Genomic DNA, 115,343 nt, shown 5'->3' with positions numbered 1-115,343 from the left:
ATATGTCTCTACTCAATCCGCGCGCCTTTATCTCTATCTTCCGAACCTTCCGTAGGATGTCAGCTGTTTCCATAGTGTGCTTTAAAGATTATGGCACTTCAACCTTATTTATTATATCGCTTATGATTTGCTCGCTCGTAATATCGCTGGCCTCGGCTTCATACGACAATCCTATGCGATGCCTGAGCACATCGTGAGCCATGGCTCTAATGTCTTCCGGAACAACATAGCCGCGTCTTTTAATGAAAGCATATGCTCTTCCGGCACGAGCCAGATTGATACTTGCACGCGGACTTCCTCCGAAGGTTATCATCTGCTGAAGCTCACTCAAACCATAGCGTTCTGGGTATCGAGTTGCAAAAACAATGTCGGCAATGTATTGTTCAATCTTCTCATCAATATAAACTTCGTTCACAACCTGCCGTGCTTTCAGAATTTCGTTCATCCCCATCACCGGTTGAACCGTGGGCAGATGCTCATTAAGATTTTCTCTTATAACCAACTTTTCCTCCTCGAGAGTCGGATAGGTTATAATCACTTTCAGCATAAAACGGTCAACCTGCGCCTCTGGCAATGCATAAGTTCCCTCCTGCTCTATGGGGTTCTGCGTGGCCATAACAAGGAATGGGTCGGGCAACGTGAATGTTTGCTCGCCGATTGTAACCTGATGCTCCTGCATCGCCTCGAGCAACGCACTCTGTACTTTCGCCGGGGCACGGTTAATCTCGTCGGCCAAAACAAAGTTTGCAAACACGGGTCCTTTCTTCACATGAAAACTTTCATCCTTTTGTGAATAAATTTGCGTTCCTATAACATCCGCCGGAAGGAGGTCGGGAGTGAATTGAATCCTGCTATACTTCGAATCGATAAGTTGCGACAGAGTTTTTATTGCAAGAGTTTTTGCCAGTCCCGGTACGCCTTCGAGAAGAATATGACCATCGCTGAGCAAACCAATCAACAACGAGTCTATGAGATGTTGCTGCCCTACGATTACTCGGCTCATTCCTGTCACCAAATTAGTAACGAATGAACTCTGTTGTTCTATCCGCATATTCAATTCGCGGATGTCTATAGCTTCTGTCATTTTGAATATTTTTTTATTGTAGTTCCTTTAAATATTGCGATGGCAAAAGTACAATATATGAAAGCATGGCTAGGAAGAATCGTTTCTAAATTATATTAAAAAGAAATTGCCGGCTTATAGTCTGTAAAATTATAATAAAAGGATGTATACAAGTTCGTATATATGTACATAATTGTATAATTTTACAACCGCCGATAAATAATACTTTGAATATGAAAATCAAGAATAGTAGACTAGAAGCATTGAAGATGTTGCTTTCGAATTTGGAATTAAGTTCTCAAGACGAGGTATTGAAAGCGCTAAATAAACAAGGTTTCAAACTGACGCAAGCCACTTTGAGCCGTGACATGAAACAACTGAAAGTGGCGAAAGCGGCCTCAACGAGTGGAAAATATATTTATGTTCTACCGAGTGAAACAACGTATAAACGTGTAACAACGTCGCGTAGAACAGTAGATGTGAGGAAGCGTAGCGGATATTTATCGATACGTTTCGCCGGGCATTTGGCTATAATAAAAACTCGACCAGGCTGCGCAACGTCGCTAGCCTACGAACTAGACAACAGTGACCTCCCAGAGATTCTTGGAACTATTGCTGGCTACGACACCGTGTTTCTGGCTACTAAAGAGGGATATAATCACCGGGAGATTCTTCGTTTGTTATCGTATGTGATTCCCGAAATTGAATCTGACAGGCAGAACGATGTGCAAAAGAGAGAAGACCACGTAAATATGTATTAGTAATGAATACCTACCGAATATTGTCAGCCTCACCCGGAGGAAAATTCGAAGAGCAGCTCGAAAGTTTGAATACTGCTCTATTGCAATTTCTCGAGGACGAGAATAAACAAAAGCTGCAATATATAAAGGTATTCTTAAGTGATATTCAAAATCAATACGAGCCTCTATTGACCAGCGAGCTATATAAAACATTTGCCAACAAAGCCCTAACTGTTGTTGGACAACCTCCACTAAATGGAAGCAAGATTAGTTTATTGATTATAACAGCCGACGAACAGCAAAAACAGCTATTACATGCCTTGCGCTTAACAGATGAAGAGGCTGGGACGGAAAATGTTTATGAACAAACTCTCCGTCTTTTTGAAATGTATATTGATGCTGCCAAAGTAGCCCGAACCAAGATGAAAACCCACCTCGTGCGCACATGGATTTATGTTGCTGACATTGACACGAATTATAGTAGTGTTGTGAAAGCCCGGAACGATATTTTCAGCAGACACGGTTTAACCCCAGAAACACATTTTATAGCATCCACAGGCATCGGCGGATATTCGGCCATACGACAGGCAAAGGTTGCAATCGACTTTCTGACATATCCAGATATTAAAGAGCACGACAAGAAATATCTTCAAGCGCTCAATCATCTTAATCCCACTCACGAATACGGCGTAGCGTTTGAACGTGGCACCCGCGTTAATCTCGGGGACGAACAGGAATATTTCATCTCCGGAACGGCAAGCATCGATAAGAATGGAAGCGTTCTGCATATCGGCGATGTGAAGGCTCAAGCTATCCGACTGCTCGACAACATCGAAGCTTTACTAAAAGACGGAGAGGCCACACTTGAAGATGTGAACTATTTCGTAATATATTTGCGCGACCCTTCCGATTATTCAATCGTAGACGAATATATGCAGAATCGTTTTCCACGAACGCCACGCGTCATTGTCTATGCAAAAATTTGCCGTCCCGAATGGCTAATCGAGATGGAATGCACGGCAACAAGAAAATACTCCTAGGGCCGCAAGCAACACAGAAATTATTCCATTTACAACCAAAATAAAACTCACGATTATGAAAAAGAAAATGTTTCTGCTAATAGCTATTCTAGCTGTGACCATTAGCTCCCACTCACAAAACAAAAAAGTGATTCTGCCCGGCAAGGGAAAACTCGACATCGAAAAGTTCGACAAGAAGATCGATTTTAAGATGAACATTTCAGACTTATCGCTAAGCGAGCTCCGCGTTTTGCGTAACGCACTCGCCGCACGACAAGGCTACATCTTCAAGAGCGCCGATCTGTATTCCATTTACCGACAAACATCATGGTATGACTCTCTGGTATACAAAAGACTCATAGCCGAAGAAAAATCGAATGGCAAATACGGATGGCAGAAAGACGGGCAATACAAGCGTTCCCAGCCAACTTATACGAAAGAGGAAATCGAGTTCATCCGTAAGATTGAAAGTCGCGAGGAACAACTCCGCAACGACAATCGGCTACCGAAAGGAGCCATCGTGAATGTGGACAATATCATTAATCCCTATCAGCTCGAAAACATTGACAAACAACTATTCAATGCCCTCGGTCGAAACGGATTTGCAATCGTCCCGAACGACAGGCTCCAACTTTTCCACTTTTACGAGAAGAACGACTACTACAACTTCCCGAGTTTCGTTACCACCGACCTCTATCTTCAGCTTTTCCATCTTTATTTCGACTCATCGTTGCGCGACATTGAAGAAAACAAGCTCAATCCAATCGTCATAAAGCTAAGTCAGCAAATGTTCGACAAGATGACCCAGATTGTGAATGACCCATCTGCCGGCAAGAGAACAAAAGCAACCGCAGCCTATTGTCAAGCATATTTTGCCATAGCTCTGGCTTTGGCGCAAGACAAAATACCCGCGGGCATAACTCAACAATACCAGCAGACGGTCAAAGAAGAAATTAAAAAAGTGAACAATTCGGAAAACGACTTCTCAAGCTATCTAGGTTACACCAATGTGGAATTTTTCTACTCGCTCTTCCGTCCACGCGGTCACTACACCCGATCCGAGAAAATCAAACGCTATTTCAAGGCGATGATGTGGTTGCAGACAGTGCCATTCATGCCCGACACCCACGACGGAGTACAACGGGCTGCACTCATTGCCAAAACCATCTGCACCGACCAAAAACTAAGAAGCGCATACAACTCGCTCTTCGAACCGATGACTTTTTTATTCGGCGAACCCGACAACATCACAATCACACAAGTTTATGAACTCATGAGGCCCATGGAGCAGAACACCGAGAAACTTTTCAAAAATGAAAAGGCCATGGACGAGCTCGCTGAAAAAATAACCCAACTCGCCAAGAAGCAAATACGCATCTTACCGAAAATCCAGAGAACCAACCCGTACAAAGTGAACTTCATGCCGCAACGTTACATGCCCGATGCAGAGGTGCTCAACGAAATGGTTGACTTTGAAAGCAAAATATCGAAAAGAAGGCTCCCAAGCGGATTAGACGTCTTCGCAGCCATCGGATGTACCGCAGCCGAGCGAATTCTAATCGACGAACTCAGCGAAAACACAAAATGGGAGAAATTCACACCAACGCTCGAAAAAATGAAAACGTGCATGGGCCAAATCAACTGGGAAAAAACCGTGGCCAACAAATGGATAAACTCCCTCGCCGAAATGAACCACGTAGCCCCGAATATGCCCTATTTCATGAAAACAAAACAATGGGAGAAGAAGAATCTCAACACATCGCTCGCATCCTGGGCCGAATTAAAGCACGACGCAATACTGTATGCCAAACAACCAATGGGAGCAGAATGCGGCTCGGGAGAAGATGTCCCAGACCCAGTGGTGAAAGGATACGTAGAACCGAATATTCGATTCTGGACAAAGGCCGTGGAACTCATCACGGCGCTCGACAAGGTCTACAAGAAATTCAACCTCACAACCGAGAAAACAACCGCAACTACCAAACGAGTTAAAGAGATGGCCGAATTTCTGCTACGGATAAGCAAGAAGGAACTCGACCCCAATGCACCGGAATTAACCGACGAAGAGTACGGGCAGATTGAAATCATCGGAGCAACATTCGAAAACATATCACTCGACCTGGTTCGCGAACCGAATGAAGAACTCAGCGGATGGGACGACGTTAGCGGAGCCGATAAATCAATCTCCGTCGTAGCCGACGTCTATACAGCCAACGCCCTGAACAATCCGCGCCATGCGATTCTATACGAAGGCGTAGGCCCGGCCTACGAAATCTACGTTGTCGTACAAATCGGCAAAGACCTCTACCTCACACGCGGAGCCGTGCTATCCTATCGCGAGTTCGAACGCCCATCCGACGAGCAACGCATGACCGACGAAGAGTGGCAGGAAAAACTCAAGAAAAACACCACTCTCGGCACACCGCAATGGATGAACGAAATAATTGTTCCGCTCAAAATCCTCCCCGAAGAAAACGAAGAGCTCTTCTACAGTTCGGGCTGCTGATTCCGAGCCGTTCACCCCTACCCCATCACAAAAAATCCTATAAGCGCTCATTCGCTTATAGGATTTTTCAAATCCGAACCGAAAAAAACACCTGCCGCCCAAGTCAGAGCCCGGCATTCTCGCCAAATCGGACGCCTAACGGATACAAGAAACTATCTGCAACGAAAATTTGTCCCCTGCGTATTTCAGAAGTGGATAAAAAACTTTTTTTTCGGCTCAAAAGTTCCCGGAGAACGGAAAAAACTCTTTTTTCGGGCCAAAAGTTCTTCGGGGGTCGAAAAAAACTTTTTTTTCAGACCAAAAGTTCCCGGAGAACGGAAAAAACTCTTTTTTCGGGCCAAAAGTTCTTCGGAGGTCGAAAAAAACTTTTTTTTCAGACCAAAAGTTCCCGGGGGACGGAAAAAACTTTTTTTTCAGGCCAAAAGTTCTTCGGAGGTCGGAAAAAACTTTTTTTCAGGCCACGCAATATGCAGGGAGCAAAAAAACTTTTTTTTCGGGCCACGCAATGTGCAGGGGTCGAAAAAAAACTTTTTCCACCGCCCAAATTATATGAAGACTCTAAAAAATCAGATTTCTCGAAGCTCTACGAACATTTGTCTGTAAAACTCGGCTTTTTTCAGAAGCGACAGAGGATAGGCCCGACTGCTGCTTGGTTGACGGTAAAGACGAACGCTTCGGCCATGAAAAATAAAAGTCGTGTAAGAGCCCATCTTTAGGTTTTTAATCGAAATATCGTAATGATTGGCAAGAGTTTGAGTTGCCAGTTGGCCCGCAGTGAGAATAGCCTTGCATTGGGGAATTTGCTCGAGTAAATGGTCAATATCAGCCTGCTCGACGATGCGCAAGTCCTTGTCGGATGCAGTTCCCTTAGTTCTTTCTATCCTCAAGGCGGTGTCGAAAATTGCAATGCGTTTTTCGAGCAGAAATTGTTTTAGTTCCTGAAGTTTATAGGTTCTCCGGGGCTGGTCGACAAAGTGATTTGGGTCGTTGAAGAATACGACTCCGAAAATTCTCCACATGTCGTTCGCGTAATTCGGATAATACCATGGCATGCACCATCTTTTCTCAGAAGGAGGAAAAGTACCCAGCATTAGCAAGGTTGAATCTCGGGGCAGCCATGGCTGAAAGGGGTGAGTTTCGATTTCCATTTTGAAATGGATTAATACATCTCTTTCGTAAGATAAACAATAACGGGCAAGTGGTCTGAATATCCGTTGAGCCACACTCCGTCCGAAGTCGTTCGCTTGAGCTCGCCGCGGTTCCTCCCATCTTCCTGGAATAAATAACTGCGATGGAATATCTGATTCTTCCAGAATTTAAGCGTTCCAAGATACTTGGCATCTGTCTTTCCAATGAGATTCGGCGAAAGAAGAATCTGGTCGAATAACGCCCATTTTCCACGATGACGTAAAGTTCCGAAACTTGCTCTAACCAGAATATTATACCATGGATTATACATGTCGCCCGACTCAACCTCGTTTTGTTCAGACTTTGCAGAAAGAACTTCTCTCACACTTTTGCTTGTCGGGTTATCATTCATATCGCCCATGATAATCACATTCATCGCCGGATTATTGTAAATAAGCGAGTCCTTAATATTTTTCACCTGCTGAGCAGCAAGCTCGCGATACTCCTGTCCCACACTTCTACTGGGCCAATGGCAAATTATAAATCCCATTTCTTCGCCCGCCATCGTTCCAGTCACGGTCAAGAAACCGCGTGTTGGGTGTGCGTTGTCTTCCGGACGCTGATAGATGTAAGGAATTAGTTTCTGACCCGTAACGGTAAATATGCGTGGGTTGTAAAGCATCGCGCAATCTATTCCGCGGAGGTCAGGCCCTTCGATATGTACATATTTATAGCCCCTTTGTGCTAACGCAGGCTGTGTAACTAAATCCGCCATGACACGTTGATTTTCAACCTCGCTAAGTCCAATTACCGCACATCCAATATTCGGCAACACATCGGTTCCCATTTCAGACAGCACCTGCGCCATGTTTTGAAGTTTACTCTTATACTTCATTTCATTCCACTGGTAAGAGCCCTCGGGTGTAAACTCATAATCGTCCTTCCCCTCATCGTGTATGTAGTCAAAAAGATTTTCCTGATTATAAAACCCAATTGCATACACCGAAAATTTCTTTTGCGCCGTTGCCGAAACTGCCAGCAGTATCATAATAACTAAAGAAAACAGTTGCCTTTTCATATCGATTGTTTTTTATGAATATTAAAGCTCGTGCTGCAAATTTCGGGAATAATTCCGATAATAGAGCATACAATTCTGTATTTTAATTCACAAACCCAGCCGTTTCTGAAAATTATTTCGTTACTTTGCGAGCAAAGTTTCAGAATCCATTAATAAATATTCATCTTATGCAGAAAAAGCTGATATTTGCCGCCATTGCACTTTGCAGTTGCTGCATTGTACGGGGTCAGATAAACACTGACGACCATTCAGAACAACCGAACACAATGGATGGGTCGGCATTTACTCTAACAGAGGCTCAATTAAATGAGAACGACCACATGAACGGCGGTGTGCTTATTTTAAACTCTCGCAGTAATGTCTATGCCTCAGAGGTAGGATTTCTTTATTCTCCTTTACGTTTTCGCTATCGTGCACTGAACCTAAAGTATAATGAAATTTACATCAACGGCACTCCGATGAACGATATGGAAAGCGGATTGTTCCACTATTCCATGGTGGGCGGTTTGAACAGGCAGACTCGCAACATTGATTTCGCCCTGCCTTTCGAAGACAGCAACTTTGCCGTACCCGGGCTTGCAGGAAGTAATAACTATGATTTCAGAGCAGGCTCGATGGCATCTGGACAACGAATAACTCTGTCGGGAGCTAACCGCAACTACACGTTGCGCGGAATGTACACTTATGCTAGCGGATTCAATAATAAAGGATGGGCCATTGCGGCTAATGTCACTTATCGTTGGGCCGACAAAGGCTATGTAGAAGGAACTTTCTATAATTCGCTTTCCTATTTCTTCGGTGTTCAAAAAAAATGGGGCGATAACCATTCTCTTAGCTTTTCAACATGGGGCAATCCAACGGAACGCGCCATGCAGGGAGCCAGCACAGATGAAGCTTATTGGTTAGCCAACAACTATCAATACAATCCCTATTGGGGATATCAAAACGGAAAGAAAAGAAATAGCAGAATAGTGAACGATTTTGCACCGTCGGCTATTCTGACATGGGATTGGAAAATAAATCCCAAAATGAAACTCACAACAAGTTTGTTTGCAAAGTATTCGATGTACAAGAGCACGAAACTGAACTATAACAACAGTGAGAATCCGCAGCCCGACTATTGGAAAAACATGCCCAGTAGTTACTATGATGTTTGGGGCACTGGCGATGCAAGATTCCGTACTCCACAAGCATATGCCGACTGGAAAGCAGCAGTTGATTGGTGGGGCAGCGAAACAAATCGGCAAATCCAATGGGACAAGCTTTATTATGCAAACCGACAGGCTGCTCTGAACGGACAAGATGCACTTTACTATGTTCAGGCAAAGCACAACGATAATTTCATGACGGCCCTATCGTCAACTCTTAGAGGAAATCTGGGAAACAATAAATTATTCAATGTTGGTTTGGTACTAGGACAAACCATCGGACGACACTATCAAACAATGGAAGATTTGCTCGGCGCAAAAAGTTTCCATAACGTGAACACTTATGCTATCGGAACCTACCCAATAAACGATCCACGTGTGCAATACGACTTGAATACAATGGGGACACAAGGCCTAGGCAAGCTGATATATGTGGGAGATAAGTTCGGTTATGACTATAACATAAACGTTCGCCGCGGAACTCTTTGGGGCAATTATATTCAAAACCTCGGCAGAATTTATTTCATGATTGCTGCTAAAGTTGGCTACGACGATATGTATAGACACGGACACATGCGCAATGGAATGTTTGCCGACAATTCTTTCGGTAAGAGTAAGCACGCTGGATTCCTCACGGGTGGAGGTAAACTCAGAGGAACTTGGAATATCGGACGAGGTAATGCTCTTTCGCTCGGCGCTGGATATGAATATCGGGCTCCAAGCGCAAATACAGCTTTTATTTCTCCTGAAATGAATAACGACTTTGTGCTCAATCTGCATAACGAGCGTATTTTCTCCAGCGAAGCCAGCTACCAATATTCCAATAGTTGGATAAGTGCCAATCTGAGTACCTACTATAACCATCTCACTCACATCACAGAATGGCAGAACTTCTATTTTGATGATGGCAACTCATTCACTTACGTGAGCATGACCGGCATTGAAAAAGACATTTATGGAGTTGAACTTGGACTCGATTTCAAACTCACGAATTATCTCAACTTCAAAATGCTCGGAGCATGGAATGAAGCCAAGAATCTCAACAATGCCGACGTGATATACATGAACTCCACAAAGAGTACTCTGCATCAGGATGTCGTATATAATAAAGGTATGCGCGAATCTGGCACTCCACTCTCCACATACAGTGCCATACTCAGCTATAATAGGCGCGGTTGGTTCATTGATTTGGCTGGAAACTATTACGACCGTATCTATCTCTCCTATGCTCCGAATCTTCGCTACGGACAAACATTGCGAACGATGGGAACCCAATATGGAGGAATGGATTCTCAGGGCAACTACACCCCGCATCCACAAACCAAAGGAAAGGGTGGATTCATGCTCGACTTTTCCATAGGTAAGAACATTTATTTGAGTCATGGTCGATTGTCGATAAACCTCACCATTGTAAATCTACTCAACAACAGAACTATCGTTAGCGGAGGCTACGAAATGAGCCGAAGCAGCTACACCGTGAATCAGTCTACCGGACAAACCACAGCTCGCGCAATGGATTTCTATCGTAACCCCAAGAAATATTACGTGAATGGAATCAACGGCATACTGAATATATCCTACAAATTCTAACTAAATCGAAAGAGTAATTATAATGAAAGCAAAGTATATATTAATGATGGTTGCCGGTGCAGTTCTGGCGTCGTGCATGGGTAATAGCTATACCGAAATCGACGAGAACGGCCCAATCCCCTACGGAAATAACAACATCACCGAGAGTAAAGTTATCACCATAGCCAAGCTCAAAGATATGTTTGCAACGGAGATTGAAACCGACTATCGTCTCGGAGTAAGCTATCGACAAGTAACCGATTCGCTCCAAATCAAAGGCATTGTCACTAGTTCCGACGCGCAAGGCAACATCTACAACGAAATTGCCATTGAAGATAACACCGGAGCAATCATAGTATCAGTGGCCCAAAACGGATTATATGGCGCGCTACCCGTTGGGACAGAAATCCTACTTGATTTAAAAGACCTCTACGTGGGCAACTACGGACTGCAAGCCGAGATAGGAGTTCCGACAATGAATCAGAAAGGACTCTCTTCCATCGGTCGAATCAAACGCGCCACCTGGGAGCAACACTATAAGATTCTCTCCACCGGCAATAAGGTTGTGCCGACAGTTTTTGCCACAGGTACGAACCCCACCACTTGGGACATCGAAAAAGACGGCGGTAAGCTCGGAGTCATTCGCAACGTCAGCTTCAGAAGTAACGACACAAAAGGAGTAGACTCAACATATGCCAATGCTAATGGAGGAGCAGGAAACGTGAGCTGGACCCTCAACGAGCAAGACGCCAAGAAAGTGATTGTCTACAACAGCAACTACGCCGATTTTGCAAATGCCAAGATTCCAACAGGGAAGGTCGACATAACCGGTATATTCAAACGATTCAACGACCAATGGGAAATTATTATCCGTACCCTAGACGACGTTCAACCCACCTCGGTTAACCCATTTGCCGGAGTGGCAGGAACAGGCGAAGGCACTGCAGCATCGCCCTTCGATGTGACGCGAGCTATCAGCATGATTACGACGGGTAAATTCTCGGCAGACAAGGAATATTATATCTCCGGAACAATTTCCCAAATCGAATCCGTGTCGACACAATACGGCAACGCAAACTATTTCATCTCCGACGACGGCACAACCGCCAACCAGCTGAAAGTATTCCGCGGAAAATATCTCAACGGCAACAAATTCACTGCAGCCAATCAAATCAGCGAAGGAAAGAAAGTGGTCATTCAAGGAAAGCTCACCCTCTACAACGGCACCCCTCAAGTGGCCAAAGACAGTAAGATTATCTCTATCAATTAATAAATACATAAACAGATGAAACAATTAATTTATTCAATGATAGCCCTAGCCATATCGGCTTCAGCTTTCACCTTAACAAGTTGCGAAGACGTTCCGGCACCCTACAATAAACCCGATAACAACCCCACTAAGCCAGTCGACTTGAACACTGAAGCAACAGCATTTACCGTTGCAGAAGCCGTTCAGAAAATCAATGAAAACGGTGGGAAAGCGCTCAGCGGCGAGGCCTATGTCAAAGGAATCATCTCCGAAGTGGTATCGTATAACGATACATACAAGAGCATCACGTATTACATCTCAGACAACGGAACCGATAAGACACTCAAAATCTACTCCGGAAAAGGACTTAATGGAGCCGACTTCGCCTCTAAAGCCGACCTCGAAGCAGGCAAAACCGTAGTAGTGAAAGGCATTCTCAAATCCTACACAAACAAAGATGGAAGCAAGACAAGCGAGATGGACAAAGGCAGCAAGATAATTTCCATAACCGGCGGAACCACTCCGCCTCCGGCAAATGAAATTCTCAAAGCCACTTTCGCTAGCTCTGAAGATGGCTTCACAATCAACAACATCAACTTACCGACAGAGCTCAAACAAATCTGGGCCCATGATAAGAAAGGATATATGAGAGCCTCCGCATTCAACAAGAATAAATATGCAGCTCAAAGCCGTCTCATATCGCCCGAGTTCAGTCTCGCCGGCCGAACAGCAGCAACCCTCACCTTCAAGCACGCCGGCCGATTTTTCGTAACCGCTGCCGACGAATGGAAGGTACAAGTATCGACTGACGGAACAACCTGGACCGACCTTCAAGTATCGGCCTATCCGACAGGGAACGACTGGAATTTCGTAGACGCTACGTGCGATCTCACCGCCTATGTCGGACAAGCTAAAGTTCAAATAGCATTCCTCTACATAAGCACCACCGCAAGTGCTTCTACATGGGAAGTCAAAGACGTACTCATCAAGTAAAAGAAAAGGAAACCTTTGCAACCTACGGATTTATCCGTACTTTTGCAACCGTCGGTTGGCCGGAATACTCACCGCCGCAGACAATTTCCCGATTTTATTAACAACAACATAAACATCAAAAATGAAAAAAGGTATTCATCCAGAAAACTATCGTCCCGTCGTATTCAAGGATATGTCCAACGGCGATATGTTCCTATCAAAGTCTACATGCAAAACAAACGACACTGTAGAATTTGAAGGCGAAACTTACCCAGTGGTAAAAATCGAAATCTCAAGCTCCTCTCACCCGTTCTACACCGGTAAGAGCAAGCTTGTCGACACAGCCGGTCGCGTAGACCGATTCATGAACCGTTACGGTAAGCTGAATAAATAATAAATAATCCCCCTCCCCCTCGAAGTGCGGGCAAGCGTAGTTGCATATACGTTTGTCCGCACTTCTTTTATTGCCGCTTTTATTGCCGCCGCACTCTATGACTATGCTAGTTCGGTTTAAATAGAGAATCCCACTCGGGCGGAACGACCGCATGTAGGGACAGACCCCGTGTCTGTCCGAGCCCCATGCCAATTCGGTCTACCGACCGCATAACATATTTCGTCCTTTCGCGTCAGGGCTCGGACAGACACGGGGTCTGTCCCTACATGCGGGCTAATGCCCGAATTGGCAGGGGTGCGGACAGACACAGAGGCCGTCCCTACATGCGGGCTAATGCCCGTTTCGGATTCATTTTTTCTTATGCCGACCTCACGCTGCACTCTAACAAAGACTTTTCAGGAGAGTGCGATTGTGCGACTGAGCATAATCCATTGATTTCATCTCGGTACGAGCTTGCGCGAGCCTTGCCGGCGATATGTTTGCGTCGGTCTCAATATCGAAACGCGCATAAAATACTCTGGCCGGCTGTTTCCGAGGGCGTTTTATCTGAAACAATATCGTCACCGGCACTTAAAACTTATTTTTTATTCTGGCGACAGCGTCGCTATGACTTAAAATTTATTTTCTACTCTGGCGACAGCGTCGCTGACACTTAAAACTTATTTTTTGCTCTGGCGACAGCGTCGCCGACACTTAAAAATTATTTTATGTTAAGGCGACGATGTCGCCTTAACATATATTTTATTTACACTATCAGCGACAGCGTCGCCTTAACTTATATTTCATTTTAACTGCTGGCGACATCATCGCCTTAACATAAAATAATTTTTAAGTGCTGGCGACGATATCGCCTTAACTAATATTTTATTTTCACCATCGGCGACGATGTCGCTAAGGATATAAATATGTTTTAAATCCTAGTGACGATATCGCTGGAGCAAAAAATAAATTTTAAGTGTTAGCGACGGTATCGCTAAAGGAAAAAATAAGTTTTAAGTGCCGGCGACGATATTGTTTCAGATAAAATGCCCTCGTACACAGCCGGCCAGAGTATTTTATGCGCGTTTCGATATTGAGACCGACGCAAACATATCGCCGGCAAGGCTCGCGCAAGCTCGTACCGAGATGAAATCAATGGATTATGCTCTGCCACCCCCTATAACAGGGCTTGATGTGCGGTAATTATCTTAAAAACCGGGGTCGCGTAGTGAATCATTGCGTGCAAATAAAAAAGAATATCTCCTGCACGAGGAGATATTCTTTTGATAAGGATGAGGAATGAGGGGTGATGGGTGATGAGGGGTGGAGAGGAAATCGTTCTATTGTAAGACATCCGAAAGGGAAGTTGTACTTGTTGCTGTCCTGGCGCCGACGATGGGGAACAAAGACCTGCAGACTTCCGCTCGGAGAGATGGTGAACGCTAGAAAGTGTAGCGGAGACCGATTTGACCGCGCCAACGACTGTAGTAATCGCTGTAGTTGCGGGCCACGTGGGTGCCGTCGAAATGGAAGAAGCCGCCGCCGTCGTAGCTGAACGGACTGTAGTAAACGTTGAATGCGTCGCCATAAGTGTGGCCCCAGTTCTTGTTGAGCAGGTTGCCGAGGTTGATTATGTCGAGACTCAACTCAATGGCGTGGGTTTCGCGCCCTACGCGGAAGTTGTATTTCTGTGCCAGGTGGACGTCGAAGTGATGTTCGAAGGCCAGGTTGTCGGCAAATCGTTTGAAATATTCTCCGCGATGCTTGCGCATGTAGGAGTCGCCGGCAATCCATCTTTTGAGCAGTGTACGTTGTTGGTCTTCGGTTAAGGTTCCGTGGAATCCGGGGCCGAGCACCTGGGTTATGAGCGGATAGGTTTCCTGGCGATTGTCGACTGCGGTTGGTGTGAATCGCATCTGGTCGATTTGCTGGTCGGTGGGTATCCACATAAGGTCGTTAGAGATGGCACCGTCGCCGTTCATATCGCCATACATTTCCATGACGTATGCCGAGCCGCTTCGTCCTTGATAGATTATTCCGACGGTTGTTTGCCAATGTCCGTAATGTGCCCGGTAGTATGCGCTGGCTTGTAGTCGGTGTGGCACATTGAATGCGCTGAAGCCGAGTTCCGGTTCGTTGGGGTCGATGTGGGTTGCGTTGTACATCCAGTTGCTTCCGGCCACGTGCGATGTTCCGCTGTTGATGCTCATGGAGCGTGTCCAGGTGTAGCTTGCCATGAGGTCGAGTCCGAAAGCGAAATGTTTTTCGGCTTTGAGTGATAGGTTCACGGTGTAGCCTTTGTTTGTGTTGCAGAGTTCGTAAACGTTGGCGTAGGGTGTGTTGTTTGTAACGCGTTCGAACATCGGTCGGTTATCCCAAACATATCCTGTTAGTTCGCCAAAGGTTCGGCCTGTTCGGTCGTAGGCGAGGTTCTTGTAATATACGTCGTTGAGTGTTTTGGAGTATATGGCTTCGGCCGTCCAATCGATATCGAGGGCCTTGAAGTCGAACCCGAGGTTGAATTTGACGGTTTGGGCGAACCGGAAGTCGTTCTGGAACACATTGATTTCTTGATTACCGGTGGATGCCTTGAGCTTGTTTGCGTTGGCGAGCTGGTTGTCTGGGTCGAGGAGCATTTCGAGTCCTTTCGGCTGGTTAACGGAGTAGGTTGACATTTGTACGCCTGTTTTGGAGAAGTTGTTGCTCATCCATACGTAGGGAATTCTACCGCTAAACACCCCCATTCCTCCGCGGAGAATATAGCGTCGGTTCTTTGCTATGTCCCATCTGAATCCGGCTCGCGGACTGAGAATCGGTGTGCTCGATAATTTGTGGTCGGTTTTCACTCCCCATCCGTGCTGTTCAGCGTATTGATTGAAACCTGTATTGGCTGTTGGAGTGTCGAAGAAGAGTGGAATTTCCATTCGTAGCCCGTAGGTTAGTTGGAAGGATGTTGTGATGTCCCACTTATCTTGCGCATAGAATCCGAGCTGTCCGGCTGCAAATGGACTCTTCCATCTGGGGTCGCCAGTGACGTCGACGTTGGCCATTCCGAATCTGTAGCGTTGAAAATAGTTGTAGTTCGGGTCTACGGTGCCGGCCATATAGTCGTCGTAGTATTTGTTGAAGTGCGCCAGGTCGGCAAACTCATAGCTTCCGTTGATGTCCTGAATGAAGAGGTTGGCAAATTTATAGAACTCGTTGTGGGTTCCGAAGGTGAAAGTATGGTTGCCGCGGAACCATGTGACATTGTCTTCGACGGTGAAGATATCCTGGTCTAGCGAGTTTGCCATCGATGAGCGTTCGTTTCCGATATTCACCGTTCCGCCGGTGACTTGCACCGAAATCATCGGGAATGGCGATGCCACATCACGTTTGTCGCGCACTCTCACATAGCTTGCACGGGCCTCGTTGCTCACCAGTGGCGACAGTCGGCTCTGTAGTTCGGCCGTAAAGGAGTTGGTTATGTTTTTGAAGGGGTAATAATAATGGTTATCGTTCACGGACGAGGCTCCGCTAACGTTGTTGAGTTGCTTGGCGTTGACGAGACTCCATCGGAACGAGAATTTATTGAAGTCGTTAATGTTCCAGTCTATTTTCGCGCCGAACTTATTACTCCGGGTGTAGATTTCGGGGTTGTCGAACGCGCCATTATATTGAAGACCTTGCTTATTAGCCATCGTCTTAATTTTTTGCAGAACATCATCAGCCTCATCGGCATTCACCCGCGAACCCTCACTGCGATATCCGTTGAGGTTGGGATATTGCTTGTCGGCTTTCTCATAGTTCACGAAGAAGAACAGCTTGTCCTTTATAATCGGTCCACCCAGAGTTATCCCCCATTGCGATTCACTCTGTTCCATATAGCGCGGGGCCAATCCGCGACCGTCGGCATAGGGATAGTGTCGGCCTATTAGATTGTGATTATTCCCGAAGCCGTACACGCTTCCGTGAAAATTGTTGGTTCCCGAACGAGTGATGGCGTTTATCGCACCTCCCGTGAAACCGCTTTGTCGCACATCAAAAGGCGCCACATTCACCTGAATCTGCTCGATAGTTTCCATCGATACGGGTTGTGCTCCGGCTTGTCCGCCATTCGATCCGCCCGACGCTAGTCCGAACACGTCGTTATTCATCGCACCGTCAATCATGAATGAGTTGTAGCGATTATTTGCACCTGCAAACGACATAGCCCCCGAGTTCGACGTTGTCAGCTGCGGATTCAACCTCGCCACGTCAGCTATTCCGTGCGTTATACTGGGCATTTCGGCAATCTGTCGTGCATTAAGACTTTGTGCTGCGCCGGTTTTGGTGGCGTTGAGACTGGCATTCCCCGTCACTACTATTTCTTGTAGTTCACGGGCGTCGTCTTCCATCGCACACGAAAGGTCTTCCACCTCACCCAGCTTTAGGTCTATTCGGTTGAAGGTTTTGGTGCGTTGCCCAACATAGGAAATCTCTACCTTGTAGGGCCCGCCCACTCGCATGCCTTGGATGGTGAACCTACCATCAATGTTGGTCACAGCACGATAGATGGTACCCGATGGTTCGTGAACGGCCTTAACCGATGCACCAATCACCTCTTCTCCGCGTGAGGTTACTTTTCCGCTGATGCCCGATGTTGTAACCTGGGCCATCATTGAGGTTGCAGTGAAAACAAACATTGCAACCAAAAGGATTAATTTTCTGTACATAGTTTGAATTGTTTACGTGTATGCAAATTTAATTAGTTATTAGCCCTTACTCCAAAGCACCGGTGACTCCAGAATTGGATGACTAACTGCGCGAAACGGTTGTACCCGATTCGCTGAGCGACATTTCTACGAAGCGAGAATTCGGATTGGGCGATTCGGCAGTAAGCGTTTTGCGTATGCGAAGGGCGGCATCTGGATCTTTGGCTATCATATAGAGATAGCCGCCGCCACCCGCTCCGGGGAGTTTATAACCCAGACAAAGGTCGTCGACGAGCTGGGTTAGGAAAGAAACTTCAGGCGGATTGGTACCCGAGTCGAGCTTTTGATTCTGCTGCCATGTTCTTCTGACTAACTGACCTAGGGAGATAAAATTACCACGCAAGATTGTGTCGTACATATTGAGCGCGTGGATTTTCATTTCGCGTAACAGCTCCAGTTCATCGTGCTCGTTGAGGAACATCCGTCGCACAATTTCGGATAGAATAGTTTTTGCTGTTCGGGTTATTCCGGTGTAGTAAAGCAGATGACAAGGTTTGTAATCGGGATGTGTGAAAAGATTGGCGGGCATCCATCTGGTCGACGGACTTTGGTTGAGCCCAGGTTGAGTTTGGAGGAGCTTCACTCCACCAAATAGACCGCCAAACTGGTCTTGCCATCCTCCTCCGGTAGTTAGGAGTTGTTCGAGCATAAGAGTTCGTCTACCAATTTCGTTCTTATCCCATCCCAGTTTGCAGAAGTCAGATAGTGCGCTGAGCACGGTTGCAGCTAGGATGCTGCTTGTGCCGAGTCCAGAGCCGGCCGGTATAGCCGAAAGTAGAGTTATTTCGATTCCTCCACCAAAGTGCTCGAGCTGTTGCTTTAGGCTGCCGAAATCTTCGGCGCAATAATACGGCATGAATCCGGCTAATGCTAGAGCAGCTTTGGGGATAGAGAACGGGCTACCTACCTTATTGAACTGCGAGAGTTCGGTGTAGGTTCGCACTGTTTCGATGGCTCCGAGGTCAATGCTTCGGAGAGTTATGACGGGAGCTTCTGAGGTTTTGATATAGGTTTGAATAGGAGGTTGCCCATTAAGCTCGATTGCCATGTTGATTACGTTCCCACCTTCAATGAGGCAGTGAGGAGGAGTGTCTGTCCATCCGCCTGCGAGGTCAATTCTAACAGGACTTCGTCCCCAAACAATTTGGTCATCGTAAACGGCTTTAACAGGAAATTGCGGGGTTGTAAGAGTGGCAGAGGTTAGAGCATCGGCTAGCAGCTCGAAGGCTCGACTTTCATATTTCTGGGCTTCTTTCCCACTGGATATTTCACTTCTAAACATAGCGTCGCCGATGCGATTCATAAGAGGAGCGTCGACAGATATTGGCACAGGCATAGGCAAATTGGACTCTCTGAATGCTCGAGCGGCATCAGCGAGATCGAGCTGATAGAACACACTGTGTTCGTAATTCGCGGCAAGGGTCTGCCAGTTGAGTTCCCGGAATGATTTACGTTGAGCGAAGAGTCGTTTGAGGTTGGCTCGGACTGAAATTTGCTCAGCTGAAATGTATTCGCGAGCTTTTTTCCTCCCTCGGCTCATGTATAGGTCGAGCTTTTCGAAGTTAGGGAATACAGGGAATATTGGTGCGAACTGTTCGTGTCCGGCGAAAGTATCGTTGTATTTATATTCCCGCAATGCATAGGCTTCGTCATCAATCGGAACGATATCGATACACTGTCCGGGCACAAGTTCAACGCGCCAATCATTGTGCGGTATACCAGTGAGAATGTTGTTCCGGGTGATTTTCCATCGGTTGCTAATACAGCTGTTTTCAACCCAGATGTTTTCATTTTGATCTGTGAATCGGATTTTCGTAAGCGAATTTTGTACAAAAATGCTGGGCTGCGGCTTGAGCGAGTGATGCATGATTCGTCGCTGGTCGTTAACGAGATTCTGAATGGCTACGGTCGAAAAAAGGAGCTCGTGCGAGGTTCCAAAATGATAAAACTCACCCCCTGGAAGTGGGAGTATGGCCACAGTGAGGGCCGATATTTCTTTGTCAACTTGCGATGGCGAGTCACCTAGACAGCATCCAAAAGTCCCATATAGATCGTATTTTCTCATTTCCCCATCACCTAAGGAACTCCGTTCTATAAGTAAACTCACGGCTTTGTCGCTTAGTATCCACACGCCGATGTCGGTTAGATAGTAATGGCTTTTCTGAAGCTGTCCGAGTTGCTCAATCTTGGGCTTTTGGAGCATACATTCGAGTCGGTCGGGCGAATCGCGTCGCGATACGAACACGCCATGATTCTTTGCGATTTCAGGGCCGAGCCATAAGCCATAGCACACTACGTCGACCTCGGGAATGGTTTCGAGCTGTTCGGTTGCGCGAATCAGTACGTCACCACTCACTATCATCGTGTGCAATGAATCAGGAGCAGTCTCCATTATTCTTTGATAAAGCGGAATCTGTAGGGAGAGTAAATCTTGCGAAAGACGTTGCCCGATTCCCCATCTGAACACCGGAATGGGTGTGAGAATCTTCCCCGAGGGGGCATAGGCAGGCAGACGTCGACTTTGTCCGCCAGCATGCAGTAGCAATCTCTTTTCACGCCCAAGCCATTTCTCGAAGTCTTCACATCTGTCAGTCTCGGCCTTATAGGCTTGTTTTAACAGCCATGCGGTTCCACCTCCCGAACCAAGCTTCTGGTCAACGGGGTCACTAGTGCAAAACCATTCGTCACGTGGATTGTTCGTAATGTCGTGAAAACTATCAACAAGATTTTGGGGTAGAGATAAAAGCTTTTTCATCTATAGGTTGTCTTGGTTCGATGCAAAATTAAATAGTTCCATTCGTTAATTTTGCATGCAAAAAAATAATCTAGCAATGAACAATAACGATTCGCTCTTCAAGAAAAATGGTGTGAGTTTCCTGCTTCCTTTCATCATGATTACAACCTGTTTTGCCATGTGGGGATTTGCAAACGATGTGACTAATCCGATGGTGGCGTCATTCGGAAAGATTTTCCAAATCAGCAAGTTCGAAAGTAGCTTCGTGCAAGTGGCATTCTATCTGGGTTACTTTGTGATGGCATTTCCGGCCGCTCTTTTCATCCAGCGTTATTCGTTCAAAAGTGGAGTTTTACTAGGACTGACACTTTATGCTGTAGGGGCGCTTGCATTTATTCCAGCCAAGATGAGCGGAATGTTCATTGCCTTCTTGCCGGCTTATTTCATCATGACCTGCGGATTATCGTTTCTCGAAACAAGTTGCAATCCCTACATATATTCCATGGGAAGCGACGACACAGCTACACGTCGACTGAACTTCGCCCAGGCTTTCAATCCTCTCGGAGCAATAACCGGCGCATGGATTGCGCTCACATATGTATCAGCCAGTCTGCATCCAGCTGACAGCAAGACTCGGGGTAACTTAATGAATTCGGTACCAGAACAATTCGAAGCTATCAAAACACACGATTTAGATATCCTAGTTCAACCTTATCTATATGTAGGAATAGTTGTGCTTTTGCTGTTACTCATAATCTGGCGAACAACTATGCCAAAGGCGGGTGACACCGGAAAGAGTAAAAGCCTATGGCTAGCCATCAAGCAATTAGCGCATGAATCTAACTATCGTAAAGGAGTGATAGCGCAGTTTTTCTATGTGGGTGCTCAAACAGTTTGCTGGTCCTACATCATGTACTACGGGCACCATGTTTTCCATGAGCTCGAGGGCATGAGCGAACAAGTTGCCCAACAAATCACAACTTACTATTATCTGAGTGCGCTGGTTCTTTTCGCCATCGGAAGATTCGTTTGTACTTATTTCATGCGATTCATTAAGCCCGGAAAACTATTAGCATTGCTTGCACTGGCAGCTTTGATGTGTTTGGCAGGGGTGATATTCGTAGATGGACGAATTGGATTGTGGTGCCTTGTAGCCGTTAGCGGTTGTATGAGTTTGATGTTTCCAACTATCTACGGTATTGCGCTAAGAGGTTTGAAAGACAATGTGAAATTTGGCGGTGCCGGTTTAGTTATGAGTATCCTTGGTGGTAGTGTGATTCCTCCGGTCCAGGCGGCAATAATCGACATTCACAGCGAGGTTCTGGGTTTATCGTCGATCAATGCTTCGTTTATAGTCCCAGTTGTTTGCTTCTGCGTCGTGACCTGGTATGGTTTAAGCACGAATGAGAAAGTATAAGCTCTATAAGTTTTAAGTATATTGCAGAGAGTCACTTATATCGAACAGCGATAATATTTTATTACTTTTGCATGACTTTCGCAACACAATAACAACATATACATAATGAAGATTTCATACAGATGGTTGAAGGAATATGTAGACTTCGACCTAACTCCGCACGAAACTGCAAAAGCACTGACTTCGATCGGACTCGAAGTGGGAATGCTTGAAGAGGTTGAAACCGTCCGAGGCGGATTGAAAGGACTTTTCGTGGGCAAAGTGCTGACCTGTGAACCACTTCCGAATTCCGATCATCTACACATCACAACCGTTGACCTAGGACGACCAGAACCACAACAAATTGTTTGTGGAGCGCCGAATGTGAAAGCTGGACAAAAAGTCATTGTAGCCGATTTGGGCTGCGTGCTATACAAAGGCAACGAGACATTCATCATTAAGAAGAGCAAACTGCGGGGTATAGATAGCTTCGGAATGATTTGCGCCGAAGATGAAATCGGAGTGGGCACATCGCACGACGGAATAATTATTCTGCCCGATAATGCACGGATTGGGATGCCAGCCGCCGAATATTATAAGGTTGAGAACGATTGGGTTTTCGATATCGACATTACCCCCAATCGCGCCGATGCGCTTAGTCACTACGGAGTGGCGCGCGACCTTCACGCATGGCTTATTCAAAATGGTCATAAAACTAATTTGCATCGCCCCAGTTGCGATAAATTCAAGATAGACAATCATGACCTGCCCATCGAAGTGAAAATAAAAAATACCGATGCCTGCCGTCGATACGCTTGCTTGAGTATAACAGACTGCGAGGTAAAGGAGAGTCCGCAATGGCTCAAAAACAAACTATCAATAGTGGGACTACGTCCGATTAATAATATCGTTGATATAACAAACTATATCATGCTAGCATACGGTCAGCCGATGCACTGTTTTGACGCAGATATGGTGATAGGGAATCGTATCATTGTGCGCGATAAAAACGAAGGTAGACAGTTCGTAACTCTCGACGGCACTGAACACACGCTCGGCGAGCATGATCTTGCCATCTGCAATGACGAGGAACCGATGTGCATTGCCGGAGTGTTTGGTGGGAAAGGTAGTGGAACCTACGATACTACACGCAATGTTGTTTTAGAAAGTGCATATTTCCATCCTACATGGATTCGTAAAAGCTCTCGACGACATGGATTGTCGACCGATGCCAGCTTCCGATTCGAACGTGGAATCGATCCCACCGGAATTATTTACGCCCTGAAACAGGCCGCGATTCTTTGCAAAGAACTTGCAGGCGGAAAGATTAGCATGGAGATATGCGACGAATATCCTACCAGGATGGACGATTTCTCCGTGAGACTGAATTATGAATATTGCGACCGACTAATTGGAAAACAACTTGGCGCCGAAACGATAAAGAACATCATAACAGCCCTCGAAATGCGAATTGAAAAAGAAGACGAGCTGGGTATAGACCTCGTTGTACCGGCTTATCGTGTGGATGTTCAACGGCCGTGCGACGTAGTTGAAGAGATTCTACGAATCTATGGCTACAACAATATTGAAATTCCAACCTCATTAAAATCAGCTCTCATTGTTGCCGGCGACACCGACCGTAATCATAGTCGTCAGCAAATAATCAGTGAACAATTGGTAGGCGAAGGCTTCAATGAGATTCTAAATAACTCGCTAACAATGGCAGCCTACTATGATAGCGATTTACTAAACTCCTATCCGGCCATAAAAACCGTTCGAGTAATGAATCCGCTATCGACCGACCTCGGAGTGATGCGCCAAACACTGCTCTTCGGTGGACTGGAAAGCATTCGCAGAAATGTTAATAGGAAAGCACAAAACCTTCGCTTCTTCGAGTTCGGAAACACATATCTATACGAGTCCGAAAAGCGCAAAGAAGATAATCTGGCCAAGGCCTACACGCAGCAACGTAGATTAGGCTTGTGGATAACCGGCAAACGCGTCCAAAGTTCGTGGGCCCATCCCGACGAAGAAAGTTCGTTCTACGAGTTGAAAGCCTATGTTGAAAATATTCTTGCACGACTCGGATTGAAGTTGAGCGTACTCGTTGCTGAAAGGTCGGATAACAATATTTTCGAAAGCGGTCTTGTGCTCAACGACAAAAACTCCAAAACAATAGCCGAACTTGGCACTCTCAACATCCAACTCCTTACACGGCTCGATATTTCGCAAGCCGTCTTCTACGCCGAACTACACTGGGATACCATAATGAAAGCCATACGTAAGAATCAACTTCAGTTCACCGAGATTCCGAAATATCCCGCCGTAAGTCGTGATCTCGCTCTGCTTGTCGACAAAGCCGTGGAGTTCGCACAGATTGAGCAAATTGCCCGCGAAACCGAGAAGAAGAATCTCAGGAAGGTTGAACTTTTCGACGTTTACGAGGGAAAGAAACTCCCCGTCGGAAAGAAAAGCTATGCCATTAATTTTATCCTTCAGGACGACGCACAAACACTCACCGACAAGGCTATCGAGTCCATAATGCACAAATTAATTAAAAACATAACCAATAAACTCGGAGCCGAACTCCGATAAACAATTCAAACAATAACAATGGGAAGAGCATTTGAATATCGCAAAGCTGCAAAGCTCAAAAGATGGGGTCACATGGCCCGTACATTCACCAAACTGGGAAAAGAAATCGCAATAGCAGTAAAAGCTGGCGGGCCGGAACCCGAAAATAATCCCCGTCTGCGAGCCATCATCGCAACCTGCAAGCGCGAAAACATGCCTAAGGATAATATTCAGCGGGCTATCAAAAATGCGATGGGAAAAGATCAAAGCGAATACAAAGAAGTAACCTACGAAGGCTACGGCCCGCACGGGATTGCCGTATTTGTTGAAACACTCACCGACAATACAACCCGTACCGTGGGCGATGTACGCTCGGTGTTCAACAAATTCAACGGTAATCTGGGTACCCAGGGTTCGCTCAGCTTTCTGTTCGACCACAAGGCCGTGTTTACTTTCAAAAAGAAAGACGGAATTGACATGGATGAAATAATCCTCGAGCTTATTGACTATGGGGTGGATGATGAGTTCGATGTCGATAACGAGGAGGGTGAAGTAACTATCTACGGTGAACCCACCAGCTTTGGAGAGATACAGAAACATCTTGAAGACAACGGCTTCGAAATAACATCGGCCGAGTTCACCCGCATTCCGAACGATCTCAAGGATGTCGACGCCGAAGAGCGCGAAACAATTGATAAGATGGTTGAACGTTTGGAAGATTTCGACGATGTGCAGAATGTTTACACCAACATGAAGCCAGCCGAAGAATAATTCTCTTTCGATATATTATGTAAAGCTCCGAGAACTGTTTGGTTCTCGGAGCTTTTTCATACGCACTAATCTTCAGCCTGACTAATCTCGCTATCTCTACATGCCAATCCCTACATCCCTCGGATTAGCTATAAACTCGAGGCTGACACCAGTCAACGGATGGACGAAAGAAAGATGCGAAGCGTGGAGATAGAGGCGGCATGCAGGCGAACCGTAGAGAGCATCGCCGAGAATAGGAACACCAAGGCCTGCGGGATGAGCGCTGTGCACACGAAGCTGATGGGTGCGACCGGTGATAGGATGGAACTCAACTTCTACGGCGAGAGGATGGCTGCGGTCTGAAGTGTGGATTTTCTCCTTTATTATATAGTGCGTAACGGCGGGGCGTCCCTTGGCAAAATCAACAACCTGTCGAGGTCGGTCAAGAGGATCGGGACGGATGGGCAGCTCTATCATTCCCTCGCGCGGAATAGGGCGAGCGAGTAACTCTAGAGGCAACAGAGCTGTATAGGTTTTCTCCACACTTCGACAGGCAAACTGTTGTTGCAACGCACGATAGACATCTAGCGAGCGCGCAACAACGAGCAGTCCGCTGGTTGCCATGTCGAGCCTGTGAACAACAAGCGGTTCTTCTTCGGGCCGACGCTTACGTAGAAGATTGTAAACCGACTCCCGATTGCTTCGACCAGGCACACTGAGCATACCCGAGGGCTTATTTACAACCGTAATCCACGCATCTTCATATACAATCGCCAGCTCTCCAGAGGATGCCTGCTCCAGAGGATTAGGTTCAACATCAAGACCACGAAGCATCCAATCAAGAATAGGCTTGCATTTTCCGCTGCATGCCCCGTAGAATTGTCCGTGTCGCCGCAGTTCGGTCATAGGTGCATCACTCCACCAAAAGGTTGTCATCTCTATGGGGCGCATATTATGTTCGAAAGCATATTGCAACAGCTTTGGCTCGCAACATTCGCCTGCTCCGGATGGAGGAGTGAGTGTACCGGCCGAGAGCCTGGTAGACGAGGCATTCCGAAGCATGTAGTCGCTGAAGATATCGATGAGCGACTTCTTCTCACCGCGGGCATTCAGGAAAACGAACTGTGAAAAGAGCCATTGTTGCAAACGGTCGGACTTGAGCTTGCGCTCCCTTCTCAACTCGGTAATCTGCCCTTCGAACTGCCTAACCAGCTGTTCGGCTGCACCCACGCGAGCAGCTCGACTGGCCACAGCTCTCCGCACTTCGGCTTTCATGAACTGGCTTTCGCGAATCATCTCCCGACGGTCGTGTTCAGAGAGAGTAATTTTATTCCTGCGTAGGTCGCGCTGCGCCTTGGCCGACCGCATCTCAAATCGCTTTTGCTCCACAAGTCTGTCGGCCTCGCTACGTTCGATGTCCAGTCTGTTCACTGCATGACGATAATCGGCGCACTGCTCTATCCGACTAATCTCCGCGCCCATCTCACTAATCTCAGCCTCATGTGTCTTGAAATATCCATCTGGCTGAAGATAATCTACCACCGCCGGTACGAAATCATCCGCCGCTCCTTCCAATTGGCCGGAATAAGCCTGTAGATAGCCCAGCTGACCATCGTGCTCAACCAACAGAACGCCAAACATCTTACCCTCATCCAGCTGTGGCAGGTGCGACTGCAGCTCGTGCACTGCAAATCGGCATAACTCACCAGGCTCACTGCTGAACGGATTGCCAAATCGCCCATTCCCGGGCGTCGGTGCATTCAAAGGATGGAACTTTTTCATGGCTGCAAAATTATCACCTTCAACCAAACAGTAACACAATTTCCGCGAAGGCGGCGCGTTCTTCGGATGGTAAAAACAAAGCTATGCTCGGAAACAACTATCATAAAGGACTAGTGGAAGCCGGATGCGACGAGGCCGGAAGAGGATGCCTGGCCGGAAGCGTCTATGCTGCTGCCGTAATTTTCCCAGAGAATTATCGCAATGAACAGCTCGACGACTCGAAGAAACTCTCGCCCACCCGACGATATGCCCTACGCGAACAAATCGAACACGACGCAATAGCCTGGGCTATAGGTATTGCAACGCCCGAGGAAATCGACCAGCTAAACATTCTCAACGCCAGTCTGCTGGCCATGCATCGAGCCCTCGACTCCCTAACCATCGCTCCCGAGGCCGTGATTGTTGACGGAAACAGATTCAAACCTTACAAGAATTTGCCCTTCGCCACGATTGTAAAGGGCGACGGAAAACGACTCTCTATTGCGGCTGCGTCGATTCTCGCAAAGACTTACCGCGACGACTATATGCTTCGTATCGCCGAGCAATATCCAGTCTACGATTGGGCATCTAACAAAGGTTATCCCACGGCGAAACATCGCGAGGCAATTGAGCTATACGGACTAACTCCGCTTCACCGACAATCGTTCCACATCCGCAAGTCCACCGAGCTCGACCTGTTCGCTCACCTGTAGAACACCTCCAACGCCTCCTCGCGCCCAACTTTTTTCACTAAGAAACGTTCGAACCCCATACCAAATCCTTGCCAAACATATTCGGCCACGACATAAAATCCATCAAGAGTGGTTTCCAGACTACGAATCCGCCCGTCTACAAACCTAAAATCCTGTAAGATTCCACCCAACCTTGAGCCTAGCCACAACGGCCGCACCCGTCCCCGCTTGTTCTTGAATATAAACAACCGGCGTCCCCGCATTTTGTAGAATCGCGTTGAATTAATCACTCCAACCATCGCATCTTCCACGCCATTCCCATCTACATCGCCCGTACAGAACCTATAGACCGGATAATGCAAACGCCACTTGTCGACCGTAGAATCGGTTCTGAGAACCAGGAACGACAGACTGTCCGACACATTCTCCAACTCAAATCTCTGCGCCCGTGCGCCGCCCGAGAGAATAAGAAGAATCAATAATAGTAAGCTCTTCATATTATGAAAAAACAGAAACCATTCAAATATTGGTTTCTGCCTTTGTGACCCCGTTGGGATTCAAACCCAAGACCTTCAGAACCGGAATCTGACGCTCTATTCAGCTAAGCTACGGAGCCGTTATTATGCTGGCAAAGGTAGAACAAAGTTTATAATTCAATGAACGTGAAAAAAGTATTTATCTTTGTGAACCTTAACCTCCGGAAACACCTCGGAGAAACGCACAATTATTAATTCCAAAAATAAATTTTCAAGTATTCAAATGAAAAGAAATCTATTTCTGGCCTGTTGCCTGCTATCATCAACGCTGGCTGTGCAGGCACAAACAACCGAAGGAGGCGGAATCGACGAACAAATGTTACAGAAGATTGCTGCCGCACAAAAACCGGCAGGCCGAGCCGTGGCAAACGCAATCGCATCTAATTCTATCGACGACCTGGCACGCAACTTCCAAAATGCCGGAACGGTCGACAACTATTTCAGCGTAGAAACACCAAAGCAAAGCATCCACGACCAAAAAAGCTCGGGACGATGCTGGCTTTTCTCCGGACTGAATGTGCTACGCGCCAATTTCGCACGGCAAAATAAAGACTCCATCCGAGTAGAATATTCGCAAGCTTACCTCACCTTCTACGACCAGCTCGAAAAGGCTAACCTCATGCTGCAAGGCGTAATCGACAATGCCGAAAAACCCATGGACGACCAGCGCGTGCAGTTCTTCTTTAAGAATCCCATAAGCGACGGAGGAACATTCTGTGGCGTGGCCGACCTGGTTGACAAATATGGCCTCGTGCCCATGGAAATAATGCCCGAAACCTATTCGGCCGAGAACACCTCACGCACAGGTCGCATCCTATCCTCAAAACTGCGCGAATTTGCACTCGAACTACGAAAAATGGTAGCTGCGAAAAAGTCGAAAGCAGCCATCAAAGCTCGTAAAACCGAAATGCTCGGAACCGTGTACCACATTCTCGCCCTCACCCTTGGCGAGCCCGTAAAATCGTTCACATATGCCTTCAAAGACAAGAACGGAAAGCAAATCGGTCGACCAAAAACCTACACCCCGAAGCAATTCTGCCAGGAAACTGTAGGTCATAAACTCAACGGCACCTTCACGATGGTGATGAACGACCCACGAAAGGAATACTACAAAACCTACGAGGTGCAATACGACCGCCATACCTACGACGGACACAACTGGAAATACCTCAACCTACCGATGGAAGACATAGCCCGCCTCGCCATCGCCTCACTCAAAGACTCCACGAAAATGTATTCAAGCTACGACGTAGGCAAACAGCTCGACCGCAAACGCGGTTATCTCGACACCGAGAACTATGACTACGGAACCCTCTTTTCAACGAACTTCCCGATGAACAAGGCCGACCGAATCGCAACCTTCGACAGCGGCTCGACCCACGCCATGACCCTCACCGCCGTAGACCTCGACGAAAACGGTAAGCCCACAAAATGGAAAGTCGAAAACAGCTGGGGAGCCTCCTACGGTCCCGGCGGATGCCTGATTATGACCGACCGCTGGTTCAACGACTTCACTTTCCGCTTGGTTGTCAACAACAAATATGTTCCCGAGAATATTCTCAAAGCAGCACAACAAAAACCAATAATGGTTATGCCTGAAGACCCCCTTTTCCAGGAAGACAACTAATATTCCTCTCCGCCTTTCCATGCCCTAATTCTACGATAATTAGCGGGAAAGACTGATTTTTATGAATTTTCCCATGCTCCCCGGTGTATTCCGCACCGGGGAGTTTTTTTACACCCAATCCGATACCTCGCCCCCTCCCAACTAGCTAAAAGCATAATTATATACCTTTCCAACTAATAAAACTAAATATAAATTAAAGCATTGTCAATGCTATCGATTAAAATAAAATATTAGTCTAAGCATTATTAATGCGCATGATATAAATATAATATTATATATAGCATTATCAATGCGAATACTTAAATCAAAATATAAGTTAAGGCATTATCAATGCCGACACTCAAAATAAAATAGAAGTTAAGGCATTATTAATGCGCAGGCTATAAATAAAATAATAGTTAAAGCATTATCAATGCATCAGCTATAAATAAAATAGCAATCGAAGAATTATCAATGCCTATATATAAAATAATATTTTAGATGACGCATTGATAATGTTAAGACTAATAATATTTTTATTCTAGAAGAATTATATAATATTGCAGAAATAGCGAATCCTCCACAATACCACTATTGACTTACAAAGGCAAATCACTATACCCAGCTCGTTAGATTAATCATTTTGTATGACAACGTTTGGAAACGAGCAGCAATTAGGTCTATTTTTGCTTATTATTTAAATAACTCGCCTAACATCCAAAGACAATGAAGAAAACTATCGTACTCCTCGCCCTAGGGCTATTCTTTTGTGGACTCGCAGCCTCTGCACAGGGCATTTCTCTCAGTGGCGACTTAGGAAACACAAGTACTGCCGTAAAGAAAATTATGTTCGATACTGCACAAGTTAAGTTGTTCTACTCCCTAAAGTTCAAGAAAGACTCTACTCGTAACGACACTACGGAAGCACAAACAGTGTTGTTGATTGGTAAAACTCACACGTTGTTTCTCGATTATTATAATCTGGTGCTTGATTCTATCTATGACGATGCCGATAAAACCAAGAAGAATCCATTACTCATTATGCCCAAATGTTTTGAGTTATTTGCTGTGCGGAAGTTTGAAATGTATATTCTTTCGGATTTGCATAACGATACCACGATAGTCAGAGAAGATGCTTTTGTCAACACCTATGAATACAAGGAGAGAACTCCGGTAATTGATTGGAATATCCTGCCGGAGGATTCTGTAATTAACGGACTGCCGTGCGGAAAGGCTACTTGTCACTTCCGCGGACGAGATTATGTTGCGTGGTATTTAAAGGATGTTCCTCTGCCATATGGCCCATATCGATTCAACGGATTACCGGGACTCATAGCCGTAATAAAAGACACAAAAGGGAATTTCTGCTTCACGCTGAACGGGGCACAGGAAAAACCTAGATACACTAACCTTATTTATCTGCATGATGAAAGCATATTTTTCACAAGAACTACTCGCGAAAAAGCCCGTCAAGCCATAAAAACAACCTATGAACATAAAGCTGACATTATGCTTCAAGATCCGATAATAAAAATATCACCCGATGCCGCAAAGAAGATGGATAGAAGTCCCGACCCCTATAACCCGATTGAATTAGAGTAAGAATATTATGAAGAAACGTTTGCTCATTTTTGTTTTGCTCGCAACCCTTTGCGCCATACAGACAATAGCACAAACGGTGAGCGGAATTGTGAGCGATGCCGCAAGTGGGAAGGTTCTTCCGCGCGCTACCTGTAAGGTTGTCAATCGCGGCGACTCGCTACTAAGATATTGCATAGCGGGCGCAAATGGGCGGTTCTCGATAACCCTTCCGCCGAGAGCCGCCGAACTTGTATTTTCGTGTATGGGTTACGAACAACAACGCATTACCATTGAGCACGCCGGCGAAAACATGGAAATAAAAATGCTGCAAACGTCACACTCGTTGCCAGATGTTATAGTAAAAGCGCCGCCTATTACAAAACGCAAAGACACGGTTGATTATCATGTGTCATCGTTCGTCGACAAGGGCGATAGGCATCTCGAAGACGTACTAAAAAAGATGCCGGGATTCGAGGTTACCCCCGACGGAGGCATAAAATATCAGGGACGGCCAATAAGCAGGTTCAACATCGAGGGACAGAATCTGCTGGGCGGCCGATATAATCAGGCAACGCGGAACATGCCTGTAGCTGCCGTATCGACCGTCCAGGTTATGGAAAACAACCAGCACATTCGAGCATTGAAGAACAAAGTGTCGTCGGAAGAAACTGCACTTAATATAAAGCTCAAAAAGGATTACAAACTTAAACCGTTCGGCGAAATATACGGCGGCGGCGGCGGACTATCTACTTTCCTATGGATTGGCGCAATAAGCATGCTCAACATTTCGCCCAAGAACCAAACGCTCATAACGGCTGAAACAAACAATCTGGGCAAAAGTCTTTCGGGCGAGGGATTCAATAATATCGACCTTACGGGAATGCGTACGTCGCACTTTCTACCAATTGGAATGCTCGACGACATAACTCTGCGCCTATTGCCGCTGAAGAGCAAACGATATCTCGATAACAAATCCTACAGCATCGCGCTGAACCATCTGTTTGTTCTCTCGAGATATTCCAATCTCGTAGCTAACGTTTCGTTCGTTGACCAACGCGAAATCAACCGCGACAGTATCTATAATCGATATGGAGGACAGAACACATTCGAACTCTCAGAAACAGACAGGCTGTACAAGCGCATTTACACGCTTTCACCATCAGTAAAATATGAGCTCAACAGTCCGAAGCTCTACCTCGAAGACGAACTTAAAGGTTCGTTTGGAAAGATGGAGATTGAGAACCGACTCATAAGCAACGCCACCGCATTAGACAACTCCATGTGGCGTAGGCCAGGGCATATTCAAAACCATTTGAATATGATTCTCAATACCGGATTGCAAACATTTTCCATCCGATCGTTCGCCCGATATTTTTTCGACAAAGAAGCACTCATGTCGCCGACGCTTCAGTTGCTTCGACATGGACAACTGCTCTTTGAAAACAAAGTTTCAACCGGGATTAGCCTTTTCCGTCACAATATAGGCCTCGAATATTCTAACGAATATATACGCAACAATATCGTATTCGCCAACCGAAGCGACGCGAGCAGCATTTTCACCCATACGCTACAATCGAACTACACAATCGGCATCGGCAAGAGCAGTTTCATGCTCGGTCTGCCGATAAACCTTAGCATCGTGGACTTGCAATGGAATCGCGCTGCCAACGGAAAGCGATTTCACATTGCCCCATCGGTTGGTTGGACTTATCTGCCCAACTCATTTCTCACAATCAGAGCCAACATATCTTATAGAGAGCGAGCCGGCGAAGAACCCCTCATGTCGCAACCCTATCGTACAAACTATCGAAACACCAAGGATGCGCTCAATCGCATGGGATGGGACAAAATATGGAGTGTCAACTTCTCCATGTCATATCGAAGCGTACTGCATTTGCTCACGTGGCACCTCAACGGCAACGCCTTCCTTACAAAAAGCGACCACTATACCGAATTTTCCTACACTCCATCAGGCACCCGTTTACGCCCCGTTTGGCAACCCAATGACCAGCGAATGTTCTACATCACCACCTCGCTGCACAAGGTCATCGGCAAAGGCTTGAACCTGAAAACCTCAATCAACTTCAACCGCATGGAAATGTTCATCGCGCAGAACGGCGAACAAAATATCTACAAATCGAATGTCATCTCTTCGATGGTAGACATTGTCTACGCCAACCTTTCGTGGCTAAAAATAACCTGGTCGACAACCGGAAACTTAAGTTGGTACGACGCCCAACCCAAGAGCCTCTTCAAAAGCATCTACACCGAAGCCAGCCTATCACTCTATCCAATAGCCCACCTAGGTATCGACATCTCGGCCGACCACAGCCTGCAAGAAATATCTAAAAACGAATACCGCTCCAACCTCTTCCTAGACTTTTCGGCCGAATATCAGTTCTCGAAACGTTTCTCGATAGCGCTAACCGTCACCAATCTTCTAGGTCGAAAGGAATATATCGACATGAACCGAACGGCCATAAACTACAGCTATTTCAGTAAGCACATCCGCGGTCGTGAAGTAATTTCTACCCTCCGCTTTTCATTCTAGTTTTTGTTTGTTTCATTAAAACCAAATTACCTCTCGGTTTTAATGACATTCAGCTTGGGCAACACAAATGTTTTTAGGCTGGGCATATCCTCTGATGTAAAACAGGGTCTATTTGGGACGAACTTTTACCATATTTCCAACGGATGCCAACTCGGACGAGATGCCCGCGCATGTAAAGACCTCTAAAAATTAGAATGGAAGACCGATTGCGAGGTGTAGAGTTTGGGCATCGCGAAATTTGGGGATATTATAGAAGCGAGTTATTCCGGTGGCATAAGGCACGTGAAGACCGATACCCCAGTCTAGGCGGATGATGAAGAAATCGAGGTCGTATCGGAGACCTACGCCGGTACCGAGTGCCATTTCTTTTAGGAAGTTCTTGAATTTGAATTCCGAACTGGGGCGAGAAGAATCTTCCTGAAGCGTCCAAACATTACCGGCGTCGAGGAAGAGAGCACCATAGAGATTGCCTACCAGATGGGGACGATATTCAAGGTTTGCAAGTACTTTTATGTCGCCCGTTTGTTCGATATAAGAGCGGTTGCGTGATGTGGAGCGATAGCGTCCCGGGCCAATTTCTCTAACGTTGAATGCACGCACACTGTTGGCTCCGCCCACGTAGAATTGTTCGGTATAGGGTGCAATAGTGCTGTTTCCGTAGGCCCATATTGCGCCTATATTTATGTGAGCGGCAATGGTCGTGTGAGACTTGATAGTCCAGAGCTTTGTGAATTTAGTTTCAAGTTTGAGGAACTGCGCATAGGGGTTCTTGAACATTTTTTTATTCTTTTCGTCCCATGGTTTCTTCCTTATCAATGCACCCAGTGCGATGAGGTTCGAAGCCTCACTGACGGTTGTTTGCCATTTGATTGGATTGAGCAATCCGGAAGGACTTTGATAGGTATATTGGAATGATGCTTTGGGGATAAACTGGTCGGCCATGGAGACTTTGAGATAGGGCATACTGTCTGTGAGTTCCTGGAATTGTTTGGTTGTTTTGTGCATGAATTCGTAAGTGAGCGAAAGTGGTGTGAATTGATATGTATTTTGTTCAGTTGGTCGCCATGCATAGGTTAGTTCGCCCGAAACAACATGCCGTTTGAAATATTTTGCACGGTTGATGATGTCAACCGATGTGCGAAGGAGGGTTATAGGTGTTTCGTAGAACTGTTTTATTTTCGGTACGGGCGGCATGGGCAAGCCTTTCAGGAAAGCCTCACGGCGTTTCTGTTCTATTCGACGATGGCGTTTTCGTGGCGGTTCGGCGAAGGGGTTTAATATGCGCGGAATTTGTAAGCTGGCTTCAGCCCCATATTGATAATCGTTTATTCGGGAGTTTTCATTATCGTTTCTTGCAGACGCCCATTCATAAGCCCCATGTGCTTTGAGATTGAAGAGTTCGGCCCCTCGGAAAGTATTTCTCTTTGCGAATCCAATGATAAGTTCAGGTCCGTATTTTCCGCTTGTTTTTCCTTTTCCATATGTTTCGATGTAGAAGTCGTATGGCTTTTCGATTAGACAATCGAGAGTCATGTCAAGAGTTGTGCACGTATCCGAGCTGTCGGATGGCGTAAACGTAAGACTTGTTGCCGAAAACACTCCAGTTGAGTTGAGTTTGTTGAGCATTTGTTGGTGGCGTTCCTGACTGTAGGTGTCGCCTGGACGCAACATAAGGTCGTTGGTAAGAGTACGATGGCGTACGGGCGGACGCGAGTGGGTATAGTTCATCGTAAGGAATCCTCTTATGCGTTGCCCGTGGAGTTCTTCCATTATTTCTCTTCTAAAGTTTATGGTTTGTTTTCGGATAGTCCATACACGAGCAGCTCGAGGAGGAATGGAATCGACCATCTGTAATCGAACGGTTGCTCGACCATGATTTAGTGTTGTGTCGGCAAGATAGCTCGCATGGTCGCCTTGATAGTAATAATAGCCGTGATTTCTGAAAAGGCTTGTTATTCGTTGACGTTCTTGTTCAAGACTTGCCACATCAAACGGGCATCCTTTTTTTATGATTGCAGCGGCGGTATCGGTACGGATAAGACTATCGGCTGCGGGCGGGAAGTTCGTGTAGCTTATGGAGTCGATGGTACAAAGTGGACCAATGTTGACTGTGTAGCGGAGTTTCGCTTTTCTAGGGTTACGTTGCCGGATGGTTTCGTAGGAAATCTTTCCGCTGAAATAACCTCTTTTAGAAAGCAGATTTTTACCCACAGTTGCGCGCAGATCGGGAGTTGTAGCACTAAGCAATATTGGTTTCGAAGCGAAGGCTCGCAACATCCATTTACCAAATGCCGTACTGTCTTGCGCAAACGAGTTCCATATCCAGAGACCTATCGGAAATGGCGAACGCATCGACGGGCTACCAAAGAGAGAGGCATTTGGAGTAGTTGCTAGTATTAGGTCGAGTTCCTCCTTCACGTTTGTGAAATGAGGACTGTTTTGATAGTTTTCATATCGCGTAGACTTCATTCCTGTGTAAAGCTGTTCGCCTTCAGGAATGGCCTTTGTTGTGCTACACGATTGGATGAACACAGAGAAAATTATTGCCGTAATGAGGCAGATGAACTTATTTATTTCTTTCATCTGTGAAGCGTATTAGAGTATCGTGGCGTTCGGATTTTGTTTGCGGCTGCACGATTGGATTGGAGTCGTTATTTTTGAATCGGAAGATATCTTTGAAGTGACGTAGTTTTCTCCTCCACATAAATCCGGCTCCAAACTCGCTTTGGTTACCCTCAAGCCAGTCGTAAGCTTCGCGTTCGTAGTAGAGTTTGAGATACTGTGTCTCTTTTTTGTTGAGCCTATATTCAAGAGAAAAGTTATCGAAATAGGCTCCGTTATCCTGGGAGAACTGCGAACCTGTGGAAACTCTGCCGCCAAGATTTATTCGGAGTCGATTATCCCACAAACGTTTCGAGAACTTGAAAGTGTAGTCGGTGTGCAGAGCTCCATTGACGTCGGCTGTGCTTTCCATGTTGGCCGTGATGTCGAGCCCCATTGAACTTAGCGCCTTACCGGTGATTTTATTCACTTGACTTTGCAGGAAGCTGGCCAGTGCACCATTCATTGCGTTATTTGTGCTGGCGTTGTTATTGCCGTCGAGATACATACCCGAGGCCAGCATTGTAACAGCTAGTTTCGAGCGTTCTTCAACGCTTTTTGTATTGAGGGTATTTTGAATTTCCTGGTCTTCGGGCGCGCTGATTATGAACTCCACTCCAGGTTTGGGGAACTGACCAGTGAGGCGCACTCCGCATGCGAAGTCTACTAACCTACCCTCGCCCGATGCATTCGAAATACTTGTTTTCACTTCCTCGGTCGCGGTGATATTAAGCGTAGGCTGCATTGGGTCGCCGGTAAATTCTATGTAGCTTCCATCCTGAATGGTGAAAGTTCGGAGCGGAATGATGGGAAGAGAATATTTCATCACACCGTCTGAAAGAGTGTAGCGGCCACGCAACCGAGCTCCGTTTGCAGGGTCGTAGTTGAGTTGTAGATTTCCGCCGCCAAAGAGGTCGATGTAGTTCGATTTATCAGCGTTGAGTGCACAAACGATGTGGGCCTGCTCGTCAATATTCACGCCAAGGTTCATGCTGAATCCATTTATGTCGGGTCGACGAACAACATCGGCAGTCGAATCGGTCAGATTTGTGAATTGCACAAGGTCATTCAGTTCGGTATCGGTTGCAAGTGTTCCATCGCGTAGAACATAAGTCATGTTCGTTGAACCCAGAACAGAGAGCATTCCATCCATGTGCAGGTTAGCCACCGGACCGCGCAGTCGACCACCGAAATTCACGAACACCTTACCGAATATTTCGGAACGAGCGTTTTCCTTGGCATCTATTATTTCGAAATTGGTGGCGCGCATTCTCACATCCATCAGCATGTTTTCGAGATTCGAGAAATCAAGATAACCCGACATATTGAGCGGCTGGTTATTATTGGCAAAGAGCTCGAAGTTTTCGAACTCGATACGACTGTTGCGAATAAGCACGGGGTCGTCGGCAAAACGCATTTCGATACCGTATGGTACGCTGACGAGATAAGACGAATCAAGATATACTTCACCGTTTATGTCGAGCCTATTAAGCGGTCCTTTCACAGAAAGCGACCCCTCACCCTTTCCTCGCAAGCCGATGATTTGGTCAGGAACGAAGCCGTTTACATAGCTCAGCGGGAAGTGGTTCATTTTAAAGGTTGCATCGAGCGAACCTCGGCCTTCGTTACTATAGGTTCCGTTAAAAGTGCCTACTTCGTTACCGTTCTGACTAATGATGGCATCAACATAATGTGAGCCGTCGCCTTGCGGCATGTAGACAAGCTGTGCGCCCACATCGCCCATAGGATTGTTTTCGTAAACGAGATTCTTTATCGTGACATCGCTCGACATGGTAAGCTCTGAGGCTGTTTGCACAATGTGATAGTCGCCGTCAACAACTCCCGACATCTTCGGCGCAAACGGGAGCACGGTGAACAGTTTGCCCAATTCGAAGCGGTGCATCGAAAAAGTGAGGTTCTGGAGTGACGTACTGTCAGAATCTTCGGTTGAAATTTGTACACCTGCACCATCGGCAGCCAGGAGACGCATGTCAGCTGATATTCGGCGATCGCGTCCGACGTAAATGTAATTCGAATCGTTCACGGCAAATTCCTTGTAACCCAAAATCGATTTATCGGAAGTTATATTCATCCGGATTCCGCGGTCGGCCATTCCTGCCCGGAACGACAATGCTACACCGGGACGATTCTTAGCATCGATAATAGATACATTCGACTGGATTCCGTGCTCATAGAACGAGCCGCGCAGATAGCCTTTGTAAGGATAGGTATTACGTGAGTTATTCTCGAGGGCGATATCGTAGGTGAGACCATCGGCATTGCTCAAAAGTTTCATGCGGATGGTGTCGAGCTGCAAACTGTCGCGATATACGAGCGAATCAACGAGAATCTTTCCATTCAATCCATCGAATGGCGACGAGCTTAGGTCGATATCGGCCGACCGGAACGCATATCCCTGCTCGGCTAGCAGTCGACTGAACAAATTGTCGCCACCACTTTTCAGTAAGAAACGGCCCGTGGGTAGATGCTTGCGAATAGCCGGCTGGTCGATGCGTTTATTAGCCAGCTGAGTCATGATGTCGTTATAGATATTTTTACCCGATTTGGCCAATTGTCTGTAGCTGCCACCAAGCGACGCACCCAGATGAAAGTCGCCTCCATCGACAACAGCACGCGTGGTGTCGAGCCTACTCACAATGTCGAGCCGAACATCACCCGGTACGTAATGCCTGTCGCGAATATCGGCCTGCATATTTCTCATCGAACCACGCACGGCAAGATTATCTTTCATGTCGGTCGAGAAATTCATGTCGGTCGAGAAACTCGTTGTGAAAGGATGAGCTGCCACTCCCAGTTGATAAAGGTCAGCACGACTTATATTTCCGTTGATATTACCCTGAATGTTGTTACCTTTCATTCCGGCATCGAGATGGATATTGCCGGCAAACAGTTCAATCCTTTCGTTTCCTCTCGTTTCGTGCAGATTTATGTTGTCCACGCTACCTGCTACAGAATGGTTATTCTTCAAATCCGACACGAGTACAAGGTCGGTTTCGGCTCCGAGATGAAAATGTTTTCCGATCAGTCCGAGAGCATGCAGATTAGCATCCACGAGCTTCCCTTTAAGATGGGATGTGAGCTTACCCCCTTTCATATATGCAAGCACATCGAAACTCCCGACTGCCAGTCGCACGATTCCGCGTCGATTTTCGGAAACAAGTTTGAACTGCCGAACAGGCCCCTTTACATAATGGTAGTTTGTAAAATTAGATTTCACATCGACATCGGCCCATGTCGAAACCACATACGGCTCTTTCATTGCTCCAAGCCTGCGAAGGTCTACTCTGCTGAATCGTCCGCGCAGATGACCGTCAACGCTTTTATCGCTTATTCGCCCAACGAAACCGAAATCACCACCAAGCATTACGTTTGTGCTCCGTATGCGTGCATCGGTCGTTCCGTTTTGCATTTTCACTCTGCCGTCGATGCCATCGAGCACATAGTTTCCGTAGCCGAACCGACGAATATCAAGCGAGAGATTCATTTCGGAGCGTTTACTGAATACATCGGTTCCACGTCCATTAAGCGCGATTGTTCCTGTGAACGGGGCCAGTTTCATATTCGGGAGGAATCGTTCGAGCTGCAATTCGTTGGCCTTGACGGCTAGATTATATTTTCCTGAACGAACGCCATATTCTCCTTTTATATTCACCCGTCCCGCTCCTTCGGTGAGCAGCATATTACCCGAATAATATCCTTCGCGCAACCGAACAGTTCCGTTCAGTCCGATATTGCGTGGCAGATTTATCATCTTCGTCACAGCGCGCGGCATGAGCGGAAGAATGAAACCAAGATTCCCCAGTGTTCCTTTCAGTCGAAGATCGGCCTGCATTGCCGACGGTTTGTTTAGCGAGCCCACCCATCCTGTAGCCGAAATATTGAAATAGCCCTGCATTTTCAAACCGAGTTGTTTGAAAGTTGCCCGATTGAGATTCCCATAGATTTCGCCTAAAATCACGAGCGGAACGTTGGGAATTGCCCGATAAATTTTCCCGGGCAACGCAGTGAGGAAAGGCCGCAAATCAACTTTATTAGTATATCCATCTACCCGGACCGACAGTCGTCCGGGATTCTTCTGCTCGAAAACATTGGTATTCATTTTGAACATCCCCGACAGTCGCGAATTGGGCATTGTGAGGGCGAAATCGGAGAGTGCGACCGTGGCACCGTCGTATTCGAATGCGCCTTTGAGATTGTTCACAACGAGTCCGCTTTTTTCGTGGAAATTAAGTGTGCGAATACGCATTCCGATTCGCGGAGCAGCATACGCAAACGAATCCAATCCGATGTTGAGATTATCGAAATAGATGTGCCCGGCATCGAATCCACGCAACGCTCGTGGCGCATATGTTTGATTGAACCGCAGAGCACCGTTTTGCCAGTCGAGACTTGCTAGCTGATAAACATTATCGTGCAGAAGCAATCGAGCCTCGCGTGCGGACGCAGTTCCGATTCGCGCCCAGATGTTCATTGTATCTCCGGGCATGTGCAGAGCGAAATCTGTTTTTGAGATATTGAGTTTTCCTATGGCAATTTTCCACAGCGGTCGTTGTTTCGAAGTATCGTCGGGCACGGTATCACCTAGTGCTATGTCGAGCCATCCGTTTTCGATGTCGGCCACATTCACGCGTAGGGAATCGCCCTTGAGGTTTATTCCGTGGCTCACGAGATGCAATTTCTTCAAGCGTCCTTTAATCCGAAGATCGCCGATGAGATTCGTAGTGTTTGCTTTCAGATTATTGAACGTGAGCTCGTCTACTTCCACCCGACCTTCGACCAACGGCATCAACTGCACCTTGGCTACAAGACGTTCTACGTCGGCTACAGTATCGCGTTCGGCTTGTATTATTTTGAGATTATCCATCTGTAAATCTAGCGGAAACGAAAGTTCCACTCGCTCGAGAGTTATTTTCATACCGGTTTTCTCGGCAATGCTATTGGCCACTCGCTTTACAACCCAATTCTGAACCGGCGGACAGTAGAGCAACAGCGCGAAAATCAGAAAAAGCAAAATCGGAGTTGCAACTATAATCGCAAGCCATTTCAAAGCCTTTTTCATGCTCGATGAGATTCTCTTTTATAAAAAAACATGTTTACAGCGGGATTGATGCAAAGGAACACAAAAAAACTCGAACGACCCCTCTCCTGCGCTCATGCTATAACGGAGCGTTCACCAGGAGGCGACTAGTGTTCGGTTATCTCATTTCGAATTTGCGTATAATCCGATGTCTTGTCAGGCAGAGTGTTATTTTTCGATATTTCATCAGACGGGGCAGCAGAATCCGGAAGCGATTTTTCATCCGGAGATTCAACTTTTTTATCTGCAGAAATATCGTTCTCCCGTGCCTCAATAGAGGACTGGGGTTCTTCTTCTGCCGAGATATTTTCCTCCGTTATAGCCTTATTTTCTGAAGGATTACGATTATCTACCACTTTCTCACCCTCTGTGTTTTTATCGTTGGGCGAAGCATCATTCGGAGTTTGGGCGACATTTTTTTTCTTCCTTTTCCTCTTCGTGAGCACTTGTTCTTTGTAGCGTTTGATGAGATAATTCATGCGATTGAGGAAACGGTCGAGGTCGGGGACAATGCCAAGAACGCTGATACTATTCACAATTTTAACCAGTTTAAGATAGGCCTCATCGCTCGCTCGACGGGCCAAACGACGTTCGCCCACGCGCCTACCTTGCCGCGCGTTAATTCTACTGAGCAGAAGCTCTTCGACCTTACAATTTGCCGATTTCAGGGCCTCCACATAGGCCTGCAAACCCAGCTTAGCCACCTGCGGGGCAAATCGACCCTCGCAATCTTCTATGAGCACCGTGATATTGGCGGTTTCGCGCTCTAGCTGTGCCCGCGGATTGATTCTCGACTCTTTTATGCGTTGATGAAGCTCGGTTGCGGCTTGTTTCATTTCGGGAATGGAGATTCGCAGAAAACTTCGTACGGCGGCCTTGAATCCAACGAAAAGCGAATCGCGCTCGCGGTCAACATCCTTAATATCATTGGTTGTCATGCTCTTTTTCGACAGTCGCATGCACCTTTCCTCCTCCGCCAGGGCTTTCTCGAGTTTGTCGACGGCCATTTTCACCCTATCATTAGCCAACAGCGCAGTTTCCGAACCAATGTAAGAGCACACATACTTAAAGAATTGCTGATGCGCCCCATTGGGTATTTTCACGAGGTCTATGCCTCGGATTTCATTGAAAAGCTCATTTGTTTTCATACTATTCAGTTTCGTTTCCATTAAAAATATTCTCCCGCAATATTAAAACAGCATTTCAATTAATTTGCAGAAGATTACGAAGATAATAAACATATATATAACATATATACGGTAACATCCGCAAAGATAAAAAATTATTTCTAATTATATATGGTAGTCTCCGCAAAAATAATTAATCATAAAAAATTATTTGCGGAATTTTCCGCAAGTATAAAACAATACTTTAATTCATATGCGGACTATTACGTAATAGTAAAATCATATTGAAAATGATTTGCGGAATAGTTCGCAGTTATAAAATTACTTTTTAATCACTTGCGGGATTTTCCGCAGATATAAAATTATACTTAAAATTACTTGCGGAACATTCCGCAGATATAGAAATCTCTTATAATAATATTCGGATTTCTCCGCAAGTTTAAAACAAAACTTAATATGCCAACTCGAGCTGAACGATTCATAATAACGACACACGCCAATTCGGGCGGAATGCCCGCATGTAGGGACAGACCCCGTGTCTGTCCGCATCCGGACACGACCGGACGAAATACGTTATGCGGTCGGTAGACCGAATTGGCAGAGAGGCGGACAGACACGGGGTCTGTCCCTACATGCGGGCATTCCGCCCGAATTAGCATCCGTTGTTTATTACCCCATTGGCTTCTCAGAGGCTTAAGCAGATTCTTAAATCGAACTCACGTATATATTCCATAACTTTGCTGCACATTTTTACATAACATTGATTTTATGAAAGAATTGATATTGAAATACGGATGCAATCCAAATCAAAAACCTTCGCGAGTTTTCATCGAGGATGGAGAACTGCCCATCGAAATTCTTAGCGGCCGACCGGGCTACATAAACCTGCTCGACGCGTTGAACAGTTGGCAACTTGTCAAAGAACTGCGAGAAGCCACCGCAATGCCGGCCGCAGCGTCGTTCAAACATGTGAGTCCGGCGGGCGCAGCCGTAGGATTACCGTTGAGCGACACGCTGCGGAAGATTTATTTTGTCGACGACATCAACTTCCCGCTCACGCCACTGGCCAATGCATACGTGAGAGCTCGCGGAGCCGATCGGATGTGCTCGTTCGGCGATTTCTGCGCGCTGAGCGACACGTGCGACGAAGCTACGGCGCGACTCATCAAACGTGAGGTTAGCGATGGAGTCATCGCACCCGACTATACCCCCGAAGCGCTCGAAATTCTTCGCTCGAAGCGCAACGGAGCATACAATGTCATAAAAATCGACCCGACATACACACCACCAACAATGGAACGCAAACAGGTGTTCGGCATAACCTTCGAACAAGCACGTAACGAGGTGAAACTCGATAATCCGGAGCTTTTCGAGAATATTCCCACACGAAATAAAACGTTCACCAACGAAGCACGACGCGACCTCATAATTGCGCTAATTACGCTGAAATACACGCAAAGCAACTCGGTGTGCTACGCGAAAGACGGACAGGCAATTGGCATCGGAGCCGGACAACAAAGCAGAATTCACTGCACACGACTGGCCGGAACGAAAGCCGACGAATGGTGGCTCAGACAATGTCCAAAGGTTATGGAATTGCCTTTCAGAAACGATTTGCGTCGGGCTGACCGCGATACGGCAATCAGCACTTATCTATCCGACGAAGCCGAAGATATTCTTGTAGACGGCGCATGGCAACAACTATTCTCTCGTAGGCCGGAACCTCTCACAAACGAAGAACGCCGAGCATGGATAAGTCGGAATAAAGACGTTGCGCTGGGTTCGGACGCATTCTTTCCGTTCGGCGACAACATCGAACGCGCCCACAAAAGCGGCGTGCAATTCATCGCGCAAGCCGGCGGAAGCATCCGCGACGACAATGTCATCTCGACTTGCAACAAACACAACATCGCAATGGCCTTCACCGGCATCCGATTGTTTCATCATTAAACCAGACAATCATTCATGGACGAATTCGATCAGATTCTCGAAAGCGGTATGGTTTTCCGCAAACCATCGAAACCTAAAACCAACGACGGAAAAATTAAAACCAAGGCAAAAAAAAGAAATACATCACCGGCGCCCATGGTTCGGGTAGTGCCAAACAGAAGGCAAAATATCGCGAGCAACGTTCGAGGCGGCGCAGGTAATTGTTACCTTTGCAAAGCATGAAACACATAAAATAATTAAATAAAAACAATGGATCTATTAAAGCAAATCGTTGAGCGAGCCAAAGCTCACAAACAACGCATCGTTCTTCCAGAAGCCGAAGAAGAACGAACTCTGAAGGCCGCCGACAAAGTGTTAGCCGACGACATCGCAGAAATTATTCTCATCGGTAATCCCGAAAACATCCATCGCCTGGCCAACGAATGGAACCTGAAAAACATCGACAAAGCAACCATCGTCGACCCGATGAACAACCCCAAAAGCGAAGAATACGCCAAACTGCTCGCCGAACTTCGTAAATCGAAAGGTATGACAATCGAAAAAGCACGCGAATTGGTTAAAAACAACCTTTACCTGGGCTGCATGATTATCAAAACCGAAGGCGCCGACGGACAAATTTCAGGAGCGCTCTCAACAACCGGCGATACGCTTCGCCCGGCCCTGCAGATAATAAAATGCGAACCCGGAATAACATGCGTAAGCGGAGCAATGCTCGTTCTCACACACGAACAACAATACGGCGAAAACGGAATAGTAGTAATGGGCGACGTTGCCGTGACCCCAAATCCAACCGCCGACCAGCTTGCACAAATAGCCTACACAACCGCAGAAACCGCCAAAAGCGTGGCCGGATTCCAAGACCCACACATCGCCATTCTAAGCTTCTCAACCAAAGGCTCGGCAACCGACGCCAAAGACAAAACAACCGGAAAGAGCGCATACATAATCGATAAAGTAATCGAAGCAACCAAACTGGCCAAAGAACGCTATCCACAACTCAAACTCGACGGCGAACTGCAGGCCGACGCAGCACTCGACCCAATCGTAGCTAAAAAGAAAGCACCCGAATCAGACATCGCCGGAAAAGCTAATGTGCTCATCGTGCCGAACCTTGAAGTGGGCAACATCGGCTACAAACTCATCCAACGCCTTGGAGGCGCAACCGCCATCGGCCCAATTCTGCAAGGAATTGCCCGACCGGTTAACGACCTATCACGCGGATGCTCCGTAGAAGACATTTACTACATGGTTGCCATAACAGCCTGTCAGGCACAGGACGCCAAAAAGAAAGTTTAAAACATCACACAAAAGAAATTATGAAGATATTAGTTCTAAACTGCGGAAGCAGCTCCATCAAGTACAAACTCTATGACATGACCGGAGAAACGGTTCTCGCACAAGGTAACGCCGAGCGTATCGGTCTTGACGAAGCCTTCGTGAAAGTAACTCTCAAAGACGGAAGCAAAGAAGAAATCATGCACGATATGCCCACACACAAAGAAGGCGTGAAGTTCGTGTTCGACCTTCTGCTCGATTCAAAATACGGCGCCCTAAAAAACCTCGACGAAATCGATGCCGTTGGACACAGAATCGTGCAAGGAGGCGATTTGTTCGAGAAAAGCTGCATAGTCACAAAGGAAGTCGAAGACGGAATCGAAAGTCTCATCGACCTCGCACCGGTTCACAACGCCGGTCATCTGCGCGGACTTCGTGCCGTCGACGCACTCATGCCACACACGCCGCAAGTGGTAGTTTTCGACAACGCATTCCACAGCACTATGCCGCCGTATGCTTTCCTCTATGCCGTGCCTTACGAATTTTATGAGAAATATCACGTACGTCGCTACGGATTCCACGGAACAAGCCACCGCTACGTGTCGCAACGCGTTTGCGAAATGCTGGGTGTTGACATTAAAACGCAGAAAATCATAACCTGTCACATAGGCAACGGTGCATCGGTTGCAGCAATCAAAAACGGAAAAGTAATCGACACCTCGATGGGGCTCACACCGTTAGCAGGTCTTATGATGGGTTCGCGCTCGGGTGATATCGACCCATCGGCCGTAACATATCTCATGGAAAAGCTCGGAAAGAAACCCCAGGAGATGGCCGACTTCCTGAACAAGGAAAGTGGAGTACTCGGAATAACCGGAATCAGCTCGGACATGCGCGAAATTGAAAACGCCGACCAACAGGGCGACCCGAAAGCTCATCTGGCCCTGGAGATGTACAACTATCGCATCAAGAAATATATCGGCGCCTATGCAGCCGCAATGAACGGTGTCGACATAATCGTGTGGACTGCAGGCGTGGGCGAAAACCAAATAAGTACACGCTGGAATGTTTGTTCAGACATGGATTATCTAGGCATAAAGATGGATAAAGAACGTAACAACTGCCGTGGTAAAGAGCGCATCCTCTCGGCCGACGATTCGAGAGTGAAAGTAGTTCTGGTTCCAACCGACGAGGAAATCGTCATAGCCCGTGATACTCAGGAGCTGATTCTCGAAGCCAGGAAATAAGGAGTTTCTCTTTTGAATTAAATTTATTTATAACGGGCGTATCCGAAGCCGAATAGAATAGGCCGACGATACGCCTCTTTTTAAAGGTAAGAAGATGTCAAAGATAACAAAGGAAGCGGCGCTGGCCTACCATAACATGGGGCGCCCCGGAAAGATTGAAGTTAAACCCACTAAACCCTACAGCACACAAACAGATTTGAGCCTCGCCTACTCGCCCGGAGTGGCATATCCATGTTTGGAAATACAACAGAATCCCGACGAGGTTTATAAATACACCGACAAGGGAAACCTCGTAGCCGTTATTACCAACGGAACCGCCGTGCTCGGACTGGGAAACATTGGAGCCATGAGCGGGAAACCCGTTATGGAAGGCAAAGGATTATTATTCAAAATATACGGCGGAATAGATGTGTTCGACATTGAACTCGACGAAACCGACCCAGACAAATTCTGCGAAACGGTTGAAAAGATTGCACCGTCGTTCGGCGGAATAAATCTTGAGGACATCAAAGCCCCCGAATGTTTCGCAATCGAAGAACGGCTCAAAAGAACGCTCGACATTCCCGTGATGCACGACGACCAGCACGGTACAGCCATCATATCGGCGGCCGGACTGAAAAACGCTCTCGAAGTGGCCGGTAAACAAATAGAAGAGGTCAAGCTCGTGGTCAACGGAGCCGGAGCCGCCGCCATATCCTGCACCAAGCTCTACATGGCTCTGGGACTTCCAAAAGAAAACATTCTTATGCTCGACTCGAAGGGTGTAATCACCCTCGACCGCCCCAACCTCACACCGCAGAAAGCACTCTTCGCAACCAGCAGGAAAGACGTAAACACACTCGAAGAAGCCCTCCGAGGAGCCGACGTATTCGTAGGATTATCGAAAGGAAACATTCTCTCACAAGACATGATTCGTTCAATGAATCCCAATCCGATAGTGTTCGCATTGGCCAATCCCGTACCCGAAATATCCTACGACGAAGCGATCGAAGCCCGTCCGGACGTAATCATGTCCACCGGTCGCTCCGACTACCCCAACCAGATAAACAACGTCATCGGCTTCCCCTACATCTTCCGCGGAGCTCTCGACGTACACGCAAAAGCCATCAACGAACAAATGAAAATGGCAGCCGTGCACGCCATAGCCGAACTGGCTAAACAGCCCGTGCCCGACACGGTGAACAACATCTACCATGTTAACGACCTAACCTTCGGGCCACGTTATTTCATTCCCAAACCCGTTGACCCCCGACTCATAACCGAAGTTAGCGCAGCCGTAGCCCGGGCAGCAATCGAAAGCGGAGTAGCACGAACACCAATAACCGATTTCCAAGCCTACAAAGAAAACCTCCGACAAATGCTCGGACAAGAAACAAAGCTCGCACGAACTCTACACGCCACCGCAGCAAAACATCCGCAAAGAGTGGTTTATGCCGAAGGCGGACACCAAACAACCATGAAAGCGGCCATACAAGCAAAACAAGAAGGTATTTGCCAACCGATACTCCTCGGAAATCCCGACCGACTAAACCGCGTGGCCAATCGACTCAAACTCGACCTAACCGGAATTGAAATAATCGACATGAGAGCCGACAAAGAGCAACGCCGACGAGCAACCTACGCCAAACATCTAGCCGAGAAAAGAGAACGCGAAGGCTACACCTTCGAAGTGGCCTACGACAAAATGTATGAACGAAACTATTTCGGAATGGCGATGGTTGAAAACGGAGATGCCGACGCATTCATAACCGGGCTCTACACAAAATATTCCGACACCATAAAAGCCGCAAAAGCCGTCATCGGAATCCGTCCCGAGTACAGACACTTCGCAACAATGCATATCCTCAACACAAAACGAGGAATATTCTACGTGGCCGACACCCTGATAAACCACGAAACAAATGCCGAAACGCTAACCGACATTGCCCGGCTCGCCTCGAACTCCGTTAGATTCTTCAACGAAGAACCCATCATCGCAATGCTGGCCCACTCAAACTTCGGAACCGACACAACAGGCACACCGCAAACCGTCCACAAAGCAGTTGAAATCATGCAGAAACAGTATCCGAACCTCGCAATCGACGGCGAGCTGCAAGTAAACTTCGCATTAAACAAAACCCTCCGCGACGAAAAATTCCCCTTCACCCGTTTGAAAGGCAAAAACGTAAACACGCTTATCTTCCCCGACCTGTCATCGTCGAACAACGGCTACAAACTCCTCCAAGGCCTCAGTCCCGAAACCGAAGTTATCGGGCCAATCCAAATGGGCCTCAACAAACCCATACACTTCACCGACTTCGAAAGCTCCGTTCGCGACATCGTCAACATAACCGCAATAGCAGTCCTCGACGCCTACGTTGAAAAGCTAATCGAAAAAACAAAATCAGCCCAATAACTCCCACTCGGGCCTCCAGGCCGCATGTAGGGACAGACCCCGTGTCTGTCCGCCCCCAACGTCGATTCGATATATTAACCGCAAAACAAAAGTCACGTCAAGAACAAGATGGAATCCGGACAGACACGGGGTCTGTCCCTACATGCGGGCTGGAGGCCCGAGTTGGCGCGCGTCGTGATTATGAATTGTTCTGCCCGAGTGTCATACGTGTCGCTCACCGTTTGTTCAAAGATTAAGAGGTTTCTTCTCAGGAAATCATGTAATTGAGAGCTATATGACCGTGCGCGAGTGGTATTATCCGGAATTTACCGACGAATCACACAAAGAACTTACAGAGAGTGTGTGGCAGAGACTATTTCACACAAAGAGTTTAAAGAGAGTGTGTGTCAGAGACTATTTCACACAAAGAGTTTAAAAAGAGTATGTGACAGAGACTATTTCACACAAAGAGTTTAAAGAGACTGTGTGACAGAGACTATTTCACACAAAGAGTTTACAGAGACTGTGTAAAATAGCCTATTTCACACAAAGAGTTTACAGAGACTGTGTGGCAGAGACTATTTCACACAAAGAGTTTACAGAGACTGTGTGACAGAGACTATTTCGAAGACTCTCGCCTGTAGATACCGGTCGAAACGGGACATTTTTCCTCATTTCATCAACGCATCGCCGGCGGCGCAGTGGAATTTCGGACAAATTTTCATTCCCTCCCAGTCGAAAAGCATGTCGCCCGGGCGAATTTGGGGATAAAATGAGGTGCCATACAATAAGATGAGGGTTCGAACGTTTAGGAATGCGGAAATTAAAAAAGATTCGGCCAGTAAACTGGCATCAACAGTCATGATTGAATACATAAAAGGCGAAATCGCCGAACTCACACCCGCCCTAGCGGTTATCGACACAGGCGGAGTGGGCTATGCACTCAACATTTCGCTCAACACATACAGTGCAATCCAAGGAAAAAAGGAGGTAAAACTGCTCGTGCACGAAGCTCTGGTGGCCGGCGGACGCGACGACAGCTACACGCTCTACGGCTTCGCAACCAAACAGGAACGAGGACTCTACCGCCTGCTCATCAGCGTGTCGGGAGTAGGAGCAAACACGGCACGAATGATTCTGTCGTCGCTCACACCAACCGAACTCTGCAACGTTATCGCCGGCGGCGACGAGAAAATACTCAAAACCGTAAAAGGAATCGGTCTGCGAACCGCCCAACGCATCATCGTAGACCTGAAAGACAAGATTGTGCAAAGCGGCGTGGCCGACGAACTCAAAGTAAACAGCTCGGCAAGTACATCAACCATCAACTCGGCCGTGAAAGACGAGGCCGTGAGCGCACTCACAATGCTCGGCTTCTCGCCCGCACCATCGGCTAAGGTGGTTAATGCCATTCTTTCCGAATCGCCCGATATGGCAGTAGAGCAGGTTGTTAAGTTGGCCTTGAAACAAATAAAATAATCCCCCCACACACCCTACAAACCGTTTTGAAATCGAAGAGACACATCGCAACACTGGCAGCTCTCGCCATGGTTCTGAGCTTGATGGCTTGGGAGCACACCCTAGGGAACCTTTTCTTACCGGAGAAGGTTCTTTCGCTCATTGTGCCTCCCGACACAACCGGCAAACCGAAACTGCCGAATGTGAAAATCGACGAAGAAATAATCCCCGACTCACTTCTGCATCCGCGGTGGCGAGTGCAACGAACAACACCCATAACTTTCGACGACCTGAAACAGGGTTCAACCGATTTGGCACGGCCGGAAAATATGCGCCAAACGGTGGAATATAATGATACGCTCGACCGATATATCATCGGAAACAAAATAGGCGACACCTATGTGAACGCACCCATAATGATGACGCCCGAAGAATATCGCAAATGGAGCGAAAAACGCAGTTTCGCCGACTTTTACAGAGCGAAGAATCAGGAAATTCTCAAAACAAAGGGCAAAGACAAGTTCGACTTCACGGATATGCATTTCTCGCTCGGCCCGGCAGAGAAAATATTCGGGCCGGGCGGCGTTCGCATCAAGACGCAGGGAACAGCCGAGCTTAAATTCGGCGCAACAGTAAAAAATATCGACAACCCCTCGCTGCCAATACGCAACCGAAATACCACAACCATGAAGTTCGACGAGAAAATAAACCTCAACGTGAACGGAAAAGTGGGCGACAAAGTAAACATGAACCTAAACTATAATACCGACGCGACGTTCGACTTCGACGCACAGAACATGAAACTGCGATACGACGGAAAAGAAGACGAAATTATAAAACTCGTCGAAGCAGGCAACGTGTCGTTCCCATCGAACAACAGTTTGGTTCAAGGTGCATCGTCGCTCTTTGGCTTGCGCACCGACATGCAGTTCGGTAAACTGAAGTTGCAAACAGTTGTCTCGCAAAAAAAATCGTCGAACAAAAGCGTCAATTCACGCGGTGGCAAGCAACTCACTCCATTCGAAATCGACGCGGCCGACTATGAAGAAAACAAGCACTTCTTCCTCTCACAATATTTCCGCGACCGATACGACACGTCAATGAAAACACTGCCTAATCTCACAACAGGCGTTACCATAAACCGAATCGAAATCTGGGTTACAAATAAATCGGGCAACACAACCAATACTCGAAACATCGTTGCACTAACCGACCTCGGCGAAAGCATGAATGTGAGTAAACCGGCACTCTGGGGAAACGGCAACGGCTTGGTCCCGTCGAATAACGCCAATACTGAATATGCCACCATCGCACAGAATAACGCTGCCGCCCGCGACATCGACCAAACAAATACTATTCTTGACGGAATTGGAATGGTAGGCGGCGTGGACTATGAGAAACTGTCGAACGCCCGACTGTTAAATAGCTCGGAATATCGACTCAACAGTGCACTCGGTTATATTTCGCTAACGTCGCTCGGATTACAAACCGACCAAGTCCTAGCCATAGCCTATGAATACACCTACGGCGGTGTTACCTATCAAGTAGGCGAGTTTGCCAGCGACCGCACCAACGTTAATGAAGCGTTGTTCGTGAAATCGCTAAAGAACACAAGTAATAATCCGTCGCAAGGCAACTGGAATCTAATGATGAAGAATGTCTACAACCTCGGCGGCACGGTGGAGAAGGATAAATTCAGACTCGATGTTAAATATCAGAGCGACACAACGGGTGTTTACATCTCCTATATCCCCGAACAAAAGGTAAAAAACCAAACTATCATTAAACTGTTAGGCGCCGACCGACTCGACAACAATAATAATCCGCATCCGAATGGCTATTTCGATTACGTAGAGGGCTACACAGTAAGCAACGGAAGAGTGTTCTTCCCCGAAGCCGAACCGTTCGGAAAATACCTTTATAATTATCTCGTATCAAAAGGCATTGCACCGAATGTAGCCAAGAAATATACGTTCTCCGAGCTCTACGACTCAACGAAAACCGTTGCAAAGCAAATTGCCGAAAAAGATAAATACATGCTAGTGGGGCAATATCGCGGAACGAGCGCAAATGTTATTTCGTTAGGTGCCTATAATGTCCCGCAAGGTTCGGTTGTGGTCACAGCCGGCGGAGTGCGACTGGTTGAAGGAACAGACTACAGCGTGGATTATAATGCCGGCGAAGTAACTATCCTCAATCAAAACATAATCGATGCCGGAACATCGGTGAATGTATCGCTCGAAAGCCAAAGCGACTACGGACAGGAACGCAAAACAATGTTCGGAGTGAACTGGGAATACGACTTCTCGAAAAATTTCCAACTTGGCGGAACATTTATGCACCTTTCCGAACAAGCGCTCACCAACAAAGTAAATATGGGCTCCGAACCACTCAATAACACCATCTGGGGCCTTAACATGAACTGGAAAAAGGAAAGTCAGTGGCTTACCAACATGCTCGACAAACTACCGCTGCTGCATCTCACGCAGCCCTCGCATATTTCTCTGTCGGCCGAGTTCGCACAGCTGATTGCCGGTCAGAGCAGCGGAACACAAGACAACGCCTCCTACCTCGACGACTTTGAAAACACAAAGAACACACTCGATGTAGCCTCACCAACTTCGTGGATTATTTCGAGTGTACCGTCTGATTTCCCCGAATCTACCGACAAAACAACTCTTCGCGGAGGTTTCAACAGGAGTCTTTTGGCGTGGTACACCATCGACCCGCTATTCACGCGTATAAGTAGTTCGCTCACCCCGGGACACATCAAAAGCGACCTTCAGCAGCTCTCCAACCATTATGTGCGCGAAGTTTATGTGCGCGAAATATTCCCCAACCGCGACCAAAACAGCTACAATGGAACCACCCCTACGCTATCAATACTCAATCTGGCATTCTATCCATCGGAGCGGGGCCCATATAACTTCAACCCCGACCTCGATCAAAACGGACATCTCACAAACCCGCGCAAAACATGGGGAGGAATGATGCGCAAGCTCGACACAAATGATTTCGAACGCGCCAACATCGAATACATCGAGTTCTGGATGCTCGACCCCTTCATCTATTCCAACAAGCAACCGGATGCAGCTAAATATGGCGGCGACTTCTACATAAACCTCGGCGAAGTGTCAGAGGATGTTCTGCACGACGGCAAGAAATTCTATGAAAGCGGTATGCCGGTCGACGGAAGTAACGCGTGGACAACAACGCAATGGGGACGCATTCCGACTCAAGCAACCGTAACCTACGCTTTCGCTACCACATCGGGCAGTCGCGCTCTGCAGGACGTAGGTTTCAATGGACTAACTGACGCTGAAGAACAGCAATTCGCATCCTATCAGGACTTCCTCACACAGGCGCGCAGCAAAACCAATCAAGCCGTGTTCGATTCTATCTGGGCCGACCCGGCAAACGACAACTACCATTATTATCGCGGTTCGGATTGGGATCAAAAACAGGCCCCGATTCTTCAACGCTATAAGCGCATCAATAATCCGCAAGGCAACTCGCCTGAAAGCAACGAAAGAATCGAGCGCTACGATACATCGTATAAAACCACTCCCGACGTCGAGGATATTAACCAAGACTATACGCTCAACGAATACGAAAAATACTACCAATATAAGGTGAGCATCCGCCCGCAAGACATGGTTGTGGGGCAGAACTACATCGTTGACAAGCGTACAACGGTTAGACTGCTTCGCAACGGTGAGCGTCCAGAGATTACCTGGTATCAATTCAGAATACCGCTACGCGAATATCAAAAACGTGTGGGCAGTATTCGCGATTTCACCAGCATACGCTTCATGCGTTTATTCCTAACCGATTTCGAGCGTCCCATCGTTCTGCGCTTCGGTACATTCGATCTCGTTCGAGGCGAATGGAGACAATATACACATAACCTCACTAACTCGGCCCCGACATCCGGTACGATGTCAGTGAGCGCTGTGAGCATTGAGGAAAATAATGACAAAACGCCTGTAAACTACGTTCTGCCACCAGGAATCAGTCGTGAGCAAGATCCAACACAACCACAGCTTGTGCAAAACAACGAGCAAGCACTGGCAATGACGGTTAATAATCTCGGAACAAACGAGTCGAAAGCAGTCTATAAGAACACCACACTCGATCTTCGCCAATACAAACGCCTGCAAATGTTCGTCCACGCCAACGCGATGGAGCAGAATATTACGAATCTGACTGACGACCAGCTGGCCGTATTTATCCGATTGGGATCAGACTATAAGAATAACTACTATGAATATGAGATTCCGCTCAAACTCACCCCGGCACGCGCCATCCCCTACGACAAATATTCCTATGCCGACTGTCGTGCCGTGTGGCCAGAAGAAAATATGCTCGACATCCCACTCGACCTCCTCACCCGAGTGAAGAAAGAGCGCAATATCAGTAAAGCCAATGGTACGGCTAGCTACATACGCGAGTTCTCCATCTACGACAACCAGCGTCCTTCAAATCGAGTCAGCGTAATGGGAAACCCCACCCTGGGCGAAATCAAAACAATGATTATCGGTGTGCGTAACCTCTCCGGCAGCGAGAAAACAGGCGAAGTGTGGGTGAACGAACTACGCCTGCTCGAATTCAACAACGAGGGCGGATGGGCTGCTCGCGGACAGATGAACATTCAGCTATCCGACCTCGGGACCATTGACATGAACGCTAGTCACAGTACCGACGGATTCGGTGGATTGGAGCAGGGAGTAAGCCAACGTAAACAGGAAACCAATACCGACATGGCCATGACCGCAACCATCGAGCTGGGAAAACTATTCCCTGAGAAAACAAAAGTATCGGCGCCACTATACTACAGCGTAACCAAAAACGAAAGCCGTCCGAAATACAATCCGCTCGATACCGACATGTTACTCAAAGACGCTCTCGATGCAACAGCATCAAAGCACGAGCGCGATTCAATTGAATCCATAGCCGTAACAAAGCGCACTACAACCAATTTCTCGCTCTCGAACGTCCGTGTAGGTATACAAAACAAACGTCACCCAATGCCCTACGACCCCGCAAACTTCTCGTTCTCATACAGTCATTCTCATACCCACTCGTCGGGTGAAACTACCGTCTACGAGAAAGAAGACAACTGGCGAGGTACGCTCAACTACAGCTGGACGCCCGTTTACAAATCATGGGATCCGTTGCGTAAACTCATCAAGAGCAAATCGAAATGGTTCGACATCCTAAAACGATTCGAACTCAACTGGCTGCCCCAGAACATCGCTTTCAACACCGAGATGATTCGCAACTACTACGAGTTGCAAGAACGCAACATGGAGGCAACCGAGAACGCCATGCTACCACTCAACTTCAACGAACAGTTTCTGTGGAATCGTGATTTCAACATGCGATGGGATATCACCAGGAATCTACACCTCAATTTCCAAAGCGCAACACACGCCGAAATTGAAGAGCCCTACACGCCGATAAACAAAGACCTATATGCCGATCGATATGAAGCCTGGAAAGACTCTGTTTGGAACAGCGTAAAGCACTTCGGAACACCCCTTGATTACCAACAGAACGCAACACTATCATATCAGCCACCACTCAATCTCATCCCGATATTCAATTGGGTGAATATCGACGCCAACTACACCTCGGCCTACACATGGGTGCGCGGGGCAAAACTCGAAAACGGAACATCGCTCGGCAACACCATAACAACAAACCGAACCGTCAATGCAAACGCAACGTTCAATTTCGAGCGACTATACAACCATATACCATTCCTGCAAAAGGCAAACGAGCGATTCAACAAGTCGACAGCCAGCATCAGCAACCGGAAAAATAACAAAGCCCTGGAACAAATGCGCATAGAAAAACCCGAAGAAAACTTACCGAAAGACGAGCAGGACAAAGCACGCCAACTACCCAAAAACACCAAAAGTTACGAGAAAGAGATAACCATCAAAGCCGACACAACACTCACTGTGACTCATGCACGAAAAAGCAAGCGCATAGCCGTATCGATGAAAGACGTCAGCGGCAAAAAGATAAACCTCAAATGGAAGAGAATTGACGACAACAAAATCAAACTCTTCAACAAAACCGACTCCGTCATACGTCTCAAAATAACCATCACGGCCAAAGAACCACTCGAAAACAAATCGTGGTATAAAACCGCGCAATGTCTAGCACGAGTGCTCATGATGGTGCGTAATGCCAGCATATCCTATCGTAATCAATACGCCATGTCGCTCCCTGGATTCATGCCAACCGTAGGCGATGCGCTAGGACAAACACGGGGCTACGGAGCAACGGCACCCGGAGTTGACTTCGCACTTGGACTAATAGACGATAACTATATCGACCGCGCTCGAAACAACGGATGGCTCCTCGCAAACGACAGCGTAGCAACACCCGCAACAACCAACCGCACCGAAGACATACAAATACGCCTTACTCTCGAACCGGTCAAAGACCTTAAAATCGACCTCAACGCGAGTCGAACAGCAACACAATCCAAAAGCATACAATACATGTATGCCGGTAACCCAACAACACAAAGCGGGACCCTAACCATGACAACTCTCTCCCTGGGCTCAGTATTCGAAAGCCAGGGAAGTGCTGCAAACGGATATCACAGTGAAACATTCAACCGATTCGTGCAATCGCTCGACAACTTCAGAAACCAAGTAGAAGCGCAATACATCGGTAAAAACTATCCCACATCGTTCGGAGGCGGACAATTCAATCCTTCACGCGGAGCCGTGAATAAATACAGTGCCGACGTCATGGTTCCAGCCTTCATCCAAGCCTATACAAGTATGCCAGGCAACGGTCTCAAGCTATTCCCCACCCTACGCAGTTTGCTGCCAAACTGGACCCTCCGCTACAGCGGTCTGACACGACTCGCCATCTTCCAGGAATGGTTCAAAAGCATCAACATCAACCACTCCTACAAAAGCATATTCACCATAGGCTCGTATCAAACCTTCAGCACCTGGCAACAAATCAACGACGAACTCGGTTTTATAGCTGATGCCACGACCGGAGCACCCATCCCAAGCTCGATGTACAACCTAACACAAGTGAGTATCAACGAAGCGTTCTCGCCATTCATCGGAGTTGATGTGACACTACAAAACAACCTAACACTCAAACTCGAATACCGACAAACTCGCGCCCTGTCACTCTCAATGACCAGTATTCAGATAAACGAAGCCACCTCAAAAGACATCGTCTTCGGATTCGGATACCGAATAAACAACTTCAACCTCTTCGGAGGTCGAAACACACGCGCTGTCAAGAGCAACAAAAAGCGAAACGACCAAACAAACACATCAACCAAAAGCAACGGCGTTAACCGCGACCTCAACCTACGCTTCGACTTCAGCTATCGTCAGCAAGCCAACCTCACCCGCGACATCAGCACTCTCGCAGCTGCAGCATCATCGGGAAATACGGCCCTGAAAATAGCCTTCATGGGCGATTACACCCTTAGTCGACTCATCACCGCCAGCCTATACTTCGACCTGCAATCCAACTCGCCCCTTCTCTCAGCTAACAGCTACCCTACAATAACTCACGATTTCGGTATTAACCTCAAGATTAGTCTTACCCGCTAATTACTCCAAATAAATAAGTGGATATCGGGCAGACACGGGGTCTGTCCCTATCATGCGGGCGGAACGCCCGAGTAAACATGGGGCAAGAAAGAGAAAGCATATAGGGAAATCATTGCACCATAAGCACAAGAATAAAACAAAACAGTTTGACAATAGTGGAGATTCTGCAAATAAAAAACTAAATTATTTATATCATTCACAGAGAGTATACTAATAAAAAGATAAATAATATAGTACTTACGGAGATTAGACTAATATAAAATCAAATGAGTTGGTCCTCGCAACGATATGTTGGTTCGGATTACGCGTGAGGCGGCCCGACATTTAACGAATCAATGTCGGGCCGCCTAAGAATGAATTAGTTTCTGCACTAGAGGAGAGCTTTAAACTTCTCGTCGAGTACCGATTTCTGGGCTGCGCCTACGAATTTGTCTACCAGTTCGCCACCTTTAAAGAAGAGGATGGTGGGGATGTTGCGAACACCAAACTCTATGGCTACGTCATTGTGTTCTTCGACATCGCATTTGCCTACTACGATTTTACCATCATATTCTTTAGCTAGCTCGGATACAATAGGGGCAATCATTTTGCAAGGGCCACACCAAGTTGCCCACAGGTCAACTACTAATGGCAATTCGCCATTCTTGTAAGTCTCAAAATTTTCGGTTGTGATTTCTACTTCCATTTTTGTTTGTTTTAAAAATTTGAATTGCTGTTTATATTTTTCAAACTCCATGCCAAGAATTATTTGGCAGTGTTGTTCTCAGTTTATTCGATATTCGATGTTGTTTGTCGTGACGAAGTCGATGAGTCGGTGGTCGATGTTGACTTTTATGGTTCGGCTACGTAACATAACGGTTGTTTGCTGTGGTGTTCGTAGTGCGATGTAGAGTTGTGTTGTGCCTTCGTTTTGTGATATTATGGTTGCGAGTTCGGTTAAGGTTTTGTCGTTGATTGTGGCAGCTTCGAGTGTCAGCGTGAACCGTTCTAATCGATGAGCTTTAATGTCATAAAGTTGTTCCACGTTCTGTATTTTGAGTTCATAGAGGTCGGAGCCACGATAGCGTTGTTGGCATTTTGCGGTGATGAAAATGGTGTAGTTTGGTTTTAGGAGTCCATTCCATCTTATCCAGTCGTCGCCAAAGAGTGCTAATTCTCCTTGTCCTTCAAAGTCTTCTATAGTTATGAATCCGAATGGTTTTCCTGTTTTCTGTGAAAATCGCTCGTTGACTGCGGTAACTATTCCTCCGATGGTCACTTCATCACGCTGTGCAAGTTGTGCGATGTTTACGTCTCGGCCGATTTCATTGCAATGTGTGTTACACATGTTGTTGAGAATAACTTCGTATTCATCGAGCGGATGTGCCGAGAGGTATATACCAACGAATTCGCGTTCTTTGTTAAGTTTTTCGATTGTTGCCCATTTATCTGTTTTTGGCACTACTGGGTGAACAACTTCCACTTCGTCTATTCCTCCGAAGAGCGAATTCTGTTGGTTGGCTTGTTCTTGTTGGAAAAGCTGTGCGTAGCGTACGAGTGTGTCAAGGAATATTTCGCCTTTGGTATTGATACCGAAATATTGTTCGCGTTGTAGACCTAGGTTGTCGAGCGCTCCGCCGTAGGCAAGACTTTCGTATGCTTTTCGATTGACGTTACTGAGGTCAACGCGTTCGGCGAAATCGAAGATGTCTTTATATGGCCCATTTGCCTGCCGTTCTTTGACAATGGCCTCAGCTGCTCCGGTTCCTATTCCTTTTATGGCTGAGAGTCCGAATCGGATTTCCCCTTTACTGTTGACGCTGAATCCCATTTGGCTTTCATTTGCGTCTGGGCCGAGGGTTGAAATCCTCATGGCTTTACACTCTTCCATGAGCTTGGTTATTTCGGTTATCTGACTGAAACGACGGGTCATCAAAGCGGCCATGAATTCGGCAGGATAGTGGGCCTTGAGATAAGCGGTTTGATAGGCAAGCCACGAATAACATGTTGCGTGCGACTTGTTGAAAGCGTAACTGGCGAATTTCTCCCAGTCGCTCCATATCTTTTCGAGAATCTCTGGATTGTGCCCGTTTTCTGTTCCTTGTTTGATAAACTTGGGCTTCATCCGGTCGACAATGTCTTTCTTTTTCTTTCCCATTGCCTTTCGAAGCTCATCACTCTCACCTCGGGTAAAACTGGCAAGTTGACGGCTGAGAAGCATCACTTGTTCTTGATAAACGGTGATGCCATAGGTGTCTTTGAGATACTTTTCCATACAGGGAATATCGTAGGTGACAAGCGTAGGGTCTTTCTTCCGGCGGATAAATTCAGGAATATAATCCATCGGACCAGGGCGATAGAGAGCATTCATGGCAATGAGGTCTTCGAACACGGTGGGCTTGAGCTCGCGGAGGTATTTTTGCATTCCGGGTGATTCGAACTGAAACGTACCCACAGTTCGGCCTTGCTGATAGAGTCGATAGGTTAATTCATCGTCGAGGGAGATATTGTCGATGTCAATTTCGTCGCCGGTTGTTTGCCTAATCACCCGAACGGCTTCTTTTATCTCGGAGAGGGTTTTGAGTCCGAGGAAGTCCATTTTGATGAGCCCAGTCGATTCGATAACGTGACCGTCATATTGTGTAACAGGTACTTTCTGATCGGGAAAATCGGGATCGGTAGCTGTCGAGACGGGCACCCAGTCACTTATCGGATTTCGACAAATGATGAACCCGCAGGCATGAATACCGGTGCCTCGTATAGTGCCTTCGAGCATCTTGGCATATTTGATAGTGTTGCGTTCGCGTACATCTTCGCTCACCTCGGCCTCCTGCAACATTGGGGTGCACTTGATTGCATTTACAAGATTCATTTTCATCCCATCAGGCAAGCGTTCGGGAATAGCCTTGCATAGTGCATTCGAGAGTTGTAGCGGCAGTTGCTCCACGCGAGCAACGTCTTTGATAGAGTTTTTCGTAGCCATTGTGGCGTAGGTGATAATGTGGGCACAGTTTTCGTGGCCATATTTATCCATAACCCATTGCAGAACCCGGCCACGCCCATCATCATCGAAGTCAGTATCTATATCGGGGAGATTCACGCGGTCAGGATTAAGGAAACGCTCGAATAGTAAATCATATTTCAGCGGATCGATACGTGTTATTCCAAGACAATAGGCCACCACCGAGCCGGCTGCCGAACCGCGCCCGGGACCAACCATAACGTCCAGCTCTTTGCGGGCAGCGTTTATGAAGTCTTGCACGATTAAGAAGTAGCCAGGAAAACCCATCGTTTTCATAACATGAAGTTCAAAACGTATTCGATCGTCTATTTCATTCGAAAAATTCTCACCATAGCATCGCCGGGCGCCGTCGTAAGCAAGTTTAGCCAAATAGTCGGCTTCGAACTTTATTCTATAAATCTTTTTATATCCTCCCAGGCGTTCGATAACCTCGGCGCCTGCCTTTTCATCGAGTTGATTCTCTCCGTTTTCGTCGGATGTGAACTCCTTATAGAGATCGGCCTCAGAGAATTTCCTCATCCATTCCTCTTCCGTTCCAAAACTCTCAGGTATTGAAAAGAAAGGCATTATCGGATCGTTGTCGATACTGTATATTTCAACCTTGTTGAGTATATCGAGTGTGTTTGTCAGCGCCTCTGGAATGTCAGCAAACACTTCATTCATCTCCTCGCGGGTCTTGAACCATTCCTGCTTAGAATAGCGCAAACGATTCGGCGCATTTAGTTCTTCATTAGTCGAAAGACAAAGAAGATGGTCGTGTGCCTCAGCCGTTTCCTTATCTTCAAAATGACAATCATTGGTACAAACCAATTTTATACTGTATTCGCGAGCAAACTGCATCAACATTTCATTGGCCTTTTGTTGCAGTGGAAACACATCGCGATTGGCCACAAGCTGTGGATCCTTAACCTCGTGCCGCTGCAACTCCAAATAATAATCATCGCCGAATACACGATGATACCACTCGCATGCCTCCCGTGCCCCCTCAATATCTCCTTTGAGAATCTTTGCTGGTACTTCACCTGCAATGCAGGCTGAACAAACGATAAGTCCCTCATGATATTTCTCCAAATCTTCACGATCGGTTCGTGGCCGATAATAATATCCATCTATCCATGCTCGCGACACAATCCTTATTAGATTTTGATAACCTTTATAATTCTTCGCTAAAACTACAAGATGGTAGCCAGAGTTATCATGTTGTGACTTATCCTTATTAAACTTGGTTCGTCGCGCCACATACATTTCGCAACCGAAAATAGGTTTGAATGGTTTCTCACCGCGCTCTTTTCGTCCTTTATTTATTCGCACACAATAATCCGAAAATTCCTTAATGCCGAACATCACACCATGATCTGTTATGGCCATACCTTTCATACCATTCTTGACTGCCTTATCTACAAGATATGAAATCTTCGATTGGCCGTCTAGAATAGAATAATGGGTATGAACGTGAAGGTGAACGAAATCTTCCATAAGGTTCTGAAAAATTAGTCCCAAAGGTACAGTGAATGGCACACACTTCCAAAGATTAAAATTAAAACTTGTTAGCTTATAAAAAAGAAGTATCTTTGCATCAAACAAAAGGTTAGCTCAACACACGCTATGGGAAAAATCAAGAGGAAGCTTAAGAAAATCAGAATACATAGAGAGGGAACAAAACAACTACTTTACGGCGGAATAAGCATTATGCTTGTTGCGCTTATTTTATGGTTTACAATTCCCTCGTGTAAACTCCCTTTTTGGATTTTCATTGCAATCTTTAGCATCGCCTATGGAATAGTTCTTAATTTCTACAGAGCCCCGGTAAGATACTTTCCTGGAGATGACACTGAAAAGATTGTGGTAGCCCCGGCTGACGGTCATGTCGTAGTGATTGAAGAGATTGAAGAGAATGAATATTTCCACGACAGACGTTTGATGATTTCCATCTTCATGAGCCTATGGAATGTTCATGCAAACTGGTTTCCTGTAGATGGGAAGGTAAAGTTCGTAAAGCATTTCAATGGCAAGTTTTACAAGGCATGGTTGCCCAAAGCGAGCGACGAGAACGAACACGCTGATACCATGCTCACAACTCCCGACGGTCGCGATGTACTGTGCCGACAGATTGCGGGAGCCGTGGCACGACGTATTGTCACATATGCCAAAGAGGGTGAAGAATGCTACATCGATGAGCACCTGGGATTCATAAAGCTCGGAAGCCGTGTAGACGTCTTTCTCCCAATAGACTCAGAAGTATGCGTCAAAATGGGACAACACACCACAGGTGACCATACCGTCATAGCTAAACTAAGTTAGCCTCACAAATCCTATACCCCAATCCCAACCTTTCACAAAACATGAGCCTCAAAAGACACATCCCCAACACAATCACATGCTGCAACCTCATTTCGGGTTGCATAGCAACCGCTTTTGCTTTTGGTGGAAATGCTGAGATGTCTTTGACCTGGATAATCATTGGTGCTACGTTTGATTTCTTCGACGGGATGAGCGCCCGACTTCTCGGCGTGAGTTCACCAATAGGAAAAGAACTCGATTCACTTGCCGACGACATAACTTTTGGGTTGGCACCTGCTACCATCGTGTTCAACATGCTTTGTACAATGGATTACCCTATTTTCCTCGAGCCTGCCCGTCCTTGGTTACCATTCGTGGCCTTCGTCATGGCTGCGTTTTCGGCCCTCCGACTGGCTAAATTCAATCTCGACGAACGTCAAGCCCTTGGATTTATTGGTTTGCCCACTCCCGCAAATGCTCTTTTCTGGGGAGCACTCATTGTAGGTGCTGGATCATGGCTCGAAAGCTGTCCGTTAGCAGTTTTAGCTATTATCGCAGGCGTGGCTTTGAGTTCGTGGCTCATGATAGCTGAGATTCCAATGTTCGCCCTCAAGTTCAAACAGTGGGGATGGCGCGGCAACGAGGTACGCTACGTGTTCCTACTAAGCTGCATTCCGCTCATCGTTATTTTCGGCATTTCAGCATTCGCGATAATCATCGCATGGTACGTAGTTCTCTCTTCAATTATCAGGATTAACAAGTAAATCAATGATTTTTCTCAGTTTCATCTTCTTTATCTTTATTGGATTTTTCATCATCATCTTGTCTATAGCCATATCGTTTTATAGACAGATTCGCGACACGAGTCGAAAGTTCCGACCGGGTGATAGAACTGGCAGAAACAACCAGCCGAAACCGAATGCGGATGGGAATATCATCATTGATAGCCGGTCGGAATCGCAGCGCAACCGCAAGATTATATCCGACGACGAGGGCGAATATGTCGACTTCTCATAGCTCATCTGAAAACAGCATTCGGGCAAAGCAATTCCCCAACATATATACCTCAAAACACGAATCAATCATACGCCGGGCTCTGCAACACAATCTATTGTTGCATGGGCCCGGTACTTTTTAATCGATGTTTCAACAAAAAATTTTATTCAGTCATGGCAAAAGACAAGATAGCATACGTATGTAGCAATTGCGGACAGGAAAGTGTAAAGTGGATTGGAAAATGTCCGAGCTGCGGCGAGTGGAATTCATTCAAGGAAATAAAAATATCGGCATCCGATGCCACTTCGGGGGCCAGAAATGCAGCGCAGCTAGCGGGCTTATCGAGCAGGCGAATGGCGGCACACAACGAGAACAAACCTCAGATGCTCCGGGAAATATCGGCGCAGGACGATCCACGAATCGACATGCACGATTCAGAGCTGAACAGAGTTCTCGGCGGTGGGCTAGTGCCAGGCAGCATCGTTCTCTTAGGCGGTGAACCGGGCATTGGAAAGAGTACGCTCACTCTCCAAACGATTCTCAACCTTCAATTAAAGGTTTTATATGTCAGCGGCGAAGAAAGTCCGCATCAAATAAAGATGCGAGCCGAGCGAATAACCAACGACATCCCTTCGCAGATAGAAATCCTATCTGAAACGTCGCTCGAACAGATATTCAATCATATTCGGGAAGTGCAGCCAGAACTTGTTGTTATCGACTCCATACAGACAATAGCTACCGACGAGGTTGCAAGCAGCCCTGGAAGCATTGTTCAGGTTCGCGAATGTGCTGCAGCCTTGCTTCGTTTTGCCAAAACGAGTGGCGTTCCGGTTGTATTGATTGGTCATATAAACAAGGAGGGAAGCATCGCAGGTCCAAAGATTCTTGAACACATCGTTGACACTGTTATCCAGTTCGAGGGCGACCAGCATTATATGTACAGAATTCTTAGAAGTATCAAAAACAGGTTTGGCTCGACATCCGAGCTTGGTATATATGAGATGGTTCAAACTGGTCTTCGGCAAGTTGAGAACCCATCGGAACTTCTGCTCACCGATTCGCATGACGGTTTGTCAGGCGTTGCGATTTCGAGCGCCATTGAGGGTGTCCGTCCGTTTCTTGTAGAAACCCAGGCTCTAGTATCATCGGCAGCCTACGGTACGCCGCAACGCACTGCAACAGGATTCGACCAAAAACGGCTTAACATGCTTTTGGCTGTGCTTGAGAAGCGTGTTGGATTTAAGATTATGCAGAAAGATGTTTTTATCAATATAGCAGGCGGATTGCGTGTCACCGACATGGCAATGGACCTTAGCGTTATTGCTTCCATATTATCGTCGAACGTCGACACACCAATCGAAAAAGGTTGGTGCTTGTGCGGCGAGGTTGGTTTGAGCGGTGAAGTTCGTCCAGTGAATCGTATCGAACAACGAATTGCCGAAGCCGAAAAGCTCGGATTCGGTCACATTATTATCCCCAAATACAATATTCAAGGATTAACCCATAAATTCAATATAGAACTACATCCAGTGCGCAAAGTCGAAGAGGCATTACGGGCCCTTTTCGGCTGATTTTTACGCCGCAGATATTCGCGTTATATATCGCGCTTCATCAATTCGGTTCTAACATTTCTATCGAACTTTTCGATAGCATACCGAAGCATTGTTCTAGGCATTTCCAGACGGTATGTTTTAACGTAATTGTATAGCCTGGATTCATCGCGTTTACCAGCCTCGCGGAGCATCCATCCAATTGCTTTATGCATAAGGTCATGTGGATGATTCATCATTTTTGTTGAAAGATTAAACGTGTCGTCCAGTTGTCCTTGACGAATGAATATGATTGTCGACACGATTGCAATTCTATTTTCCCACAACAAACTACTTTCTGCAAGCCTGTACAATAAGTCATGCGAGCGATTTAGCAAATATTCTCCTATAATAGCCGGGCATGACAAATCTACCAAATCCCAGTTATTAATTCTATTTGTGACTGATAGATAGAAATCTACAATATTTTTCTTGCCTTCATCATCGGTCTTCTTAAATTGTTCGACCATTATAAGAAGCGAACATAATCTAGCCTCGTGCCACTCTGATTGCATCATTTCGGTAAGTTCGTTTATCGTAGCATTTTTATGATTCTTAGCTACTTTACGAACATCTGGCACAGAAACTCCCAGAAACTTATCTCCCTCGCCATATTCACCTTTACTGGTTTTAAAGAACCGTGGCAATATATTCCGTTTTTCATCGGTTGATAACAACCGTAATTCATCGATGATTATGTTTATTAGTCTATCCATTTATAACATATAAGTATTAGTCATTATATGCAAAGATAAATAATTTTAGTCGATAACCATATGTATGTTTTCTAATCGAAGATTAGATACGAACATAAAACATATATATGGTTTAATTATAAAAAATATATTTGCTACTAAACATACATGTGTTTATTAATCGACGAGACTCTTGAAACGATAAACACACATGAGTTTTTAACCAATGAGTATCTTTAATTATAAAACATACGTATGTTTTACAATCAAAGAGACTCTATAGATACTAAACAAAGGTATGATTTAATTCAAATAGACTCTGCGATTATAAAACATACATATGTTTTAAGATTCAAGAGCCTCTTTGATTATAAAACATACATGCGATTTAACATTACAGAGACTCTTTGAACTAAAACACATGTTTGTTTTGTATTCAAAGAGCCTCTGTAGTCAAAAACATATGTATGTTTTTATATCAAGTAGTTTATATGAGTTAAAACACACATTAGTTTTATCATCAATAATTTATTCCAAATTAAAAACATACATCAGAATACCATTTATTATATGACTTGAGGTACAAAAAAACTAGAAAATAGTTGTTGAGAAATATATCGCACTCATTATGCTCGAAAAAAAATTAATCGAAGAGTATTGATAAATTATTTTTTTATTACTTTTGCCAATATCAGATATACATTAAGTCTGCCTCTGAAATAGATAATAGAATTAATAACTTAAAATAATTGATTATGAAGCCGATAAAAAAAATCGAAGAGACTCGTAGTAACCGACTAACGCTCGGACTACATGCCGACATGCAATCACGACTCTATGCATTAATATCTAAAATGCCTCCAGAAAAAATTCTACTTGAAGCTGACGACCTTATTGCATGGAAAAAGGTTATAGATATTGAACAAGACCTTGCACGTGTTGTTTCTGATTCGGAAACAACTATCAGATTGAGAAAGAAACATTATGAGAGAGGAAAAGTAATTACTTCTTTATTCTCTGAAATAAGGAGTGCAAGACTTTCTCCTATAAAAGAAAGAGCTGAAGCAGGTCAAAGATTATTCCCGATAGTTAAAGCATATAAAGGTTTACAATATGAGAATATCTCCGAGCAGACTTCGCATATCGATGGATTGGTTGTAGACCTAATGAAGCCTGAACCATTTAGCGATGCGTCGACTATAGGAGTAAATACACATATAGTAATGCTTGAGCATCTAAATCAAGAATTCAAAACAATTCGTGTTGAGCGTGCTAACACCATTGCATCAGACAATTTGCCGAATAGTAAGACTATTCGTAAGCAAGCCGATGATTTCACCAATTCTATTCTTACTCACATTGAAACAGCATATATTGTTGCAAGTGATGCAGACAGGAATATTATATCAACTTTAATTGATAATATAAATCAAGCTATTTACGAGACTGCAACTATATATAAACAAGGGGCCAGTCAGCGTAAAAATGCGAGAGATAAAAAGAAAGAAGAGGAGAAAAAGAAGGGTGGGAAAAAGAATGAGAAAGATAATAAAGATACCGACCCTGATAAAACTCCTAAGCCTGGAAGAGAAGAAGACCCGGGAGAAGACAAAGCTTAAAAATTCAATTATAACCATAATGGCCAACGACAAATGTCGTTTGGCCATTATGGTTATAACAAAGAAAAACACCTGTACGGCATGTTATTATCGTGATAATTATTCGCCTGAAATTCCAATCCAGTTGTGTGGATAAAAATCGCGCGTCGGAACATCGCGCATGTGGTAGATTGGATGTAAAACTATTTTTTCAGGTGCAGAGTCGAGCCATGCTCCCCACCAACTAAAAGTGCTGTTTGCAAGAATGTGATGCCTACATAAAGACATTAGTTGCATGTCGCGCCATGAGTTTTCACCAGTATTAAAGTCGACTATTCGGAAAGAGTCGTCGCCAGAAAATTTATTGATTGCATATTCTTTGTCGTCTGAGAAAACAAAAAATACAGGATTCTCGACATGCGAACGTATATATTCAATTGCCCGTTCATAATATTCTTCTGTACAAACGCCTTGGTATTCGCTGTAGTCCAGATAGTCTCCGCGCCTAATGTGTAGCGAAATGCTTTGTGTTCGTATTATAAGAGCAGATATGCGTTTAAACTCCTCATCGTCCGAGGGTGGGAAAATAAATTTGCGTCGCAGCTCTGTAACTACCGACGTAAAGTTAAGCTCGGAATGCCATCCACCACGGTAGAAAGTTAGACCAGGGTGATGCGTGAAATTGGAAAGACTGTAGTTGCGAGTGATTGGTTCGACTATTAGCCTGATTCCAACAGCGTTGAGAGCCGTTCGGAGAATCTTTTTGAGTCGAATGTGATTTGAGAAATATGCCTTGTCGAGCAATTTGTATATCATTCGGCACATAAGATTTGACCGATAAGGAATCCCGAATAATCGCTCGAGTTCATACGTTGACCGAGGATTTAGAACGAAATATGTTGTTTGCCTGTTTCGGAGTCTCTTTTCCAGATAGAAGGCATATTGCGACATTTGGTTGCCGAGTCCGTTGAAAATTACTATTACGTCCATTAGTCTTTAAGTTGTTGGAAACGTTTTTGACATCGTTGTTTGTAGTTGATATTAAGTGCGTGCTTTTGAAACTTACGCCAGTTGTAGGTTACAACAAAGGTTATTGCGTCGATTAGCCTGGTACGCGCACCTGCGTATATCGACCGGGGAAGCCGAACGAAATAAAGATCGGCAATTGTATCGAATGCAGAGAACTGCCTGTGTTGCTTTTCAAATAGCCAAACCTCGGAGTAGAACCTGTTTGACTCAATAACGGAGGTGTTGAAAGCTGGCAAACGGCGAATATGCTCGGCGGTTGCCCACCAGAAGTTTCCCGAATACATTGTGTAATTCCTGGGCGGCCATCGGTATGCACTGTAAGTATCGTATTCGGTTGCCAGCACATTCACGGCCACGTGCCATTTATTGAAAATAAAGTACTCCAGCATCTCACGCCATGCTACGATTTTTCGACAGAATGAACGGAATAGTCTGTCGCTGGAATCGATTGCCTGATAGGATATGCCTTTCGAGTGAAAATAGTAAACGAAACAGTCTTCCGAATCACAAAGTTGCTTGATGAACTCTAGTGCGGGGTACTCATAACGCTTCTGGTTGCCGGTGCTGGAGATTATTTCGACTTTCTGACTGTTGAGCACAGCCTTCAAATCTTGCTCATTGCCATGTTCGGTTGTTATACAACTCACAAAAAGCTTGTTGGATGCATCGAGGAGTCCGCTGCTTTTTAGCGAACGGAATTGGGCTTGGGCGAGCGATTGCCAACCGTGGCCAAGCATGATGTGGTACACCCCGTAGATGGGGCGTTCGAGATGGGGCGCGTGTTCCCAACGGCCGAGCGAGGGCCGATTGTAGACGCGAAAAAGTGTTTCGCGTAGTCTTTGAAAGATGTTCATAGGAGGCTTTCGATGAGTCGTTCGAACATTGAGTGCAAGTTGTGGTTAGGACGCCATCCTAAAGACTCGATTCGGGTGGTGTCGAGGCGAAGTTTGGTTGTCGGCGAATATCCTTGACCTTCTTTTAACTCGATTCTGACGTTCAATTTCGGGTTGAAAGTGCGAACAAGAAGTTCGGCCATGCTTCGAATAGAGATGTAGGTTTCTGGATTTGCTATATTATAGGCTTCGCCTGACTCGCCCCTTAGTAGAATGAATAGCATTGCCGATACGGCGTCGGTTGTGTAGCAATAGCATCGGGCAAGATTGCCCTCGGTGTGTAAAATAATGTCGTTTCCGGCAATGATGCTTCGAGCAAATTGGGCGAATACTCGGTTGTCGGTGCTATCGACGCCGGCCCCAAAGGTCTGGGCAAGGCGAGCAACCTTTGCGGAGATACCGTATTGAACTGCGTAGTTGTGAAACAGAGCTTCGGCTGCCCTCTTCGCCATCGGATAACTACTGCGCGTTTCCATCGGATTGAGGTCGCCCATGGTGTTCTCCTTGAGAGGATGGGTATCGTCGGTAATCGTTCCGTAAACTTCAAGCGTGGACGCAAGTAGAATCGATTGGAGATTGCATTGCCGAGCATATTCCAACACCTCACGCGAGCTGTTGTAAACCGTGTTCATTGTCTCAACAGGGTGTTCGACGAAATATTTTGATGCCGTCGGAGAGGCAAAATGAATGAGATAGTCAATCGTTTCAGTTGGGGAAAAGGGGGCATCGGCAGAAAAATCATACATATGGAAGATTAAATTGTCGTTCTCATCTCCAAACATCTGTTGCGCTTTCTGCAGACTACGCACCACAGCTAAAACTCTCAATCCTAAATTATGCTCGATGTTCAACGCCAGCAAACAACGCACCATGCAGGAGCCGAGCAACCCGGTGGCACCGGTCACAGCAACTGTGCATCCGCGTAATCGCTCGGCGAGACTGAATCGTTCGGCGAATAAACGGATGTCTTCATTAAGAATTTTGTTCATGCTTAGAGTCCGAATATCTGCTGGTCTTCGTGCACCTTCATCATTGCGCGTAGCACAAAGAAATCGGTTGGCGTGGTTATCTTTATATTCTCCATCGGCCCTATGATTGTACCTAGTTTGTAGCCGTATTGACTCATCATCGTACATGAATCAATAAAGTCATTACGTCCTTCTGCCAATGCTCGCCTGTGCGCGGCTATTATATCTTTCAAAAAAAAGCTTTGCGGAGCGCGAGCAATTAGCGAATCTGCACGCGACGGAATCTCTAAAGAGCCATCGGTCTGCCTCACTACCAGTGTTTCCGTGGCCGGAATACAGGTTATGCAGCTTCCCGATTGTTTTACCTTATTAATATTGTCTGTTATGGTCTGTTCGGTTATGAGGGGACGAACTCCGTCGTGAATTAGTACGATGGAATCATCTGTGCCGGCATTCTCAGCAGCGCATAGGGCATTGTAAATAGATTGCTGACCGGTTTCTCCACCCGGGACAACCTTTATCACTTTAGTAATTTCAAACTTACGGAGTTGTTTCTCCAGAAACGGAATCCAATTTTCGATGCAAGCAACGACTATGGCGTCAATTTGAGGATGGTTGTCGAACAACTCGAGTGTGTAAATGATAATTGGCTTACCATTGAGATCTAGAAATTGTTTCGGACGCGATTTGGTGTGCATGCGAAGCCCCGAACCGCCTGCGAAGATGACAGCTATATTCATTTTCCTTGGTTTATATATTAATCGTAAAACATCACATCGACTTTATGCCTGTCGCGCTTGTCGCGAGGTGGCAATTCCATGTAATTTCCGTAGGCAATACGGCAAAGCTCGTCGGCATCAGCCGGTCCTTCAAACGTATAACCTTCAAAGACAATATCCTTATGTGGAATCATACATCGCCGTGGATTTTGCTCGTAAAACCACGCACCGTAAGAATGCATATACAGCTCCGGATTGCCGAAAAGTTTACCTATGCTGCGAAACACAGGGAAGACTACGTAATGCAGAATGTTGTAGGCCGCCTGCGCCAAACGCGGAAACCGACCTGCGAACTTCAGATTCACATTCACCGATAGCTTGGCCGCGAAATGCTGCAACCACGGAATCATTTTGCCTTCATAAGGAAAGATGTCAACATGCAATCCACGAAATCGTTGTGCCTCATGCATCCTACGGTCGGCGCTATTTTCGATATCATGACTAAGATTCTCGCTTTTCAAATCGCGCAGACATGCCCATTCCTTATAAAAGCCTGGGTCGGTGGAATTATCTTGTAACACAAATTGCTCATGCGGATGCGCCTTGAGATAATCACAAAGCTGCTTGAAATACTTCCTTTCAACCACCATATCGATATCATCATCCCATGGAATGAAGCCTCCATGTCTCAATGCGCCCAATACATTCCCTCCATCTAGTCGACACGGCACACCGATTTTCTTTGCAGTTTCTTGTAGATAGATGGCCATTTCGAGCATGCGTAACTGTGCCCGCCGCAATGTTCCACCATCGGGGTTATATTCGGCCCTCAAGCTCTCTGATGTCTCGCCCGTGTTGAAAATTTTGGTCATTTCCCCATCTTTCTTTAATGTCTGCAAAAGTAGCACTAAAGATTCTTATCAGAATGCCAGATATTATCCTTGTTACCACTTACGGCATTTCTTACTTCCATTTTTCTTGCATATAGAACACGTTAATATTACGTAAAAGACTAATTAGCTTTTAAGGTAGTATTTCCAAAAGTTTCCTAAATGTGTACTTTTGCGCACCGATTATTATTGAGGGCAGTCTTAGAGCCCTTGGCACATACGTGTTAATAGTGTCATGCTTTTGGCCGAGCAACATGGTTAGTGAATCGTATGAGCAAAAGAATTAGAAAACGTTTTTTAGTAGTAAAATTTAATTTCACAGAATGGACACTTTAAGTTATAAGACTATTTCCGCCAACAAGGAAACAGCTAAGAAAGAGTGGGTTATTGTTGACGCCACTGACCAGATTGTGGGTCGTCTCAGTTCAAAAGTTGCCAAGTTGTTGCGTGGAAAGTATAAGCCAAACTTCACACCACACGTTGATTGCGGCGATAACGTAATCATCGTCAATGCGGCTAAAGTCGTGTTCTCCGGCAAAAAGGAAACCGATAAAATCTACACCCGCTATACCGGCTATCCAGGCGGTCAACGTTTCAATACTCCTGCACGTCTGAGAAAATCACCTAACGGAATAGATAAAATTATTCGTCATGCCATTAAGGGCATGCTTCCAAAAGGAATTCTGGGTCGTTCATTGATGAACAATCTGCACATAATCGAAGGTGCCGAGTTGAATGGACTTGAAGCCCAGAAGCCCAAGGTAATTGATATAAACCAGTATAAATAATTTAGGTTATAAAGATGGAAGTAATCAATACAATCGGACGCCGCAAGAGCGCCGTAGCTCGTATTTACATGAAAGAAGGTACGGGAAAGATTATAATCAATAAGAAAGACTTAACAGAATTCTTCCCATCAGCTATTCTGCAGTATGTTGTGAAGCAGCCCCTGCAGTTGCTCGGAGTTGAAGGCCAATACGACATTAAAGCCAACCTCTATGGGGGCGGTTTCACAGGTCAGAGCCAAGCACTCAGACTTGCAATTGCTCGCGCTTTGGTGAAAGTCAACGCTGACGACAAGAAGAACTTGAAAGATCACGGATTCCTCACACGCGACAGTCGCGTCGTTGAACGTAAGAAGCCAGGACAACCTAAGGCACGTGCTCACTTCCAGTTCAGTAAGCGTTAATCATTGGAAGAAAGACACCACAAGTTTAGCATCTAAATCGGAGAGACTCCTTTTATCGGGTGGACTACTCTCCGATTGATTCTAACAAAATCCAGCGGACATATTCCGCCAATCAAAGAATTAAAAAGAAAGTAAACAACAAATCAAGAAAAGAAAATGTCAAGAACAAGTTTTGACCAACTACTCCAAGCAGGATGTCATTTCGGACACCTGCACCGTAAATGGAATCCAGCAATGGCTCCTTATATATTCATGGAGCGCAACGGAATCCACATTATCGATCTTCACAAAACTGTAGCAAAAATCGATGAAGCTGCCGAAGCTCTGAAAGGTATTGCACGCAGCGGAAAGAAGATTCTGTTCGTCGCTACTAAAAAACAGGCCAAGGACATCGTTGCCGAAAAGGCTGAATCTGTGAATATGCCATACGTAAACGAACGTTGGGCCGGCGGGATGCTGACAAACTTCCCAACCATCCGTAAGGCTGTGAAAAAAATGACGAACATCGACAAATTATTGAGCGATGGAACATATTCTAATCTATCCAAGCGCGAATTATTGCAGATTTCTCGTCAGCGCGCCAAGCTCGAAAAGAATCTGGGTTCTATCGTAGACCTCACCCGTCTGCCCTCAGCACTCTTCGTTGTCGACGTGATGAAAGAGCACATTGCAGTGAAAGAAGCAAATCGTTTAGGCATTCCTGTATTTGGAATCGTGGATACCAACTCCGAACCGAAAAATATTGATTTCGTTATCCCAGCCAACGACGACGCAAGAGACTCCGTTGAAGTGATTCTCGCCGCCTGCTGCTCTGCTATAGCTGAAGGCTTGGAAGAACGCAAAGTTGAAAAGGCCGACGAGAAAGCCTCAGCCGAACAGAAGGAAGAAGCCAGCGAAGCAAAACCTCGCCGCGCAGCTCGCAAGGACAGAACTTCGGCTAAGAAGGCAGAAACTCCAAAAGTAGAACCTGCAACGGAAGAGACAGCTCCAGCTGCAGAATAAACAAAACAAATCATCATTAAGGTCGAGCATTGGTGAGTGCTCTGGGAGAAATTCCTTGAAAGGTTTGTTTCCCATAAACGCTCATCAATGCTTTCATTTTTATTAAAACACAAAACGAAAGGAAATAGAAAATGGCAATATCAATTGAAGATATCAAGAAACTACGTACCATGACTGGCGCCGGATTGGCAGACGTAAAAAAAGCTCTAACTGAAGCCGAGGGCGATTTTGATAAGGCAAAAGAGATACTACGCGAAAGAGGACTGGCCATTGCAGCGAAACGCTCGGACCGCGAAACATCGAATGGATGCGTGCTAGTGAAAACCGTCGACGGATTCGCCGCCATGGTTGCCGTGAAATGCGAGACCGACTTTGTGGCAGCCGGTAAGGATTTCGTAGCCCTCGTGCAAGAAATTCTGGACGCAGCCGTAGCTGCACGCTGCAAGAGTCTCGATGAAGTGAAAGCCCTCAAATTGGCCAGTGGCGACGACGCAGCAACTGCCGTTCAGCACCGCTCGGGAATAACTGGCGAGAAGATGGAAATAGACGGATACAACTTCATAGAAGGAAGCAATCTTTCGGTCTACGACCACATGAACCGTCACACCCTCGCAACAATCGTTCAGCTCAACGAGAATAACGACGAGGCCGGACACAAAATTGCCATGCAGGTGGCCGCTATGAAACCTGTAGCCCTCGACGAGGCATCTGTTTCGCAAGCTATTAAGGACGAGGAGTTCAAGGTTGCCGTTCAAAAAACCAAAGAAGAACAAGTTGAGAAAGCTGTTGCAGCCGCAATCAAAAAGGCAGGTATCAACCCGAATTTGGTAGACAGCGACGACCACATCGAATCGAACATTACAAAAGGCTGGCTCACCCGTGAAGAGGCTGACAAGGCCATCGAAATTCGCAACACAGTTGGCCCAGAAAAGGCAAACAATCTGAACGAAGACATGATTCAGAACATTGCCAAAGGCCGTCTCAACAAATTCTTCAAAGAGAATTGTTTGGTCGACCAGGAGTTCCAGTTCGGCGACGGCGATAAACTAAGCGTTGCCGAGTGGCTCAAACAGCAAAGCAAGGATCTCAAGGTCATTGCCTACAAACGCTTCACACTCGCAGCCGAATAAAGAAAAAGTAATAGTCATAAATTATGTTGTTTAGCAGGTTAGTCTATTATGACTAACCTGCTTTTTTTGACTGAAAATGCAGTCGGCCAACAAAAGGAATTTTTCCAGACACGATTACCCGGCCATCGGGTTAATAAGAATTCATCCTAGATTGACAAAAACGACCATCGGGTTGGCTCAAAATTTCTTAGGGAGGTGAGAAAACGGTCATCGAAAAATCGCGCCTGAAACTCAGGGAAGCAAAAACGGTCACCGGGAAAACGTGCCCGAGTTTCGGGGAACAAAAAACGGTGACCGTATTGAATCAAAAAAATCGCAGGCGACAAAAAACGTACATCGGGTTCGCACAAAAATTTTCCAGGCACGTTTTCCCGGTCACCGTTTTAATGAAAATTCGTCCGAGGCGGTGCAAAACGGTCATCGGGTTCTTAAATATTCAGATTAATGGTCAAAAACTAGGTTCGTGGTTCTTAACTTTCGTTTATTGAAAAGAGAATTTCTATTTCATCAATCTCTTTCGCATGCTCAAAGAAATATGTGAGTTCGGTTTAAGAATCCGCTTAATCCTCAGAGGTACTATGAATGATAAACATGGGTGCTAACTCGGGCGAAATGCCTGCCTGTAGGGACAGACGGCCGATAGCCTAATGGGAACTTCTAACTCGCATAAAGAAAATGGAGGCTGATAATCAGCCTCCATTTTCTTTATAATTGTCGGGATGACCGGACTCGAACTGGCGACCCCTACGTCCCGAACGTAGTGCGCTACCAACTGCGCTACATCCCGATTGGTCTTGTGCTTGCAAAGGTAAATAAAAAATAAAACACATCTGAAACTTTACCGTGAATAACTCTCGCAAGGCCTTTCTACACTAGAGAAGTGGCGGTAGTTCGAATAAACGGACACCATTACTGCCTTTAAGCAAAATGTAATGTCCAGTCGGGCGTTGTTGCTTGAGGGCTACTTTCACCTGTTCGACGTCATTGAATTTGCGAAAAGCTGTTTTGGTTTGTGAGAAATTCTCACCAACGAGCCAAACGTTTTCAATACCTGTCGAGGCCAGTTGGTCTACAACTTTTTGATGTTCAACTTCCGAAGCGTCTCCCAGTTCTCGCATATCGCCGAGAATGGCCATTTTATTTTCGACCTTCATTTGGCAGAAGTTTTCAATTGCAGCAGCCATACTAGAGGGATTAGCATTGTAAGTATCGACAATTAGTTTGTTATACGGGGTCTCGGTTAGCTGCGAACGATTGTTACTGGGCATATAATTCTCCAGAGCATGACATATCTGCAAATTCGAGAGATTGAAGTGCTGCCCCACAGATATTGCAGCAAGCATATTATCGAGATTATATGCGCCTACTAGATGTGACTTAACTACTTTCCACTCGGAGCCTGGTTCGCGCCAGCGGAATGTGAGGAACGGAGCACATTCAACAATCTCACCCTGTGTGATGGCGGTTTCGTCTTGTCCGTAGGTAATGATGCGTTCAAATCCTCGGTGAGTGGCCATTTCAACCAAATCAGAATCATCTTCGTTCAGGAAGAGCAATGCATTATTGGATTTCAGATAATCATAAAGCTCACCCTTTGCCTTCTTAACCCCATCGAACGAACCAAATCCTTGCAGGTGAGCTCGGCCGACATTGGTTATAAGACCGCAGGTGGGCTCGACATATTCTACGAGTTTACGGATGTCGCCAATGTGCGACGCTCCCATTTCGATAACGGCAATTTCGTGTTCCGGCTGAATGGCAAGCAGTGTGCGGGGCACACCTACATCATTATTAAAATTAGCCTCTGTGTGATGAACCTTATATTTCTCAGCGAGCACGGCCGATATTAGTTCTTTCGTGGTTGTTTTGCCATTCGTTCCAGTAATTCCGATAATCGGAATATTGAACTGTCGGCGGTGTTCGCGAGCTAATTCTTTATAGGCAATGAGGGCATCGTCCACTAGAATATATCTGTCGTCGATGGCATATTCTTTCTCATCAACAACAGCAAATCGACATCCTTTTTCGAGTGCGGCGGCGGCAAATTTATTCCCGTCGAATGTTTCTCCTTTCAAGGCAATGAATATGCTTCCAAGCCTACAGTCGCGGCTGTCGGTGGTGATATCGGGGTGTTCAAGATAAAGCTGATAGAGCGATTGAATGTCCATTATGTTTTTCCTTATTTTATGTGATGCAAAGGTAGCGCAATTCACACAGAGTCTTTCTTACACGCGAAAGACAGCTGTCATCACGACAGCTGTCTTCTAAAAACTAAACTTAATCTACAAACCTGAGTTTTTATATTCTTTGAAAAAGGACATTATGACAAGTCTCTTTTTTGTTAGTTGCAATACTGTTGTAATCCTGAAAAAACGTTCCGTTGCAAAAATTACAAGAAATCGCTGTAATATTTGCAGGAAATCGGAAGTTTAACGCAATTCGGCTTGATTATTAGGGCTATACGGTGTAAATCGCAGCAAATCCGCCACCTGCCACGAGGCAGGAAAATGCGGATTATTGAAACAGAAATGTTTTCAAATCGTTACCCGAAAGCAGGATAATTACCTCCGCTAAAGAGGAGAAAAACAGCGGTTTTCCGTGCATCCGTTGCTGTTGCTCTATTGCTCTATATTTTGCATAGCAGGGTTAGGCTCTTTCATGTTTAATTTTGCAACCAAAAAGAAAAGACAATGGCAAGAAGCACATTCAAGGTGCTGTTCTATGTGAACGGCAGCAAGGAGAAAGACGGCATCGTCCCCATCATGGGACGGGTTACAATCAACGGCACGGTGGCTCAGTTCAGCTGCAAGCGCACCATCCCAAAGGAGTTGTGGGATGTGAAAGGCAACAGGGCGAAAGGCAAGAGCAGGGAAGCCATCGCCACCAACCTCTCGCTCGACAACATCAAGGCGCAAATCATCAAGCACTATCAGCGTCTTTCCGACCGTGAGGCGTTCGTCACGGCGGAGATGGTGCGCAACGCCTATCAGGGGCTGGGCAGCGAGTACGACACCCTGATGAAAGCGTTCGACAGGGACTGCGCCTCTCTGTTCAAGCGTGTGGGTAAGGACAGGAGCATGGGAACATACAAGGTGATGCTCAGGGCGAGGAACAACACGGCGAGGTTTATCCGCCACAAGTACAACCGCAGCGACATGTCGATGCTGGAACTCACCCCCGACTTCATCAGGGACTTCGCCGTGTACCTCAGCACGGTGAAAGGAAACAGGAACGCCACGATATGGATAAACTGCATGTGGCTCAAAGGCGTGGTGATGCGTGCGCACTTCAACGGCAAGATACCGAGAAACCCGTTCGCGCAGTTTCATATCAGCCCGAACACGAAGGAGCGTGCGTTCCTCACGGAGGACGAGTTGAAGACACTGGTTTCGCACGAGTTCAAGGACAGCCATTCCGCCTTCGTGCGTGATTTGTTTGTCTTCGCCTCCTTCACCGCCCTTTCCTTCGTGGACTTGAAGGAACTCACCACCGATGAGATTGTGGAGGTGAACGGCGAGAAGTGGATACTTGCAAAAAGGCACAAGACACAGGTGCCGTACCAAGTGAAACTGCTCGATATACCCTTGCAAATCATCGACAGATACCGACCGTTCCAGAAGGACAACTCCATATTCGGGGACATCAACTACTGGACGGTCTGCAAGAAGCTCAAAAAAGTCATCAGCGAGTGCGGGATAACAAAGGACATCTCCTTCCATTGCGCAAGGCACGGCTTTGCGACATTGGCTCTGAGCAAGGGCATGCCCATCGAGAGCGTGAGCCGTGTACTCGGACACACGAACATCGTAACCACACAACTCTATGCGAAGATAACCACCGAGAAACTCGACACCGACCTCTCCATGCTCGGCAGCAAGCTCAACGCCTCATTTGGCAATATTAAGATGGCATGACAATGAAAGGGAAAGACATAAGCAGCAATGCCCGTCGAATAATCACGATAGACGAGCACGGGAACATCGTCATACCCAACGGCGAAATATGGATGGGCGAGTTTGAGATTGCCGACCTGTTTGGCGTGTTCGGACATACCATCCACACGCTGGTCAAGAAGATATACAGGGATGGACTGCTGCACCCCTGCACGGCAGAGAGGAACATCAGGGTGGCGGAGGGTCGCTGGCTTGATGCGTACAGCCTTGAAATGGTCATAGCCCTTGCGTTCCGTATCAGGTCGCAAAGGGCAAAAAGGCTTTGGGAGCATGTCATCGCAATGCTGAACGAACGGCACGAAAGGTTTGTCATGCTCCTTCCTGCACGGGCAGGCAGTCCCTGCTGAAACGCCTTGACAGAGGTTTATAGAGGTTTATCCCCTTGTGTCGATGGGGGAAATAAACCTTTTTCTTTTTGGGTGGTTGAAGGGCAGGGATAACAGTTAGGGACGAGTCGTATAGGACTGCCGAGAAAAGAAAAACATACCGAACACAACTTCTTTTATTTTGATGAATTGATGAATATTGATATAATATGATTGAATATCAAGCGATTGCAAGTTCATCAACATATCATCAGACGCTTGCGAACGATGAAAGAAAAAGGCATTTTCCCTTTTTCAGCAACCCTCGACAAATCCTGCAAAATTATCCTCCTGTTCCCCTCAATTATTGCTCCGCACCTCCCTGCTTTCCCCTGTTTTTATTCCATTCCGTTTTTCTTTCACCGTTCCGCGCCATTCTTCACAAGTAGTTTTCCGAACGATGTCCGTAACTTTGCACGATGCTATATATCAACCATTTAAGCAAGAAAGAAATGGATAAGAAAAACAATGACGGGCTGCTGGAAGATATGCCCGAAAAAAGAAAAAAGGACGGGGCTTTCGTCCGTGTGGGCACAACGCTCTACAAACTTGCAGACATGCCTCTTGTCGGAGGCGGTTTTGTAAGGAAGCGCATCGTGTGGAACAACGAGACGCTCCGTCAGGACTACGGCAGGGACTATCTGGCGACCGTCCCGAAGTATGACGGTTTTTGCACCGTCCCCGACCATGTGAACTATCAGCCCGTAGTAGGCAGTTTCCTCAACCTCTACGAGCCGACGGGGCATCATCCGAAGCAAGGTGTGTTTCCCCATATCGAGGCATTGGCAAGGCACATCTTCGGGGAGCAGTACGAACTTGGCATGGACTACCTGCAACTACTCTACCTGCAGCCCATAGAGAAACTGCCCATCCTGCTGCTCGTATCAGAGGAGCGCAACACGGGCAAGAGCACGTTCCTCAACTTCCTCAAAGCCCTCTTCGGGGGCAATGTAACCTTCAACACCAACGAGGACTTCCGAAGTCAGTTCAACTCGGACTGGGCAGGGAAACTGCTCATCCTCGTGGACGAGGTGCTTCTCGACCGCAGGGAGGACAGCGAGCGGCTCAAGAACCTCAGCACCACCCTTTCCTACAAGGTGGAGGCGAAGGGCAAGGACAGGGATGAGATTTCATTCTTCGCCAAGTTCGTACTATGCTCCAACAACGAACGTCTACCCGTCATAATCGACACAGGAGAGACACGCTATTGGGTGAGGAAGGTGGGGAGGATAGAAAAGGACGACACGGACTTCCTGCAAAGGGTAAAGGAGGAAATACCCGCCTTCCTCTATTTTCTCCAGCACCGCACGCTCTCCACGAAGAAAGAGAGCCGCATGTGGTTCAGTCCCGAACTCATCCACACGCAAGCCCTGAGCAGGATTATACGGAGCAACCGTAACAGGACGGAGGTGGAGATGGCGGAAACCTGCCTTGAAGTCATGGACTGCATGAAAGCGTCCGCTTTCTCTTTCTGCATCAACGACATGCTCCTTCTGCTGAACTGCGCAGGCTGCAGGACGGACAGGACGCAGGTAAGGCGTATCGTGCAGGATATATGGAAACTCACTCCTGCCGAAAACACGCTCACCTATACGACCTGCCAGCCGAGCTATGACAACATGCGCCCATATACGGAGATTAGGCGCACGGGGCGTTTTTACACCATCGGCAGGAAGCAGTTGGAGGAAATGCAGGGATAGAGGAATCGGAAATGATGAAACTCCACTTTGACAAGCGGCTTGATGAGGGCATGATGAAAGCATATTATGTTGATTTCCAGATTATTGGAACGACATTCATCAATTCATCAGAATTTTCATCACTCCGACTTCGGTGGGAAACGGCAGTGGCATTACAGGCTGAAACGGAACAGGCAAGACACGCTGATATAAGCAACAGAAAAAGGCAGTCACGGCAAGCCGTGCATTCTGTATTTCCAAGCATGCAGGGTATTCAGATATTCGGGTGCAGTCCAAGTATGCCTTCGGAGAAACAAGTCCAATCGGCAGCACCGATGGAGAAACCGTGGGGACTTCAGGTTATAAGGGAAAGAAGTGGCAGGGGCAAATGCCCACGTGGTAAGCACGGTACGGATATTTTCAAAAGAGAAAATACCGTAGCTTATTAGGGGATTTTCCTCACGCTTCACTCCGTGTCCGCTGAAAATCTCCCAATAAGCCAACGGGGTTGCACCCCTCTGGACACCCCTGCCGAGCCTGTCGGCATAAAGAAACGAGCAAGCCGAAAGGAAGTCTTTCCTCCTTTCAACGATTGTCCACCGACCGTATCTAAGGACATCAAGGCAACGAAAACAAGATAATGACAACATCTAAAAAAGACAAAAGGATATGGGATATTGCGTATTGCATTTGGAAAAGGCAAAGGGAGCCGACAGCGGAATGTCGGCTCACATCGAGCGCACCATCGTGCCGAAGAACATAGACCCTACGAGAACGCACCTCAACCGTGAGTTAATCAGGTTTCCCGACGGTGTGTGCAACCGCACGGCTGCCATACGCCACCGCCTTGACACGGCAGGGCTGAAACGCAAGATAGGGAAGAACCAAGTACAGGCAATCCGCATCGTGCTGAGCGGAACGCACGAGGATATGGAACGAATGGAAAACGAAAGGAGGCTCGGAGAGTGGTGCGATGACAGCGTGGCGTGGCTGAGAGAGACCTACGGGGCGGACAACCTCGTGTCGGCAGTCCTGCACATGGACGAGGAAACACCGCACATCCATGCCACCGTAGTGCCGATAGTGCAGGGTGAGCGCAGGAAGCAGAAAAAGGAAGAGAAGGCAAAGCGCAGGTACAGGACGAAAGCGACAGCCCCACGCCTCTGCGCAGACGAGGTGATGAGCCGTGCCAACCTCATCAGGTATCAGGACACCTACGCCGAACACATGGCGAAGTACGGGCTGAAAAGGGGTGTCAGGGGCTCGACAGCCAAGCACCTCTCCACGCATGAGTATTACCGCAATCTCATCACGCAGGGCGAGGACATACAGGAGAACATCGCCAACCTGCTGGCAAGGGAGGCGGAAGCACGGTGCATCATCGAGGAGGCGGAGCAAGCCAAAATGGAACTCGCACGCATCAAGGCGGAGAAAAAAACGGTGGAACTGAAAAACTCAGCTACCAAGACCGCCACAGCAGCACTCAACGGCATCAACTCCCTGTTGGGCGGTAATAAAGTGAGCAGGCTTGAAAGCGAGAACAGGCAGTTGCATGGTGAGGTGGCGGAACTGAAAGAGAGCATCGGACAGATGCGCACGGATATGCAGAAAATGAAGGAAAGCCACGTCGCCGAGCGGTTGCGGGCATCGGAGCAGCATCAGCGTGAAATCGGCAATCTCAGGCGCATCATCGACAAGGCAAAGGAATGGTTTCCCATGCTTGCCGAGTTTTTCCGTATTGAAAGGCTTTGCCGTTCGGTCGGATTGTCAGAGAGACACACGGACGAACTCCTGCAAGGCAAAGTACTCGTTGTTACGGGGAAACTGCATTCTGATGAGTACAGGCGTTCGTTCGCCGTTGAGAAGGCACGCTTGCAGGTGGGCAGGGAGGAAAGGGATGGCAAGACCGTACTCGACCTGCTCGTGGACAGAGTGCCGATTGCCCGTTGGTTTAAGGAGCAGTGGGAGAAATTCAGACATTTGTCCGTCCATTCCTCCCAAGAGAACAGGAGCAAGGGAGTGAGGCTGTAACCGTGCCTCCGCATGCTCCACTTCCTTTCCTGCATCTCACTCCATGACTTTCTCAGGCAAGGTTGCTTCCTTATAAGTCATTTCCGCCATGATATGCTCTTCCATGTCGTGTTCGTCAAGAAAGACGGGACAGATGAATTTCTCTTCATTCGGAAGAAGTCCGAGCCTGCCTAATCTCCCGAGTTTTTCCAAAGCCTCTTTCTTGTTTTTCCCTGTCAAGGTGAAATCACGGACAATTCCCTGTTTCTTGCTTTGCAGGCGCAAGTTCGTCGGAACGCCGTCTTTCATGACAATCTCATATACGCCCGAGAGAACGGCAGGACTGACATACCGATAGAGAGTGGGCTTGTAACGGCACAGATAAAAAGAATGCGCTGCGTTCTGGACAAGGAAAAGTCCCGAAACTCCGCTTCCTATTGACCATACAGGGTCTGAGCCTTCGTGAATTTCCAGTAACAGATAAGGCGGGAGGACTTTAACGGTCAGTTGCTGTCTTTCCTTTGTGAGGTTGTCGGTCAGTGAGACCTGAAATTCTCCCACTTGCAGGGCTTGGATTGAAAGAACACCTACATGCCCTGCCTGTTCGGGAGTTCTCGCATAGGCAATTCTAGCATAGTCCTTAAACGCATTGGAATTGCTTATCTGCAAGTCTCCACTGCCACTCGTGATGAACACACGGAGCGTAGAGCCTTGCATGATTTCCCTATAAGGTTTATCCAATTGAAAAGAAGATTTCCTGTCCTCGTCTTGGGGATTGGAACAGGACGCGCATGCCAGCAGGAATGCCAAGAACAATAAAACAAAACAAGTTTTACGGTGTGCCATATTTACATCTTTTTTAGTCGTACCTCGCAAATATACGAATTTTCCCGCCATTCCGCAAACGAAAGAGCGGAAACTTTGGGTTGCACTCGTCCATATCGCATTGCCATATAATCATTTATAGGTATTTTTCATGGTAACGAATGAAACATGCGGTCTTATTCCATGATTATTGCTACCTTTGTCGTTGAAACCATAACACCCCTAAAATAAGATGCAGTCAAGACAACTTAACCGAAGACAGTATTTCAACGAACTCGCAACCACAAGCGAGAAGTATTTCATTCCTTACATCAAGCGGTACAGGCAGGTAGGGAAAGGCACGAAAGTGTTGGAGATAGGCTGCGGGGACGGTGGAAACCTCCTGCCTTTCTCACGCATGGGCTGCGATGTAGTGGGCGTGGATATGGCAGAGGGACGGATAAGGGACGCAAGGAAGTTTTTCCAAGAGAACGGAGCAAAAGGGCGTTTCATCGCCTCCGATGTGTTCCTGTTGAAGGAACTCAGGCATCAGTTCGACCTGATTGTCTGCCATGATGTGATAGAGCATATCGACGACAAGGAGGAATTTATGCACAAGTGTAAACAGTTGTTAAAAACCCGGGGGTAATTTTCATGTCCTTTCCTGCTTGGCAGATGCCTTTCGGTGGGCATCAGCAGATATGCCGAAGCCGCTTCCTCTCGCACCTGCCTTTCTTTCACCTGCTTCCGACGAGATTGTATGAGCGGATATTGAGGGCTCAGAAGGAAGACGAGGGATGCGTCAGAGAACTGTTGAACATCAAGAAGACCAAATGCCCGATAGAGTTGTTTGAGAGGACGATGAGAAAGGAAGGCTTTGAAGCCATTGACAGGACTTTCTATTTCATCAATCCGCATTACGAGGTGAAATTCCACCTGCGTCCCCGAAGGCTGTACGCCGTGATAGGGGCAATTCCATATATCCGCAATTTCTTCACAACATCGTGTTTCTACTTCTTGAAATCGGCAGGGGAATAATTTTTTCCTTGCCTTGAAAAAATAAAGCAAAGAGTAGAATTGTTCGGGAATAATCATTATCTTTGTCGGAGATAAAGAGTTCTTTGCAAGCAAAACAAAGCAGTACACAGCAAATGGAACGGTTGCCAAATCGTTACCCCAAAATCAGCCAATCGCACAAGGTGCCCTTGTATAAAGGATTGTCGCTATTCTATCCAAAGTTAAATCAAAACTTCTAAAGTGACAAACGGCAGGAACAACTATTTTGCCTTTTAGTTTCAAAACTGAAATATCTTAGAACTATAGATTACTATCACCCTCTACGTATTGTTCGAGGAAAAGATGCTCGCCATCGAACACTGCATAGGTGAATTGCCATATCCAATCACCAAGAATCAGCATGCGCACCTTGCGCGACAAGCTAAGATCGAGTTCTATGTGCCGATGGCCGTAGATGTAATAATCAATATCCTGATGCATAGCCATATAATTCTTAGTAAACTGGACAAGATATTCCTTGTCTTCGCCCATGAACGGTTCCTCTTTGCCGGCTTCGCGTTTCTGTCTACTCTTCTTGGCCCAATTCAATCCGAGTGTCATTCCCCACCAAGGGTGTATGGCGTTAAACATTTTTTGGCACACACGATTGTGGAACACCTTGCGAAGAATACGGAACCCAAGACTCGGGTCACCCAATCCGTCACCATGAGCCAGGAAGAATACTTTGTCGTGAATTTCGGTCGTAACAGGATGCCGATGCAAAATCACTCCACATTCTTCTTCCAGATAGCCATATGTCCACAGGTCGTGATTTCCCGTGAAATAATGCACCTCAACTCCCATATCAGTAAGTTCAGACAGCTTTCCGAGGAATCGCGTAAAACCTTTTGGAACAACAAACCTGTATTCATTCCAGAAGTCGAACATGTCTCCTAGCAGATAAACGGCCGATGCCTTATTCTTTATTCCGTCGAGGAATCTCACCAGCCGTCGTTCCTGCGTCCGTCTGTGTTCAATGGCCAACGAACCGAGATGCGCATCCGAAAGTAAATAAATGTTTTTCATTATTCAAATCCCAGTTCAACACGAGCTTCCTCCGACATCATACTCTGGTCCCATGCCGGTTCAAAAACCAGATTTATATTCACACTTTTCACTTCATGCAGACTTTCAATTTTCGTGCGCACATCCTCGAGGATAAAGTCTGCTGCCGGACAAGACGGGGCAGTGAAGGTCATATCCATATCAACCGAGCTGTCATCGTCAACCTCTATCCTATAAACCATTCCTAGATCGTAAATATTTACGGGTATCTCCGGGTCGTAAACTGTTTTCAGAACGTCAACTATATCGCTCTCTAGTTTCGTTTTTTCTTCTTGTGTCATTTTACATTCAATTTTTTATCAATATACCTACTTACAGAGCTCCACTTGGTCGATATGCTGTTCTTTTTCACAATAGTGACAGCGTAGGATACCTTCGCTTTTATCAACCACATGAAAGATAGTGCCGGTGGGCTCGTTATTGGTGATGCATTTCGGATTATTGCATTTCACTATACCGCGAAGTTCATCGGGAGTACGAACAGTTTTCTTTTCAGCCACCTCGTAGTCGTGGATGATGTTGAGAACAGCATTCGGGGCAACAACCGACAGATGGGAAATTTCGGCATCGGTGAAGAACCTGTTGCTTACCTTGATTATACCTTTCCGGCCCACTTTGTTCGACGTGAAGTTGTAGCCTATCGTCACGGGCGTTGAGAGCCGTTCGAGTTGCAACAGATTGGCAACCTGAAATGTTTTTGCAGCCGGGATGTGGTCTATAACCGTTCCGTCTTGGATGGCGGCCACGAGTCGTTCTTTTTTTGACATGTTTTGCTTCATTATTATAGGATAGTTATGTCAGCCTGAATCTCATCTAATGTTATACCTAGACAGTGAGCAAAGATAGCCTGCCGAGCGAAGAGTCCGTTCTTAGCCTGCTGGATATAGTAGGCATGCGGATTTTCATCGACATCATATGCTATTTCGTTCACTCTTGGCAACGGGTGTAGAATTTTCATATTCTCTCTGGCATCGGTTAGCATATCGTTCCGAAGAATATAGACATTCTTAACCTGCTCGTATTCCATAAGGTCTGAGAATCGCTCTCTCTGTACGCGTGTCATATAAAGAATGTCAGCCTGCGAAATAATTTCAGGTGTAAAATCGTGATGTTCTTCGAACCGTATACCATTCTGCGAGCAAAAGATTTTATATTCCTCGGGCATAGCCAACTCCTTGGGCGCTATGAAATGAAACGTGGGATTAAAGTGGCGCATGGCCATGAGAAGAGAATGAACAGTTCGACCATATTTCAAATCACCTACCAGACAGATGTCGAGATTCTCGAGCGTGCCCTGCGTTTGCGCAATCGAATAAAGGTCGAGCAAACATTGTGATGGGTGTTGATGTGCTCCGTCGCCGGCATTCACAATCGGCACGGGCGCCACTTCTGCAGCATATTGTGCCGCACCTTCTATGTGATGCCTCATCACGATTATGTCGGCATAGTTACTAACCATGAGTATGGTATCTTTGAGTGTTTCGCCTTTGCTGACACTCGAAACCTTCGCATCGGTAAAGCCGATTATCCGCGCACCGAGCCTATTGGCGGCCGTTTCAAAACTCAATCGGGTTCGTGTTGAAGGTTCATAGAACAAGGTGGCAATTACCCGACCTTTGAGCAGTTCGCGGTTGGGAAACCGTTCGAACTCTCGAGCCATTTCGATGAGGTAGAGCAACTGCTGCTTATCAAAACTTTTGATGTCGACGAAATTATGTTTCTCCATTTTTGAGTCTTATTGTTTTCGGCTGGTAAAGGTAGCCCTATTCTTCTTTATCCCTGTACCACTGTTTCTTGAAAGGTTCGGACGAGGGAAAAATAAAACCTTTTCTTTTGAGCTTCATCCCGATTGGAGTATCTTTGCACGCATTCAGCTGCTTTATAGAACCGGCTAACAACCAACGATTCACACAAAGACGGCCGAACTTAACCGAACCATAAAATCAATGAGAAAACATATTGTACAATCCCTCTGGGCAGCCCTGATTCTTCTAGTTATATCTGCAAGCGTATTCTTCGTAGCAGTGTGGAATGGATGGATAGGCTACATGCCTGACATGGAAGAACTTTCGAACCCCATAGACAAGTTCGCGTCACAGGTTTATTCGGCCGATGGAAAGCTCATGGGAACCTGGAATCAAGACAACGCTAACCGAGTGGCTATCGACTACAACAACCTATCGCCACATCTTGTTCATGCACTCGTTGCAACCGAAGATGAGCGATTCTACGAACATTCAGGAATCGACTTCATTGCCCTCGGCCGAGCAATTGTGAAGCGAGGAGTGATGCAACAAGCCAGCGCCGGCGGAGGTTCAACTATAACACAGCAATTAGCCAAGCAAGTTTATTCCGAAAAGGCCCACAGCACTTTCGAGCGCCTGATGCAGAAACCAATAGAATGGATAATCGCCATAAAGCTCGAACGCCATTTCACGAAAGAAGAAATAATAGCAATGTATTTCAACTACTTCGACTTCCTCCATAACGCCGTCGGAATCGAACGTGCAGCCAACATATACTTCAACAAACCACCACGACGTCTAAGCATAACCCAAGCCGCCACACTAGTTGGATTGTGCAAAAATCCATCTATGTTCAATCCCCTGCGCTATCCCAAACGCTGCTTACAACGTCGAAATGTAGTGCTCACCCAAATGTGCCGCTCGGCCTACATCACAAAAGAAGAACTCAACGAACTCATGGCCCGTCCGCTAGAACTCGATTACAAAAAAACGAAACCCATCGAAGGAGCAGCCGAATATTTCCAAGCCTTCCTGCGACGCTACATGATGGCACCCAAACCCGTACGCAACGACTACAGCGAATGGCAAGAACGACAATTCGTACTCGACTCAATTGCATGGGAACAAGACCCCCTCTACGGATGGTGCAACAAAAACCTCAAACGAAACGGAGAACCATACAACGTAAACACCGACGGATTGAGAATCTACACCACCATCGACACACGAATGCAGCAATACGCCGAACAAGCCGTCAGGAAACACGTTGGCGGATACCTACAAGCACAGTTCAATATCGCCAACCAATACAAGAAAAATGCCCCCTTCTCAAACAACATATCCCGAGCAACCATCAAAGCCATCCTCAACCGAGCATGCAAGCTCAGCATGCGCTATCAACGCCTCAAAGAACAAGGCGCAACACCCGAAGAAATAAGGCGCAGTTTTCAAACACCGCACGAGATGACACTCTTCACATATCATGGCGAAATCGACACCGTAATGACACCCATCGACTCCGTGCGCTACTATAAATCGTTCCTACGCTCAGCCTTCGTAAGCATGGAGCCCTATACCGGAGCCGTTAAAGCCTATGTCGGAGGAATAGACTATCAGCACTTCAAATACGATATGGTTATGGGTGGACGACGACAAGTAGGCTCAACCATTAAACCATTCCTCTACGCCCTAGCCATGCAAAACGGCATGACACCATGCTCCACAGCACCCAACGTACAACGCTCATACGGCGGATGGACGCCTCGCAACGGCTCACGAGCACGCTACGGACAACAAGTACCACTCGCCTGGGGACTCAAATTCTCGAACAACTGGATTTCAGCCTACCTCATAACCCTCCTCGGCACATCGCCTTTCGTTGGAATCCTGCACGACTTCGGCCTCAACAACCCCGATATCGAAAAATACGCCTCCCCCGTTCTCTGCCTCGGTCCATGCGAAGCATCCGTGTGCGAAATGGCTAGTGGTTATACAACCTTCGTCAACCACGGCATACGATGTGCCCCACTCTTCGTTACCAAGATTGAAGACAGTCACGGCAACGTAATCGCCAAATTCCAACCCCTCATGAACGAAGTCATCTCGGAAGACAATTCCTACAAAATGATTGGAATGCTCCAAGGTGTTGTCGACGGCGGAACCGGTAGTCGACTCCGCTATGCCTTCAACATCCGCAATGAAGTAGGCGGCAAAACCGGAACAACCAACAACAACTCCGACGGTTGGTTTATGGGCTTTACACCCCAACTCGTCAACGGCTGTTGGGTTGGCGGCGACGACCGCGACATCCACTTCGACAATATGTCACTCGGCCAAGGCGCTACGATGGCTCTCCCGATATGGGCCTACTATATGCAGCTCGTTTATGCCGACAAACGCCTCGGCTACAGTCCTAGTGCAAAGTTCAAAATCCCCGCCGGCTTCGACCCCTGCAGCGTTTCTGACTCAACAGCTGTCAACGGCATTCAGGAGATATATCAATAGGAGTTATTTAATTGGTTCTTAATTATAAAATTATAGTGTGCATCGTGGACTAACTTGCGAAAGTCGGTTCCGATAATTGAAATTTCTTATGTTGGACATGCTCGTTGAGAGTGTGTCCAACTTTTTTACTCTCATATTAACCCAATCCAAATTCATTTCACCCTGTCCTACGTATTTGATAGGATGAAACAAACCTCTTTAAGCTCTTCTCACATGTTTGATAGGACAAACCAAACTTATTTTGACTCTTCTCACACATTAGGAGAGATTAAAACTAATTCTTATAGTCTAATCTGATGCGTCAGACTAACGAAACATCATTCTTCTCTTGTCTTCATAACTAGCCGAAGCCGTGTAATAAAACTAAATAGAGGTAAAATCATCGTATGAAGCTAAGAAAACAAAAAAGATGTTCCTTTCAACCATGTTGTATCTGCTGTTCGCATTGTGGATAATTATATCATAAAAGTATAGAACCGCAAATAAGACCAAATTCGTTTTCACAATCTCATTCCCCTCTCTCGGAACTTAACATGATGAATACGTTCAATCTCTACTATAGCATAGGTTTGATAGGCCAGCCGGAGAAAATAAAATAAGAGCGGGCGGAAAGATTTTTTGAATGCCGTACTTTTGCAGCGTTTCAGATAAAGAATTATTCTTCTTGATAACCAAGATAAAAACATGACAACGGGAATATTCACGGGCTCATTCAACCCTTTCACCATCGGGCATGATGCCATTGTGAAACGGGCGCTGAGAATGATGGACAGAATCATAATCGGAGTGGGAACTAATAGGCAGAAAAATAATGAGCTCTCGGCCGACGAACGGGTGAACCAAATAAATAAAGTATATACCAACAATCAGCGCGTAGAGGTCAAAGCTTATTCAGGATTGAGCGTCGACTTCGCCATTGCCGAGCAAGCCACATGTTTCGTGAAAGGAGTGCGGAGCGTGAAAGATTTCGAATACGAACGAGAACAGGCCGAACTGAACCGCCGCCTGTCGGGCATCGACACGATTCTTCTTATAGCCGAGCCTGAATATTCCGGAATAAGCTCGAGTCTCGTACGCGAACTGATGAGTTTCGGGCGCGATGTTAGCGAGTTCCTTCCCAATCCGAAAATAAACAACGAATGATTACATATAGTTCAGAAGGCATAAAGATGCCGCGGATTCGCAAACGCGATATAACACGGTGGATAAAGACCGTAGCATCTGATTACGGTAAGATAACTGGCGAAATAGGCTATCTGTTCGTGAGCGACGAAAAGATTCTCGAGGTTAACAAACAATACCTCGGACACGATTATTACACCGACATAATCACCTTCGACTATGACGAGGGCAACACGATAAACGGCGATATCATTATTTCGCTCGACACCGTGCGGAGCAATGCCGAACTGTTCAAGAAAGAGTTCAAAGACGAACTGCACAGAGTGATTATACACGGGATTCTGCACCTCTGCGGAATAAACGACAAGGGCCCCGGCGAGCGCGAAAAAATGGAGGCCTGCGAAAACAAAGCGCTCACGATGCTGATAAATTCAAACCAATTAAAATAGAAAACATGAAGAAGATTTTTACTCTAATCCTGCTAGTCGCCTGTGCCATTGGTGCAAGCGCAACAAATTTCAAAGACTCGGTGATGGTTACAGCCATGGGACAAACCGTACGCGACACGGCAACCATCGTACTCACTAAACAAGACAATGGTAAATACACCATGGCGCTCTACAACTTCCAGTATAAAGGAATGGGCGTGGGAAACATCATTGTTAACGACATCGATGGAACCATTAACACTAAAGGAATCGTGGAGTTCAGTGCTAAGAAGTCTATCAAAATTACTAAAGGCACCGACCCGAACGTAAGCTCGTGGATGGGCCCAACTTTGGGCGATGTGCCAATCGATTTGAAAGCCAAACAATTTGGTAACAAGCTCTATGCTAACATCGAAATCAAAGTAAAAGTGCTTCTGGTACCAATGACCATCAAAGTTGTTTTCGGAAAAGAAGATAACATCGTAACATCTTTACAGCAAATCAAATCGACTACAAACGGCAAAGAAGAAGTCTACAACCTCGACGGAACCCGAGCAGAACGAATGCAAGATGGAAAGATCTACATCGTTAGGAAAGCCGACGGAAGTGTCGTGAAAGTGAGAAAATAGATAGCCGCTCCAGAGCTTAGAAACGAAAATCCCGAGCCCAATTGCAAAGCAAAGAGGCTCGGGATTTTTGAGTAAGTTTGCACGCAAATCGAATACCATTTTCTTTACAATGAAATATCTTCTTATACCCTACAGACCGGAGCCGAAACAGCTTCCTTTCTTTTTTGCCGTAGAGGAATATGTGGCGCAAACCTACACCGACGACGACTATTTCTTTGCCTGGCAGGTAGAACCAACCGTTATGCTTGGGCGAAATCAACTCATCAAGAACGAAGTAGATACGGATTATTGCAAACAGAACGGCATTCACATCTTTCGCCGAAAAAGCGGAGGCGGATGTGTATATGCCGACCTGGGCTGCATTCAATTCTCATACATATCGTTTGCCGACAATGTGAATTCGGCCTTTAAAGACTATATGCAGCAGGTGGCTAAACTGATGAAAAATATTGGAATCGCAGCCGAACTCTCCGGTCGAAATGATATTCTCGTAGACGGCCGAAAAGTCTCGGGCAGTGCATTCTATCGGCTTAAGAAACGCAGCGTGCTACACAACACCGTGCTATTCGATACCAGACTTGAACACTTGTCGAAAGCACTCACTCCGTCGCACGAAAAGCTACAGAGCAAGGGGGTTGCATCGGTGACACAGCGAGTAGTCAACATTGGCGACTACACCAGTCTGCCACTAGACGGATTCATAAATCATGCTCGAAAATATATGTGTGGCGACGCCATTCGCACACTCAACGAAAAGGATATGCTCGCAATCGCTGAGATTGAAAAAGAACTGGCGTCGCATGATTTCGTCTACGGTAACAATCCCAAATTCACCGAAGTAAGACGTAAACGATTCGCTGACGTCGGAACCCTAGAAGCACGGATAGAACTGAAGAACAACCGAATTGTGAATCTTAATCTAGCCGGCGATTACTTCCTCATAGGCGACCAAGACCGCGAATTGCTCGACCATATACGCGGCGCTGATTTCAGTCGTGAGGCCGTGAGCGAAAGATTGCAGAACATCGAACTTGCCGATATCATTCGCGGACTAAAGCCCGAACAATTTCTGCGGCTGCTCTTCGGACGCCCCCCCCACGTTAAGAAACCCGATTGGTTGAAAATAGACCTCACCTCTACAGAACAATCCGGACAAACAGCCGGCATTCTCGCCAAGCATCATCTCAACACTATATGCACAAGTGGGCTCTGTCCAAATCGCACCGAATGCTGGGCGGCGCGCACAGCCACACTGATGATTGGCGGAAACATATGCACGCGCAGCTGCAAGTTCTGTAACACACTCTCAGGACGCCCAGGCAAACTCGACACTGACGAACCGCGACGTGTGGCCGAATCGGTCAAGGCACTCGGGTTAAAATATGCCGTCATAACATCCGTAGACCGTGACGACCTACCCGATTATGGCGCCGAACATTGGGCCGAAACCATAAGACGCATTCGAATTGAGAATCCTCAAACGCTCATCGAGGTGCTCATTCCCGATTTCATGGGGCGACCCGAACTTATCGCCAAAGTGATGGCGGCTCGTCCTAACGTTGCCGGACACAATATGGAAACCGTGCGACGGCTCACTCCCGGGGTGCGCAGCGTAGCGCAATATAACCGTAGTCTCGACGTACTCTGCGAGATAACCCGCTCGGGCGTCATGTCGAAAACCGGCTTTATGGTAGGCCTCGGCGAAACCTGTGAGGAGGTTGAGCAGCTAATGGATGATATTCTCGCAACCGGTTGCCGACGCCTCACCATCGGACAATATCTCCAGCCCACGGCAAAACATCTTCCTGTTTCAGAATATGTCACCCCCGAACAGTTCGTCAACTATCGAAAAACTGCTCTCGACAAAGGATTCAAGTTTGTTGAAAGCGGGCCACTCGTACGCTCGTCCTATCATGCCGAACGTGCCTTCAAGCAAGTTTAGCAATAAATTAAAAATGGAGAATCTTGTAGAGATTCTCCATTTTTAATTCTGCTTTATTCGTGCCTCGCAAATCGCTCTTCGGCTAACCTTTCGAATTTCGTTCCCGGTTGTCCGTAGTTCGCAAAAGGATATATGCTTATGCCGCCGCGAGGAGTAAAGAAACCTGTCACTTCAATATATTTCGGCGCCATGAGTTTCACCAAATCCTTCATGATTATGTTTATGCAATCTTCGTGGAAATCACCATGGTTGCGGAAGCTAAACAGATAGAGCTTCAAACTTTTGCTCTCAACCATCCGCTCACCGGGAATATATGATATGCGAATCTCAGCAAAGTCGGGTTGCCCGGTTATAGGACATAAACTGGTAAACTCCGGACAGTTGAATCGCACCCAATAATCGTTTTCCTTATGCTTATTTTCAAACGTTTCGAGTACCTCCGGCGCATAGTTCATCTTATAATTTGTTGGTGCTCCGAGTGAATGAAGGTTTTCGTTTTCTCTTTCCATGATATTTAACCTAAGCTGAAAATTTTCCAAATGCTGTAGTTTATTCCGTTATCATAGGCATCTTCGCCCTCGTGCTGTTTGAGTCGCCGAACAACCCGAACCGTCACGGGTAGAGCAACTACCTCATAGAGTGTTTTGAGAAGAACCTGCCATAACATCAGCTTCGGAAGTTCGTCGGCCGGAACAACGCCACCCAATGCCAGCGGAAAAAAAATTATCGAGTCAAGACTCTCGCCTGCAATCGTACTCAATATTGCTCGCCAAGAGAATCGCCGACCTTTGTCGCGAATCTTCATCCGACTCATCACATAGGCATTTGCGAACGACCCTGCGATGAATGCCACAAACGAAGCTCCAGCCACCCTCGGTGCGAGTCCGAAAATAGCATGAAATCCGGCATCGTTTGTCCAATATGGTGCGCCTGGAATCCAATCGCACAAGGCGCCCATTGTCACAAAGAAGAAGTTCATGGCGAATCCCGTCCAAATGAGTAGTCTAGCTTTTCGGAACCCCCACACTTCGCATACGCAATCGTTGATGATATACGAAACGGGGAACACGATTAGTCCGCCAGTCAAACTGATTCCTAACACCGAGATTTGCTTTGTTTCGAGAATGTTTGCCGAAATAAGGCAAACGCAAAAGAGAATGCTGAAAAGCATGAACAGCACACTCACCTGTTGCTTTGTTTTTGTCATTTTTCTTGTTTTGTTAAAGGGGGTTTTGCAAGTACCCCTGTAAATTATCCGTCGACAAAGGTATGTCATTAAAAAAATTATCCATCCAATAGCCTTTTCCACAATCCTTAGTTCTTGTTCTAAATCAAGAAAGTAACCCCAACTTTTGTGAAAAAGAATTGATTAATATACCTTTGCCGCCGTGAGACACTTAGCAACATATTCTATCGCCCCCGCGACGCAGAGAAATTTCGATTTCTCTGTGATTTTTTCGTCTGAATATTTGGTGGGCTCGGAAAAAGTGCTAACACACACACGCATCTAGCCTCACCTAACTTATTTTTACGCGCGCGTAGAAGTTACGCAAATCCTTTAAACAACAATACTCCCGTGAGTTTTGTTGTTCAATTTGTCGTGCCCTTTTGTGAATGAATTAAGAACGAAATAAGAACTCAATTAGGAAATATTTAAAAGAGAAATTACAATGAAAAGACTTTTACTTTTATCAACATTGTTGATTGCTTTCTGCTTTCATGCGCAGGCATGGGACAGCGGTGTAAACCGAGAGAAAAAAGGGAAAAGAACCAATTGGAAGTGGCGTTTCTATACGCCGAATTGGGGAGGGTCTCCTCCGTGGGGTGCAAGTCAAATCCTTTATGTTTATGATGCTGGCGGTGGTCGTAACCTTTACGGGAACGTAGACCTTGCTTGGGATCTTTATGATTCAAGCACGCATAATTTAGATACCGACCAATGGGCATACTTCTGGTATGGCTATCCTTATACGCATTTGGGAGGAGGCCTTTTCATGAACACGGGTATTACGGGTGTTACGAATATGAACTTCACTTATTCAAGCCCTATGGTAATAGGAGGCCCTTGGACTCCCATCAATATTCAATTTATTGGTGAGCGGTGTTTTCAGAACTCGGCTATACAAGGTGAAGTTCTTAACTACACGCCACCCTCTGTAAACGATATTCGTTCTTATGCTTTTGCTCAATGCTATAGTCTCAGTGGTAACTTGGTAACCCCACAGAATGTCACTGTTATTCATGATGGAACCTATCAAGACTGCACGGGGATAACAGGCAACTGTCATGTTCAGGATGCTGTTACGGCGATTGGTGCAGAGGCTTTTGCACGAAATGTAAATATGGCAGGTTGGCTTCATCTATCCAGCAATCTACGGAGTATTGGAGCAGATGCATTTAATGGTTGTAGCAAACTATCCGGAAATCTTATTATTCCAAACACTGTCACCTCATTAGGTATTGCAGCATTTAAGGGTTGCTCTGGATTTAATGGTGTGCTGATTTTATCAAATTCCCTCGATGCAATACCCGAAGCTGCATTCAAAAGTTGCCAGAACCTTGTCGGTGATATTATTATTCCGCGGGCAACCTATATCGGACAAGAGGCCTTTGCCGACTGTCACAGCTTCAACGGACGATTGCAGCTGCCGAACAATCTACAGACCATTGGACAATGGGCTTTTGGGAATTGCAATAAGCTACAAGGCGATTTAAATATCCCCAGTGCCACTGTTATCGGTCATGCTGCATTCCGCATGTGTTCCGGTTTTAACGGACGACTTTATCTCCCGGCCAATTTGCAAGCCATTAATGACGAAGCATTTTGGGATTGCCAAAAACTCAGTGGCGACCTTGTATTTCCCAATGGACTACAGATCATAGGGAAAGAAGCTTTTGTACGTTGCTATAATTTCACAGGTAATGTAACTATACCGGCTTCGGTAAACAATATCGGTTATCACACCTTTTGGGAATGTGTCGGCTTGGAGAGCTTCACCTTTGCCCCGGGCTCGCAGCTTGCTACACTTAATAATGGAGCATGGGCACACTGCATAGGATTGAAATATATCGACATGCTGAATTGTCAACCGCTCGCGACTGCCACTATCATGCGAGGCAATGCCGACAATAGTCCTTTCTCTTTCATGAGGCCTTATACCATCGTATATCTACCCAACGGAACGGCTGCAAGCAAGATTCCTGCCGACCAAGAGAACTTCGTGGTTGATGGCAATTGCGCAAACTTCAAGGTCTACGATACGCATAGCGATTACAAAGGAAACCGTGGCTGCGATTATTATATCAAGCATCAGTTCACTGCTGCCAAGGCGAATTATACTCGCACTTTCTCAGGTACAGACGCTATGACGCTCTTCTTGCCTTATCCTACCCAGATACCGGCAGGCATGACGGCCTACGAGCTTAAAAACATGAAGCGTGCAGGTGGAGAGTCGCAGTTCGTGTTCTCACCCCTACCCTCGTCGGCCACCCTCGATGCAAACAAGGCGTATGTTGTTCGCGTAACCGACGGCGGAAGTCATAATCTGCCCGAAATGCACAACGTGGTCGTTCCCGTGACTCCCGCGCTTGCATCGACGGCTGTGTTGGGAACTGCCGACAATAACTGGCAGTTCAACGGCACAACACAATTCATCCCCAACGTCCTGGCCGCCTCGATGAAAGCCTATAACCTCAACGTGGGCAACACATGGCTACCCGTCACCACGGCCAACACCAACGGGCACATTCACTCCTTCCGCGGTTTCCTCACTAGCCCTACCGGTATGGCTCCTGCCAAGAGTTTCGTTATGGTGATGGATGAAGGGCCCACGGCTACCGACATCGACAGCATCCGCAAAGGCGAAGCCGATGTCAGGAGCGGTCGATACCCGTTCTACTCGCTCGACGGTCGCAATCTCGGTCGCGACTATAACCGTTTGCCCTCGGGCAACATCTACATAGTGAACGGAAAGAAATTCTATAAAAACTAAGCACGCTATGAAACAGACCTATCAACGACCCGAAATAACGGTCATCCACATGGAAGAAACAGTGATGCAAACCCTCTCTACCCACGGCGGAACGACTCCTTCGCCCGGTGGCGGACTTTCCAAGCCCGACCTTATCAACGACGATTCCGACGATTCCGAGGAGCCCGGCAATGTGGGATATAATAAAATGTGGGAGGATTGAAATGCGTTCGGTCGGGTGTCGGATTATTATTTTATGCCGATTCGGCCGGCCGGTCGCAACGTGGACGGATGCCAATTCGACCGACAGGTCGCACATGGGGACAGACCCCGAGGGGATGTTCGCCGTCCAAAATCCATGCCTCGGCCGGCCGGTCGCAACGTGGACGGATGCCAATTCGACCGATAGGTCGCACGTAGGGACAGACCCCGTGTCTGTCCGATACCCGCGCCGATACCCGCGCCAATTCGGTCTACCGACCGCAAGACATATTTCTGTATATGAATTCGGTTCTGCGAACCGGAGGGATGCGGACAGCAAATCACCCCTCGGGGTATGTCCCTACATGCGGGCGGAACGCCCGAGTTGGCGCGGGCAAAGCCCGAAGTGGAATGGGGCAATAAATCGCTCGCCCGAATAAGAAAACATATTGAAACAACCTTGCGGGAGTTCCGCAAACAGGAAACCAAATAGTTTTAGCTCTGCAACAACGTTGCAAACAAGAAACTAAATGGTTTGGGTCTTGCAACACTGTTGCAAACTAGAAACCAAATGGTTTGGGCCTTGCAACAACGTTGCAAACTAGAAACCAAATGGTTTGGGCCTTGCAACACTGTTGCAAACAAGAAACTAAACGGTTCGGCTCTTGCAACATCGTTGCAAACAAGAAACTAAATAGTTTGAGCCTTGCAACATCGTTGCAAACGAGAAACTAAATGGTTTGAGCCTTACAACATCGTTGCAAACGAGAAACCAAATAGCTCGGCCCTTGCAACATCGTTGCAAACAGGAAACTAAATGGTTTGGGTCTTGCAACATCGTTGCAAACGAGAAATCAAACGGTTCGAGCGTTGCAACAATGTTGCAACGCTATCGAATAAAATATTTAGAGAATAATTATTTAATTCATTTTTAATCCATCAGAAAATGAATACGGAAAACAAAAAAGCGCCGTCGGCACCGCAAGGCAGGGGCGCAGCAGCAAACAATTCGCTGCTCAAAGAGATTCAAGGCATTAATTGCGTTCTGTTGAACAACGGCGCGCATTACCAGTTCATCAAGGACGTTTCGACGCGCATCGCTACCGAGACCGCCCTCGTTACTAATCCGATTGTGAAGGCTGCCGCCGAACGCCTCGCAAACGCCCTGAAAGAGGAGGACAGATGCCTGGTTCTGTCGCAGAAAAACCTGTCGACCGACGACATCCGGGAGCTCGACATCGAACGCGATAAACTCTTCGCCGGCTATCGTTCGGCCGTGAAAGGGTTCCTTCGCATGCCGGTTGCCGACGTCGCACAGGCGGCCAAGGAGCTCGCCCAGCATCTTAAAGACTACAGCATCAATCCTCACATGCAGCTCGAGCGCGAAACGGCTCTGATTGCGAACCTCATCGACGATTGCGAGACGAAATTCGCCGCCCAAGTTGCTCGACTCGGCATCCAACCCTACGTCGCCGCGCTCAAAACGGCCAACACGAAGCTGGAAAGCCTGATTCACAGTCGCACCGACTCCGATTCCACCCGAATTCTTGGCGCCTTGCGAATCGCCCGGCGAGAAAGCGATTCGGCATATTTTTACCTGATTAAGGTTGCGAATGCCTTCCCGATATTCGTGAATCAATCGGACGCCGCGGCGTTCATCGACTACATGAACGAGCTCATCAAGCGCTACAAAGAGCAGGTTCTCACGGCCCGGAAAAAGAAGTCGGACGGCAATGACCCCAAGAAACCCGATGACCCCAAGAAGCCCGGAGGCGGAGGAGATACTCCCAAACCCGGGCGCGAGGAAGACCCCGGCGAAGACCAGGTGTAAAGAGGGTGGGATGATTCCACGCTAGGAAATCCTCATTCCCCATTTCCCTCTAGGAGACTCTTGTCTCTCTCCTCCTGTTTTTAGAAAGTCCTCCTCCCTTCAGGCTCGAGGAACAAATAAAATATCGTTTATATAATCATTAAGACCTGCATCCGTCGCGACGACGCGTGCAGGTCGACCGTTTTATATATACATGTGTTCGATTTAAGAGAAATTATCCTGCCCCCCTTGACGGACAATTGGACAAACACTCCCACTCGGCCGATAGGCCGCATGTAGGGACAGACCCCGTGTCTGTCCGCCCTCGTCCGACAAAAGCCACAGAGCAGGCGCGAAAATATTGTTATGCGGTCCGTAGACCGAATTGGTATGGGCATCAGTATGGGTATCGGTATCGGACAGACACGGGGTCTGTCCCTACATGCGGCCTATCGGCCGAGTTGGCATAACATTTCCCCGACCTGTTATGTCTGTTTTTTATATCAACTCGGGCCTACCGGCCGAGTTGGCATCGATTGGATTGATGAGGGTGTCTACGTATGTAGGGACAGACCCCGTGTCTGTCCGATACCGATACCCATACTGATGCCCATACCAATTCGGTCTACGGACCGCATAACAATATTTTCGCGCCTGCTCTGCGGTTTTTGTCGGACGGGGCGCGGACAGCAAATCACCCCTCGGGGGCTGTCCCTACATGCGGCCTATCGGCCGAGTGGGGAACCGCCTCGCATTTACCTCTAATAGATATTAGTTCAGGGATGGGGTAAGACTTATATTGAATTAGTGGGATTATTCGTGGCTTTTTTCGCTTATGGTTAGTCGGCGACATCCGTCGGGTAGCTCTTCTATGCTAACGCGTACGGCATCGTCGGGCAAGATGTCTTCGATGAGTTCGGGCCATTCAAGGAAGCAGAGGTTGTGGCTGTAAAAATAGTCTTCGTAGCCCATATCGTACACTTCTTCGAGCTTTTTGATTCTGTAGAAATCGAAGTGGAATACGGGCGAACCTGTGGCGTCGGTGTATTCGTTCACAATGGCGAAAGTAGGCGAGGTTATCACGTCTTCGACACCCAGAGCCCGACACACAGCTTTGATAAAGGTTGTTTTACCGGCACCCATCTTACCGTAGAAAGCGAATACTTTTCGGGTACCGATATTTTGGACGAATATTCGGGCGGCTTGCTCGATTTGGTCAAGACTTTTGATGATTATTTCCATGTTATTGTTTTTTACGGGGGGTAAGGCCTATCAGTGGCACAAGCATCTCTTCCATTGATATGCCACCGTGTTGGAAAGTGTCGCGATAGTAGGAAACATAGTAGTTGTAGTTGTTTGGATAGGCGAAGAACGAGTCGCCGGTTGCAAAGACATAGCTTGTGCTGATGTTGGGCGATGGCAACTTGGCTTGTCGGGGGTCGCGAATAACGAAAACTTCACGGGGATTGTAACTGAGATTCTTGCCGAGTTTGTAACGCAGATTGGTGTTTGTGTTTCGGTCGCCAATGATTTTGATAGGATTAGTTGTACGTATGCAACCATGGTCGGCGGTGAGGATTATTTTGTAGTTCGATTGCGAGAGTTCGCGTATTATTTCGGCCAGTACGCTGTGATGGAACCAGCTTTTAGTAATCGAGCGATAGGCACTTTCGTTATTAGCCAGTTCGCGAATCATTCGCATTTCGGTGCGCGCGTGCGAAAGCATATCGATAAAGTTCACCACTAGCACGTTTAGATCGTTGTGTTCGATACTGTGGATTTTGCTAATGAATTTGTCGGCACCTGCGGAGTCGTTAATCTTGTGATAGGAGTAGGTGTCGTGTCGGCGATAGCGCTCGATTTGTGTTCCGATGAGAGGATGTTCATTGAGATTTTTCCCTTCTTCCTCGTCCTCATCGACCCAGAGTTCGGGGAACATTTCGGCAATCTGCAGCGGCATCAGTCCGCTGAAGATTGCATTGCGAGCATATTGCGTTGCCGTTGGGAGTATACTCATGTAGAGGTCTTCGTCGATGTCGAACATGTCGGCAATTTCTTCCGATAGCACTCGCCATTGGTCGTAGCGCAGGTTGTCGACAACAATTAGAAACACCTTACTACCGTTGTCGATTTCGGGAAACACTTTGCGTTTGAATATATCGGGACTCATGAGTGGACGGTCGGCGGTTTGAATCCAGTCGAGATAGTTCTTCGCAACATATTTTGCGAAGCCGATGTTAGCTTCGGCCTTTTGCATTGTGAGTGTTTCGGCCATGCTGCTATCGGTGCTACTAAGTTCGAGCTCCCATTTCACGAGTCGGCGATAGACATTCTTCCAATCGTCGAAGTTGCGAGCTTCGCTGATTTGGGAGGAAATTTGGATATAATCTTGCTGATAGCCGCTTTGCGTTACCTCGCTAACAAGTTCTTTGCGATGGATATTCTTTTTGAGCGACAGAAGAATCTGGCTCGGGTTAACGGGCTTAATAAGATAGTCGGCTATCTTCGACCCGATCGCCTGGTTCATTATATTTTCTTCTTCGCTCTTTGTTACCATAACCACTGGTGTTGCAGGCTGAATTTCCTTGACGCGCTGTAACGTTTCGAGACCGGAGAGACCGGGCATTTGCTCGTCGAGCAGGATAAGATCGAAGGTTTTGTTGCGACATTGTTCAATGGCATCGGTACCGTTGCTGGCGGTAACAAGTTCGTAGCCTTTCTTTTCAAGGAAGATGATGTGAGCTTTGAGTAGTTCGATTTCGTCATCGACCCAGAGTAATAATCCGTTGTTCATGTCCATATTTTATTTTCAGAAGCCGTCGAGGTCGTAGTATTCGTCCTCCACCGAGCTATCGGTTTGTTTTTTCTTATCTGGCGAATCAGTCGGCGTAGTTGGGTCGTCGAAATAAATCATCGGGTCGTCGGCTGGTTCAGTTGGTTCGGGAGTCGTGGGAGGTGCAGGTGCAGGTTGCGGCTCGTCGAGAATAATCTCGCTGTTGCCAGCGGGCGGAGTGACCGGCTTCTCCTGTTGAAGTTCCAGCTTATTGTTCGTGGCTGGAGAGATAGTGTCATTTTCAGGCAGCGCAAAGGTGTTCGAATCTGTCGGTGGAACGGATATCTCATCGGCAGGAATAGATAGGCGGTCGTCGTTGGTTGGTTCAGCCTCTGGCCTTGCTATCGATTCCGGTTCACGAGGCGAGGCGATTTCAGCAGGTTCGTTCAACAAATAACGCTTCTCAATGTTGAGCGGCGCGAAGTGTTGTTTATAGAACTCTTCATAGTCCTTATAGCTGAACGCTGAACCGATGAGTTGAAGATTGCGGTCGCTGATTATGACGGTTCGCACACTTCGATGTAACAACTCGGTGATAGCTTTCACTCCAGAGAGTCGACGGGCATATTGCAGAGCTTCATCGAAGTTTCTGAATCCAGAAACCTGCATGCGGTGTAACATGCCTAGGCTTTCAATTTCGATGTCGAAGTTGCGCACCGGAAAACTGGTGAAGTTGAAACGCGCTATTTCAAAAAGCAGTTTGTTTTCGCTCACCGAGTCGGGATTGTAGACGAGCATGAATCGGAAGTCGATATTACGCTCATCCGACAGTTTAACCTGCCTTATGCTGTCGCTATCGTTAAGCACGTCAGAACGATAGCTCCAGACGTCACCCAGGTCGAACTTAGCATTACGCAGTTTCTTTCCGGCCTGCACACCGTTGACAATCATGCCGGCTATCTCGCTTATTCGACTTTGTGGAAACTTCTCAACTACGGCCTTCATATCGTTCACACAACCATCGGCATCGCCCTCGTTAAGCTTGCCGAGTGCACCGATGAACATGAATTTGTCACGATTGGCACCAAGCGGGAAACGCGACTCTGATATTCGCGTATTGCCCTTTACCTCCACATATCGGCCTTGCTTGAAAGCCTCGTAGGTTGCAGCGTAAAGCGAGTCTTCGATATGCGTGCCCAATAACGCGTTTTCCTTGAAATAAGGGTCGGAGAGGATAGTTGTCCACTTGCTGTCAGGATAATTAGTCTTGAGTTTATCGAGATATGTTTCGGCTGTTACGGGCTGATTCTTCCGCATGTAGAGCAGATAGAGATGGTAGAGCACATCATCGGTTTGCTCGTAGGTTGGGAAATTATCATTGAGCCGACGAAGGGCTTTCTCGGCCAGCGGCAGATTGTCGAGCCGGTCTTTGAAAATAACTCCAGAGTGATGCAATCCGTCCATCAGAATCTTATTACTGGCCTCAAGCTGTTCACTCGTGAAAGGAATTTGCTCCAAGTAGTAGGCTCGCTGGTGGGGGTCGTTCTGTACCGAGTCCATGCGTTGTTCAATAGAGTCACGACGAGCTTCTGCCTGGTCGATTGAATCGCGTTGGGCGTCGGTAATCTCAGGTGTCATGCTACCCACAACCGTTTTATTTATTCGCTGCCAGTTGTCGATGTTTTCGCGTTTGCCCCACTGCTGCTGGAAAGCCAACTTGCCTTGCTGAACGGCCGTTGGATTATAAAAATACCATGTCCCGTCGCCCGTCCGACTTTCCTTGCGTGGCTGCGGCATACCGAAATTATTCTGTCCCGCATTCTGTGCCTGACGTTGTTCGGCCTCTTGCTCGGCTTGCTTACTACGTTCCTCCTTTTCTTTCTTTTTCAACGCTTCGATGACACGGTCAATAGCGGCATTGCGTTCGGCCTCGGAACATTTGGCCAGATATTGCAGCGAGTCTTGAAGCTGAACAGCATCTGTGAACGGCACTAGCTCATCGAGCACCTTGGAACGTTTGTCGAGCTCGGCATAATCCTTACGATCTTTGTCGAGCAGTCCGATTGCCATTCCGTAGCATCGCCGCGCATCGGCAAAACGTTCTCTGTTCCAATAAATATTACCGAGTTTCAGCAACAATACACCCTTCTCGATACCGTTGCGCGTAGCTTTTTCGTTTCCCGTTTCGTAAGCTGCAATCGCTCCAAGGGTATCACCGCCAGCCAAACGAATATTTCCCATGGCATAATAAACCTGGTCGAGATAATCCTTATTCTTGTCGGATGCTGCCATGCGTTTCAGCTTATTTACCATTTGCCGAGCCTGCGCAGAGGCAGTCACCTCGGTTTGTGCAATTCGTGCATTGAACTCCAGTTCGTAGGGTGGATTAGCCCGAACAACTCTTCCAAAACATTTATAAGCCTCGCTGTTGTTTCCAAGTGCAGCCTGAATCTGCCCCATTAAGAACCATTCGCGAGCCTTTTGTTTACGACGCATTTCATGACTGATAACCTTCCTTAGATAGGGAACCGCCTCTTGCAGTCGGTTCGCCCGGATGTAATAATCGGCCAGCGTGTAATCCCACTCTTTCAGTGCATGCCGGTCTATCGAATCGCGCCGCATATCGCGAATCACATCTTCGGCATCATAAAGCCAGCCCTCCTCTACATAACATTTGGCCAGCCAAGCCCGTGCCTTACCATAAATAGCCGGCTGATTCTTGTAGATTCGGCTCATATAAGAAAAGGTGGCTGCTGCCTCATCGAACGCTCCCTTGTGGAACTGCGACCGGCCCATAAGTATCCACGCCTTCCAGAGAAACGGATTATATTCACGACGTGAAAGCCACTCAACATCGCGCGCCGTTTTAGCGCGCTTCTTGTTCCACTCCGGACGCTTTTTTATGCTATGTTTCGCAATAGTTTTCTCGGCCTTTTCGATGGCTCGGTCGAATCCGCCGCGCCCCAGCTCCCGACTGCTTTTGTTGCCCACGACATAGAGTGGAATTAGCTCGGTGAAGTTGTCACGATTACCGTTTTCTTTTTCCAGCGAACCGTCGATATATGCTTGGGCGCCGTTATAATAGGTATTGTAACGCGCATTGAAAGCGTGCCACCATCGCGAACTCGAGGTGTTTTTACTCGTAGAGCAGCCTGCCAACACGACAACTACCGCCGAAAGGAATATGAATGTTTTGAGAATGATTTTCACGATAGCATTAACTCTCTATCACGCCGTTTTATTGTGTCGGTTCAATCCTGAATCATTGCGATAAGGTCGTCTTTGATTTGATTCGGTACATTGATTCCTCGCAGAATCAGACTTCTGTTCCAGTCCTTAACCTCATCGGGATGCATGGTTTGCATCACGTCCATGAACTCCTCTGCTTCCTCCGATGTATAATCTTCCGACGCGCGCCCGATAAACCTATCCAGTTCCTCGTCGTCGTAATATTCAATCGGTTTTGTGGCCGCCTCCATCATGCACACCTGTTCGCATGTCGGATCGTCGCCATTACACGAGTAACAGTCGCCCGATGCCGGTACAACCACATCGTCATCATTTCCCTTGCGAGTGAGAACGGAAGCGAGCCCTACAACCAGACCGAGGGCGATGAGGGCTAAGAAACCGAGCAGAATTATATTCATGCCATATCTAGGGTTGAATCAGTTCGCCCATGAGGAGTTCGTCTATTTCGCTCACGCCGTTCGAGCGCAGCATATAGCGATCGTTTTTGAATTCTTCGCGCAGACGCACGATACCGGCATCACTGTCGCCAATAAATTCTCGGAAGCAGCTAACGGCTTGTTTCAAGTCTTTTTGAAGCCAATGGGAATATCCGGCGTTGAGATAATCCTCTGGTGTTGGTTCATCGTTCAGGAGCGATTCGTAAATGTTGGCTGCCTTGGTTATGTCGCCATTACAAAGTTGTGCCCATGCTATAAGACGCTTCAAACTTTTGTCGTCGGGGGTAGAAAAATATTCTTTGTAGAGCCGTTCAAGCACCTGCTTCACGCGGTTTGTCTTCAAGAGAGCCACGCAATAGTTTATGAAGAAATCACGCCTATCGGGTTCAAGTTCTTGCAGAACGGTATAGATTTCGGCCGACAGCCCAAAGTCTGATTTCACCATTGCAGCTCGTGCTTTTCCTTGCAGGGCGTGAATATTGTCGGGCACAATTTCGAGGGCTTTATCGAACTCTTTTATAGCTCCATTCGGGTCGTCATTATAGAGTTTTGAGTATCCCGAAAGGATGGCATATCCCGGGTCGGGCGACTGGAATGTTTCCAGAAGTTCTTCGAGCTCCCCGTACTTCTGATGCTTATAGAGATAGTTTGCCAAGCTGAGCTTCTTGGATTCGAGTTTAGTGCCTTTGAATATTTGATATTTGAAGAAGAAAACGCTCAGATTGAAGGTACATTCTCCATTGTCATCAAACGGATTCACAAGTTCTCTCGCAAAAGAATTGAGCCTATAGAAACGATAGATATCTTGAAGGTATGTACGGCGGATGACTATCGGGTTATTCCTGTCGAAATCCTGACCCGCCATCTGTTTCTGGGCCTCTTCCGATTCGAGCATCTCAATCATATCCTTCGGCATTCTGTCGACTACGTCCGACAGAATCAGCGCCAGCGAATACTTGTCTGAATCGCACAGTTGCGCCAGCTCAACCATGGTATTCAGAAACTTTTTGTTTTTGAACTTCATCGCGATGTCAATCATATCGGGATGTTCGAATCTGAATGGTGTGAACCAGTTGCACACGGATTTAAAGAAGAAAGGGAATTCTTTCATCTTGCCGAAGCCGCTGAAATATATGTCGGAGCCCTGGCGTTGCATGTTTACCATCCGACGCACGCTTTCTTCCATTTTCTCCATTCGTTCGTCTTCGGCATTTGGATTCAGAATATTTTCAGTGATATCGTCTTCACGCTCTTCGATTCCGAATTTAGTCATTGTGAACTTTGAGTTGTTCACGATATCGGGCATTATATTATTTTGAATTTCTTGGCTGTCTTTCTCGGTATCGAGCGTTGCGAAAAGCTGGCGTTGCAAGCTGTATAGTTCACGAACCGTAGATTCGTCTTCACACAGTTTTATAACTATATCCTGCTGTTCGGGCAGGAAGCTCATTCCGTCGTGCAAGCTTAGCGCCCATCCCACAAACGCGCGTTCTTTCACTCGTGAGTCGTCGGTCTTAGTGTAAACATCTACAAGGGTTTTGAATTTGTTTATGTCGAAGTGGTTCATGTTGGAAATCGAGATTGCACTCACGAGCACTAGCTGGTCGTTCTGGTCGATTGTTGGCGAAAGCAGCAGTTGCTCGTAGAAGTTCTTGTCGGCCAACTTCCATTGAGGCGAAACAATCACTCCGTTGAACAGCCTACGAATAGTGGTTTGATGGGCGGCATAGAGTGTGTAGGCCTTATTGAAATAGTTGTCTGTCCCTTCTTCGAGCGAGAGCAAGCCGACGTCCGACACGAACTTTTCCAGATTCTCGAGTATTTCTTCATTGTTGAGTTGCAGCCTGTCGGATGTATCGCTAGAAACCTTATACAAACCCAGATTAGTGCACTTCCATTCAAGAAGCAAATTAGAAGCCACACGATAGGTACGTTCCAAAAGCGCTCTGTATTGCTCCTCGCGCTGCGGGTCGACAACGCCCTGAAGAATATAGTTCTTCATCAACTTATAATCTTTCTCGATGGTTTCGAACTCATCGTAGCCCGTCACCAGTTTCTCTTTGCTGTAGACGAAGCTAATATGGTTGAGCGCTGCCTGCAGTCGGCCCTCGAGCAGCAGACCTAAAATTTCTTCCATATGCTTTTCCATCATTCTTTCCTCACCGCTTTTTCTGTTTAAACCGTTCCAAATAATATTTTGCCTCCAGAACATCCGAAGGTCTCGGTGCTTGCACCTTTTCATATTTCAATTCCGGAAGAGCAGCTATCGTAGCGTCGTCGGCCTTCATATATTTCTTGATAAGTGCCGAATATCTTTTCACGCCGTTTTTGTTAATCGAATCTACAGCTCTGTTATATGCCTCCATCATTGCGTTCTGCTGTGCTATTCGGTTTCCTTTTTCCACAAAAGCAACCACGCCCGGGCGAAAAGCGTTCTCCTTCGAATCGTAGAGCACCTTATTTCCTGCCAGCCTTGCCTGTGTTGCCTGTGGTTCGGCAAACCAAAAGGCGTCGAGCTCGTTGTTTTGTAACATCTTCATCCGAATGAACACGTCGTTAATTTGCGCCCTGAACACCTGATGTTTCGGTTTTGCGTCTTTGATTATTTTATCGGTCAGCAAATCGGTTATCGAATAGCGTGTCATAGCCACTATCTTATCGCTCAAATCCTGAAGTTTCAGAATCTCCGATTTCCGATTGGCAATTAGTTGCCATGTCGCCCCGGTTCCGGTCATATAGGTTATGGGCACTCGCCTGCGTTTTAGTCGTTCGGTGCGCACAAGGTCTGAAACTGCAGCCTGCACGCTTCGCCCAATCATAGCCGTATCGCAATCCATTTGTGCGTTGAACAGTTTGAGTTGCACATCAATCCGTGCCGAATCATACAGCAAACTGTCCTTGAGCAGAAACATTGGCAAACAGTCTAACGTTGGCATCACGGCCACCTTGAACGCCGCTTCATAGGCTGCCTTTTCGAGCCTGGCCTGCCGTGCTTGCTCTTCTTTCAGCTCCTGTTTTGAAGGACCGCATCCCAAAAGGAGTAAAAGGCTTAAAATAAAGGGGAAAGAGGTTCTTTTCATGGTATGCAAAATTAAATATACTTTTCCGTAACCGTCATTTCCGCTCCCGAAGTTTAATCCTTTATAGAATATACGTGAGTTCGGTTTAAGAATCTGCTTAAGCCTCCGAGGTGCCAATTAGGTAATAAACAAACGGGTGCCTATTCGGGCTGTAGGGACATATCCCCCCCCGTATCTGTCCTCCTCTCTCTGCCAACTCGGGCGTCAGACCGCATGTAGGGACAGACCCCGTGTCTGTCCGATACCCACGCCAACTCGGTCTACCGACCGCATAACATATTTCCCCCTGTCTCAGGGTGCGGACAGACACGGGGTCTGTCCCTACATGCGGGCGTTCCGCCCGAGTGGGAGTCTCTATTAAACAGAACTCGCGTAAAATATGAGGATGAATGATATACCAGGTCGTTTAGTGTATTTCTGCCATGGAAGAAATACACTTTTAGTCTGTTTATGTATTTCTGCCATGGAAGAAATACACATTTAATTCGTTTATGTATTTCTGCCATGGAAGGAATACACTTTTGGTTGGTTTATGTATTTCTGCCGTGGAAGAAATACATAAAACGGGGTTGGGAATACGTATACGTTTAATTGTGAACATCTACTTATCTTTGCGCGCGTTATAAAGACCATCCTTTCTCGCGATTTATGAAATGATTGGACAATAAGCACCGTCCTCGGAAACAAAAGATTTTTATGGAACGCAAACAACAACATTATGAAGGACTGAACGAACAGGAAATTCACGATAGCAGACAACAACATGGCACCAACGTGCTCACCCCACCTGCACAAACACCACTATGGAAACGATTCGCAACAAAATTCAGCGACCCGCTGATTGTTATTCTGCTGGTTGCAGGACTGCTATCGGTGGGAATATCGTGTTATGAATATTTCGGTATGCACGAGGGATATAGCGTGTTCTTCGAACCGGTGGGAATCTTCGTGGCCATACTGTTGGCTACCGGACTTTCATTCTTCTTTGAAGAGCGGGCAAACAAAGCGTTCTCGATACTCAACCAGGTGAACGACGACGAACCAGTGGAGGTGATACGAGACGGAAATACAACTCGAATTGCAAAACGCGATGTGGTTGTGGGCGATGTGGTTTTGCTCGACACGGGCGCCGAAGTACCAGCCGATGGGGTGCTGTTGGAATCGGTTGGATTGAGCGTCGACGAATCATCGCTCACGGGTGAACCGATGTGTTGGAAGAGTACGCACGAGAATGATTTCGACCCCGACGCAACGTTCCCAACCAACCACGTGATGCGCGGAACTAAGGTAATGGAGGGGCATGGCGTCTTTCGGGTTGAACGGGTGGGCGATGCAACCGAAAACGGACGGGTGTTCGTGGCGTCGCAAATCGATAACAGCGTGAAAACTCCACTTACCGAACAGCTCGAGCGACTCGGACGGGTTATAACATTGCTTAGCTATAGCTTCGCGGCCTTGATTCTCGTGGGACGCACGGCAATGTTCTTCACCAACTTCAGCTTCGAATGGGTTCATTTCGTGCAATATTTCTTGGATACGATTATGATTGGCGTAACGCTCATTGTTGTTGCCGTGCCTGAAGGACTGCCGATGGCCGTAACGCTGAGCCTGGCTTATTCAATGCGTCGGATGCTGAAAACGAATAATCTGGTTCGGAAAATGCACGCGTGCGAAACAATGGGCGCAACAACGGTTATCTGTACCGATAAAACAGGAACGCTCACACGAAACCAAATGCGGGTTCATGAAATGAAAGCCAATACGACCGACGAAACTATGCGCGCACTCTTCATGGAAGGCATTGCGGTTAACTCGACAGCGTCGCTCGATTTTTCTCGACCCGAAAACCCAACCGTGCTGGGCAATCCAACCGAAGGCGCACTGCTTCTCTGGCTTCACGAACAAGGAATGGACTATCGGGAAATACGCGAATCGGCGGAGGTGCTGGGCGAAATTACATTCTCAACCGAAAATAAATATATGGCAACGTTGGTTCGGTCGGCTCTCGTTCCAGGAAAAACAATACTATATATAAAAGGTGCAACCGACATCATTCGAAACTTCTGCTCCCCTGTTACCAACACGTCGTGGGACGAGATTATGAATCAACTCCTGGCATGGCAGAATCAGGCCATGCGTACACTCGGTTTCGCTAGCAGAATCGTAGACGACAGCACAGATACATCGCATGGAAAAGAATCGCTAGAAAAGATTATCACCGGCGAACCACGTTTCGTTTTCCAGGGAATCGTTGCCATATCCGACCCCGTCAGACCGGAAGTTCCGGCAGCAGTCGAAGAGTGTATAAAGGCCGGAATACAAATAAAAATCGTCACGGGCGATACCCCAGGAACTGCGCGAGAAATTGGTAGGCAAGTTGGACTGTGGAATGAATCGGACAACGAGAAAAATATAATCACTGGTCCGCAATTCGAATCTCTAACCGACGACGAACTCGAGAATCGAGTGTTCGACCTGAAGATTATCGCTCGGGCTCGACCAATGGATAAAAAACGCCTGGTGGAAACATTGCAACGCAAAGCACAGGTAGTTGCCGTAACGGGCGACGGAACAAACGATGCCCCGGCTCTGAAAGCAGCACACGTAGGACTCTCAATGGGCGACGGAACAAGCGTAGCTAAAGAAGCGTCAGACATAACCATAGTCGACAACTCATTCAGCTCCATCGGAAGAGCCGTGATGTGGGGGCGGAGTCTTTATCTAAACATCCAACGATTCATCCTCTTCCAAATGATGGTGAACGTAGTGGCTTGCCTGATTGTTCTTACCGGTGCATTCATCGGTACACAAAGTCCGCTCACCGTGACTCAAATGCTGTGGGTGAATCTCATCATGGACACCTTTGCCGCAATGGCGCTGGCATCGCTCCCGCCGTCGGAAAGCGTGATGAACAATAAACCGCGCAATCGGCATGAATTCATAATAACTCGAGCAATGACCTTGCAAATAACAATCATCGGCGGAATATTCTACATCATTCTCATGGCTTTCTTCCACCTTATGGAACATGCCGATATAACCAGTCTGTCCGCCATTCTTCATCCCAACTTTACCCCGCATAAAGAAATAACTCCCTACGAACTAAGCCTTTTCTTCACCCTTTTCGTGATGCTCCAGTTCTGGAATATGTTCAATGCACGCGCCTATGCCAGCAAACAGAGCGCACTGTCGTTCAAACAATGTAAAGGTTTCGGGCTTATCCTCCTCCTTATATTATTGGGACAAATAATGATTGTCGAACTTGGTGGCGAAATGTTTAGTGTCACTCCACTTCATCCAATCGACTGGCTCATCCTGACTGTTGCAACCTCCCCAGTCCTCTTGATAGGCGAAATCATACGTTTTATAAAGCGTAAACTCTAGCATTCTCCTTCCTACCCTCTCTTAAAAAGCCGTTAGAGTAAAAATTTTTTATGTAAGCTTTCTTATCAAGAATCTTCTTTCTTGCGGCGCCATTCTACCCTCCGCTCTTTCTTTATAACACCTAAACACCCCTTTTAACACGCCTTATGTCACTCAAACTATCCCACTTCATCACTTGCAACATGAAAAAAATTGTCAGAATGTTTTGGAGGGATTTATCAAACGTATATCTTTGCACTCGCTTTCCCGCTTCGCGGCGGTGTTTTTTGAGACAGAGCAGTGTTCTTTGATTAGTTTTTAAGATATAGACAGAGAAGTAGTACAAGTTACATTTGGCATTATTGCCAGGTGTATAAAAAGAGTCAAACCGTTGATTTATCTATATTTTTATAGATATGAGTTTTTTATACTTCTAATATTTTTGGATATTCGTTCTAAGACAGGCAGATTTTAGGGTACATGATTATATATATATTATGTACTTTATTCATTTAGATATTTTACAATGGAGAGTTTGATCCTGGCTCAGGATGAACGCTAGCTACAGGCTTAACACATGCAAGTCGAGGGGCAGCATAATTATTGCTTGCAATAATTGATGGCGACCGGCGCACGGGTGAGTATCGCGTATCCAACTTTCCCATAACTAGGGGATAATCCGTC

Annotated in this window: 77 protein-coding genes, 2 tRNA genes, 1 rRNA gene and 2 pseudogenes (1 of these 82 running past the window's edge); 47 read left to right on the top strand and 35 right to left on the bottom strand. The window is 46.7% G+C overall.

Translation table 11 applies throughout. The annotated features are described in order from the left end of the window. Together HMPREF9140_RS00410 and HMPREF9140_RS00405 are read right to left on the bottom strand one after the other, a co-directional pair. A protein-coding gene (locus HMPREF9140_RS00410; protein ID WP_006950958.1) for a DUF58 domain-containing protein crosses the window boundary here: on the bottom strand, positions 1 to 73 show its 5' end (the start). The gene continues 800 nt to the left of window position 1, outside the view; the window shows 73 of its 873 coding nt (coding positions 1-73); the start codon lies at positions 71 to 73; its stop codon lies beyond the left edge, outside the window. A 15-nt stretch (positions 74 to 88) separates the two neighbouring features. Then, the gene (locus HMPREF9140_RS00405) at positions 89 to 1,084 is read right to left on the bottom strand and encodes an AAA family ATPase (RefSeq protein WP_006950957.1); all 996 of its coding nucleotides are present in this window, start codon (positions 1,082 to 1,084) and stop codon (positions 89 to 91) included. Between the two features lie 212 nt (positions 1,085 to 1,296). On the opposite strand from HMPREF9140_RS00405, the gene HMPREF9140_RS00400 reads away from it, so the two are divergent. The 3 genes from HMPREF9140_RS00400 to HMPREF9140_RS00390 are packed head-to-tail and all read left to right on the top strand — an operon-like array spanning position 1,297 to position 5,328. Continuing rightward, positions 1,297 to 1,824, top strand: a complete 528-nt coding sequence (locus HMPREF9140_RS00400; protein WP_006950956.1) for an arginine repressor — start codon at positions 1,297 to 1,299, stop codon at positions 1,822 to 1,824. A 2-nt stretch (positions 1,825 to 1,826) separates the two neighbouring features. Next, complete coding sequence (locus HMPREF9140_RS00395) at positions 1,827 to 2,843, top strand: Rid family hydrolase (RefSeq protein WP_006950954.1); 1,017 nt, start codon at positions 1,827 to 1,829, stop codon at positions 2,841 to 2,843. A 55-nt stretch (positions 2,844 to 2,898) separates the two neighbouring features. Beyond that, positions 2,899 to 5,328 carry a DUF3160 domain-containing protein gene (locus HMPREF9140_RS00390; RefSeq protein WP_006950952.1) on the top strand — a complete coding sequence of 810 codons (2,430 nt, stop codon included), beginning with the start codon at positions 2,899 to 2,901 and terminating at the stop codon, positions 5,326 to 5,328. A gap of 566 nt (positions 5,329 to 5,894) precedes the next feature. On the opposite strand, the gene HMPREF9140_RS00385 is transcribed toward HMPREF9140_RS00390, so the two are convergent. Beyond that, positions 5,895 to 6,476, bottom strand: a complete 582-nt coding sequence (locus HMPREF9140_RS00385; RefSeq protein WP_025073317.1) for a uracil-DNA glycosylase family protein — start codon at positions 6,474 to 6,476, stop codon at positions 5,895 to 5,897. 11 nt (positions 6,477 to 6,487) lie between these two features. Beyond that, positions 6,488 to 7,534 (bottom strand): endonuclease/exonuclease/phosphatase family protein, encoded by a 1,047-nt coding sequence (locus HMPREF9140_RS00380; protein WP_006950947.1) that lies wholly within the window; start codon positions 7,532 to 7,534, stop codon positions 6,488 to 6,490. Between the two features lie 167 nt (positions 7,535 to 7,701). Between HMPREF9140_RS00380 and HMPREF9140_RS00375 the strand changes: the two genes are divergently transcribed. The 4 genes from HMPREF9140_RS00375 to HMPREF9140_RS00360 all read left to right on the top strand — a co-directional run bounded on the left by HMPREF9140_RS00375 (position 7,702) and on the right by HMPREF9140_RS00360 (position 12,866). Further along, positions 7,702 to 10,272 (top strand): TonB-dependent receptor, encoded by a 2,571-nt coding sequence (locus HMPREF9140_RS00375; protein ID WP_006950946.1) that lies wholly within the window; start codon positions 7,702 to 7,704, stop codon positions 10,270 to 10,272. Between the two features lie 19 nt (positions 10,273 to 10,291). Further along, a complete protein-coding gene (locus HMPREF9140_RS00370; protein WP_025073318.1) occupies positions 10,292 to 11,521 on the top strand; it encodes a DUF5689 domain-containing protein in 1,230 nt (409 codons plus the stop codon). 15 nt (positions 11,522 to 11,536) lie between these two features. Next, positions 11,537 to 12,493 carry a choice-of-anchor J domain-containing protein gene (locus HMPREF9140_RS00365; RefSeq protein ID WP_006950943.1) on the top strand — a complete coding sequence of 319 codons (957 nt, stop codon included), beginning with the start codon at positions 11,537 to 11,539 and terminating at the stop codon, positions 12,491 to 12,493. Positions 12,494 to 12,614: 121 nt separating this feature from the next. After that, positions 12,615 to 12,866, top strand: a complete 252-nt coding sequence (locus tag HMPREF9140_RS00360; RefSeq protein ID WP_006950941.1) for a type B 50S ribosomal protein L31 — start codon at positions 12,615 to 12,617, stop codon at positions 12,864 to 12,866. 1,421 nt (positions 12,867 to 14,287) lie between these two features. Here the strand turns inward: HMPREF9140_RS00360 and HMPREF9140_RS00355 are convergent. Continuing rightward, positions 14,288 to 17,539, bottom strand: coding sequence for a TonB-dependent receptor (locus tag HMPREF9140_RS00355; protein ID WP_006950939.1), 3,252 nt, complete (start codon positions 17,537 to 17,539; stop codon positions 14,288 to 14,290). A gap of 82 nt (positions 17,540 to 17,621) precedes the next feature. Beyond that, on the bottom strand, positions 17,622 to 20,333 hold the full coding sequence (locus tag HMPREF9140_RS00350; RefSeq protein ID WP_006950937.1) for a bifunctional fucokinase/fucose-1-phosphate guanylyltransferase: 2,712 nt from the start codon (positions 20,331 to 20,333) through the stop codon (positions 17,622 to 17,624). A 76-nt stretch (positions 20,334 to 20,409) separates the two neighbouring features. Here HMPREF9140_RS00350 and fucP point away from each other — a divergent pair, with 76 nt between their 5' ends. The 3 genes from fucP (at position 20,410) to HMPREF9140_RS00335 (ending at position 25,053) form a co-directional block, all read left to right on the top strand. Next, on the top strand, positions 20,410 to 21,729 hold the full coding sequence (fucP, locus tag HMPREF9140_RS00345; RefSeq protein ID WP_006950935.1) for an L-fucose:H+ symporter permease: 1,320 nt from the start codon (positions 20,410 to 20,412) through the stop codon (positions 21,727 to 21,729). A 105-nt stretch (positions 21,730 to 21,834) separates the two neighbouring features. Next, entirely contained in the window at positions 21,835 to 24,303 is a 2,469-nt protein-coding gene (gene pheT / locus HMPREF9140_RS00340; protein WP_006950933.1) for a phenylalanine--tRNA ligase subunit beta, read from the top strand. 18 nt (positions 24,304 to 24,321) lie between these two features. Further along, positions 24,322 to 25,053: a YebC/PmpR family DNA-binding transcriptional regulator gene (locus HMPREF9140_RS00335; protein ID WP_006950932.1), complete on the top strand. Its 732-nt coding sequence runs from the start codon at positions 24,322 to 24,324 to the stop codon at positions 25,051 to 25,053. A gap of 96 nt (positions 25,054 to 25,149) precedes the next feature. Here the strand turns inward: HMPREF9140_RS00335 and HMPREF9140_RS00330 are convergent, their stop codons facing one another. Further along, a complete protein-coding gene (locus HMPREF9140_RS00330; RefSeq protein ID WP_006950931.1) occupies positions 25,150 to 26,814 on the bottom strand; it encodes an RluA family pseudouridine synthase in 1,665 nt (554 codons plus the stop codon). A gap of 83 nt (positions 26,815 to 26,897) precedes the next feature. Here HMPREF9140_RS00330 and HMPREF9140_RS00325 point away from each other — a divergent pair, with 83 nt between their 5' ends. Next, the gene (locus HMPREF9140_RS00325; RefSeq protein WP_006950929.1) at positions 26,898 to 27,506 is read left to right on the top strand and encodes a ribonuclease HII; all 609 of its coding nucleotides are present in this window, start codon (positions 26,898 to 26,900) and stop codon (positions 27,504 to 27,506) included. On the opposite strand, the gene HMPREF9140_RS00320 is transcribed toward HMPREF9140_RS00325, so the two are convergent. After that, complete coding sequence (locus tag HMPREF9140_RS00320) at positions 27,497 to 27,982, bottom strand: hypothetical protein (RefSeq protein WP_006950928.1); 486 nt, start codon at positions 27,980 to 27,982, stop codon at positions 27,497 to 27,499. The two genes, HMPREF9140_RS00325 and HMPREF9140_RS00320, sit on opposite strands and share 10 nt — an antisense overlap. A gap of 45 nt (positions 27,983 to 28,027) precedes the next feature. Continuing rightward, a tRNA-Arg gene (locus tag HMPREF9140_RS00315) sits at positions 28,028 to 28,101 on the bottom strand. A 143-nt stretch (positions 28,102 to 28,244) separates the two neighbouring features. Between HMPREF9140_RS00315 and HMPREF9140_RS00310 the strand changes: the two genes are divergently transcribed. The 3 genes from HMPREF9140_RS00310 to HMPREF9140_RS00300 all read left to right on the top strand — a co-directional run bounded on the left by HMPREF9140_RS00310 (position 28,245) and on the right by HMPREF9140_RS00300 (position 33,759). Further along, positions 28,245 to 29,648, top strand: a complete 1,404-nt coding sequence (locus tag HMPREF9140_RS00310; protein WP_006950926.1) for a C1 family peptidase — start codon at positions 28,245 to 28,247, stop codon at positions 29,646 to 29,648. Between the two features lie 705 nt (positions 29,649 to 30,353). Next, positions 30,354 to 31,229, top strand: coding sequence for a GLPGLI family protein (locus HMPREF9140_RS00305; RefSeq protein WP_006950924.1), 876 nt, complete (start codon positions 30,354 to 30,356; stop codon positions 31,227 to 31,229). Positions 31,230 to 31,236: 7 nt separating this feature from the next. Then, positions 31,237 to 33,759: a carboxypeptidase regulatory-like domain-containing protein gene (locus tag HMPREF9140_RS00300; protein WP_006950918.1), complete on the top strand. Its 2,523-nt coding sequence runs from the start codon at positions 31,237 to 31,239 to the stop codon at positions 33,757 to 33,759. A 189-nt stretch (positions 33,760 to 33,948) separates the two neighbouring features. On the opposite strand, the gene tamL is transcribed toward HMPREF9140_RS00300, so the two are convergent. From tamL to HMPREF9140_RS00285, 3 genes are all read right to left on the bottom strand, one after another. Further along, entirely contained in the window at positions 33,949 to 36,342 is a 2,394-nt protein-coding gene (gene tamL, locus HMPREF9140_RS00295) for a translocation and assembly module lipoprotein TamL (protein WP_006950917.1), read from the bottom strand. Next, on the bottom strand, positions 36,326 to 41,440 hold the full coding sequence (locus HMPREF9140_RS00290; protein ID WP_006950915.1) for a translocation/assembly module TamB domain-containing protein: 5,115 nt from the start codon (positions 41,438 to 41,440) through the stop codon (positions 36,326 to 36,328). The genes tamL and HMPREF9140_RS00290 overlap by 17 nt, the downstream gene beginning before the upstream one ends. Positions 41,441 to 41,565: 125 nt before the next feature. Next, positions 41,566 to 42,606 carry a DUF6261 family protein gene (locus HMPREF9140_RS00285; RefSeq protein WP_006950909.1) on the bottom strand — a complete coding sequence of 347 codons (1,041 nt, stop codon included), beginning with the start codon at positions 42,604 to 42,606 and terminating at the stop codon, positions 41,566 to 41,568. 747 nt (positions 42,607 to 43,353) lie between these two features. On the opposite strand from HMPREF9140_RS00285, the gene HMPREF9140_RS00280 reads away from it, so the two are divergent. The 7 genes and pseudogenes from HMPREF9140_RS00280 (at position 43,354) to sov (ending at position 58,493) form a co-directional block, all read left to right on the top strand. After that, positions 43,354 to 44,535 (top strand): phosphoribosylaminoimidazolecarboxamide formyltransferase, encoded by a 1,182-nt coding sequence (locus HMPREF9140_RS00280; protein ID WP_006950906.1) that lies wholly within the window; start codon positions 43,354 to 43,356, stop codon positions 44,533 to 44,535. 15 nt (positions 44,536 to 44,550) lie between these two features. Further along, positions 44,551 to 44,735 (top strand): annotated as a pseudogene (locus HMPREF9140_RS10625) (hypothetical protein). Between the two features lie 49 nt (positions 44,736 to 44,784). Continuing rightward, complete coding sequence (gene pta, locus HMPREF9140_RS00270) at positions 44,785 to 45,831, top strand: phosphate acetyltransferase (protein WP_006950902.1); 1,047 nt, start codon at positions 44,785 to 44,787, stop codon at positions 45,829 to 45,831. Between the two features lie 20 nt (positions 45,832 to 45,851). Next, the gene (locus HMPREF9140_RS00265; protein WP_006950900.1) at positions 45,852 to 47,057 is read left to right on the top strand and encodes an acetate/propionate family kinase; all 1,206 of its coding nucleotides are present in this window, start codon (positions 45,852 to 45,854) and stop codon (positions 47,055 to 47,057) included. Between the two features lie 94 nt (positions 47,058 to 47,151). Next, positions 47,152 to 49,452 carry an NADP-dependent malic enzyme gene (locus tag HMPREF9140_RS00260; protein ID WP_006950898.1) on the top strand — a complete coding sequence of 767 codons (2,301 nt, stop codon included), beginning with the start codon at positions 47,152 to 47,154 and terminating at the stop codon, positions 49,450 to 49,452. An 840-nt stretch (positions 49,453 to 50,292) separates the two neighbouring features. Continuing rightward, a complete protein-coding gene (ruvA, locus tag HMPREF9140_RS00250; protein WP_006950896.1) occupies positions 50,293 to 50,910 on the top strand; it encodes a Holliday junction branch migration protein RuvA in 618 nt (205 codons plus the stop codon). An 83-nt stretch (positions 50,911 to 50,993) separates the two neighbouring features. Further along, on the top strand, positions 50,994 to 58,493 hold the full coding sequence (sov, locus tag HMPREF9140_RS00245; RefSeq protein WP_394330121.1) for a T9SS outer membrane translocon Sov/SprA: 7,500 nt from the start codon (positions 50,994 to 50,996) through the stop codon (positions 58,491 to 58,493). A gap of 370 nt (positions 58,494 to 58,863) precedes the next feature. Here the strand turns inward: sov and trxA are convergent, their stop codons facing one another. Continuing rightward, positions 58,864 to 59,178, bottom strand: a complete 315-nt coding sequence (gene trxA, locus HMPREF9140_RS00240) for a thioredoxin (protein WP_026253283.1) — start codon at positions 59,176 to 59,178, stop codon at positions 58,864 to 58,866. A 78-nt stretch (positions 59,179 to 59,256) separates the two neighbouring features. Then, the gene (gene dnaE, locus HMPREF9140_RS00235; RefSeq protein ID WP_006950893.1) at positions 59,257 to 62,970 is read right to left on the bottom strand and encodes a DNA polymerase III subunit alpha; all 3,714 of its coding nucleotides are present in this window, start codon (positions 62,968 to 62,970) and stop codon (positions 59,257 to 59,259) included. Between the two features lie 129 nt (positions 62,971 to 63,099). On the opposite strand from dnaE, the gene HMPREF9140_RS00230 reads away from it, so the two are divergent. From HMPREF9140_RS00230 to radA, 4 genes are all read left to right on the top strand, one after another. Continuing rightward, positions 63,100 to 63,795: a phosphatidylserine decarboxylase family protein gene (locus HMPREF9140_RS00230; protein WP_006950892.1), complete on the top strand. Its 696-nt coding sequence runs from the start codon at positions 63,100 to 63,102 to the stop codon at positions 63,793 to 63,795. A gap of 41 nt (positions 63,796 to 63,836) precedes the next feature. After that, a complete protein-coding gene (locus HMPREF9140_RS00225) occupies positions 63,837 to 64,538 on the top strand; it encodes a CDP-alcohol phosphatidyltransferase family protein (RefSeq protein ID WP_006950891.1) in 702 nt (233 codons plus the stop codon). A 4-nt stretch (positions 64,539 to 64,542) separates the two neighbouring features. Next, a complete protein-coding gene (locus tag HMPREF9140_RS00220) occupies positions 64,543 to 64,791 on the top strand; it encodes a DUF4834 family protein (RefSeq protein WP_006950890.1) in 249 nt (82 codons plus the stop codon). 152 nt (positions 64,792 to 64,943) lie between these two features. Beyond that, complete coding sequence (radA, locus tag HMPREF9140_RS00215) at positions 64,944 to 66,341, top strand: DNA repair protein RadA (RefSeq protein WP_006950888.1); 1,398 nt, start codon at positions 64,944 to 64,946, stop codon at positions 66,339 to 66,341. Positions 66,342 to 66,364: 23 nt separating this feature from the next. Here radA and HMPREF9140_RS00210 read toward each other — a convergent pair whose 3' ends face one another. Continuing rightward, a complete protein-coding gene (locus HMPREF9140_RS00210; RefSeq protein WP_006950887.1) occupies positions 66,365 to 67,075 on the bottom strand; it encodes a DNA alkylation repair protein in 711 nt (236 codons plus the stop codon). Positions 67,076 to 67,809: 734 nt separating this feature from the next. On the opposite strand from HMPREF9140_RS00210, the gene HMPREF9140_RS00205 reads away from it, so the two are divergent. Beyond that, a complete protein-coding gene (locus HMPREF9140_RS00205) occupies positions 67,810 to 68,673 on the top strand; it encodes a DUF6261 family protein (RefSeq protein ID WP_006950884.1) in 864 nt (287 codons plus the stop codon). Positions 68,674 to 68,772: 99 nt separating this feature from the next. Here the strand turns inward: HMPREF9140_RS00205 and HMPREF9140_RS00200 are convergent, their stop codons facing one another. Genes HMPREF9140_RS00200 through HMPREF9140_RS00180 form a run of 5 tightly spaced genes read right to left on the bottom strand, consistent with a single transcriptional unit; the run spans position 68,773 to position 73,133 of the window. Next, positions 68,773 to 69,642 (bottom strand): alpha-1,2-fucosyltransferase, encoded by an 870-nt coding sequence (locus tag HMPREF9140_RS00200; RefSeq protein WP_006950883.1) that lies wholly within the window; start codon positions 69,640 to 69,642, stop codon positions 68,773 to 68,775. After that, a complete protein-coding gene (locus tag HMPREF9140_RS00195; protein ID WP_006950882.1) occupies positions 69,642 to 70,535 on the bottom strand; it encodes a hypothetical protein in 894 nt (297 codons plus the stop codon). The genes HMPREF9140_RS00200 and HMPREF9140_RS00195 overlap by 1 nt, the downstream gene beginning before the upstream one ends. Further along, positions 70,532 to 71,563 carry an NAD-dependent epimerase/dehydratase family protein gene (locus tag HMPREF9140_RS00190; protein ID WP_006950880.1) on the bottom strand — a complete coding sequence of 344 codons (1,032 nt, stop codon included), beginning with the start codon at positions 71,561 to 71,563 and terminating at the stop codon, positions 70,532 to 70,534. Before HMPREF9140_RS00190 ends, HMPREF9140_RS00195 begins: the two co-directional genes overlap by 4 nt. Before the next feature lie 2 nt (positions 71,564 to 71,565). After that, positions 71,566 to 72,282: an IspD/TarI family cytidylyltransferase gene (locus HMPREF9140_RS00185; protein WP_006950878.1), complete on the bottom strand. Its 717-nt coding sequence runs from the start codon at positions 72,280 to 72,282 to the stop codon at positions 71,566 to 71,568. A 17-nt stretch (positions 72,283 to 72,299) separates the two neighbouring features. After that, entirely contained in the window at positions 72,300 to 73,133 is an 834-nt protein-coding gene (locus HMPREF9140_RS00180; RefSeq protein WP_006950876.1) for a LicD family protein, read from the bottom strand. Between the two features lie 341 nt (positions 73,134 to 73,474). Here HMPREF9140_RS00180 and rplM point away from each other — a divergent pair, with 341 nt between their 5' ends. The 4 genes from rplM to tsf all read left to right on the top strand — a co-directional run bounded on the left by rplM (position 73,475) and on the right by tsf (position 76,472). Further along, entirely contained in the window at positions 73,475 to 73,939 is a 465-nt protein-coding gene (gene rplM / locus HMPREF9140_RS00175) for a 50S ribosomal protein L13 (RefSeq protein WP_006950874.1), read from the top strand. Between the two features lie 14 nt (positions 73,940 to 73,953). Further along, complete coding sequence (rpsI, locus tag HMPREF9140_RS00170) at positions 73,954 to 74,340, top strand: 30S ribosomal protein S9 (protein ID WP_006950872.1); 387 nt, start codon at positions 73,954 to 73,956, stop codon at positions 74,338 to 74,340. Between the two features lie 156 nt (positions 74,341 to 74,496). Continuing rightward, positions 74,497 to 75,342: a 30S ribosomal protein S2 gene (rpsB, locus tag HMPREF9140_RS00165; RefSeq protein ID WP_006950870.1), complete on the top strand. Its 846-nt coding sequence runs from the start codon at positions 74,497 to 74,499 to the stop codon at positions 75,340 to 75,342. Between the two features lie 131 nt (positions 75,343 to 75,473). Continuing rightward, positions 75,474 to 76,472, top strand: coding sequence for a translation elongation factor Ts (gene tsf, locus HMPREF9140_RS00160; protein ID WP_006950868.1), 999 nt, complete (start codon positions 75,474 to 75,476; stop codon positions 76,470 to 76,472). A 714-nt stretch (positions 76,473 to 77,186) separates the two neighbouring features. Here tsf and HMPREF9140_RS00155 read toward each other — a convergent pair. Continuing rightward, positions 77,187 to 77,259 (bottom strand) — tRNA-Pro (locus HMPREF9140_RS00155). A gap of 85 nt (positions 77,260 to 77,344) precedes the next feature. Continuing rightward, a complete protein-coding gene (locus HMPREF9140_RS00150; RefSeq protein ID WP_006950865.1) occupies positions 77,345 to 78,640 on the bottom strand; it encodes a UDP-N-acetylmuramoyl-tripeptide--D-alanyl-D-alanine ligase in 1,296 nt (431 codons plus the stop codon). A gap of 522 nt (positions 78,641 to 79,162) precedes the next feature. On the opposite strand from HMPREF9140_RS00150, the gene HMPREF9140_RS00145 reads away from it, so the two are divergent. From HMPREF9140_RS00145 to mobV, 5 genes are all read left to right on the top strand, one after another. Beyond that, positions 79,163 to 80,386: a site-specific integrase gene (locus tag HMPREF9140_RS00145; RefSeq protein WP_004341056.1), complete on the top strand. Its 1,224-nt coding sequence runs from the start codon at positions 79,163 to 79,165 to the stop codon at positions 80,384 to 80,386. Continuing rightward, positions 80,383 to 80,772, top strand: a complete 390-nt coding sequence (locus tag HMPREF9140_RS00140) for a hypothetical protein (RefSeq protein ID WP_004341058.1) — start codon at positions 80,383 to 80,385, stop codon at positions 80,770 to 80,772. The genes HMPREF9140_RS00145 and HMPREF9140_RS00140 overlap by 4 nt, the downstream gene beginning before the upstream one ends. Before the next feature lie 470 nt (positions 80,773 to 81,242). Then, positions 81,243 to 82,490 (top strand): primase-helicase family protein, encoded by a 1,248-nt coding sequence (locus HMPREF9140_RS00135; protein WP_004363971.1) that lies wholly within the window; start codon positions 81,243 to 81,245, stop codon positions 82,488 to 82,490. Positions 82,491 to 82,501: 11 nt separating this feature from the next. Continuing rightward, entirely contained in the window at positions 82,502 to 82,918 is a 417-nt protein-coding gene (locus tag HMPREF9140_RS00130; protein ID WP_004363970.1) for a hypothetical protein, read from the top strand. Between the two features lie 220 nt (positions 82,919 to 83,138). After that, a complete protein-coding gene (gene mobV, locus HMPREF9140_RS00125; RefSeq protein ID WP_006950859.1) occupies positions 83,139 to 84,500 on the top strand; it encodes a MobV family relaxase in 1,362 nt (453 codons plus the stop codon). 36 nt (positions 84,501 to 84,536) lie between these two features. Here mobV and HMPREF9140_RS00120 read toward each other — a convergent pair whose 3' ends face one another. Next, on the bottom strand, positions 84,537 to 85,325 hold the full coding sequence (locus HMPREF9140_RS00120; RefSeq protein ID WP_004341067.1) for a hypothetical protein: 789 nt from the start codon (positions 85,323 to 85,325) through the stop codon (positions 84,537 to 84,539). A gap of 211 nt (positions 85,326 to 85,536) precedes the next feature. Between HMPREF9140_RS00120 and HMPREF9140_RS00115 the strand changes: the two are divergent. Next, positions 85,537 to 86,321 (top strand): annotated as a pseudogene (locus HMPREF9140_RS00115) (class I SAM-dependent methyltransferase). 279 nt (positions 86,322 to 86,600) lie between these two features. Here HMPREF9140_RS00115 and HMPREF9140_RS00110 read toward each other — a convergent pair. The 4 genes from HMPREF9140_RS00110 to pyrB are packed head-to-tail and all read right to left on the bottom strand — an operon-like array spanning position 86,601 to position 89,130. Beyond that, on the bottom strand, positions 86,601 to 87,365 hold the full coding sequence (locus HMPREF9140_RS00110; RefSeq protein ID WP_006950846.1) for a UDP-2,3-diacylglucosamine diphosphatase: 765 nt from the start codon (positions 87,363 to 87,365) through the stop codon (positions 86,601 to 86,603). Then, positions 87,365 to 87,685, bottom strand: coding sequence for a metal-sulfur cluster assembly factor (locus HMPREF9140_RS00105; RefSeq protein WP_006950844.1), 321 nt, complete (start codon positions 87,683 to 87,685; stop codon positions 87,365 to 87,367). Before HMPREF9140_RS00105 ends, HMPREF9140_RS00110 begins: the two co-directional genes overlap by 1 nt. A gap of 27 nt (positions 87,686 to 87,712) precedes the next feature. Further along, positions 87,713 to 88,171 carry an aspartate carbamoyltransferase regulatory subunit gene (gene pyrI / locus HMPREF9140_RS00100; protein ID WP_006950843.1) on the bottom strand — a complete coding sequence of 153 codons (459 nt, stop codon included), beginning with the start codon at positions 88,169 to 88,171 and terminating at the stop codon, positions 87,713 to 87,715. A gap of 14 nt (positions 88,172 to 88,185) precedes the next feature. After that, positions 88,186 to 89,130 carry an aspartate carbamoyltransferase gene (gene pyrB / locus HMPREF9140_RS00095; RefSeq protein WP_006950841.1) on the bottom strand — a complete coding sequence of 315 codons (945 nt, stop codon included), beginning with the start codon at positions 89,128 to 89,130 and terminating at the stop codon, positions 88,186 to 88,188. Positions 89,131 to 89,350: 220 nt separating this feature from the next. Between pyrB and HMPREF9140_RS00090 the strand changes: the two genes are divergently transcribed. From HMPREF9140_RS00090 to lipA, 5 genes are all read left to right on the top strand, one after another. Beyond that, entirely contained in the window at positions 89,351 to 91,654 is a 2,304-nt protein-coding gene (locus HMPREF9140_RS00090) for a transglycosylase domain-containing protein (RefSeq protein WP_006950840.1), read from the top strand. A gap of 684 nt (positions 91,655 to 92,338) precedes the next feature. Further along, positions 92,339 to 92,797, top strand: a complete 459-nt coding sequence (gene coaD, locus HMPREF9140_RS00085; RefSeq protein WP_006950839.1) for a pantetheine-phosphate adenylyltransferase — start codon at positions 92,339 to 92,341, stop codon at positions 92,795 to 92,797. After that, positions 92,794 to 93,225 carry an rRNA maturation RNase YbeY gene (gene ybeY, locus HMPREF9140_RS00080; protein ID WP_006950837.1) on the top strand — a complete coding sequence of 144 codons (432 nt, stop codon included), beginning with the start codon at positions 92,794 to 92,796 and terminating at the stop codon, positions 93,223 to 93,225. The genes coaD and ybeY overlap by 4 nt, the downstream gene beginning before the upstream one ends. Positions 93,226 to 93,230: 5 nt before the next feature. Further along, a complete protein-coding gene (locus HMPREF9140_RS00075) occupies positions 93,231 to 93,833 on the top strand; it encodes a calycin-like domain-containing protein (protein ID WP_006950835.1) in 603 nt (200 codons plus the stop codon). 109 nt (positions 93,834 to 93,942) lie between these two features. Further along, positions 93,943 to 95,775 (top strand): lipoyl synthase, encoded by a 1,833-nt coding sequence (gene lipA, locus HMPREF9140_RS10080; RefSeq protein ID WP_018572296.1) that lies wholly within the window; start codon positions 93,943 to 93,945, stop codon positions 95,773 to 95,775. 53 nt (positions 95,776 to 95,828) lie between these two features. On the opposite strand, the gene queF is transcribed toward lipA, so the two are convergent. Together queF and HMPREF9140_RS00060 are read right to left on the bottom strand one after the other, a co-directional pair. Further along, complete coding sequence (gene queF / locus HMPREF9140_RS00065) at positions 95,829 to 96,284, bottom strand: preQ(1) synthase (RefSeq protein WP_006950832.1); 456 nt, start codon at positions 96,282 to 96,284, stop codon at positions 95,829 to 95,831. A 5-nt stretch (positions 96,285 to 96,289) separates the two neighbouring features. After that, on the bottom strand, positions 96,290 to 96,982 hold the full coding sequence (locus HMPREF9140_RS00060; protein WP_006950828.1) for a queuosine precursor transporter: 693 nt from the start codon (positions 96,980 to 96,982) through the stop codon (positions 96,290 to 96,292). A gap of 463 nt (positions 96,983 to 97,445) precedes the next feature. On the opposite strand from HMPREF9140_RS00060, the gene HMPREF9140_RS00055 reads away from it, so the two are divergent. The 4 genes from HMPREF9140_RS00055 to HMPREF9140_RS00045 all read left to right on the top strand — a co-directional run bounded on the left by HMPREF9140_RS00055 (position 97,446) and on the right by HMPREF9140_RS00045 (position 101,778). After that, a complete protein-coding gene (locus HMPREF9140_RS00055; RefSeq protein WP_006950823.1) occupies positions 97,446 to 99,767 on the top strand; it encodes a leucine-rich repeat domain-containing protein in 2,322 nt (773 codons plus the stop codon). Positions 99,768 to 99,774: 7 nt separating this feature from the next. Beyond that, entirely contained in the window at positions 99,775 to 99,969 is a 195-nt protein-coding gene (locus HMPREF9140_RS00050) for a hypothetical protein (RefSeq protein WP_006950821.1), read from the top strand. A 333-nt stretch (positions 99,970 to 100,302) separates the two neighbouring features. Continuing rightward, positions 100,303 to 100,440: a hypothetical protein gene (locus tag HMPREF9140_RS10415; RefSeq protein WP_154648558.1), complete on the top strand. Its 138-nt coding sequence runs from the start codon at positions 100,303 to 100,305 to the stop codon at positions 100,438 to 100,440. Positions 100,441 to 100,893: 453 nt separating this feature from the next. Further along, positions 100,894 to 101,778, top strand: a complete 885-nt coding sequence (locus tag HMPREF9140_RS00045) for a DUF6261 family protein (protein WP_006950819.1) — start codon at positions 100,894 to 100,896, stop codon at positions 101,776 to 101,778. A 792-nt stretch (positions 101,779 to 102,570) separates the two neighbouring features. On the opposite strand, the gene tsaE is transcribed toward HMPREF9140_RS00045, so the two are convergent. The 6 genes from tsaE to HMPREF9140_RS00015 are packed head-to-tail and all read right to left on the bottom strand — an operon-like array spanning position 102,571 to position 111,296. Continuing rightward, complete coding sequence (tsaE, locus tag HMPREF9140_RS00040; RefSeq protein ID WP_006950817.1) at positions 102,571 to 102,999, bottom strand: tRNA (adenosine(37)-N6)-threonylcarbamoyltransferase complex ATPase subunit type 1 TsaE; 429 nt, start codon at positions 102,997 to 102,999, stop codon at positions 102,571 to 102,573. Position 103,000: 1 nt separating this feature from the next. Continuing rightward, entirely contained in the window at positions 103,001 to 104,551 is a 1,551-nt protein-coding gene (porX, locus tag HMPREF9140_RS00035) for a T9SS response regulator signal transducer PorX (protein ID WP_025073320.1), read from the bottom strand. 15 nt (positions 104,552 to 104,566) lie between these two features. Then, a complete protein-coding gene (gene porW / locus HMPREF9140_RS00030; protein ID WP_006950814.1) occupies positions 104,567 to 107,740 on the bottom strand; it encodes a type IX secretion system periplasmic lipoprotein PorW/SprE in 3,174 nt (1,057 codons plus the stop codon). Positions 107,741 to 107,781: 41 nt separating this feature from the next. After that, positions 107,782 to 108,177, bottom strand: a complete 396-nt coding sequence (locus tag HMPREF9140_RS00025; RefSeq protein ID WP_006950813.1) for a hypothetical protein — start codon at positions 108,175 to 108,177, stop codon at positions 107,782 to 107,784. A gap of 7 nt (positions 108,178 to 108,184) precedes the next feature. Further along, the gene (locus HMPREF9140_RS00020; RefSeq protein WP_006950812.1) at positions 108,185 to 110,353 is read right to left on the bottom strand and encodes a tetratricopeptide repeat protein; all 2,169 of its coding nucleotides are present in this window, start codon (positions 110,351 to 110,353) and stop codon (positions 108,185 to 108,187) included. A 22-nt stretch (positions 110,354 to 110,375) separates the two neighbouring features. Continuing rightward, the gene (locus HMPREF9140_RS00015) at positions 110,376 to 111,296 is read right to left on the bottom strand and encodes an ABC transporter substrate-binding protein (protein ID WP_006950807.1); all 921 of its coding nucleotides are present in this window, start codon (positions 111,294 to 111,296) and stop codon (positions 110,376 to 110,378) included. Between the two features lie 696 nt (positions 111,297 to 111,992). On the opposite strand from HMPREF9140_RS00015, the gene HMPREF9140_RS00010 reads away from it, so the two are divergent. Together HMPREF9140_RS00010 and HMPREF9140_RS00005 are read left to right on the top strand one after the other, a co-directional pair. After that, entirely contained in the window at positions 111,993 to 114,680 is a 2,688-nt protein-coding gene (locus HMPREF9140_RS00010) for a calcium-translocating P-type ATPase, PMCA-type (protein WP_006950803.1), read from the top strand. A 502-nt stretch (positions 114,681 to 115,182) separates the two neighbouring features. After that, positions 115,183 to 115,343 (top strand): 16S ribosomal RNA (locus HMPREF9140_RS00005); the annotation flags it as partial.

Origin of the sequence: Prevotella micans F0438 (assembly GCF_000243035.1) — a bacterium.
Lineage (GTDB): Bacteria > Bacteroidota > Bacteroidia > Bacteroidales > Bacteroidaceae > Prevotella > Prevotella micans.
This window is presented reverse-complemented; position numbering and strand designations above follow the sequence as displayed.

What these genes read in the sequence shown, in the direction of transcription:
- HMPREF9140_RS00405 (WP_006950957.1), bottom strand. Translation starts at nt 1,084, where the DNA reads ATGACAGAAGCTATAGACATCCGCGAATTGAATATGCGGATAGAACAA.
- HMPREF9140_RS00400 (WP_006950956.1), top strand. Translation starts at nt 1,297, where the DNA reads ATGAAAATCAAGAATAGTAGACTAGAAGCATTGAAGATGTTGCTTTCG.
- HMPREF9140_RS00395 (WP_006950954.1), top strand. Translation starts at nt 1,827, where the DNA reads ATGAATACCTACCGAATATTGTCAGCCTCACCCGGAGGAAAATTCGAA.
- HMPREF9140_RS00390 (WP_006950952.1), top strand. Translation starts at nt 2,899, where the DNA reads ATGAAAAAGAAAATGTTTCTGCTAATAGCTATTCTAGCTGTGACCATT.
- HMPREF9140_RS00385 (WP_025073317.1), bottom strand. Translation starts at nt 6,476, where the DNA reads ATGGAAATCGAAACTCACCCCTTTCAGCCATGGCTGCCCCGAGATTCA.
- HMPREF9140_RS00380 (WP_006950947.1), bottom strand. Translation starts at nt 7,534, where the DNA reads ATGAAAAGGCAACTGTTTTCTTTAGTTATTATGATACTGCTGGCAGTT.
- HMPREF9140_RS00375 (WP_006950946.1), top strand. Translation starts at nt 7,702, where the DNA reads ATGCAGAAAAAGCTGATATTTGCCGCCATTGCACTTTGCAGTTGCTGC.
- HMPREF9140_RS00365 (WP_006950943.1), top strand. Translation starts at nt 11,537, where the DNA reads ATGAAACAATTAATTTATTCAATGATAGCCCTAGCCATATCGGCTTCA.
- HMPREF9140_RS00360 (WP_006950941.1), top strand. Translation starts at nt 12,615, where the DNA reads ATGAAAAAAGGTATTCATCCAGAAAACTATCGTCCCGTCGTATTCAAG.
- HMPREF9140_RS00355 (WP_006950939.1), bottom strand. Translation starts at nt 17,539, where the DNA reads ATGTACAGAAAATTAATCCTTTTGGTTGCAATGTTTGTTTTCACTGCA.
- HMPREF9140_RS00350 (WP_006950937.1), bottom strand. Translation starts at nt 20,333, where the DNA reads ATGAAAAAGCTTTTATCTCTACCCCAAAATCTTGTTGATAGTTTTCAC.
- fucP (WP_006950935.1), top strand. Translation starts at nt 20,410, where the DNA reads ATGAACAATAACGATTCGCTCTTCAAGAAAAATGGTGTGAGTTTCCTG.
- pheT (WP_006950933.1), top strand. Translation starts at nt 21,835, where the DNA reads ATGAAGATTTCATACAGATGGTTGAAGGAATATGTAGACTTCGACCTA.
- HMPREF9140_RS00335 (WP_006950932.1), top strand. Translation starts at nt 24,322, where the DNA reads ATGGGAAGAGCATTTGAATATCGCAAAGCTGCAAAGCTCAAAAGATGG.
- HMPREF9140_RS00330 (WP_006950931.1), bottom strand. Translation starts at nt 26,814, where the DNA reads ATGAAAAAGTTCCATCCTTTGAATGCACCGACGCCCGGGAATGGGCGA.
- HMPREF9140_RS00325 (WP_006950929.1), top strand. Translation starts at nt 26,898, where the DNA reads ATGCTCGGAAACAACTATCATAAAGGACTAGTGGAAGCCGGATGCGAC.
- HMPREF9140_RS00320 (WP_006950928.1), bottom strand. Translation starts at nt 27,982, where the DNA reads ATGAAGAGCTTACTATTATTGATTCTTCTTATTCTCTCGGGCGGCGCA.
- HMPREF9140_RS00310 (WP_006950926.1), top strand. Translation starts at nt 28,245, where the DNA reads ATGAAAAGAAATCTATTTCTGGCCTGTTGCCTGCTATCATCAACGCTG.
- HMPREF9140_RS00305 (WP_006950924.1), top strand. Translation starts at nt 30,354, where the DNA reads ATGAAGAAAACTATCGTACTCCTCGCCCTAGGGCTATTCTTTTGTGGA.
- HMPREF9140_RS00300 (WP_006950918.1), top strand. Translation starts at nt 31,237, where the DNA reads ATGAAGAAACGTTTGCTCATTTTTGTTTTGCTCGCAACCCTTTGCGCC.
- tamL (WP_006950917.1), bottom strand. Translation starts at nt 36,342, where the DNA reads ATGAAAGAAATAAATAAGTTCATCTGCCTCATTACGGCAATAATTTTC.
- HMPREF9140_RS00290 (WP_006950915.1), bottom strand. Translation starts at nt 41,440, where the DNA reads ATGAAAAAGGCTTTGAAATGGCTTGCGATTATAGTTGCAACTCCGATT.
- HMPREF9140_RS00285 (WP_006950909.1), bottom strand. Translation starts at nt 42,606, where the DNA reads ATGAAAACAAATGAGCTTTTCAATGAAATCCGAGGCATAGACCTCGTG.
- HMPREF9140_RS00280 (WP_006950906.1), top strand. Translation starts at nt 43,354, where the DNA reads ATGAAAGAATTGATATTGAAATACGGATGCAATCCAAATCAAAAACCT.
- pta (WP_006950902.1), top strand. Translation starts at nt 44,785, where the DNA reads ATGGATCTATTAAAGCAAATCGTTGAGCGAGCCAAAGCTCACAAACAA.
- HMPREF9140_RS00265 (WP_006950900.1), top strand. Translation starts at nt 45,852, where the DNA reads ATGAAGATATTAGTTCTAAACTGCGGAAGCAGCTCCATCAAGTACAAA.
- HMPREF9140_RS00260 (WP_006950898.1), top strand. Translation starts at nt 47,152, where the DNA reads ATGTCAAAGATAACAAAGGAAGCGGCGCTGGCCTACCATAACATGGGG.
- ruvA (WP_006950896.1), top strand. Translation starts at nt 50,293, where the DNA reads ATGATTGAATACATAAAAGGCGAAATCGCCGAACTCACACCCGCCCTA.
- sov (WP_394330121.1), top strand. Translation starts at nt 50,994, where the DNA reads ATGGCTTGGGAGCACACCCTAGGGAACCTTTTCTTACCGGAGAAGGTT.
- trxA (WP_026253283.1), bottom strand. Translation starts at nt 59,178, where the DNA reads ATGGAAGTAGAAATCACAACCGAAAATTTTGAGACTTACAAGAATGGC.
- dnaE (WP_006950893.1), bottom strand. Translation starts at nt 62,970, where the DNA reads ATGGAAGATTTCGTTCACCTTCACGTTCATACCCATTATTCTATTCTA.
- HMPREF9140_RS00230 (WP_006950892.1), top strand. Translation starts at nt 63,100, where the DNA reads ATGGGAAAAATCAAGAGGAAGCTTAAGAAAATCAGAATACATAGAGAG.
- HMPREF9140_RS00225 (WP_006950891.1), top strand. Translation starts at nt 63,837, where the DNA reads ATGAGCCTCAAAAGACACATCCCCAACACAATCACATGCTGCAACCTC.
- HMPREF9140_RS00220 (WP_006950890.1), top strand. Translation starts at nt 64,543, where the DNA reads ATGATTTTTCTCAGTTTCATCTTCTTTATCTTTATTGGATTTTTCATC.
- radA (WP_006950888.1), top strand. Translation starts at nt 64,944, where the DNA reads ATGGCAAAAGACAAGATAGCATACGTATGTAGCAATTGCGGACAGGAA.
- HMPREF9140_RS00210 (WP_006950887.1), bottom strand. Translation starts at nt 67,075, where the DNA reads ATGGATAGACTAATAAACATAATCATCGATGAATTACGGTTGTTATCA.
- HMPREF9140_RS00205 (WP_006950884.1), top strand. Translation starts at nt 67,810, where the DNA reads ATGAAGCCGATAAAAAAAATCGAAGAGACTCGTAGTAACCGACTAACG.
- HMPREF9140_RS00200 (WP_006950883.1), bottom strand. Translation starts at nt 69,642, where the DNA reads ATGGACGTAATAGTAATTTTCAACGGACTCGGCAACCAAATGTCGCAA.
- HMPREF9140_RS00195 (WP_006950882.1), bottom strand. Translation starts at nt 70,535, where the DNA reads ATGAACATCTTTCAAAGACTACGCGAAACACTTTTTCGCGTCTACAAT.
- HMPREF9140_RS00190 (WP_006950880.1), bottom strand. Translation starts at nt 71,563, where the DNA reads ATGAACAAAATTCTTAATGAAGACATCCGTTTATTCGCCGAACGATTC.
- HMPREF9140_RS00185 (WP_006950878.1), bottom strand. Translation starts at nt 72,282, where the DNA reads ATGAATATAGCTGTCATCTTCGCAGGCGGTTCGGGGCTTCGCATGCAC.
- HMPREF9140_RS00180 (WP_006950876.1), bottom strand. Translation starts at nt 73,133, where the DNA reads ATGACCAAAATTTTCAACACGGGCGAGACATCAGAGAGCTTGAGGGCC.
- rplM (WP_006950874.1), top strand. Translation starts at nt 73,475, where the DNA reads ATGGACACTTTAAGTTATAAGACTATTTCCGCCAACAAGGAAACAGCT.
- rpsI (WP_006950872.1), top strand. Translation starts at nt 73,954, where the DNA reads ATGGAAGTAATCAATACAATCGGACGCCGCAAGAGCGCCGTAGCTCGT.
- rpsB (WP_006950870.1), top strand. Translation starts at nt 74,497, where the DNA reads ATGTCAAGAACAAGTTTTGACCAACTACTCCAAGCAGGATGTCATTTC.
- tsf (WP_006950868.1), top strand. Translation starts at nt 75,474, where the DNA reads ATGGCAATATCAATTGAAGATATCAAGAAACTACGTACCATGACTGGC.
- HMPREF9140_RS00150 (WP_006950865.1), bottom strand. Translation starts at nt 78,640, where the DNA reads ATGGACATTCAATCGCTCTATCAGCTTTATCTTGAACACCCCGATATC.
- HMPREF9140_RS00145 (WP_004341056.1), top strand. Translation starts at nt 79,163, where the DNA reads ATGGCAAGAAGCACATTCAAGGTGCTGTTCTATGTGAACGGCAGCAAG.
- HMPREF9140_RS00140 (WP_004341058.1), top strand. Translation starts at nt 80,383, where the DNA reads ATGACAATGAAAGGGAAAGACATAAGCAGCAATGCCCGTCGAATAATC.
- HMPREF9140_RS00135 (WP_004363971.1), top strand. Translation starts at nt 81,243, where the DNA reads ATGGATAAGAAAAACAATGACGGGCTGCTGGAAGATATGCCCGAAAAA.
- HMPREF9140_RS00130 (WP_004363970.1), top strand. Translation starts at nt 82,502, where the DNA reads ATGATGAAACTCCACTTTGACAAGCGGCTTGATGAGGGCATGATGAAA.
- mobV (WP_006950859.1), top strand. Translation starts at nt 83,139, where the DNA reads ATGGGATATTGCGTATTGCATTTGGAAAAGGCAAAGGGAGCCGACAGC.
- HMPREF9140_RS00120 (WP_004341067.1), bottom strand. Translation starts at nt 85,325, where the DNA reads ATGGCACACCGTAAAACTTGTTTTGTTTTATTGTTCTTGGCATTCCTG.
- HMPREF9140_RS00110 (WP_006950846.1), bottom strand. Translation starts at nt 87,365, where the DNA reads ATGAAAAACATTTATTTACTTTCGGATGCGCATCTCGGTTCGTTGGCC.
- HMPREF9140_RS00105 (WP_006950844.1), bottom strand. Translation starts at nt 87,685, where the DNA reads ATGACACAAGAAGAAAAAACGAAACTAGAGAGCGATATAGTTGACGTT.
- pyrI (WP_006950843.1), bottom strand. Translation starts at nt 88,171, where the DNA reads ATGTCAAAAAAAGAACGACTCGTGGCCGCCATCCAAGACGGAACGGTT.
- pyrB (WP_006950841.1), bottom strand. Translation starts at nt 89,130, where the DNA reads ATGGAGAAACATAATTTCGTCGACATCAAAAGTTTTGATAAGCAGCAG.
- HMPREF9140_RS00090 (WP_006950840.1), top strand. Translation starts at nt 89,351, where the DNA reads ATGAGAAAACATATTGTACAATCCCTCTGGGCAGCCCTGATTCTTCTA.
- coaD (WP_006950839.1), top strand. Translation starts at nt 92,339, where the DNA reads ATGACAACGGGAATATTCACGGGCTCATTCAACCCTTTCACCATCGGG.
- ybeY (WP_006950837.1), top strand. Translation starts at nt 92,794, where the DNA reads ATGATTACATATAGTTCAGAAGGCATAAAGATGCCGCGGATTCGCAAA.
- HMPREF9140_RS00075 (WP_006950835.1), top strand. Translation starts at nt 93,231, where the DNA reads ATGAAGAAGATTTTTACTCTAATCCTGCTAGTCGCCTGTGCCATTGGT.
- lipA (WP_018572296.1), top strand. Translation starts at nt 93,943, where the DNA reads ATGAAATATCTTCTTATACCCTACAGACCGGAGCCGAAACAGCTTCCT.
- queF (WP_006950832.1), bottom strand. Translation starts at nt 96,284, where the DNA reads ATGGAAAGAGAAAACGAAAACCTTCATTCACTCGGAGCACCAACAAAT.
- HMPREF9140_RS00060 (WP_006950828.1), bottom strand. Translation starts at nt 96,982, where the DNA reads ATGACAAAAACAAAGCAACAGGTGAGTGTGCTGTTCATGCTTTTCAGC.
- HMPREF9140_RS00055 (WP_006950823.1), top strand. Translation starts at nt 97,446, where the DNA reads ATGAAAAGACTTTTACTTTTATCAACATTGTTGATTGCTTTCTGCTTT.
- HMPREF9140_RS00050 (WP_006950821.1), top strand. Translation starts at nt 99,775, where the DNA reads ATGAAACAGACCTATCAACGACCCGAAATAACGGTCATCCACATGGAA.
- HMPREF9140_RS10415 (WP_154648558.1), top strand. Translation starts at nt 100,303, where the DNA reads ATGTCCCTACATGCGGGCGGAACGCCCGAGTTGGCGCGGGCAAAGCCC.
- HMPREF9140_RS00045 (WP_006950819.1), top strand. Translation starts at nt 100,894, where the DNA reads ATGAATACGGAAAACAAAAAAGCGCCGTCGGCACCGCAAGGCAGGGGC.
- tsaE (WP_006950817.1), bottom strand. Translation starts at nt 102,999, where the DNA reads ATGGAAATAATCATCAAAAGTCTTGACCAAATCGAGCAAGCCGCCCGA.
- porX (WP_025073320.1), bottom strand. Translation starts at nt 104,551, where the DNA reads ATGAACAACGGATTATTACTCTGGGTCGATGACGAAATCGAACTACTC.
- HMPREF9140_RS00025 (WP_006950813.1), bottom strand. Translation starts at nt 108,177, where the DNA reads ATGAATATAATTCTGCTCGGTTTCTTAGCCCTCATCGCCCTCGGTCTG.
- HMPREF9140_RS00020 (WP_006950812.1), bottom strand. Translation starts at nt 110,353, where the DNA reads ATGGAAGAAATTTTAGGTCTGCTGCTCGAGGGCCGACTGCAGGCAGCG.
- HMPREF9140_RS00015 (WP_006950807.1), bottom strand. Translation starts at nt 111,296, where the DNA reads ATGAAAAGAACCTCTTTCCCCTTTATTTTAAGCCTTTTACTCCTTTTG.
- HMPREF9140_RS00010 (WP_006950803.1), top strand. Translation starts at nt 111,993, where the DNA reads ATGGAACGCAAACAACAACATTATGAAGGACTGAACGAACAGGAAATT.